We start from the raw sequence: 111,427 nt of genomic DNA on the forward strand, positions 1-111,427 counted from the left end.
ACTGCTTTGCCGGACCTCGTAGCCGCCCTTGGCGACGAAGGCGAGAAAGCGCTCCGAAAAGGCTGGATCGAGGGCTTCCACGATGAGGACGACGTCCATGTCCTTGGTGGCTCGGAAGGTCAGACCGACCTCGTCCATGATCTGTTCGCAGGCGGCGCCGCCGATGAGCACATACTGGTGCTCGTGTCCGACGAAATGATCGCGGAAACGGTCAACGCCGATCACCATGAGGGTTGCTCCAGAAGGCTTTGCGCAGCCTGTTGTATGCGCTCGTCGGAATTATCACGGACGCTCAGATAGAGCGAAAGCGGATCGACCAGGTCGCCGCGGCTCAGGATCGCCGGATCATAGGTCCAGGTTTCCACCTCGGTGCGGTTGTCGTCGAAATCATCCGCCGGTTCGAGGTTCAGGCGGCGCGCCGTGCGCTTCCACTGCGAGGCGGGCAGGGCGCGGCGCTCCACCCGGGGAGACGCAAGCATGGAGTAGCGGGCCAAGGCGCTCTCGCCCGCCGCCGGGGCCTCGTTCAATGGGAGATTCCCCCTGACGACCCGGACCTTGCGAACCGGGGACTGAAGCCGTTGCTCGACGGCGGTCCAAAGAGCCCGGCCGTCCTCGACGAACATGAGCCGGCGCTGGCGTCCGACCAAATGGGGTCGGCAAATGTTGAGCCCCTCCAGTTCGTCGAGGGCTCGGCTCATGCTCATCACGGCGGTTTCGTAGCGTTCGGCCAGGGCCGTCAGGCTTTCGTCATTGACGGGTTGATCGAGAAGACGGGCCAGGACCAGCACCTGGGCGGTCGGGGACAGGCCGTCAGCAGGCGCCCGATCTCTGGGACCGCTGGACCGCAGGTCGAAGAAGGCTTCGGGGATATAGATTTGGACGCCAGGCACGGCGAAGGCGATCCGCGCCTCGACGAGGCGGCGCCGGGTTTCGGCCGACAGGCTTGGCGCGACCAGAACGATCAGATCCGCACCGCTCTCGCGACGCACGAGACCTCGATGCTTTTCCAGCGACGCAAGATGGCCGACGGAGGCGTCGGTCAGGACCATGAACAGGGCAGGTCGGTCGAGGACTCGGCCTCGCCAGAACCGATAGCGATCGCCGATAAAGAAGGGGAGGGTTGCTGGGAGGACAGCGTCGTCCAGCGCCAGAGACGCGCCGAAGGCGTCGCTGGCGTAGGTTTCGAGGGCGCGGCCGAGCGGCCCTACGCAGGTCCAGTCTGTATCTAACATCGCAACTCTATTTCTAACATAAGTGATGTTAAGTTTCCACTTCAATGTTAAGTGGTGGTTGAACCCCCTCAGATTTGCCAGACGTCCGATTCCATGGAGACGCTGCGGAGCAGCGGGCATAGGCCAGTGCGACGTCCCGATCCCAGAACGTCGGGCCGCTCAGTCGACGGATAAGGGCATTTTGTCCGGCTCTCATCTCAAGCGGGCCGATCATTCACCGTCGGTGTGCTCCAATCGCTCTGCATGCCGGGAATATCCCGCATCTCAGATGCGCGGTAATCCTTATGGCTCTTCATTTGGTCGGTGAAACAATTGACGCCAAGCGTGCGCATCAGCGCGCGCGGGCCTGTGAGTTGATCCAGCGCGTGCGCGGGGTTTATCTCGATGACCAAGGAGACATCGAGGCGACGATCCTCGGACAGAAAAACGAGCCGGCCAGTCAGCCGAAGCCGTTGATCCAGGACTCAAGCTCGGACCAGTCGTTGCGACCGGCCAGGTCGAGGCCGACGTTCGCCAGCAGCTCCATATGGACCGGCGACATCGCGACCAGGCGGCTTGCCGCCAGGCAGATGGTCATGACCGCCTGCTGGGGCCGCCCTTCGGCGCACAGGGCGAGCGCGCGCTGTTTGGCGGCTTCCAGCGCGGCGTCACGCGCCGCGTCCGACATGGCCCCATCCGGTTCCTGGGAGGGCGCGTCCGTCGTTCCAGTGAGGTGCCCGGCCCATTTCCGAAGGGCGTCGCGCTTTTCCGCCATGTAGGTATAGCGGTCGTAAACGGCCGTGACCGCAGCGCCCTCCCTGGGCGTGTGCCCCAAAACCAGGCCGACGATGAAGCGCGTGACGCCATAGCGCCCCGTCAGAGTGGTCGCACCGGTCCGCCGCACGTCATGAGGAGACCGGAGGGGCAGATTGCGTCGCTCGAAGATGCGGGAAAAGGTTCGGGTGATCGCCTGTTCGTCGATGCATTGGTCCGCGACGCGCGGGGACGCGAACAGGAAGGGGCTGCGAGGATCGAGCGCCCAGGCCGCTTCGATCACCTCCAGAGCCTGCGAGCTCAACGGAACCACGTGCTGGTGATTGGCCTTGGCGCGTTCGGCCGGAATGACCCAGAGGCCGGCGTCGCGATCAAACTCCGCCTTTCGGGCGCCTGCGACTTCATTCCGGCGCGTGAGGGTGAGCATGAGGAGCTGGATCGCCAGCGCCATCACCGGTTCCGGTCGGGCGGCCAGTCCGACGTTGAGATAACCGGCCGGCCGCGGCTGAACGCCTTCTTTGGCGATCTCCCAAACCAACCGGAGGCCGGCGTCGTCCAGCATCCGGTCGCGGGAGACCAGGGCCAGCGGGCGAGCCAGACCGACAACGGGGTTGGCGTCGATTATCTCCTCCTGAACGCAGAAGGCCATCACGCTGTGCAGGAGGCCGCCGATGGACGCCGCGCTTGCGGCCGACAGGCGACGCTCGGTCACCAGCGTGCGCATGAAGGTCTTTACCTGCGCCCGTTTCAAATCCCGGGGCGCCGTGGCGCCGAGAGATGAGGCGATGTGGCGGTCCCATAGATGGCGCTCATTGGCGATCGTACGAGGGCGCTTGGGGCGTCGGCGTCCGCCGTGCAGTCCGAGCTCCGCCGCCGCCCAATAGGCTTCCGCCACCTCGTCCAGACGGTCTTGCGGCGGGGCGGGGCGTCGGGCGTCCGCGCGTCGGGCGACAGGATCGACGCCGCTGATGATCTCCAGTCGGAGCGCCATCGCCTTTTGCCGGGCGTCGGCGAGGGATATCTCCGGATAGTCCCCGAGGACTTCGCGACGGCGAGGGCCGCCCTTGACCGAAAAACGAACCTCGAACTGTCTCAGGCCGGACGGATAAACCCTCAGGCTCAGACCGCGGACGCCTGACACGCGACGCTCGAACCGGTCGGGGAGCGGCTTCAGGGCGGCGATCTGCCGGTCCGTGGTGATGAGTGGCGCTCGCATCGGTGCGACGTCCAAACCAAATCAAGGGACATCAACCTAGCACCAATGGGGGCAATATGGGGGCAGTTGGTGCAAGATTCGCTGCAAACGCCTGCACAGCGGTGAAACAACGAAAAGTCGTTAATTCAATCACTTGGGTGAATTTTGAAACGGGGTGAAAAGCAGTGAAACTGCTATCTGGGGCGATTTACACCGAGAGGGTCGGCGGTTCGAACCCGTCGCCGCCTACCATTCCCCTCATCGAGATCAGCCGTTCAGGCGAGCGACTATGCCGGGCTTTTCCCCATCACCGTCGACGACCAGTTGCGGACTACCGCCGAAGGGGTCTGGGCCCTCGGCGACTGCAACGGGCGCGGCGCCTTCACCCATACCGCCTACAATGACTTCGAGATCGTCGCCGCTAACCTCCTCGACGGCGAGCATCGCGTCGTCAGCCAGAGGCTGCCCGGCTACGCCCTCTTTATCGATCCGCCCCTGGGGCGGGTCGGGATGACGGACGCCGAAGCGCTTAAGAGCGGCCGCCGCCTTCTGTTTTCGAAGCGACCCATGAGCCGCGTCGGCCGCGCAGTCGAAAAGGGCGAGACCCAGGGCTTCATGAAGGTGGTGGCCGATGCCGATACGCGCCGCATCCTCGGCGCCGCTATCCTGGGCGTCGGCGGAGACGAGGCGATCCACGGTGTCCTAGATATGATGGCGGCCGATCAGACGATCGAGGCGCTACGTTGGGCGGTGCCCATCCATCCGACGGTTTCGGAGTTGATCCCGACCCTTTTGCAAGACCTGTCCGAGAGTATCGTGGACTGACCCCAGGGGCGACTGGATGTCCCTACGCGCCAAGTCGAAAAATTATCCCTTCGACTGATCCGGTTGAGTATTTGTTTGGCGATGAAGTCCTCGTCACCAAGGATCGTCGTGCCCGCTGAAGGCGTCGCGAGAGTCGGCGATTAGCCGTCTCTCCTGAGGCGTCCATGGCCGGGGAGAGTCTGCGAGAATTTTGAGATGGGCGGGGACCACCGAAAGCGGCGTGCGCCGCGACATCGTCATCGAAGAATGGTGCCGGTTGCAGGAATCGAACCCGCGACATCCAGTTTACAAAACTGGCGCTCTACCAACTGAGCTAAACCGGCCTCGCCACTCAGGACAGGCGCGCCTTATGCGGACGGATCGCCCCGTGCGCAAGACGGTTCGGCGCTTATGCGTCCAGTTCCGCCGCGATCCGTTCCGCCAGCGGCTGCAAGGCCGCGACCTCGGCCATGGGCGCATGGCCGTGCCCCTTCATCGGCCGGTCGGCCCAGCGGGGGATAATGTGGAAATGCAGGTGGAAGACGGTCTGGCCGCCGGCGTCGCCGTTGAACTGCATCACCGCGATCCCGTCGGGCTTCAGCGCCTTTTCGACCGCCAGGGCCGTGCGTTGCAGGGCGGCGGTCATCCGGGCCAGGATGTCCGGCTCGACCTCCAGCAGGTTCCGCGCCTGCGACTGTTTGGCGATGATCAGGACATGGCCTTCCGACTGGGGAAACACGTCCATGAAGGCCAGGATATGGTCGTCCTCCCACACCTTCACGCAGGGGATCTCGCTGCGCAGGATCTTGGCGAAGATATTGTCGGGGTCGTAATCGCCGTGAAGGCTCATGGCCGGTCTCCGTATCGTATCGCAGTCTGGATCAGCGCTGTGATTAGCAGCCGGGGCGGGCGAGGGGGAGCCTTTGCCGACATGTCGCGTTATGGTGACGCTTCCACCTCATCGAGGACAACATGATCCGTTTCATCATCCAGGCCGTCGTCACCATGGCCGGCCTGTGGCTGTCAGCCCAGGTCGTGCCGGGCGTCGATTTCACCAGCACCGGCTCGCTGATTGCGGCGGCCCTAATCCTGGGTCTGGTCAACGCCATCGTGCGACCGGTCATGGTGGTGCTGACCTTCCCGATCACGGTCGTCACCCTGGGCCTGTTCCTGCTCGTGGTGAACGCGGCCATGATCGGCCTGACCGCCATGTTCCTGAACGGTTTCGCCGTGGACGGCCTGTGGGCTGGAATCGGGGCGGCCATCGTCACCGGCGTGGTTAGCTGGATCGCCGGCGCCTTCATCGGCGGTGACGAAAAGCGCGGCTAAAGTCGGGAAAAGGCGCGACCTTCCGCGTCGAACAGATGGGCTTGGTCAGCAGGGACCTGCAGGGTCAGCGATTCGCCGACCCTGGCCGGAGCCCCGCCCGCCAGCTGCACCGTCAGGGTCTCTTGCGACGCCGTGTGTTTCAGATGGGCCATGGTCGTCGCCCCCAGGGGCTCGACGAACAGGACCTCGGCGGTCAGGGCGTCGCCTTCGGCCGACAGGTTCAGATGTTCGGGCCGGACGCCCAGGGTGATGCGGTCGCCGGCCTTGGCCGAGGCCGCATTCGCCGCCACGCGGATCGTCTCGCCCGCGGTGGTTCGCACGGTCGCTCCAGCGGCTGAGGCCGTGACCACCTCGCCCGCCAGCAGGTTCATGCGCGGACTGCCGATGAAGCCCGCGACGAACAGATTGGCCGGACGCTGGTACAGGTCCATCGGCGCCCCGACCTGTTCGATGCGGCCGCCGTTCAGCACCACAATCCGGTCGGCCAGGGTCATGGCCTCGACCTGATCGTGGGTCACATAGATCATGGTCGTCTTCAGCTCGGCGTGCAGGCGCGCGAACTCGTAGCGCATCCGCACCCGCAGGGCGGCGTCCAGATTGGACAGGGGCTCGTCGAACAGGAAGACGTCGGGTTCGCGCACGATGGCGCGACCGATGGCGACGCGCTGGCGCTGACCGCCGGACATGGCCTTGGGTTTGCGGTCCAGATAGTCGGTGATGCTCAGGGCCTCGGCGGCGGCGCGCACGCGGCGGTCGATCTCGCCCTTGTCCGTCTTGGCCAGTTTCAGGCCGAAGGCCATGTTTTCATAGGCCGTCATATGCGGGTACAGGGCGTAGGACTGGAACACCATGGCGATGCCCCGGTCGGACGGCGACAGGTCGTTGACCACGCGGTCGCCGATCAAGACTTCGCCCGTCGTCGCCTCTTCCAGCCCGGCGATGGTGCGCAGCAGGGTCGACTTGCCGCAGCCGGACGGGCCGACGAAGACCACGAACTCGCCGTCGGCGATCTCCAGATCGACGCCCTTCAGCACCTCAACGGCGCCGAACGCCTTCTTCACGTCGACCAGACGGACGTTCGCCATGCTTCTTCCCTGAACCGCTTCTGTTTTGGCTACCGTAACCGGTTACATCGGCGGATCAATGGCGCGAGACGTCTCAGTCGCGATCAATCCCGATCCGGCGCGCCCAGCGGAAAATAGTGGCGATACTTCCGCGCCTCGTCCACGCAGCGGGCGAAGGATGGCCGCGCAAGCAGCCGGGCCCGATAGGCCTTCAGCGCCTCGAATCGTTCGGGAATGGCGTGCGTCCAGTCGGCGTAGAATAGTGCCGGCGCCGCTGCGCAATCCGCCAGAGTGAAGCCGTGATCGGTCGCCCACTCCCTGCCTGCCAGCCTCTGGTCCAGCCAGGCATAGGTCGTGTCGAGCATCTTGCGGGCCTCCTTGACGCCATAAGGATCGCGATCGGCCTCGGGGCGCAGAATGTCGAAGATGAACTTCTGCTGCGGCGTGTTGATGTAGTTGTCGAACACCCGATCCATCATCCGAACCTCGACGGCGGCGAGGGGATCGCTGGGGATAAGTCGGCCCGCGCCGGGTCGCGCATCAATGTATTCCACGATGCTGGTCGCCTCGACGATCGTGGTCCCGCCGTCCGTCAGGATTGGAAACCGCTTCATCGGCCACAGCACCGCCAACTCGGCCATGGCGCCGGGCTCTTCCAAATGGCGGTATTCGAACGTGGCGTCTGTCTCATAGAGCGCCGTCAGCGCCTTCTGACAGTAGGAGGAGAACGGGTGGGCATAGAGCTTCATCGAACTTCATCTCCCTGGTTATTTTTTCTAACCGTCCATCCGCGATGGCGACCTGTCAATCCATCTTCAATTTTGCAAAGTTGCAAAAATTGGCTTTCGCAGAACGGCGACGCTGGATAGAAGCCCGCGATCAATGGCGGGGAGTATCGAGATGACCAGGCGTTCAATCCTGATGGCGACAACGGTCGCCTGGCTGGCGGCGGCTGCGGCGGCCCAGGCCCAGGTCGCGACCCCGGTGGACGACATCGTCGTCACCGGTTCTCGCATCGCAGGCGGCGACCGCGTCGCTCCTGTGGAGACGGTCGGCCGGGACGCCATCGCCACCGCCGGGATCGCCGATGCTTCGCAACTGGTGCGCCTGGTGACCGCCAACTCCGGTTCCGAGGCCCAGGTGGACCAGCTGAACCAGCCCCAGAGTTCCGGCACGGCCCAGTTCAACCTGCGCAATCTCGGCCTAGGCTCGACACTGGTCCTGGTCGACGGCCAGCGCTGGACCACCAGCGCCGTGGTCGCCACCGACGGCTCCGCCTTCGTCGACATCAATTCGCTGGTCCCCATGATCGCCCTTGAGCGGGTCGAGGTGGTCAAGGACGGCGCCTCGGCCGTCTATGGTTCGGATGCGGTGGCGGGCGTGGTCAACTTCATCACCCGTCATGATGTCGGCCGGCCGGAGATTCGCGCGAAATACGCCGTCGCGGACGGCTCGGAAGAGAGCGTGATCTCGGCTATCGGCGGCTTCACCCTTCTGGGCGGCGACCTGACCCTGGCGGCCTCGCATTTCCACCGTTCGGCCCTCGGGTCGGACGAGCGCGACTTCACCCAGGCCGAACGCTATGACCGCGCCGCCTGGACCGCCGTGACCAGCTACGGCCAGCCCGGATCCTATTTCCGGCCCAGCACGGGCGCCTATGCGCCCGACCCCGACTGCGACGATCCAGCCTTCGGCGCCGCCTATCGCAACGGCCCGACCGACGCCTTCTGCCGGCTCGACTATTCCGACTTCTTCGACCTGACGCCGGAAGAGACGCGGACCCAGCTCTTCGCCGACTATCGCCGCCCGGTCGGCGACATGAGCCTGTCGCTCCAGGCCGCCTATTCCTCGACCTGGACCCAGGCGCGGCTGACCCCGTCCTTGCCGATCCTGGCGCAGGCCCTGACGGTTCCCGCCTCCCACCCCGACAATCCGTTCGGTGAGGACGTCCTGTTCCGCGGCCGTCTGCTGGGCGCCGAGAGCGGCGCGCTGGAATCCCGGTTCGACTACGACACCTGGCGACTGGCGGCCGGGCTGGACGGCGCCTTCGCCAGCGGCTGGACCTGGACCCTGTCCGCGACCGCCAGCCGCCAGCACGTCGCCTATGACAAGGCCGACGTGATCGGCAGAGCGCTTCAGAACGCCCTGAACGGCCTGGGCGGCGCCGGCTGCGATGCGGAGACCGGCACGCCGGGCGTCGGCGCCTGCCAGTATTTCAACCCGTTCGGCAGCGCCTATCTGGGGACCGGAACGGCCAACAGCCCGGACCTGATCGACAGCCTGATCGGCGACGTCGGTCTGCGCGGCGCGGCGGGGCTGACGACGGTTGACGCCTCGACCAGCGGTCAGGCCTTCGCCTGGACAGGCGGCGCGATCGACGTCGCCCTCGGCGCGCAATATCGCCGCTCGACCTTCCGCCATGACTGGAGCGATCTGGTCAACGCCGGCGACCTTCTGACCGCCGGCTATTCCCCGGACTTCGAGGGCGATCAGCAGGCCCTGGCCGCCTTCGCCGAGGCGCGCCTGTATCTGGGCGACCGGATCGAGGCGCAGCTGGCCGGCCGCTACGAGACCTACGACGGCGGGGAGGGCCGTTTCAGCCCCAAGATCGCCGTCCGCTGGGACGTGACCGACGCCGTGGCCCTGCGCGGCTCCTGGGGGCAGGGCTTCCGCGCGCCTTCCGTCTACGCCCAGGCCGGCGCCCAGGCTTCGCAGCCGTCCGTCTTCGACCGGGGCGCCTTCGTCTTCGTCAACACCCTGACCTCGGGCGATGCCGATCTGAAGCCCGAACGGTCCGAAAACCTCGCTTTCGGCGCCTTGTGGCGGCCCCTGGAGGGGCTGGAGTTGGGCCTCGACGCCTGGCGCTTCGACTATACGGACCAGGTCGTCAAGGAATCGGCCCAGGCGATCATCGACCAGGCAGCGGCCGACGATGCGGCGGGCCTGACCGGGACGGAGGCGCAAGGCCGCATCACCCGGGCCTCGAACGGCGCCCTGACCTTCGTGCAACTATATTTCCTCAACGCCTCGTCCATCGAGACCCAGGGGCTGGACCTGTCGGCCCGCTACGGCCGCGACCTTTGGGGCGGCCGGGCGACGGCGTCGGCGACCTGGACCTATGTCGATCGCTACGACATCCGCCTGAACGCCTCGGCGGCCGAGGTGTCGGGGGTCGGCTCGACCAATCTGAACAATATCGGCCGGTCGCTGCCGCGCGATCGCGGCGAGTTCGCCCTGGGCTGGAGCGGCGGACCGCACGCCGTCACCGCCCTGGTCCACTACACCCGCGGCTACGCCAACGACCGCAGCGGGATCACCGACGCGACCATCGCCAGCCAGACGACGGTGGACCTGCTCTACAGTCGCGCGGTCGGCGCGGCTCTCGACCTGTCGCTGGGCGTCGTTAATCTCGCCGACAAGGCGCCGCCGCTGGCCCAGTTCGCGCTCGGCTACGACCCTGTCGTGGCCGATCCGCGCGGGCGGGTGGTCAGCGTGGGGCTGAAGAAGCGGTTCTGAGCCGGCAGTTCAGGCCGCCATGGGCCGGGCCGGGGGCAGGGCGGCGGTGATGGCCTCGATCAGGGCGTGGATTTCCAGCGGCTTGGCGACGAAACCGTCCAGCCCTGCCTCTAGACCCTGCTGCCGCACGGCTGCGGATACGTCGCCCGACAGCAGCACCAGCGGCGTGCGGCGCCCCGGCGCCTCTTCTGCGCGGATGCGCCGTGCGGCCTCGAACCCATCGCAGACCGGCATTCGCAGATCCAGCAGCACCAGGTCGTAATCGCCGTCCCGCCAGGCGGCCACCGCCTGCTCGCCGTCGGCCACCACGGTGGCGGCCATGCCCAGGTTCGGCAGGATGGCCGACAGCACCTGCCGGTTCACCGCATTGTCGTCGGCCGCCAGGATCTGCAGGTTGGCCAGGCTGGACAGGCTGTCCCCCTCGGTCGCCGCCTTCGGCTTGCCGCGCGCCAGAGGAAGCTCGACGGTGAAGCACGAGCCCTGGCCGGGCTCGCTCGCCACTGTGATGTCGCCGCCCATCATCCGCGCCAGCGAGCGCGAGATCGACAGGCCCAGGCCGGTCCCGCCATGGGTGTGCGACGTTTCCGCACTGGCCTGCACATAGGGTGAGAACAGACGGCTCAGGGTGTCGGCGTCCATGCCGACGCCGCTGTCGCGCACCGCGATCCGCAGACCGCCTGCGCTTGGTTTGCCAGGGTTCAATGCTTCGACGAACAGCAGCACCTCCCCCGTGTCGGTGAATTTCACCGCATTGGAGATCAGATTGGCCAGGATTTGACTGATACGCACCTTGTCCCCGATCCAGTCGCCCGCCGCCTCGGGCGCCACCTCGATCCGCAGCGCGACACCTTTCCTGGACGCCACCTCGCCGAACGCCGCCTTCATCCGCGCGAGCAGTCGCGTCAGGTCGAAATCGGCTTCCGAAAGCTCAAGCCGGCCCGCATCGATCTTGGAGGCGTCCAACAGATCGTTCAGCAGGGCCGTCAGCGTCTCGCCGGATTCCAGCGCCACCTCCAGCCTTTGCTTTTGCGCGGCCGGGATCGGCTCGCTGGCCATGACCTGCAACATGCCCAACATACCGTTCAGTGGCGTCCGGATCTCGTGACTGACGATGGCCAGGGTTTGGGCCTTGCTGCGGGCGTAGGCCAGGGCTTCGCGCTCGCGTCGCGCCGAGGCGCGCACAGCCCAGACCGCCAGGCCGCCGCCGAAGCCCAGCGCGGCCAGGCCGACCCCGACGATCGCCGCCCGCGCGGTGGCATAGGCGGCGTTGCGGTTGTCCTCGCGTTCAACCGTTAACAGGGCCTCTTCCTCGCGAAGATCGTCCAACAGGCGGCGCAGATCCTCCATCGCCAGCCGGCCGCGCTCGGCCAGGGCCGGATCTGCGACATGGGCCTGTGGCCGCGACAGTTGCGGTCCTGCATAGATCGATCGCCAGCGGTTCATGGCGTGGCGTAGTTCGTCCAGACGGGCGATCTGCGAGGGATTGTCGCGGGTCAGCTGCGACAGGATCAGCAATTCGTCGGCGAACTGCTGCTGGCCGGCCATATACGGCTGCAGAAAGGCGCGATCGCCGCCGCTTTCGGCATAGCCCCGGACGCCGGTCTCCTGGTCCAATGTGGCGGTCAGCAGATCAGCTGCAGCCCTCTCGACCGCCGCCGTATGCTTGAGCGAACGGTCGGCGGCTTCGATCGTGGCCAGATTGTCGTTCACCACGACGACCATGGCCGTCATCATCGCGGCCATGGTCGCCAGCATCAAGACGGCGGAGCGCGCCGCTCGGGTCTGGATGGCCCCGTGAAGACGTCTGAAAAGGGCGGAGACAGTCATGTACGGAACCGGATATTGTAGGTCTGTTGGGTCCTAGGCCTGCCCGATGAACATTGTGTTTCCAGCCTTGTCAGGATGTTTGTCTATCGGCACAGCAAGCGCTCCTCTGGAAAGGACCGCAAATGACCGCCACCCTTTACGGCATCCCCAACTGCGACACGGTCAAGAAGGCGCGGGTCTGGCTTGACCAGCACGGCGTCGCCTACGCCTTCCACGACTACAAGAAGGCCGGCGTCGACGCCGACCGCTTGGTACGATGGGTTGATGAATACGGCTGGGAGACGATCCTGAACCGCGCAGGGACCACCTTCAGGAAACTGCCTGAGCAGGACAGGTCGGACCTTGACCGCGACAGGGTGATCGGCCTGATGCTCGCTCAGCCGTCTATGATCAAGCGGCCCGTGCTGGACCTCGGCGACCGTCGCCTGGTCGGCTTCAAGCCAGATGACTACGCCGCCGCCTTCGCCTGAGACCGGCCGCCGCCGGCCGCGTCTTCAATCTTCGACGTCCGTCATCGGTCGATCGTGCCCGTCGGCGTTTTCTGTCACCCAGCGGCCGTCGGCGGTCTCGTATTCGATGGCCGCGTTTTCGTCAGGGACTTTCTGCTCGCGCGCGGCGCGGACGGCGGCCGCCTTGGCGTCGTCGTGGGTGGCGAAGGTTTCGGAATAGGTGCCCCCGGACGTGTACGCCCAGCCGCCGTCGTGTTCGACGATGCGATAGGTGACATGGGCCATGATGGGATATCCTTTCAGCTTCAGGCCGCCACCGTAGCCCGAACCGGCCGCCTCAGGAACAGCAGCTGTAGCGTCACCCCCACGATCAGGATGACGACCAGCGATAGCTGAAAGGCTACGACCAGCGGCGCCTGCGGGCTCTCGGCGATCGGACGTCCGGCAGGCAGGCGCGTCAGGGTTTCGGTCACGCTGGGCAGGAACAGGGTGAAGACGGCGGTGCTCAGCGCCGTCGTCTCGATCCACCACCGTTGCTTCGCCAGGGGTTTCACGAAACCGATGGTCGCGCCGACGATCAGCGATCCCACGCTCAGGATCGAAATGGCGACGCCGGGCGGATCCTTGATCACCATCACGCCAGACAAGGCCCCGACGAACATGAAGGCCAGAAACGCCTTGCCGAGCGCCGTTTGCGGCGGGATGCGCCCGTAACGGATCAGCAGATAGAGCGCCAGAGGCACAGCCGGCAGGCTCGCCAGCGTGTGGAACCAGCCGAGGGCGGAAAGTTGTGGAAGCAGCATCGCGACCTCGCGTGAAGGAACAGGGACACCTAAGCCAGCGAACTGGTCGCCACGGTCGCGCCTGTGCGGCCCTCTGTCGAGTCCGGATCGCACTGTTCGACAAATATTGATCGATGGCGCATCCAGCAGACGGATCGGCGACGACTATCCTCTGAAAGCACGGGGCGATGGTCGTTCCGAAGGGGAGATGAAAGATGGAAAGTCTGTTTCGTGATTTCTGGTGGCTGCTGTTTCCGCTGGCGTGGATCGTCGGCGGCGGGCTGAGCGGCTTCTTCCGATATCGGGGGCAGAAGGCGACCCTGGACCTGATCCGGACCTATGCGGAGCGCGGTCAGGAGCCGCCGCAGGCGCTGCTCGACATGGTCCAGCGTCCGTCTGAAGAGGTCGATTTCTGGGATACGCGCGGATCCAGCCGTCCCCAGGGCAGCGGCCATTACTGGTCCCTGTTCGGTCTGTTCTCCGTCCTGGCCGCCGGCTTCGCCTTCGCCGGCGTCGTGCTGAAGATGGACGGCGACAGCGGCGCTTTTCTGGTGGTGGCCTTCACCATGGCGGCCGTGGCGGTCTGGTCTCTGATCTCGGCGGTGGTGCAGCAAAGGACCCCGCGCTGAACCGCCGGGCCTGGAGGGGGGACGGTGAGCGCATCGATCGACGCGGAATTCGTGCGCCAGGCGCGCGCGGGTTCCGACGCGGCCTTCTCGCGCCTGGTCCAGCGGCATCAGGGCGCGGTGCGCGGCTTCCTGCGTCGCATGACCGGCCGGTCGGGCGGGTGGGCGGAGGCGGACGACCTGGCGCAGGAGGTCTTCCTGATCGCCTGGCGCTCGCTGGCGGGGCTCAAGTCCGAGGCCGAGTTCCGGCCCTGGTTGATGGGCGTGGCCTGGCGGAGGGCGCAGGACCGGACGCGCGGCGCCGTGCGCGGCGCCGCCCGCGACGCCGCCTGGCTGGAGACTCTGGACGGCCCCTCGGGCGTCTCGGCCGAGGATCGGATGGCCCTTGCCAATGCGATGGCCGACCTGCCGCACGACGTCCGCGCCTGCGTCGCCCTGTGTCTGGCGGACGGCTGGTCGCACGGAGAAGCCGCCTTGGCCCTGGATTTGCCTCTCGGCACCGTGAAGTCGCATGTTGCGCGGGGGCGGGCGCGCCTGCTGCACTCGCTTGGAGGCTCCGATGACGCCTGAACAGAAGCTGCACGCCCTGTTGGCCGAAGCCCGGCCGGCCTTGCGCGACCCTGTGTTCGAAGCGGCGGTGGCGCAGCGGATCGCCCGCCGGCGCGCTTTCGCCTCGGTCGCGGCCGCGGCGCCCTGGGCCATCGTGGGCGCCAGCGTCCTGTGGGGACTCCAGCCGGTGCTGACCGCCCTGCAGGCCGGCGCCGAGGCGCTGAATCCCGCAGCAATCCTGGTCGCCGCCTCGGCCGTGGCGGCGGGGACTGCGATGACGGTCGTGCGCCGTCTGACCCCGCCGGCCTGACCTTAACAAGATTTCATGTGCGTCCGCGCATCCGTGGGCGCGCGTCACGGCCTCTTGTGATCAGAAGGCCGCCGCATCAGGCTGCCGCATCAGATCAAGAAAGAGCCCTGCCATGGACCTGACACCCATCCTCGTCGTCTTCATCATCTTCTCGTCTATCGTCGCCGTCATCGTCGGTCCGTCGTTTCTCAAGAACCGTGACCGCCGCGAAATGCAACTGACGGTTCGTCACGCCGTCGACAAGGGCCAGACCCTTCCGCCCGAACTGATCGAAGCCATGACCCAGGACGTGCAGAAGAACCTGCCGTCGCGCACCAAGGACATCCGCCGGGGCGTGCTCAGCCTGGCGGCCGGCGTGGGCGTCGCTGGCCTGGCCCTGGCGGTAGAGGCGGCCAGTCCGGGCCGCGGCCTCAATGGCGAAGGCGCGCTTCTGGGCCTGGCCTGCATTCCCGCCGCCATCGGCGTCGCCTTCATCATCCTGGGCCTCTTCAACCCCAACAAGGCCTGACGTCGGCCTGAGGGGGAGACGTCATGAGCAAGTCATTACGCGACCAGCACGACGTCGAGCTTGCCGCCCAGGCGGCGGCCGGCGGGCGGCGCGAGTACGGCGAACTGGTCCGTCGGCACGGCTCGGCGGTCCGGGGCCTGCTGCGCCGGATGGGGGCCGCCCCGTCCCTGGCCGACGACGTGGCCCAGGACGCCTTCCTGCAGGGGTTCCAGCGCTGCTCGGAATTCCGGGGGCAGGGGACCTTCGCCGGCTGGATCAAGAAGATCGCCGCGCGCCTCTATCTGAAGCGCGTCGCCCACGAAGCCCGCTATGTCGCCGAGGTCGAGGCCGACGAGGCCGATGTGATCGTCGATCGAGCGGGGGTCATGGACCTCGATGAGGCCCTGAAGACGCTCGGCCAGGCCGAGCGCGTGTGTGTGTCCCTATGCCACGGCGCGGGGATGTCCCATCCGGAAATCGCTGCGGCCATGAATTTGCCGCTCGGCACGGTGAAGTCACATGTCAAACGTGGTCTGGATAAACTCCGCGCCCGGCTTCAGCCGGCGCAGGCATCAGGCGGGAGGTCGACCGATGTCGGCTGATGAATTCGATCCGATGATCGAGCGGCTGTTCGCACAGACGCCTCGACTGGCCGACGAGGCCCTGTTCCTGGCCACCGTCCAGGCCAGCATGGAGAAACGATCACGTTGGCGCACCCTGGCCCTTACGGCCGCCGGCCTGCTGGGCGGGGTCATGGCGGTACGCGAGGGGATTAATTTCAACTTTTCCTCCAGCGACGAGACCACCCTGTCCCAAGGGGTTCGCACCGCCGCCGCCGCCGCCCAGGGCGCGGCCCAATCCGGCCTGGACGGTCTGGGCGTGGGGTCGTTCGACCTGATGGACGGGTCGGGCATGATGGCGTTCTGGATCGTGGCGGGGGCGGTCGTCGCCCTTCTGGCCGCCGGCGCGGTGAAGCTGTCTCAGGACGTGTGAGGGTGACTTGCGGAATCGCGGGGCTTATCTGACCGGACTTAAGTCAGGAGGCCCCTCGATGTCCGTTCATACCCAGGAGACGATCAAACGCGTCTCCGTGCCCGATATCGCGAACCGCAAGGGCGGCGAGCCGATCGTCTGCCTGACGGCCTATGACGCTCCCATGGCGGGATTGCTGGATCCGCACTGCGACGTGCTGCTGGTCGGCGACAGCCTGGGCATGGCGGTTCATGGCCTGCCGAATACGGTCGGGGTGACGCTGGAGATGATGATCCTGCACGGCCAGGCGGTGGTGCGGGGCTCGCGTCGGGCTCTGGTGGTGGTCGACATGCCCTTCGGTTCATACGAGGGCGGCAAGGAGGCCGCCTACGACAACTGCGTGCGGGTGATGAAGGAGACCGGCGCCCAGGCGGTCAAGCTGGAGACCAGCGTCGAACTGGCCGAGATCGTCGCCTTCCTGGTCAAGCGGGGCATACCGGTCATGGGCCATGTGGGGTTGCGACCTCAGGCGATTCTGGCTGAGGGCGGGTTCAAGGCCAAGGGACGCACCGATTTTGAGCGGGACCGTGTCATGGCGGAAGCAAAGGCCACGGACGAGGCGGGCGCCTTCTGCATCGTCATCGAAGGTGTGGCCGAATCGCTGGCGCGGGAAATCACCGAGAGCATTGACGCGCCGACCATCGGCATCGGCGCCTCGGCGGCCTGTGACGGCCAGGTGCTGGTGGTCAACGACATGCTGGGGATGTTCGACTGGACCCCGAAATTTGTCCGCAAATACGCCGATCTGCGCGCCGAGATCGACCGCGCGGCCGCCGCTTTCGCCAATGATGTGAAAACCCGCCGTTTTCCTGCCGAAGTCGAGACCTACTTCTCGAAAAAGCCGGCTTCGCAGTAACGGAACGACGTTGCGGGCGGGGAGCCGACCTTCTAGGGTCCGCGCCGGTTTGCTTTTAGCGATTTTGGGGCGACGTTTCAGTGGTTGATGTCTTCGAACAGGTCGAGGAGGAGCTTCGCTCCGACCGGTACAAGCGCCTGGCCCGCACCTGGCTGCCCGTCGTGGGCGTGGTCCTGGTGGTCGCCCTGGTCGCCGCCTTGGGCTGGTGGGGCTGGGACAGCCTGAACTCGAGCAAGGCCGGCAAGGCCGCCGAGGCCTATGACCGCGGCATGGAGGCCCTGCGCGCCGACAAGCCCGCCGAGGCCCGGCTGTCGTTCGAGGAAGCGGTCAAGGAAGGCAACGCCGCCTACAAGGTCCTGGCGCTACAGCAGCAGGCCGGTCTGGCCGTAACCGCCGACAAGATTCCGGACGCCGTCCGCCTGTTCGACCAGGCCGCAAAGGCTTCCAGCGATCCGATCCTGTCGGACCCGCCCGCCCTGAAGGCCGCCTTCCTGGTCATGGACACCGCGCCCCTGGCCGACATCGAGGCCCGTCTGACGCCCCTGGCCGAGGACGACCGCCCCTTGCACGCCTTCGCCCAGGAAGCCCTGGCCCTGGCGCGTCTCCAGCATGGCAAGACCAAGGAGGCCCGTGAGGCCTTCGTCCTGCTGCAACTGGGGCAGGACGTCCCTGATGACGTGCGTCAGCGCGCCAACATCGCCGTCGCCACCATCGACGCCGGCACGGCCGGCGCGCTGAAAGACATCGTCGATGCGGCCAAGAACGCGACCCCGCCGGCCGCCGGCGCCGCCAACGCGCCCACTCCCGTCGCGCCGACCCAACAGTGACGACCCCTTACAGGACGCCCAAGATGAACCGAGTTCTGAAAGTCGCGCTGATCTGCGGCGTCGCCACGACCATGGCCTCGTGCGGCACAGTCAGCCGCATCCTGCCCTTCGGCCTGGGCAAGAAGGACGATCCCGGCGCAACCGCCTCCGCCGGCGACCGGATCTCGGTGCTGGAGTTCGAACAGCAGCTGGCCCCGTCGGCCGCCCTGTCGGGCCGCACCTTCTTCCTGCCGGGCCCCCAGGCCGCCACGGCCTGGACCCAGCCGGGGGGCACGTCTGAGAACCTGGTCGAGCATGTGATCGCCGCCCCCGATTTCCGCATCGCCTGGAAGCGCGACATCGGCGACGGCTCGGCCCGGGTCGGCAACGTCATGGCCCCGATCGTCGCCGCCGACGGCCGGATTTTCGTTCTGGACGGCGAGTCTACCGTATCGGCGGTCTCGGCCGACACGGGGGCTGTCCTGTGGAAGGCCGACGTCAAGGACGCCGACCGTGACCGCAACGGCGGCTTCGGCGGCGGCGTGGCCGTCTCGGGCGGCAAGGTCTTCGTCTCGTCCGGCTATCGTTCCATGACGGCCCTGGACGCCGCCACCGGCGCGGTGGTCTGGAGCCAGCCGGTCGATTCCCCGATCCACGGCGCCCCCACTGTCGTTGGCGCTCACGTCTTCGTCGTCGACGTCGACAGCCAGCTGTTCGCCTTCGACGTCAACACCGGCGCCCAGGACTGGACCTATCGCGGCATCGCCGAGCCGGCCCGCGTGATGCGCGCTTCAAGCCCGGCCGTGACCGGCAACACCGTCGTCGCGCCCTTCTCGTCGGGCCAGCTGGTCGCGCTCAGCGCCCTGAACGGCCAGCCGCTGTGGGAACAGACCCTGTCGCGCACCAGCCGCACCAGCGCCCTGTCGGAAGTCCGCGACGTCGCCGGACGGCCGGTCATCAGTCGCGGCATGGTCTATGGCGTCAGCCATTCGGGCGTGCTGTCGGCCCTGGATCTGCGGTCGGGGCAGCCCAAGTGGCAACTGCCGATCACCGGGGTGAACGCCCCCCTGCCAGTCGGCGACGTGGTCTTCGTCGTCTCCAAGTCCGGGGAACTGGTCACCGCCAATCGCGACACGGGCCAGATCTACTGGACCCGCGAACTGAACGAGGGCCGCGCCCGCAAGGTTGGCGGCTTCCTGCGCTTCGGCCGTCGCACCATCACGCCGCAATGGTCGGGCCCGCTGCTGGCCTCGAACCGGTTGGTGATGGTCAACTCCTACGGCGAGGCTGTGGCCTTCGATCCGAAGACCGGCGAGGCCCAGACTACGCTGAAACTCGGCGCGCCCGCCTATATCGCGCCCGCCGCCTATAACGGCGCCCTGTATGTGCTGACCGATAACGGCCAGCTGATCTGCATCCGCTGATTTTCAGCCCGAAATAAGCTAGAAAGCCGAAATGGCTCTGAAGGTCGCGATTGTCGGCCGCCCCAACGTGGGCAAATCGACACTGTTCAACCGCCTCGTCGGCAAGCGCCTCGCGCTTGTCGATGATCGCCCCGGCGTGACCCGCGACCGGCGCTACGCCGACGGCAATATCGGCGACATGGATTTGACGCTGATCGATACGGCCGGCTACGAGGATGTCACCGACGACAGCCTGGAAGCCCGGATGCGCGAGCAGACCGAGGCGGCGCTGGACGACGCCGAACTGGTCATGTTCATGATGGACGCCCGCGAAGGCGTCACCTCGCTGGACCGGATCTTCGCCGAGCGTCTGCGCAAGGTGCACAAGCCGATCATCCTGCTGGCCAACAAGTCCGAAAGCCGCGAGAGCGGCGGCGGCGTCGGCGAGGCGCACGCCCTGGGCTTCGGCGAACCGGTCGCCATCTCGGCCGAGCACGGCGAGGGCATGGCCGACCTGTACAAGGCCATCCGCGCGGCCTCCGAAGACATCTTCATCGAAGAGATCGACGAGCCGGACAAGCCGATCCGCATCGCCGTGATCGGCCGCCCTAACGCGGGCAAGTCCACCCTGATCAACCGTCTGATCGGCGACGACCGCCTGCTGACCGGGCCGGAAGCGGGCATCACCCGCGACTCCATCTCGGTCGACTGGCAGTTCGAGGGCAAGAACATCCGTCTGGTCGATACGGCCGGCATGCGGCGCAAGGCGCGGGTGCAGGAGAAGCTGGAGAAGCTGTCGGTCGCCGACACCATCCGCGCCATCACCTTTGCCGAAGTCGTCATCCTGATGATGGACAAGGACGACGCCTTCGACACCCAGGACCTGCAACTGGCCGACCTGGTCGAGCGCGAAGGCCGCGCCCTGGTCTATGTTGCGTCCAAATGGGACCTGGAAGACGAGCCCCAGGCCCGCATGGTCAAGTTGAAGGGCATGGCCGAGGACAAGCTGCCGCAGCTGAAGGGCTCGCCCTTCGTGGCCCTGTCCTCGCACTCGGGCCGGGGCGTCGAACGCCTGATGCCGGCGGTGCTTAAGGCCTATGACACCTGGTCGGTCAAGGTGAAGACCAAGGACCTGAACACCTGGCTGTCCATGGCCACCCAGCGGCATCCGCCCCCCGCCGTGGACGGCAAGCGGATCAAGCCGAAATATATCGCCCAGACCAAGGCCCGTCCGCCGACCTTCGTGCTGATGGCCAACCGCGCCGAGTCGATGCCCGAGCATTACAAGCGCTATCTGGTCAACTCGATCCGCGAGAGCTTCGACCTGCCGGGCACGCCGATCCGCCTGAACGTCAAGTCCAGCGGCGTGAACCCCTATGCCGAGGGCGGCGCCAAGTCGGGGCCGGAACGCTACAAGGGCGACGCCAAGACCGCGCCGCGCCGGATCAAGAAGGCCGAGAAGGAAGAGGCCCTGTCTAAACTGCCCGGCAAGGCGCTGGAGCAGAAGAAGACCCGCAAGGCCCAGCCCAAGGTCTTGGGCGGGCTGAAGTCCAGCGCGTCCAAGAAGGCCGGTTCGTCGGTGGCGGTCCAGAAGGGCGCTCGTGGCGGCGCCCGCCAGGTCTCGCGCTCCGGCCGTATCCGCACCGGCCAGAAGGGCGGCGCCAAGAAGTGACCTCATGAGCGAGGTCGCGCCCGTCCTTCCCGATCGGCCGACCGCGCGCTGGCTGATCCTGGACGGGCTGGGGCGGGTGCTGCTTTTTCACTTTGTCTTCTCCGACGGGCCTCTCGCCGGCACGGCCTTTTGGGCCACTCCCGGCGGCGGCTGCGATCCGGGCGAGACCTATGAGGACGCCGCCCGCCGCGAACTGTTCGAGGAGACGGGTCTGATCGTCGCCGATCCGGGCCCCCAGGTCGCCCGCGTCCGCGTTAGTTTCCGCCTGCCCGACGGCCGGATGGCCGATGTCGACCAGCGGTTCTTCCTGCTGCGCACCGAAGCCTTTGATCTGTCATCCACCGGTTGGACCGAGGAGGAGCAGCGCGTCCTGGCCGAGCACCGCTGGTGGAGTCTCGACCAGATCCGCGCCTCCACCGAGACGATCTGGCCCGAGGAACTGGCGGACATCCTGGAGCGGCTGACGCCGATGGCGCAGGGTGTCGATGAGCGCTAGGGTCCTGGTCCGCCTCGGAGATTCGCCATGCTCGCTCTGATCGCCGCAATCCTGCTGACCCAGCCTGTGGACACGTCTGTGGACTGCGCCCAAGCCGTGACGACGCCGCAGGTCAACGCCTGCGCGGCCCAGCGTCTGAAAGCGGAGACCGAAAGGATGGAAACCTATCTGTCGGCGGCGCGCCGACAGGCGGCGACGCGAGACGAGGCGTCCGCGGGAACCTGGGCTGCGTCGTCGCAACGCGCCTATCTGGACAACGCCCAGTCGGCCTGGACCGCCTATGCCGAAATCGTCTGCAACGGCGTCTACGACAACTGGAGCGGCGGGACGATCCGGACAGTCATGGCCCTGGAGTGTCGCATCCAGATGACGCGCGAGCGCACCCATGTGATCTGGCGGAACTTCCTGACCTATGTCGACTCCACCCCGCCGATCTTGCCCGAACCGGTAGATCCAGCGTCTGGTACAGGCTGAGTGCGGAGCAAGCACGGGGGTTCTGGATGTCTACAGTTCCCTCCGATGGCGTCCTTTTTCGATAAGGATATTCGTTTGCAATCATAGGACTTGCAGCAAGGCCCACTGCGGCGCTTGATCCGTCGAGGATAGGAGCGCCCCATGACAACCACCCCGATTTTCGATCTTCAAGCGGTTCAGAAGGTGCGCAAGGGCGCCGTCCTGATCGCCCTGCTGGCCCTGGTCGGCCTGACCATGGTGTCGCAGTCCGCCACTGGCCTCGACAGTCCGCTGCATGAAGGGATCGAGGCCCTGGGTCTCGCCGCCATCGTCTTCGCTATCGTCGGCCGCGCCTGGTGTTCGCTCTATATCGGCGGGCGCAAGAAGGCCGAGATCGTGTCGCGCGGCCCGTATTCGATCAGCCGCAATCCGCTCTACATCTTCAGCTTCTTTGGCGCCTTCGGCATCGGCGCCCAGAGCGGCAGCCTGACCTTGGCGGTGCTGTTCACCCTCGCGTCCCTGGCGGTCTTCTACCTGACCGTTCGCCGCGAAGAGGCCTGGCTGGGCGCGACCTTCGGCGCCGCCTACGCCGCCTACAAGGCCCGCACGCCGCGCTTCCTGCCCAATTTCGCCCTGTGGCGCGACGAGGCCGAACTGTCGATCCGTCCGTCCTTCTTCCTGACCACCATCCGCGACGGTCTGGTCTTCCTTCTGGCCATCCCCCTGTTCGAGGCCATCGACCTGGCCCAGGCCGAAGGCTGGCTGAAGGTGCTGGCGCACCTGCCCTAGGCGGCTCGGATCCCGGCCAACCCCTCGACCGCCAGGGTCTCGCGCATCCGCGCCGCGTCCCGGCCGGGCGGCAGGCCGAACAGGCGGGCGTATTCGCGGCTGAACTGGGAGGGGCTGTCGTAGCCGACCGCGAAACCGGTCTCCGCCGCCCCATCGCCGCCACTCAGCAGGCGGGCGCGGGCTTGCTGCAGGCGAACCTGTTTGTGGAACTGCAGAGGGCTCATGGTCGTCACCGTGCGGAAATGCCGGTGGAAGGTCGACAGGCTCATCCCCGCCAGGTCCGAGAGGTCCTCCAGCCGTATCGGTTCGGCGTAGTGGGCGCGAATCCAGTTGATGGCCCGGCTGACGCCCGACAGGCGGCTTTCGGCCGAGCCGATCTGGCGCACCGTAGCGGCGTGCCGGCTGTGCAGCAGTCGCCAGATCAGTTCCCGCTCGATCATCGGCGTCATCACGGCGATCTCGAGCGGCCGGTCCAGCAGGCGCAGCAGGCGCGCCATCGGCTCCAGCAGTTCGTCTTCCAGCCGGGTGACATGGATGCCCGACGGCGGCGGCTGGTCCGAGGCGGCGGGCGCGCCGACCTCCACCATCAGGCCGGCGATCGTCGCCGGGTTCAGGTCGAAGCTCAGGGCGCGATACGGCGTCTCGGTGATGCTGCCGCAGACCGGCAATTCCGCTGACACCACCAGGCAGTCGCCGGCCCGATAGGAATAGACAGTCTCGCCCAGGATCGTCTGTTTGGCGCCCGAGACAACCAGGCACAGCATGGGATCATAGCTAACCGACACCATCCGCGTCGGTGCGTCGCTGCCATACAGGCGCAGGCCCGGCACGGCCGAGCGCGACAGGTCGGGCGGCGCATGGCGCGCGACGATGTCGCTCATTTCGGGCAAGTGGCTCATCTATGTATCCAACGCGCCTCGTCGCGCCCGCGCAAGCGGTCGGGACCGGTTTGACAGGATTGTGCAAGACATCGCCCGGATCGCCCTAACGCCGCACCGGTGATCGGGCGTTTTCTCCTCGCCGTCAGACAGAGGAGACCTCCATGACAACCCCGACCCCCAAGACCTGGTTCGTCACCGGCGCGGCGCGCGGCATCGGCGCCGCCATCGCCCGCGCCGCCCTGGACGCCGGCGACCGTGTCGTCGCTACCGGCCGTCGCCGCGAAGCTCTCGTCGAAACCTTCGGCGAGGACGGCGACGCCTTGCTGTCCCTGGCGCTGGACGTCACCGACGCGGCCCAGATCGCCGCCGCCGTCGAGACCGCCGTGGCCCGATTCGGCCGCATCGACGTCCTGGTCAACAACGCCGGCTACGGCCATCTCGGCCTGTTCGAGGAGACCCGACCCCAGGACGCCCGTACCCAGTTCGACACCAATGTCTTCGGCCTGTTCGACATGACCCGCGCCGTCCTGCCGGTCATGCGGGCCCAGCGCGCGGGCCATGTGTTCAACATCTCGTCGATCGGCGGCCTGATGGGCGGCGAGAGCGGTTCGATCTATTGCGCGTCCAAGTTCGCCGTCGAAGGCTTCACCGAGTCGGTCGCCGCCGAGGTCGGGCCGTTCGGCGTCCGCATGACCATTGTCGAGCCGGGCTTCTTCCGCACCGATTTCCTCGATGCGACCTCGGTCCGCTTCACCGACAATCCCATCGCCGACTACGCCGAGGCCTCGGCCGCCCTTCGCGCCTTCTATGAGGCGCGCAACCAGAACCAGGCCGGCGATCCGGTCAGGCTGGGCCAGGGCCTGGTGACCCTGGCGAATGCGGAAAACCCGCCGCTCCGCTGGTCGGCGGGCACGGACGCTGTCGCCGTGGTCGAGGGCAAGGCCGCCGACCTTCTCAGCGAGCTGAACGCCTGGCGCGACCTGTCGGTCTCGACGGACGGAAGCTTCGACTTCCGTCAGGAACCGGCGCTGGACACCGCCTGGAGCTGATCAGACCAGCGCCTCCGCCGTCGGCGCGTCCCGCCAGTCGCGGAAACGCACCGTCAGCGGCGGCGTCAGGTCCCCGCGCGCCAGCTCGACCATCAGCGGGCCGATCTCGGACGGGTGGGGCAGGGTCTGCGGATCCTCGCCCGGATAGGCCTGGGCCCTCATGGCAGTGCGCATCCGGCCGGGGTCGACGACGCTGACGCGGATCGGGGTGCTTTCCACCTCGTCCGCCCAGGCCTTCATCAGGGCCTCGGCCCCGGCCTTGGTCGCGGCGTACATGCCCCAGAAGGCGCGGGGCGTCGTCGCCACGCTTGAGGTGAAATGGATCGCCCGCCCGGCGTCCGAGGCGCGCAGCAGCGGCTCCAGCGAGCGGATCAGCCGGTAGACGGCGGTGAAATTGACCTTTTCGACCTTGGCGAACTCGCGCGGGTCGGCATGGGCCACCGGCGTCAGGCCTGACGGCCCCATGGTCGCCGCCGCCTGGACCCAGATGTCCAGTTTTTTGAACCGTTCGAAGATCGCCCCGCCCAGCCGGTCGATCCCGCCCCCGTCCACCAGGTCGAACGGGACCAGGGTCGCGTGCTTGCCGGTTGCGGCGAAGATGGCGTCGTCCAGCTCTTCCAGCCCGCCCTGTGTTCGCGCCGTGGCGACCACATGTGAGCCGGCCCTGGCCAGCGCGAGGGCGCTCTCATAGCCAATGCCGCGCGAGGCCCCGACGACGAGGGCGATACGGTCTTTCAAGGGAAAATCTGACATACGCCCTGATTAGCGCGCGTCGGCGGCGACCGCCAAGCGGGATCAGGCGGGCGGCGACCACAGGCTGATGCTGACGCCCTGGTCGTCCTGGACCACGACGCTGCGTCCCGAAGGCATGTCCGAAGGGATCGCCGCCTGTCCGCCCAGTTCCGTCACCCGTTTCGCCGCCGCATCCACGTCCGCCACCTGAAAGAACAGGTGCGAGAAGTCCTTCTTCTCGCCCTTGACGAGGCCGAAGGCCGTTTCGCCCTCGGCGCCGGCCGCCTGGACATGGGCATAGGTCGGCCTGGACCAGTCGGCGTCGAACGTCCAGCCGAACAGGGCGGCGTAGAAGGCCTTGGCCTTCTCGACGTCAGGCGTCTCGAAGAAGAAATAGCCGAGGCGGTTTTCCATTGGCCATTAAGCGTCCGGATGGGGGTTCAGTTTCCGCCGAACGCCGCTTGAGCGAGGCTGTATGACGCCGTGGCGGCGAGCAAGATCATCACCGACCCAACGCCCAACCACACCATGGACGGCACGCGAATGCGGCGCTTGCCGAAGATTAGCTGTCCAGCGCCCAAGCCCGTCGTCAACCCAGCAAGGGTCGAAGGCGACAGAGTGGATTGGTTTGCCGCCAGGACCAGGTTGAAGACGAAGAACACCCCGACAATCGCCAGAAGGCGGCCGCCAAGCCTGATCAGGAAGAGCCTCCCCTCCTGTAACTGGCTATTTTGAACGGGGTTGTACGTCATCGACCCTCGATATCATGCGCTGACCAGCAGCGAAAGTTGCCGTGCGGAAAACTCCCGGCCGCCTTCCTCGATCTCTCGGTCCAGCAGGCGGGTCGGATAGTCGCCGGTGAAATAGTGGTCGGTGAACTGGGGCGCGGCGTTGTTGCGGCCCGTCTCGCCCATGGCGCGGTACAGGCCGTCGATCGACAGGAAGCCGAGGGAATCGACCTCGAGCAGCTCGCGCATCTCTTCCAGCGTCTTGTTCGCCGCCAGCAACTGCGCCCGTTCCGGCATGTCGATGCCGTAGAAGTCCGGGAACAGGATCTGCGGGGAAGCCGAACGCAGGTGGACCTCCTTGGCGCCCGCCGCCCGGACGGCGCGGACCAGTTTGACCGAGGTGGTGCCGCGCACGATGGAGTCGTCGATCAGCACGACCCGCTTGCCTTCCAGGGCCGACTTGTTGGGGCTGTGCTTCATGCGCACGCCCTTTTGCCGGGCGCCTTGGCTGGGCTGGATGAAGGTGCGGCCCAGATAGTGGCTGCGGATGATGCCCATCTCGTAGGGGATGCCGCTCTCCTGAGCATAGCCCAGCGCCGCCGGCACGCCCGAGTCTGGCACCGGCACGACGATGTCGGCCTCGACGCCCAGCTCGCGGGCCAGGCCCCGGCCCATTTCCTTGCGGACTTCATAGACGGAGCGGCCGTTCACGACCGAATCCGGGCGCGAGAAATAGACGTATTCGAACAGGCAGGGGCGGGCGGCGCGGGCGGGGAAGGGTTTGATCGATTCCACCCCGGTCTCGTCGATGACCACGACCTCGCCGTGCTCTACGTCGCGGACGAAGGTCGCGCCCATCATGTCCAGGGCGCAGGTCTCCGACGCCAGGACCCACCCGTCGCCGACCTGGCCCAGCACCAGCGGGCGGATGCCCAGCGGGTCACGGGCGCCGATCATCTTGTGACGGGTCTGGGCGACCAGGGCGTAGCCGCCCTCGATCCGCGCCAGGGCGTCAATGAAACGGTCGACGATCTTGGCCTTACGCGACCGGGCGATCAGGTGAAGGATGACCTCCGAGTCCGACGTCGACTGGAAGATGGCGCCTTCGCTGACCAGTTGGTTGTGCAGGAATTTGAAATTGGTCAGGTTGCCGTTGTGGGCGATGGCGATGCCGCCCTGGTCCAGGTCGGCGAACATCGGCTGGATATTGCGCAGGAACGACCCGCCCGCCGTCGAATACCGCGTGTGGCCCACGGCCGCCCGGCCGGGCATCCGCGTCATCAGGTCGGCGCCGCCGAAGGCCTCGCCCACCAGGCCCTGATGGCGTTCGGTGTGAAAACGCTCGTCCTTGACGCTGGCGATGCCACAGGCTTCCTGGCCGCGGTGCTGCAAGGCATGCAGGCCCAGGGCGACGACGGCCGAGCCTTCGTCCTCGTCGGCGCCCCAGACGCCGCAGACGCCACACTCCAGGCGGAGCTGGTCATCCTCCGGCTCGCGCCAGTGCTCGCGGTGAACGACGGGATCGGCGATATGATGGCGCATCGTGGGGCTCCGATGACCGGGGGAAACTTAAGGGGCGGCTTCGCGCGGCGAGTTAGTCTCGGATTGCGTCGAGGGCAAGGCTTCGTCGTTCGAAAACCCTTTGCGCACGGATGAATCGACGACAGGTGTGATCGCATCGACCCCCCGGCCTATGCCCGGCAGCACGAACTGGATCGCCCGTGCGCCCACGGCGCTGACCTTGTACAGGGCCGCCTCGCTCAGCCAGCGCGGCGTGCGTTCGCCCGGCATTGCGGCGACGATGACCAGATGGATCGCGCCCAGCAGCACCAGGGCCCGGCCCGCGCCGACGAAGACGCCGATGACCCGGTCGATCCCGCCCAGCTGCGGATGGGCCTGGGCCCGTTTGGACAGGAAGGATCCGGCGATACGGATGCCGAAATAGACGATGAAGAAGGCGACCATCGCCGCCAGTATGGTTCCTGCCCAGTCCGGATTGACCAGGGCGCGCCCCAGGAGCGCCGTCCACGGCAGGGTCACCAGGGCCAACAGGGCGGCTAGCAGGGCGCTGAGAAGGGTGATGATCTCGCGCACCCCGCCGCGCACCCAGCCGGCCGCGGCGGAGAACAGGATCACCACGATGGCGAAGACGTCGTAACCGGTCACTCAAAGGTCCAGCAGCTGTTGCGTCCGTCTAATAGCGGTTTTGCGAGATTCGTTCGACCACATCCGTCAATCGCGTCGCCGATGTCACCTTGACCCCCTTGGTTTTGCCCGCGCTCTGGGGCAGGGGTGGGCACAACAGATGCTCGAAACCCAGCTTCTGGGCTTCGCGCAGCCGCGCCTCGGCCCGGCCGACGCTGCGCACCTCGCCCGACAATCCGATCTCGCCGAAGACGACGCAGCCCTGGGGCAGGGGCATGTCCAGGGCCGAGCTGATCAGGGCCGCCGCCGCCGCCAGATCCGCCGCCGGCTCGTTGATCCGCAGGCCCCCCGCGACATTCAGATAGACATCCTTGTCCCCGAACCCCAGGCCGCACCGGGCCTCCAGCACCGCCAGCAACATGGCCAGGCGACCGGAATCCCAGCCGACCACCGCCCGGCGCGGCGTGCCATAGGCGGACGGGGCCACCAGGGCCTGGATCTCGACCAGCACCGGCCGCGATCCCTCGATCCCGGCGAAGACCGCCGCGCCCGGCGCCCGGTCCTTGCCTTCGCCCAGGAACAGCGCCGACGGATTGGCGACTTCACGCAGGCCGCTGTCGCCCATTTCGAACACCCCGATCTCGTCGGTGGCGCCGAACCGGTTCTTGCCGGCGCGCAGGATGCGGAATGGATAGCCGCGCTCGCCCTCGAAGGTCATGACCGCGTCGACCAGGTGTTCGACCACGCGCGGCCCGGCCACCTGGCCGTCCTTGGTGACGTGGCCGACCAGGACGACCGCCACCCCTTGTGTCTTGGCCAGCCGCACCATCTCGCCGGCGCAGGCCCGGACCTGGGTGATGGAGCCGGGTCCGCTCTCATGGACGTCGGACCACAGGGTCTGGATCGAATCGACGATGACGATGTCGAACTGCTCGCGCTTCAGCGTGCCCAGGATGTCGCGCAGGGCCGTCGCCGCCGCCAGATTGACCGGCGCCTGTTCCAGCCCCATCCGCTTGGCCCGCGCCCGGATCTGCTCGACCGCCTCCTCGCCCGAGATATAGGCGATCCGCCCGCCCCTCAGGGCCGCCTTGGCCGCCACCTCGAGCAGCAGGGTGGACTTGCCCACCCCTGGATCGCCGCTCAGCAGGATGGCCGATCCCGGCACAACGCCGCCGCCGCAGACCCGGTCGAACTCGGCCACGCCCGTCGTGATGCGGGGCGGTTCGGGCGTGTCGGACTGAAGCGTCTCGAACTGCAGGCCGCGCCCGCGCGCCGAGGCCGCCGCCGACGGCTTGATCGCGCCGGGCGGGGCCGAGCGGCTCTCTTCGGTCAGGGTGTTCCACTGTCCGCACGACGAACACTGGCCCGACCACTTGCCGTGGACCGAGCCGCAGGACTGACAGACATAGAGGACGGAATCACGGGCCATGGACTTCCTTAGCAGACAGGCGGGCTTGGCAGAGGGCGGGGCGGCGGGGGATCGCCCGCGCTTTCGCCCTCCATCGCCGCTCGCGACGTCAGCTTCGGTCGTAGCGGCCGATATAGGCGCGAGGAATCCGGTCGCTGACGGCCGTCAGCAGTTCATAGCTGATGGTCCCCGCCGCCGCCGCCGCCTCATCCAGCGACCGATTGGGGCCGAACAGTTCGACCCGGTCGCCGACCGCGACCTCCAGGCCGGTCACATCGACAGTGCAGACGTCCATCGACACCCGCCCCAGCAGCGGCCTGATGTCGCCCGCGATCCAGGCCGCGCCGTCCTGGCCGTACGCCCGCATCACCCCGTCGGCATAGCCCGCCGCTACGACAGCCGCCCGCAGGGGCCCCGCGGCGACGAAGCCTCTGGAATAGCCGATGCTTTCATCCGGCCTCACATCACGGACCTGCAGCACCTCGGCTGTCAGGGTGGCTACGGCGGCGATCCGGTCGTCCGACCGCCCCTCCGGCCCGCCGCCGTAAAGACAGACGCCAGGTCGTACGGCGTCGAAGCTGTAGTCGGGCCCCAGAAAACAGCCGCCCGAATTGGCCAGCGACCGCGTCATGCCTGGATACCGCGCCGCCGCCGCCGCAAAGGCGTCGCGCTGGCGCCGGTTCATCGGCTGGTCCGGCTCGTCGGCGCAGGCCAGGTGGCTCATGACCAGATCGAGGCCCTCGAACGGCTCCGGCGCGTCTTCGGGACGAAAGCCCAGCCGGTTTAGACCGGTGTCGATCTGTATTCCGCAGGCGCCGCCGCCGGCTTCGGCCCAGGCCTGCCTCTGTCTCGGCTGGTTCAGCACCGGACGCAGGTCGGCCGCCTTCAGCACGCCCGCCGCGCCGTCGTGGCAGCCGTCCAGCACATAGATGGTCGGCGCATCCCCCAGCGCCGCCCGAAGCGTCACGCCCTCGTCGGCCCGCGCCACGAAGAAGGTCCGCGCCCCCTCGGCCATCAGCCGGGTCGCACAGGGCTCGGCGCCCAGCCCATAGGCGTCCGCCTTGACCACCGGATGCACCGGCACGCCCGTCACGGCTTCCAGCGTGTGGAAATTGCGGGCCAGGGCGTTCAGATCGACGGACAGTAGCGCGGGGGAGGGCATGGCGGCCCTTATGGCGCAACTTCCCGACGATGGAAGAGCCCGATGGGAAAGTCTGGCCCGCTCAATCCTCGTCGCTGAACGGCGGGGGCAGGCGTCCGGACTTGAAGATGATGGTTGGTTCTTCGTCGTAGTCGCCCATCTCGGTGTCCGCAGACACAGAAAAGGCCACCACGCCCAGCCGCAGGGGCGCCATGCGCTCGGCCTTGCGCCGCGCCTCCTCGGCGTCCTTGCAGCCCACCTGCGGCTCGGCTTTCAGCCCCTTGCCGCGCCCCTGCACATAGGTCTGGAGGATGTAGACGGTTTCACTGGCCATCCGCACCCAAGGGGCCTGTTCGCGGTCGAGGTCAACCGCCGCCTGCTATTCGTAGCTGACTTCCTCGTACCCGTGCGCCAGGTTGCCGAAGCGGACCGTGTCGGCGTCGAAGGCCAGTTTGACGATGCCGATGGGGCCGTGGCGTTGCTTGCCGATCACGACCTCGGCCTGGCCTTGCAGCCGGTCCATGTCCTGCTGCCATTGCAGGTGTTCCTCGGTGCCTTCGCGCGGTTCGGCCCGGCCCAGGTAATAGCTTTCGCGATAGACGAACATCACGCAGTCGGCGTCCTGCTCGATCGAGCCGGATTCGCGCAGGTCGGACAGTTGCGGCCGCTTGTCTTCGCGCTGTTCCACCTGACGCGACAGCTGGGACAGGGCGATGATCGGCACCGACAACTCCTTGGCCAGGGCCTTCAGGCCGCCGGTGATCTCGGACACCTCCTGCACCCGGTTCTTCTGCCCGCCGCTGTCGCCGGTCGTCACCAGTTGCAGATAGTCGACGATGATCAGATCCAGCCCGTGCTCCATCCGCTTCAGCCGTCGCGCCCGCGCCGCCAGCTTGGACATGGACAGGCCGCCGGTGGCGTCGATGTAGAGGGGGCTCTCGCCGATCTCGACCGCCGCGTCGCGCAGCTTGCCGAAGTCGGTGGCGTCGATCTCGCCCTTGCGCAGCTTGTCGGAGGACACGCCCGAGGCGTCGGCCAGGATACGCATGGCCAGCTGTTCGGCGCTCATTTCCAGCGAATAGAAGGCCACCACCCCGCCGTTGACCGTCTTGCGGCCCTCCGGCGTCGGCTCCCACTGATAGGCGCGGGCCACGTTGAAGGCCATGTTGGTGGCGAGCGCGGTCTTGCCCATCGACGGACGGCCGGCGAGGATCAGAAGGTCGGAGGGGTGCAGCCCGCCCAGCTTCCGGTCCAGATCATTGAGCCCGGTCGCCAGGCCGGCCAGCTTGCCTTCGCGCTGATAGGCTTCAGCCGCCATCTGAACAGCGCCGGACAAGGCGTCGGAAAAGCTGACGAAACCGGACGACGGCTTACCGGTCTCGGCGAGCGAATACAGGGTCTGCTCGGCCTGTTCGATCTGTTCGTCGGCGGGCGTCTCCGGGTTGGGCGCCTCCTTGATGATCTCGCCGCCGATGCGGATCAGGTCGCGCCTCAGGGCCGTATCATAGACCACCCGCGCATAATCCGGCGCATTGGCCGCCGGCGGCGCCCGGTCCACCAGATCTGCGAAATAGCGCAGGCCGCCGAACTCCTGGAAGGCGGGGTCCTGCTTGAACCGTTCCATCAGGATCGTCGGCTCAGCCAGCATGCCCTGGCGGATATGATCCTCGATCGCCTCGAACAGCCGCTGGTGGAAGGGCTCGTAGAAATGCTGGCCGCGTAGCCGGTCGCTGAGCCGTTCGAACACGCCGTTGTCGAACATCAGGGCGCCCAGCAGGGCCTGTTCCGCCTCCAGATTGTGGGGCATCGAGGCGACGCCGCTGTAATCCATCGGCGAGGACGAGAAGGGCATGGGGGCAAAGGCGTTCATTGTCTTAACGCTTTATCCCTGACACGCGCCTGCGTCAGTCGGGGACGTCGCCACGACCGTGGACAGATCGTCCGGCCTGTGGGTGAACGGGAATTCCTCAACCGCAGCGATCAGGCTCCGGCGGTCAATCCCGCCATCGCGAATATCCAGAAGACCCATTTCAGCGCGATCGCCTGACAGGCCGCACGGCGCCGCGAGACCGGCCGATCCAGAAGATAGGCGCCGGTCACGATGCTCCAGACCCAGGTTGAGACCACCAGTCCCAGCCAGCCGTTGTCCCAGTGGATCGCGATGACATAGCCGGCGAAACCCCCCGCGACGCCGGGCCAGGCCCGTTTCAGGAACCGCCGCGACAGTTCGATCGGCAGGAGGGTGAACAGCGCAGCTTCGGCCGTCATGACGGCTAGGCCCAGTGCGAACAGGGCGGCGGGATGAGGTCCTTTCGAGGTGTGTGAGGTGTCGATTTCGCCCGACCCCGACAGCAAATCGAGTCCGATCAGACCGCCCACAATCAGCAGGGCGCCGGTGATGAATATAGCCGCTGACCGAAGCGCCGACGTCCGCGTCATCCCGCCTCGGGTCACGCCGGACAAGGATACTTCTGCGCCATCCACTCACGCACGGCCTGGGTCGTGCTGATGCTGCGCCGCTCGGCGGGAATGGCGTTGAACCGTGCCAGAATGTCGTCGGCCGACAGGCTGACCTTGTCCGGCATACAGGTGGCGGGGCGTCGTCCCGCAGCCGTCGCCGCAGTCTGCTCCGTGCGCACGGTCTGCACCGCGCCGCGGAACTCCCCCATCAGCCGACGGGTGTCGGACCGCAGCAGGGCGGTGGGGTTGCGCGGAATGCCGTTGGCGGTGGTCAGGAATTCCTGGACGGTCATGGCCCGGGCGGCCCCGGCGACGAGTGAAAGGGCCAGGACGCCCGCGGTTATTTTGGCCTTCATTGTCCCCTCCAAACGTGAACCGCCAGATTGAGCGGCGATATGTGGCGCAACGGGGGCGCGAAACGGGGCGGGTCCTGAAGCTTTGGTAATCTTCGCTCGCCAGGCGGACCCAGCAAAAAGGGCGCGCCCCTTGCGGAACGCGCCCCTGATGTCTCGGCGATACGTCGGATCAGGCTTCGTCGCCGAAGCCTTCTTGTTGACCGGCGCCGCCTTCGATCAGTTCCTGGGCCGATTGCTCGGCGGCCTGGCGCTCATCGTCGAACTGGCTGCGGATCACGTCCTCGCCCTTGGCTTGACGCTCGGCTTCATCCATCGAACGGGCGATGTTGATCTTGACCGATGCGCGGACCTCGGCGTGCAGGCGAACCGGCACTTCGTGGACGCCCAGGTTCTTGATCGCCGTGTTCAGGACGATTTGCGAACGCTCGACCTTGCCGCCTTCGGCCTGGATGGCCTCGGCGACGTCGCGGCCGGCGACCGAACCGTACAGGTGACCGGTTTCACCGGCCTGACGGATCATGATGTAGGTCTGGCCGTCGATCTTGTCGGCGACCTTCTGTGCATCAGCCTTGTTCTTCTCGTTGCGTTGCTCGATGGCGACGCGGTCGAGTTCGAACGCCTTCAGGTTGGCGGCGGTGGCCCGACGGGCCTTGTCGCGCGGCAGAAGGAAGTTACGGGCGAAGCCGTCCTTGACGGACACGACGTCGCCGATGGCGCCGAGGTTCTCGACGCGTTCAAGCAGAACGACCTTCATCTCACTTCACCACGTAAGGCAGGAGGGCCAGATAGCGAGCGCGCTTGATGGCCTTGGCCAGTTCGCGTTGCTTCTTCTGGGAGACGGCGGTGATGCGCGAGGGCACGATCTTGCCGCGTTCGGAGACGTAACGCTGCAGCAGCTTCACGTCCTTGTAGTCGATCTTCGGCGCATTGGCGCCCGAGAACGGGCAGACCTTGCGGCGACGATAGAAGGGGCGGCGGCCGGCGGCGCCGGAGCCCGCCGGTGCGCCCGGGGTCGGGGCAGTAGTATCGGTCATGTTCCGGGTTCCTTATTCGGCGTCGGCGGCGGCGTCGTCGCGCGGGGTGCGCTCGCGCTCACGCTCGCGCTCACGCTCGCGGCGGGCCAGCAGCGGCGACAGTTCCAGGTCGAGTTCCTCGACGCGGACGGTCAGCCAACGCAGCACGTCTTCGTTGATGCCCAGCTGGCGCTCGACTTCGGCCATGGCGGCCGGCGGGGCGTCGACGGCCAGCAGCGAATAGTGAGCCTTGCGGTTCTTCTTCACGCGGTACGTCAGGTTGCGCAGACCCCAGTACTCGATCTTGGCGACGGAACCGCCACCTTGCACGATCAGGTCCTTGATGGTGTCGTTCAGCGCTTCGGCCTGCTGCGCCGAGATATCCTGGCGCGTCATGACCGTGTGCTCGTAAAGAGCCATGCGGTAGTCTCCCTTGTGGGCGTCGGCGTGGAAACGACCGGGTTAAGTCGATCCCCACGATGGCTCCTGGCGCGGCGGCCGGACCGAACGTCCAACCCTTTGGTGTTCCACGACAGGACCGAAGCCCTGGAAAGGCGGGGCCTATAGGGGAAAAGGGGCGGGGAGGCAAGGATGGCTTCTCCCTCCCCTTCATGGGGAGGGGCGGCGAAGCGCAGCGGAGCCGGGGTGGGGAAGTCTGCAGCGTCTCCGCTGCCCTCACGGCCCCACCCGGATCGCTGCGCGATCGTCCCTCCCCATGAAGGGGAGGGAGAATTCCTTGTGACGCCCCGCGACCCCGCCTAAACCACCCCCATGCCGAAGCTGACGTCAGCGGTCGATCCGCAGAGCCCCAGATACAAGTCCCTGCACGCGCACAACAGCGCCCTGGTCGCCGAACTTCGCGACCACGTGGCCAAGGCCGCGCGCGGCGGATCCGACAAGTCGCGTGAACGCCATGTGGCCCGCGGCAAGCTGCTGCCCCGCGACCGGGTCGAACGGCTGCTGGACCCTGGTTCGCCCTTTCTTGAGATCGGCCAGCTGGCCGCCCACGGCATGTATGACGGCGAGGCCCCGGCCGCCGGCGTGATCGCGGGGATCGGCCGCGTTTCGGGTCGCGAGGTCATGATCGTCGCCAACGACCCGACAGTGAAGGGCGGGGCCTATTTCCCGATGACGGTGAAGAAACACCTTCGCGCTCAGGAGATCGCCGAGCAGAACCGCCTGCCGTGCGTCTATCTGGTCGATTCCGGCGGCGCCAACCTGCCGCACCAGGCCGAGGTCTTCCCCGACCGCGACCATTTCGGCCGCATCTTCTTCAACCAGGCCCGGATGAGCGCCAAGGGCGTCGCCCAGATCGCCTGTGTCATGGGCCTGTCCACCGCCGGCGGCGCCTATGTGCCGGCCATGTCGGACGAGACGATCATCGTGCGCAACCAGGGCGCCATCTTCCTGGCCGGCCCGCCTCTGGTGAAGGCTGCCACCGGCGAGGTCATCTCGGCCGAAGAACTGGGCGGCGCCGAGACCCACGGCCGCCGCTCGGGCGTGGTCGATCATGTGGCCGAGAACGATGAGCATGCGCTCGAGATCGTCCGCTCTATCGTCGCCAATCTGAACACGACCAAGTCCGTGGACATGGATGTGCGCGAACCCCGCGCGCCGGCCTTCGCCGCCGAAGAGCTGTACGGCCTTATCCCTGACGACGTCCGCGCCCCCTATGATGTGCGCGAGGTCATCGCCCGCCTGGTGGACGGCTCCGAATTCGACGAGTTCAAGACCCTGTACGGCTCGACCCTGGTGTGCGGCTTCGCCCGCATCTGGGGCTATCCGGTCGCCATCCTGGCCAACAACGGCGTCATCTTTTCCGAGAGCGCCCAGAAGGGCGCCCACTTCATCGAACTGGCCTGCAAGCGCAAGATTCCGCTGCTGTTCCTGCAGAACATCTCGGGCTTCATGGTCGGCGGCAAGTACGAGGCCGGCGGCATCGCCAAGGACGGCGCCAAGCTGGTCACCGCCGTCGCTTCAGCTGAGGTGCCTAAATTCACTGTCCTGATCGGCGGCAGTTTCGGGGCCGGAAACTACGGCATGTGCGGTCGCGCCTATTCGCCGCGCTTCCTCTTCACCTGGCCGAACAGCCGGATCGGCGTCATGGGCGGGGAACAGGCGGCTTCGGTCCTGGCCACCGTCCACCGCGACGCCGAGACCTGGAGCGCGGAAGACGCCGAGGCCTTCAAGGCCCCGATCCGTCAGAAGTACGAGGACGAGGGCAATCCCTATTACGCCACCGCCCGCCTGTGGGACGACGGCGTCATCGACCCGGCCCAGACCCGCGACGTCCTGGGCCTGGCCATTTCCGCCAGCCTGAACGCGCCGATCCCGGACACGACCTTCGGCCTGTTCCGGATGTAACCTATTCCTCCGCCCCTCGTTGGAAAGCGGACCCTCAGTTTGGAGACGACCATGGCCGATCAACCCACCGAAGCCGACCTCAACGCCTTGGACGTCACCGACGCCGAAGAAGCCGAGATCAACCGCATCGCCCATCCGCTGCTGGCCGACGCCGCGCCGGACGCCAATGACGACCTGGTCCAGATCCGGTCCACCACCGACGGCGTCGTCTTCGTCACCATCAATCGGCCCGAGAAGAAGAACGCCTTCGACGCCGCCACCATCGCCGCCCTGCACGAGGCTTTCGAGACCCTGCACGGCGCCGACCATGTCCGCGCGGTCTTTATCCGCGGCGCGGGCGGCACCTTCAGCGCCGGGGCCGATCTGAACTGGATGCGCGACGCCGCCGGCTGGTCCGAGGCCGACAACCGCGACGACGCCCTGGGTCTGGCGAAGATGCTGAAGGCACTGCACGACGTGCCCGCCCTGACCTGCGCCATCGTCGAGGGCGCGGCCATGGGCGGCGGGGCCGGCATAGTCGCCGCCTGCGACATGGCCGTGGCGGTCGAGGGCGCGCGTTTCGCCTTCTCCGAGGTCAAGCTGGGCCTGATCCCGGCGACCATCGCCCCCTATGTGATCGAGGCTGTCGGCGCCCGCCGCGCCCGCCAGCTGTTCCTGACCGGCAACAGTTTCGACGCCGACTACGCCGCCCACGCCGGCCTGATCGACCTGGTCCTGCCTGAAGGCTCGGTCGAGGAATTCATCGCCATGCTGACCGACAGCTTGGTCGGCAACGCTCCCGGCGCCATGGGCGAGGCCAAGCGGCTGGTCAACGACATCGCCTTGCACAAGATCGACGGCGGTCTCCTGGACGACACCGCCAAACGCATCGCCCGCGCCCGCGTCTCCTCCGAAGGCCGCGAAGGCGTCCTCGCCTTCCTCGAAAAGCGCAAGCCCGCCTGGGCAGGTTAGGGCGACGCGGCGCCCCCTCCGTCACGGCACCGGACCGGTGTGTTTCTAAGCCGAACCCCTATTGCGGGGTTGGCTTATGGGACGCGAGCGGGCAAACCGGGCGAGCGGATTTAACCATGTGAGGAGCGGCCGGTGGCGGTGATTTCGGGCTGGATGAGAGCGGTGGTGATCGCGGGGGCGTCGCTCAGCGCGGCGGCCTGTATGACCTATCCGTCCGAGCCGCGATATTCGACCCGACCGACGCCGGCCGGGCAGGGCGCCTATCCGCCGGCCCAGCAGGGGCCCTATGGCCAGCCGGTCCAGGCACCGGTCGATCAGCCGCCGCCGGTGACGGCGCCGGTCGGCTCGGTGGAGGGCGGCGCCCTGCCGCCGCCGGTTTCGGCCGCCCCGGCCCAGCCGGCTTCTCCGACCACGCCCGTCCCGTCTTCGTCGTCCGCCTTGGTCACGCCGGGCGCCGCCTACGAGATTCAGCCGGGCGACACCATCTCGGGCGTCGGCCGCCGGTTCCAGACGCCGGTCCAGACCCTGATCGACCTGAACGGCCTGGGGCCGCGGGGGGCGATCACCACGGGGCAGCGGATCATCCTGCCCGACGCCGCCGTCGATACGGGGCGCGATCCCTACGCCACCGGCCCGTCGCCGGCCGGGGTTCTGGTGCCGAACACCGGGGTCGTCCCGCCGCCGCCGCCGCCGCCCTCGGGCAATCCGGCCCTGCCGGCTCAGACCCGGCCGGTGGAGCCCGCCCCCCGTCCGCCGGTCAGCGCCGCCCCGTCGACGACGCCCCTCGCGGGCGGACCCATCGCCCTGCAATGGCCGGTGCGCGGCGATATCCTGCGCCGCTTCGGCCCCGTCGGCATGGGCGAGCGCAACAATGGAATCAACATCGGGGCTTCGGCCGGTGCGTCGGTCGTGGCGGCGGCCGGCGGCCTGGTCGCCTATGTCGGCGACGACCTGGTGGGGCAGGGGCTGACGGTGCTGATCGTCCACAACGGCGGTTGGCGCACGGTCTACGGCCATCTGGGCTCGGCGACGGTCAAGGACGGCGACAGCGTGCGGGCGGGCCAGCAGATCGGCACGGTCGGCCTGACCGCCGGCGACGGACGCCCCTCGATCCATTTCGAGACCCGCCAGATGCGGGGCGACGACCCCATCGCGGTCGATCCCCTGACCGTATTGCCGCGCTGATCGTTTTAGTCGCGTTGCAATCCGCGAAGCGCGGCCCTAGGTTCCGCGCCTCGTTTTAATGGGGCGCCGACGAGGGCCGCCCCCCTTGTGTTCGGAGAGACCCTATGGGCGCCCCAGCTGACGGCGGCATGATGGCCGTGATCATGCAGTTCCTGCCGATCGTCGCCATCTTCATCCTGTTCTACTTCCTGCTGATCCGTCCGCAGCAGAAGCGCGCCAAGGAACATGCGGCCGCCATCGCCGCCGTGAAGCGCGGCGACACGGTCGTGCTGTCCAGCGGCACCATCGGCAAGGTGACCCGCGTCGAAGAGGGCGAGGTCAATGTCGAGATCGCGCCCAGCGTGAACGTGCGCGTGGTCAAGACGATGATCGCCGAGGTGCGCAACCGCACCGCCATCGCCGCCAACGATTCCAAGGCCTGAGACCCAAGCGTATCGCTGAACCTGGACTGTCCTCATGATTCAGCTGTCGCGCTGGAAAGTCATTCTCGTCGTCGTTTCGGCGATCCTGGGCTGCCTGCTGGCCTTCCCCAATCTGCTGAGCCCGGCTCAGCGGGAGGCCATGCCCGGCTGGCTGCCGAAGAACGCCCTGAACCTGGGGCTGGACCTGCAGGGCGGGTCGTACCTGCTGCTGGAGGTCGATGTGGCGGCGATGCGCGAGAAGCGCATCACCAATCTGATCGAGGATGTGCGGGTCACGCTGAACGGCGAGGGGATCGCCACCAACGGCTTCCAGCGTGAAGCCGGCGGGGTGATCGTGACCCTGGCCAATCCGGGGCAACAGACGGCGGCCTTCGAGGCCCTGCGCCAGCTGGCCGGGGCGGCGGGACCGTCGGGCCAGGTCGAACGGACCGCGAGCCGCGTGGGCGGCGACCGCATCCGCTTCGCCTATACCGACACGGCCCTGGCCGGCATGGGATCGACGGCCGTGGACCAGTCGATCGAGGTGGTGCGCCGCCGGATAGACAGCCTGGGCACGCGCGAGCCCTCCATCACCCGCCAGGGCGCCGACCGGATCGTGGTCCAGGCGCCGGGCGAGAGCGATCCGCGCAAGCTGGAAGAAGTCATCGGCCAGACGGCCCAATTGACCTTCCAGATGGTGGACAGCGAGAATTCGGTGACCGAGGCCATGGCCGGCCGCGTGCCGCCGGACGCCGAACTGCTGATGGACGAGCAGGGCACGCCCTATCTGGTCAAGAAGCGGGTTCTGGTCTCGGGCGAGAACCTGACCCGGGCCGGCGTTGGGGCGGACCAGAGCGGCCGGCCGGCCATCGACTTCCGCTTCGATGGCGCCGGAGCCCGCCGGTTCGGTGAGGCTACGGCGTCCAATCTGGGCAAGCCCTTCGCCATCATCCTGGACGGCAAGGTGATTTCGGCCCCGACCATCCAGAGCGCGATCACGACCGGGTCGGGCCAGATCACCGGCAGCTTCTCGATCCAGGAAGCCGCCACCCTGGTCAACCTGCTGAACGGCGGCGCCCTTCCGGCGCCGCTGAACGTCGAGGAACGCCGGACGGTGACGGCCGAACTGGGCGCGGACGCCGTGGCGGCGGGCGCGCTTTCGACCGCCGTCGGATTCGCCATCATCGTGGTCTTCATGATCCTGGCCTACGGCTTCCTCTTCGGGGGCGTGTCGGTGCTGGGGCTGATCCTGAACGGGGTGCTGATCGTGGCGGCCATGTCGCTGACCCAGGCGACCCTGACCCTGCCGGGCATCGCCGGTCTGATCCTGACCTTCGCCGTGGCCGTGGATGCGAACGTGCTGATCTATGAGCGGATGCGCGACGAGGCCCGGTCGGGCCGCAGTGTGATCGCCAGCATGGACGCCGGCTTCTCCAAGGCCTGGGGCACGATCCTGGACGCAAACGTCACCACCCTGGTGGCGGCGGCGATCATGTTCGTCTTCGGCGCCGGTCCGGTGCGCGGCTTCGCCTGGACGCTGAGCATCGGCGTCTTCACCTCGGTGTTCTCGTCGGTTCTGGTGGCCCAGGTGCTGCTGGCCTACTGGCTCAAGACCGCCAAGCCCAAAAAACTGCCGATCGCGGAGTGATGGCGATGCGTGGATGGCCCTTCATCAAACTGCTGCCGCAGAAGACGAATTTCCATTTCGTCAAATACGCCCGGTTCGCCGCGGTGCTGTCGGTGGTTCTGTGCGTCGCCTCGATCGTGGCGTGCTTCGTTCCCGGCCTGAACATGGGCATCGACTTCCGGGGCGGCGCCTCGATGGAGGTGTCCAAGCCGGCCGGTCAGGCTATCGAGCTGGACCGCGTGCGTGAGGCGGTCAACAGCCTGAACCTGGGCGACGTCCAGGTGCAGGGCATCGCCCGCCGCGACAGCAATGTGGATGACGGCTCGACCGCCATCCTGCGCTTCCAGGTGCCGGAAGGCCGCGATCAGACCCAGGTGGTCAACCAGGTCGAGACCGCAATCAGCCAGACCGTGGGCGAGGTCCAGTATTCGGGCGTCAGCGTCGTCGGCTCCAAGGTCTCGGGCGAGCTGTTCACCTCGGGCCTGCTGGCCCTGGGCGTCGCCATCGGCCTGATGTTCCTCTACATCTGGTTCCGGTTCGAACCGCAGTTCGGCTTCGGCGCCGTGATCGGCCTGCTGCACGACGTGGTGCTGACGTTCGGCCTGATCGTGCTGTTCCGGCTGGAGTTCAGCCTGAACATGGTCGCCGCCATCCTGACCGTCATCGGTTATTCGATGAACGACACCGTGGTGGTGTTCGACCGTCTTCGCGAGAACCTGCGCAAGTACAAGACCATGCCGCTGGGCGAGGTGATCGACCTGTCGCTGAACGAGACCCTGTCGCGGACCATCATCACCGGCGTGACCGCCGTCATGGTGCTGGCGGCCCTGGCGATCTTCGGCGGCGAGGCCCTGTTCGGCTTCTCGATCGCCCTGATGTTCGGCATCATCATCGGCACCTATTCGTCCATCTATGTCGGCGCGCCGATCATCCTGCTGTGGGGCGTCAAGCGCGGCGCCCTGGCCGACGACGCCAAGCCGATCAAACTGGGCATGGCCAGCCGGCCCTGATCATTGCATCCTCTCCCGGAAACGGGGGAGGGCGTGATGAGGCGAAGTTTCGTGCTGGCGGCGATGCTGGTGCTTGGGCCAGGCTTGGCCGAGGCCCAGACCCATGTGGGCAAGGACGCCTATCAGGGCCTGCCGTGGTCGGTCGCGGCGCCGCAGGGGGCGTCCTGGACCCTGGTCTGCCGATTTCGGCCGGTGACGGTCTGGATCAGTCCCTATGAGCGGGACCGCTGGATGAACATCATGACGCAGGAGGGTCGAGGCGATCGCCATGGACGACTGCCCGGCGACAACGGCCGCTGCACCCTGACCAAGACCGGCGGTGAAGGATCGGTCGGCATCGCCCTGGTGAAGAATGGCGTCGCGACGGCGGCGGGCACGCGCGATCCGGCGACGCCGGCCAAGGTGACTGTGTTTTGAGCCTGATCGGGTGGCGGGCGGAGGCCGGGACCCCCGCCCGAAATCCTCAGCGCAGCGAGGCGGCGAAGCGTTGGATGCGGGTGCAGGCTTCTTCCAGCACGGCGTCAGAGGTGGCGTAGCTGATGCGGAAATAGGGCGACAGGCCGAAGGCCTCGCCCTGGACCACGGCGACGCCCTCGGCGTTCAGCAGTTCGGCTGCGAAGGTGCTGTCGCCGTCGATGACCACGCCCGATTCCGTCGTCTTGCCGATCAGGCCGGCGATGGACGGATAGACGTAGAAGGCGCCTTCGGGCGTCGCGCAGGTGATGCCGGTCGCCTGGTTCAGCATCGAGACGACCAGGTCGCGGCGCTTTTCGAAGGCGGCCTTGCGCTCGGGGATGAAGTCCTGGGTTCCGTTCAGGGCCTCGACCGCCGCCCACTGGCTTATGCTGGTGGGGTTGGAGGTGGTCTGGCTGGCCACTTTGCGCATCAGGTCAATGAGCGGCTTGGGGCCGCCCGCGTAACCAATGCGCCAGCCGGTCATGGCATAGGCCTTGGATACGCCGTTGACCGTCAGGGTGCGGTCGATCAAGTCCGGGGCGACCTGGGCGATGGTGGTGTATTCGAAGTCGCCATAGACGAGGTGCTCGTACATGTCGTCGGTCAGCACCCAGACGTGGGGATGGCGGCGAAGGACGTCGGCCAGGGCCAGCAGTTCGGCCTGGGTGTAGGCGGCGCCGGTCGGGTTGGAGGGGCTATTGAGGATCAGCCACTTGGTGCGGGGCGTGATGGCGGCCTCCAGCACCTCGGGGCGCAGTTTGAAGCCGTCCTTCTCCTCGCCGACCACGGTGACCGGCTCGCCGCCGGCCAGCAGCACCATGTCGGGGTAGGAGACCCAGTAGGGGGCGGGCACGATGACCTCGTCGCCGGGGTTCAGGGTGGCGACCAGGGCGTTGAAGATAACCGGCTTGCCGCCGGGGGCGACGTGGATCTGCGACACGTCGTAGGTCAGACCGTTCTCGCGCGCGAACTTGGCCACGATGGCCTTCTTCAGCTCGGGCATGCCGTCGGCGTCGGTGTATTTGGTTTCGCCGCGATGGATCGCGTCAATGGCGGCCTGTTTGATATTTTCGGGGGTGTCGAAGTCCGGCTCTCCGGCGCCGAGGCCGATCACGTCGCGGCCCTCCGCTTTGAGCTTCCGGGCCTGGGCGGTCACGGCGATGGTGGCCGAAGGCTTGACGCGGGCGAGGGCGGAAGATTGCAGGCTGGACATGGGTATCCCGTCGATCTTGGAAGGTTCGTGCCGGGGAAGGCGAGGTTCCTTACGCGCGGAGGCCGTTCGGGACAATCCGCCGAGGCTCGCTAATCGCCGGTCACGGTGATAAGCGGCCCGTCTGATGCGCTGGATCCTCGATTTCCTGTCCAATATGGAGGCGCGGCGCTGGCGCGCCGTGCTGGCGACCGTCGTGTTGCTTGGCGCGATGGTCGCCCTGTTCGCCGTGGGCAAGAGCCAATTGGGCCTGGACGCTGAGGCGCGGCTTGAGGCCTGGCTGGGCGGGTTCCGGCATGGGCCGTGGGGACTGCCGGCGGCGGTGATCGTGTTCACGGTCGCGGCCTTCTTCGGAGCGCCGCAGTTCATCCTGATCGCCGCCTGCGTCGTGGCCTTCGGGCCCTGGTTCGGGTTTCTGTACAGCTGGATCGCCACGGTCGGATCGGCTGCCGTCACCTACTGGATGGGGCGCGGGCCGACGGCGCGGCTGCTGGAGCGGCACGGGGGCAAGACTGTGGGACGGCTGACCCGGTTCGTAGGCAAGAACGCCTTCTACGCCAGTTTCATGATCCGCAACGTGCCCTCGGCCCCCTTTATCGTCGTCAATATGGCGTTTGGGGCGGCCCGGGCGTCCTTCCCCGGATTTCTGGCCGGGTGCGCCTTGGGCGTGCTTCCCAAAACCGCCCTGGTGGCCTTCTTCGGCGGCTCGTTCATGACGGCGGTCAGCGGGGACGGCGTCTGGACCTCGGCCATACTGGCGGGGGTGGCCCTGGTCTGGCTCGGGCTGATGCTGGGCGTTCGCGAATGGGTCAGGCGTCGCGAGGTCGCCCGCGGGGACTGATCGTGAGAAACGCGACGGCAGCATGTTTCACAGGCCGTTCGCCGCCCTCATGACGCTAACGTGAACGGCCCCAAGGGCCAAGCTTATACAGGGCTGGGGGTGAACTGGGGTCCGTCACGCGAAGGGGGTTGTATTCCCTGTTTCATACGGGCACACGAGCCAGCGGTAGGCGTGGCGAAGACGATCAGGAAGCTGTCCGGCAAGGGGATGTCGGGGCGGCGGGGCGTCGCCAGGTCAACTGCGAAACTGACGCCCTCGGTCAAAGAACAACGGTATCGATTCCCATGAGCTTTTCCCTTTTCGGCGCGATCTCCAACGACATCGCGATGGACCTGGGCACCGCCAACACCCTGATCTACATGAAGGGCAAGGGCATCGTCCTGAACGAGCCTTCGGTCGTCGCCCTGCGCAATGTCGGCGGACGCAAGATCGTCCATGCCGTGGGCATCGAGGCCAAGCAGATGCTGGGCCGCACCCCGGGCCATATGGAAGCCATCCGCCCGATGCGCGACGGCGTCATCGCCGACTTCGAAGTCGCCGAAGAGATGATCAAGCACTTCATCCGCAAGGTGCATAACCGCAAGGGCTTCGTGAACCCGAAGATCATCGTCTGCGTGCCGTCCGGCGCCACGGCGGTCGAGCGTCGCGCCATCAACGATTCCTGCCTGAACGCCTCGGCCCGCCGCGTGGGCCTGATCGACGAGCCGATGGCCGCCGCGATCGGCGCCGGCCTGCCGATCCACGAGCCGACCGGCTCGATGGTCGTCGATATCGGCGGCGGCACGACCGAGGTCGCCGTTCTGTCGCTGTCGGGCATCGTCTATTCGCGTTCGGTCCGCGTCGGCGGCGACAAGATGGACGACAGCATCATCAGCTATATGCGCCGCAACCATAATCTGCTGATCGGCGAAACGACCGCCGAACGCATCAAAAAAGACATCGGCACCGCCCGTATCCCGGCCGACGGCGAAGGCCTGTCGATCGAGGTCAAGGGTCGCGACCTGATGCAGGGCGTGCCGCGCGAGGTCCGCATCTCGGAACGCCAGGCCGCCGAAGCCCTGGCCGAGCCGGTGACCCAGATCATCGAGGCCGTGAAGGTCGCGCTGGAAGCCACCCCGCCGGAACTGGCCGCCGACATCGCCGACAAGGGCATCATGCTGACGGGCGGCGGCGCCCTGCTGCGCGGTTTGGACATCGAAATCCGCGACCACACCGGCCTGCCGGTCTCGGTCGCCGACGATCCGCTGTCCTGCGTCGCCATCGGTTGCGGCCGCGTGCTGGAGCACCCGCGCTGGATGAAGGGCGTGCTCGACTCGGCGCTGTGATTTTCCGATCCGCGGCCAGGTGAAAGCCTGGCCGCAAATCCTTTTCAGCCCTGCGTGATCGACGGTTCCATTCCGGCCCCGATTTTGCGATAGGCAGGCAGACGGCAGGGGTCTCCTGCCGATTCCAACCCCTTGTGTGGAAGGTCGCCCGTGGCGTTTCGCGACGGCCCCTTTGAGAACCTGAAGGTGCCGCTGGCCTGGACCGCCGCGGTGGTCGCCGTCGTGGGCATGATCGGGGCGGGCCTGTTGCTGGTCAGCGACCGCGCGACGCCCGAGGGGGGCTCCAGCTATGGGACGGCGCGGGGCGCGGCGGAAACGGTGACGGGCCCGGTCAGCGGGGGCCTGGCGGCGCCGGTGCGCTGGGTCGGCGCTGTGACCGACTATGTCGGCGGCTATTTCTTCGCCGTGTCCGAGAATCGCCGTCTGAAGGCCGAGCTGGCCGAACTGCAGCCGTGGCGCGACCAGGCGATCGCCCTGAAGAACGTCAATGCTCGTTACGAGGCCATGCTGGGCCTGCGAACCGAACCGGCGGTGCCGATGGCGACGGCCCGGGCTATCTCCGACGCACGCGGTCCCTTCAATCGCGCCAAGCTGATCGATATCGGGGCGTCCAAGGGCGTGCGGATCGGCAATCCCGTCATCACCGAACATGGACTGGTGGGGCGCGTCGTCGGCGTCGCCGGCGGCGTCAGCCGCGTCGTGCTGCTGACCGACGTCGCGTCACGCACGCCGGTCCTGGTCGACCGCACCGACGCCCGCGCCCTGCTGACCGGCGACGGCAGCGGCAATCCGCGACTGGAGTTCGTGCGCGGCGCCGGCTCGGTTCAGGCGGGCGACCGGATTCTGAGCTCTGGCGACAGCGGCGGCCTGCCGCGCGGCATCCCGATCGGGGTGGCGGCCAAGGGGATCGACGGCAGCTGGCGCGTCAAGCTGTTCAGCGACCGTGGGCCGGTCGACTATGTCCGGGTTCTGCTGTTCCAGGACTTTGGCCAGCTGATCGATCCGAACACCCTGAATGCACCGCCCCTGGCGGGCCTGACCACCGCTCCGCCGCCTGGCGTGGAGCAGGCGGGCGCCATCGACGACGCCAGTGCGCGCCGACAGGCGGCCGCGCAGGCCCAGGCGGAACGGGCGCGGATCGCGGCGGCGGCGCCCGCCGCGCCGTCGCCGACCCGTCCTGCTCAACCGCGACCCGCCGAGGCTCGGCCGGACACAGCTCCGCCCGCCTCCGAGAGGACGACGCCCGGGACGGAGGGCGCGACGTGAGACGGCCGGTCGCGGTCCGCGTCGTGGGCCCCCTGCAGTGGATCCTCTATCCGGCCCTGGCGGCGGTCGCAGCCACAATCGTCTTCGCTACCCCGGTCGAGCTTTTCGGCCTGACCTTGCCCGAGCCGGTGTTTCCCATGGTTCTGGCCTTCGCCTGGCCGCTGATCCGGCCGTCGATGACGGCGCCGGCGGTCCTGTTTGCTCTGGGCCTGTTTCTGGACCTGTTCTGGAATGGTCCCCTGGGTCTGTGGTCCATGTGCCTGATGGGGGTCTATGGCGTGGTCCTGCTGTCGCGAAACCTGTTGGCGGGACATGAAGGCGTGATCCGGTTCGCCTGGTACGCCGCCTGCACCCTGGGCGCCTTCCTTGTCGCCTATGTCATCGTGGCGGTCCGGGCCGCCAATCCGCCGGCGATCCTGGCCCTGGTCGCCCAGATCGCCCCGACCCTGATCCTGTTTCCGGTCGCCGACTGGATGCTGGAACGGTTCGACGACGGGGATATCCGGTTCCGATGAGCGGCGAACCCTCGATCTTCTTTTCCGACGTCAACGAGCGCCAGGGGTCGTTCCTGCGCCGGACCTTCGTGTTTGGCGGTCTGACGGCCCTGGGGATAACGGCCCTGGTGGGGCGACTGGCCCAGCTTCAGGTCGTCCAGGCCCAGGAATATGCGACCCTGTCGTCGCAGAACCAGTTCAACTTCCGCCTGGTGCCGCCGCCGCGCGGCCTGATCAAGGATCGGAACGGCGTGGTCATCGCCGGCAACCGCCCCAGTTTCCGGGTGCTTGTGATCCGCGACGAGACCAAGGATCTTGACCAGACTCTGGACCTGCTGGGCCGGTTGCTGCCCGACACCCTGGAGCGCCGTCGAGCCATCATCCGCGACGTCAACGCCTCGCCCAAGTTCAATCCGGTCCCGGTCAAGAGCGACCTGAGCTGGGAAGAGTTCGCCAAGGTCAATCTGTACGCCAATGAGCTGCCGGGCGTCATGGCCGACATGAACGACGCCCGCTACTATCCGTTCGGCGGGTCGTTCGCCCATGTCATCGGCTATGTGGCCAAGGTTTCGGATCGCGATATCAAGGCGATCCGCGACAAGGGCGAGACGCCATCGCCTCTGTTGTTTAACCCCAGTTTCCGAATCGGTCGCCAGGGTGTGGAGAAGGCGCTTGACGAGGCCCTGCGCGGCGAGCCGGGGGGCAATCGTGTCGAGGTGGACGCCCGTGGTCGGGTAGTTGCCGAAGATGTCGGTGGGTCGCGCCCCGCAGTTCCCGGACAGGAAGTGGTCCTGACTTTGGACGCCGATGTTCAGAACCGGGCCTTGGAAGTGTTCGGCGAGGAGTCCGGCGGCTGTGTGGTCATGGATGTTCGGAACGGCGACATCCTGTGCATGGTTTCGGCGCCGTCTTTCGATCCAAACCTGTTCGTCGGCGGCATTCCCTCCAACGTTTACAGCGCGCTCCGTGACTATGAGCGGAAACCCCTTCTCGACAAGGCTATCGGCGGGGTTTTCCACCCTGGTTCGACGTTCAAGCTGACGACCTCGCTCGCCCTACTGGAGGCGGGGGTCGATCCCGAGGAACGCGTGGTTTGCACAGGGGGATATCGCTTCGGGGCGAGAACCTTCCGTTGCTGGAAGCCCGGCGGCCATGGGCCGACGAATATGCACGACGCGATCAAGACGTCATGCGACGTCTATTTCTACCACATGTGCAATCGTGCCGGAGTGGACAAGATCCAGGAAGTCGCCAAGAAGATCGGCTTCATGCAGACCTATGACATCGGGGTTGGAAATCAGAAGGCCGGGTCTGTTCCGAGCAGGGCGTGGAAAGCGGACTATAACAAGAATAATCCAAACCCGGATTCTCGCACATGGTACCCGGGCGAGACCTTGTCGGTGGCGATCGGGCAGGGGGATGTGAACGTCACAGCCTTACAGCTCGCTGTGACCACGGCTCGTTTCGCCAACGCACGCAAAGCCATCATGCCACGGTTGATCAAGTCAGTAGGCGGGGTGGATCAACCCAGTGGCGCGGCAGTTCCGGACTTGCCCTTCTCTCAGGAGCACCTCGAGATCGTGCGTCAGGGCATGGTCGCGGTGGCCAATGATGTCGGCGGCGGGGCCTATCGCCAAAGTCAGTTGGGGCTGGGCGACATTACAATGGCTGGAAAGACAGGCACGGCGCAGGTGCGGAACTACGGATCCGGTTCACGCAAGAGCGCTGATGTTGGCTGGGCTCTTAAGGACCACAACCTGTTTGTCGCTTTCGCACCAGTCGATGAGCCGCGATACGCCATCGCAGTCATTATCGAACATGGTGGTCTGGCTGGATCGACCGCAGCCGCACCGCGCGCTCGCGAAATAATGCGGACGGTCTTGCTCAAGGATCCGGATATGGTGACGCGCATGACGCGTCCCCCGCCGCCGGAGCCTACGGCGTCTGAGGAAACTGCGGAGTTGGAAGGCGTGGCGCCCCCAGAACCGGACGTCGTAGCCGTCGCCCCGTCGCCTCGCACGACATCCAATCCGACGCCCTCGGCCGAAGGTCCGCGCCCCTATCTGTCTGAGCCGCGCTGATGACCGCTTCCGCCCTGTCCCGTCCCGGCGAGCGCGAGCGCGTTTCGACCAAGATCAGCCAGATCGACTGGCGCCTGCTGCTGCTCATCTGCGCCGTCGGCGGGGCAGGGGCGATGATGCTTTATTCCGTCGGCGGGGGATCCTGGTCGCCCTGGGCGGCGAAGCACCTGATCCGGTTCGGCATATGTTTGGCGCTGATGCTGGGCCTGTCTATGATCAACATCAGGTACTGGTTCGGCCTGGCCTATCCCATCTACGGCGTGGCCCTGTTTCTGCTGGCCCTGGTTGAGACTCCGCTGGGCTATACCGCCTTGGGCGCCACCCGCTGGCTGGACCTGGGCTTCACCCGCATTCAGCCGTCCGAAATCATGAAGATCGGCGTCGTTCTGGCCCTGGCGCGCTGGTATCATGGCGCTTCGGCCAAAGAGGCGAGCTTCCATTGGAAACTGATCGTCCCCATCGGCATCATCGGTCTGCCGTTCATACTGGTCGCCCACCAACCTGACCTGGGTTCGGCCATGCTGATCGGCCTGACCGGCGCAGCCATCATGTTCATGGCGGGTCTGAACTGGAAGATCATCGCGGCGGTCGCCGCCGTCGCCATAGTCGCCGTGCCGCCCTATGTCATGTTCGGCATGCACGATTATCAGCGGCACCGGGTGCTGACCTTCCTGAATCCTGAGGCCGATATGGCCAACAAGGGATATCAGATCGTGCAGTCGAAGATCGCCATGGGATCCGGCGGCCTGCTCGGCAAAGGCTTCGGCCTAGGCAGTCAGAGCCAACTGGAGTTCCTGCCCGAACGGCACACCGACTTCATCTTCGCCGCCTTTGCGGAGGAGTTCGGCTTCGTCGGCACCTTCTTCTTGCTCAGCGCCTATGCGGCGATCATATTGATTTCACTCCGAATAGCCTCGCTATCGCACAGTCATTTCGGACGATTGGCCGCTTCGGGCGTCATCGCCACCTTCGCCATGTATGTGCTGATCAATGGGGCGATGGTCATGGGGCTGGCGCCGGTCGTCGGGGTGCCGATGCCGCTGCTGTCGAATGGCGGCACGGTCATGCTGACGGTGATGATCGGTTTCGGCCTGGTGATGGCGACGCGTGTGCACCGTTACGCCGAACTGCCCAAGGGCCACGGCCTGATCTGATGTCGGGCGCGCCGTTTCCAGCGGGACAGCCGGGCGGTCGTCGCCACGGCGATGGCATTCCGCCGCCGGATCAATATTTTCAATTCGGGGCAAACCATGAATGAAGCGGAACTGGCCTCGCCGGAACTGGTCTGGGACATCCAGGCGGAATTGGGCGAGGGGCCCGTATGGGACGCTGAGCGCAAGGCGGTGTGGTTCGTCGACATCAAGGGTCGAAAGCTGCACCGCTACACCCCCGCGAGCGGCGACAAGGCCTCATGGGACACGCCAGACCAGACCGGGTTCGCCCTGCCGGCCGAGGACGGCTCGCTGGTCTGCGGCGTCCGCGGCGGCCTGCATCGGTTCGACCCGGAAACGGGCGTCTTCACCCTGATCCAGCCGGTCGAGGCGGACCGGCCGCAGAACCGGCTGAACGACGGCTTTGTCGCGCCCGACGGGTCGCTGTGGTTTGGGTCGATGGACGACAGCGAACAGGTCCAGACCGGCGCCCTCTATCGCTGGTTCCAGGGCGAATTGACCCGGCATGACGACGGATACGGCGTCACCAATGGTCCGTGCCTGAGCCCTGACGGGCGGACCCTGTATCACCACGACACCCTGGCCAAGACGGTCCTGGCCTTCGACCATGCGGACGGGGTTCTGTCGAACCGCCGGGTATTCGCCGTGACCGAGGACGGTTACGCCGACGGACCGAGCATGGACGCCGCCGGGGTCCTGCACGTCGGCCTGTTCAACGGCTGGGGCGTGGCCAAGTTTTCGCCGGATGGCCAGCGAGTCGGCAAGATCGAGGTTCCTGTCCAGACGGTGACCAAGGCGGCCTTCGGCGGCGAGGATCTACGCGACCTCTATCTGACCACGGCGTGGTTGGGGAACGCCGACAAGCGCGGCGAGCAGCCGACCCTGGGCGGGCTTTACCGCGTGCGGGTCGAGACGCCGGGGCTGGCGCAGAACAAGATCAAGCTGTGAGCCTGCTGACGCTGACAGCAGGGGACTGGCGCGCGACGATGGCGCCGGACCAAGGTGGTGCGATCCTGAGCCTGGACTGGCGGCGACAGCCCGTCTTCCGGCCCACGCCCGAAGGGGCGACCGACATGCTGCTGATGGCCTGTTTTCCCCTGGTTCCCTACGCCAATAGGATCGCCGACGCGCGGTTCGAATTCGAGGGGCGGGACGTGCGCCTGACGGCGCAGGATCGGTTCGCGCCCCATGCCCTGCACGGCGACGGCTGGCTGAACCCCTGGACGGTCGAGGCGGTCTCCGACGACAGCGTGGAGATGAGCCTTGAACGGTCCGGTGACGTCGATGCGAACGGCGGTGGCTGGCCCTGGCCGTGGCGGGCGCGGCAGACGGTTCGGCTAACCGATCAGGGGATGGAGGTCGTCCTCTTGGTGACCAATACCGGCGATGCGGTGATGCCGGCGGGGCTGGGTCTGCACCCCTATTTCCACAAGTTCGCCGACAGTCGTCTCAGCCTGTCGGCGACGGGGGTGTGGCTGACCGATGCGCGCGAAATCCCTGAGCGGCTGGCGACGCCCGATGCCGTGGTCGATTGGCGCGACGGACTGGCCCTGGCCGAGGCCCCCTTCGTCGATCACGCCTATGCCGGTTGGGACGGGAAGGCGGTCATGGAAGGCGGCGGGCGGCGCGTGACCCTGCGCGGCGGGGCCGGCGCAGGCTGGGCGCAAGTCTATGCGCCCGTCGACGCGGATTATTTCTGCGTCGAGCCGGTGACGCATCGGCCGGATGTGCTGAATGCGCCGGCAGGGGAGCAGGGCGGTCTGGCGCGACTGCTGCCGGACGAAAGCCTGAGCCTGGTCATGACCGTGACGGCCGAAAACTTCTAGCGGAGATGACGCGTCGTCTCGGCGACGACGCGCCGAACTCAGCGCGCGGGGACGGCCTTGGTCCAGGCCGCGACAAAAGCGGCGGCGTTGGCACCGACCTGGTCAGGTGATTGGCCAGGCTTGAACACCGCCGAACCAATGCCGAATCCTGAGGCTCCGGCTGCCAGCCATTCGCCCATGCTGTCGGGATCGACGCCACCGACCGGGTAGACGCGGGTGGCTGCGGGCAGGACAGCGCGAACCGCCTTTAACCCCTTGGTTCCCGCGATCTCGGCCGGGAACAGTTTCAGGGCGTCGGCGCCGGCGTCCAGGGCGGCGAAGGCCTCGGACGGGGTGAAGAAGCCGGGCAGGGACAGCAGGCCCAGCGCCTTCGTCTCGCGGATGACGTCGGTGTTGGTGTTGGGCGAGATGATCAGCTGGCCGCCGGCCTGGGCGACTTCGCTGGCGGCGGCGACGGTCAGGACCGTGCCGGCGCCGACCAGAGCGCGGCCGTCCAGGGCCGCGCGCAGACGGCGGATGCTCTCCAGCGGCTCCGGCGAGTTCAGCGGAACTTCCAGGCAGCGGAAGCCGGCAGCGACGATGGCTTCGCCGACGGCGACGGCCTCGTCGGGCTTAAGGCCACGCAGGATGGCGATCAGCGGCAGGGCGTCCAGGCTTTCGACGGTGGGGGAGATCATCGGGATACAGCCTCGTGAATACGCCACAGGCCCAGGGCCGTGGCGGCGGCGCCGTCCGCAATGCGGACGTCTTGGAAATCGGCCTGCGCCAGAGCGGAGGCGTAGCGGCGACACAGGGGATCGGCGCCGATCAGGATGATCGGACGGTTGCGTGCGTCGACCTGGGCGGCGATCTCGGCCCCGATCAGCAGACCGGACAGATAGTCGGCGGCGGCCGCGGCCGAAAGCCGCCCGGCGAGACTTTCGACCCGGACGGAGAACAGGTTGGCGGTCACGGCCGGGTCGTGCAGCGCGCGCGTCACGCCGGCGGCGAAGGCGTCATCGTCCACCCCCGGATCGCCCATGCCGCCGCCCAGGATCGTGCCCTTGCGGATCGCGGCGAACAGCTCGCCGGTCATGAAGGTGCGAAAATCGGTGATCCTCCCTTGGGCGGTGCGGATCCATTTGCTGTGGGTGCCGGGGCCCACCACCACGGCGTCGTCCTCGAGGTCGAGGCCCAGGACCTGGGTCTCCTCGCCGCGCATCACGTCCTGAAGGCGTTCGTTTTCGAAGGCCGCGACACCGGGCACGAGGCGGACCAGGGGCGCGTCATCCGGCGAGGCGACGGCGCCGGCCAGGTCCGCGACGCCGGCGGGGCAGGGCAGATAGGCCATTTCGCGCCACCGGCCGCGCGCGCCGGCCATGCCGCTGACCAGCACGGGCAGGCCTTCGCTCAACCAGTCGCCGGCCACATCCCGGAGGACGTCGTGGAACTGGTCCGGCGTCAGGCCGCCCGCGCCGCGCGGGTCCGAACGATTGTCCAGAACCCGGCCGCCTTCGGCGATCCGCATGGCGCGCAGATTGCTGGTGCCCCAGTCGATCCCGATCAGGCCTGTCGTCACGCTCACCCTACCACCAGATCGAATAGACCAGGATCAGGAAGCAGACGACGCCGACGGCGGCCAGGTTGAACCCCAGCGACGTCTTGTAGCTGATCTGGTCCAGCTTGATCTTCATGGCGTCCGGCTTGGCTGGGACCAGCAGGGAGACGATGACGGCTGCGATCAGGGAGACGACGAAGACGACGCCGACCCGGTTCATGAAGGGGAAGATGAACTGACCGGTTTCCTGCAGCCACCAGAAGATGGCCGACAGCACCACCGAGCCGATGGCGGCGGTCAGGGCGCCGGCTTCCGACGCGCGCTTCCAGAACAGGCCCAGCATGAAGATGACCACGATGCCCGGCGTGAAGAAGCCCGTGAACTCCTGGATGAACTGGAAGGCCTGATCGAAGCCGCCCAGGAGGGGGCGGGCGGTCAGGATGCCGATGACCACGGCGACCACGGCGGCGATGCGGCCGACCGTGACCAGCTGATGCTCGGGCACGTCCTTCTTGATCTTGGCGTAGAGGTCCAGGGTGAAGATCGTCGAGATCGAGTTCACCTTGGACGCCAGCGAGGCGATGATGGCGGCGATCAGGGCGGCGAAGACCAGGCCCTTCAGACCGACCGGCAGCAGGTTCATCATCGACGGATAGGCTTGGTCCGGCGCCGACAGGTTCGGCGCCAGGATCAGCGCAGCCATGCCGGGCAGGACCACGATCACCGGCATCAGCAGCTTCAGATAGGCGGCGAAGGCGATGCCCTTCTGGGCTTCCGGCAGCGACTTGGCGGCCAGGGCGCGCTGGATGATGTACTGGTTGAAGCCCCAGTAGCTGATGTTCATGACCCACAGCCCGCCCAGCAGAACGGCGATGCCCGGCAGTTCCTGATAGTGGGGGCTGTCCTTGGACAGGATCATGTCGAACTTGTCCGGGAACTCGGTCAGCAGGGTGTGGAAGCCGGCCAGGGCGCCGCCGGCGCCGCCGATGGTCGACAGGGCGATAAAGCCGATGATCAGGCCGCCGCAGACCAGCAGGGCCACCTGGACGATGTCGGTCAGGGCCACGGCCTTCAGACCGCCCCACAGCTGATAGGCCAGGGCGAAGACGCCGATGGCGACGATGGCGTAGTCCTGGTTGAAGCCGGTGACGGTGTGGACGGCGATGGCGCCCAGCCACAGGATCGAGGTCACATTCACGAAGACGTAGAGCAGCAGCCAGAAGACGGCCATGACGTTGCGGATCGTCGGTCCGTACCGTTGCTGCAGGAACTGCGGCATGGTGACGATGTCGTTGCGCAGGAAGATCGGCAGGAAGAACTTGCCGACGATCAGCAGGGTCAGGGCCGCCATCCATTCGTAGGAGGCGATGCCCAGGCCGATCACATAGCCCGAGCCGCTCATGCCGATGATCTGTTCGGCCGAGATGTTGGCCGCGATCAGCGAAGCGCCGATGGCCCACCAGGGCAGGCTCTTGGACGCCATGAAATAGTCGGTGGAGGTCTTCTGCTCGCCGGCCTTGCTGCGAGAGACCCACTGGGCCAGGCCGAAGATGAAGACGGCGTAGATCGCCAGGATGGCGAGATCGATGCCCGCGAGCGTCATGTGCATTTCCCCACTACGGCCCTTTGGTCGGGCTTCCGGCGAAGCCTAAGGGAGCCGCGGGCGAGCCGCAACGATTTTTTATATATGCGTAAACATTTTACCCGCGACAATGCCATGTCGACACCTTAAGCAGGCTTCATCCGATAGGAGCCACGGTAGCCTACATATCTCCCGACAGGATTCCCATGACCGACCAAGATCCGACCGACGATCGCAAATACCGCGCTCCGGCGCTCGAGAAGGGTCTGGACGTACTCGAACTGTTGTCGGCCCAGGGCGAACCGATGACGCCGTCGCAGATGTCGGTCACGCTGGGCCGATCCGTCAGCGAGCTGTTTCGGATGATTCAGGTGCTTGAATTTCGCGGCTATATCGAACAGTCGCCCGACGGCTATCGGCTAACCAACCGGCTGTTCACCCTGGGCATGACTCAGGCGCCCATTAAATCCCTGATCGATGTCGCCATGCCGGCCATGCGGGACTTGGCGTCTACAACGCGGCAATCCTGCCACCTCGTGGTGCCGTCTGGCGACCAGATCGTGGTTATCGCCCGCATCGAAAGTCCAGGCGACCTCGGTTATTCAGTCCGGATCGGCTATCGCCGTAGTATTCTCGACGCGACCTCCGGGCTGATGTTCTATTCCCGCGCCAACGATCGCGCGCGCCAAGATCTGCACGATCGTCTCGTCGCCCTGCACGGGGAGTCGGCGGTTGACGAGTTCGCGGAACGGGCAGCCGCGATGACACGAGGCGCGCACGTCGAGCGGGCCAGCGACTTCGTCGTCGGCGTGACCGATCTGGTCGCCCCTATCATGGGCTCGGACGGCGTCATCGCGACGCTTATCACGCCCTTTATCGAGCAGACGCCCTCGGCGCGTAGCAAGGCGGAAGCGGCGATGCTGCTGGTGCGGACGGCCGCCGCGATTTCTGACCAGATGAGCGCCGTTTCACAGGCCTGAGGTCAGAAGCAGTCCACCGTTGACATGGGCATTGGCGCTTGCCATTTTCGTAGACGGCAACGGTTTCATTTGTAAAAGATTACAAGCCGCCGATTAACGGCGGGCGTCGAGGAGGCGCGCTCAACATCATGGCCGCCATCTATTCCGATCTGAAGGACAAGACCGTCATCGTCACCGGGGGCGCCGGCGGCATAGGCGAAGCCATAGCACGCGCCTTCCACGCTCAGGGCGCCCGGGTTGGTGTTCTCGACCGCGACGCCACGCGTGGCGCCCGGCTTCAGGATGAACTGGGGCAGGGCGCGTTGTTCGTCGCGTGCGACCTGACCGACATTCCGGCGTTGAAAACCGCAGTCGCCGAGATTCGGGCGGCGTTCGGCCCGATCGACATCCTGGTCAACAACGCCGCCCATGACGAACGTCATGCGACCCTGGACGTTACCGAGGAATACTGGGACGGCCGGATGGCCGTGAACCTGAAACACCAGTTCTTCGCCGCCCAGGCGGTGCTTCCCGACATGAAGGCGAGCGGCAAGGGCGCCATCGTCAATCTGGGCTCGACGTCCTGGATCATCGGTCAGGGCGGAATGCCGGCCTATACGGCGTGCAAGTCCGCCGTCATCGGCCTGACCCGTTCGCTCGCTCGCGACTTCGGCCCCTTCGGCGTTCGGGTGAACGCCGTGGCGCCCGGCTGGATCATGACCGAACGCCAGCTGGAGCTGTGGGTCACGCCGGAGACCGAAAAGGAAATCTACGCCAACCAGTGCCTCAAGCGCCGCCTCGTGCCGGACGACATCGCCAAGGTGGTCGTCTTCATGTGTTCGGACGAGGCGGGGGCGATCACCAACCAACACTATGTCGTCGATGGCGGCTGGACCTGAAATGACTGATACCTCGAAGCCCAAGAAGACGCTCCGCAGCCGCGCCTGGTTCGACAATCCGGAAAACCCGGACATGACGGCGCTCTATCTGGAGCGCTATCTGAACTACGGCCTGACGCGCAAAGAGCTTCAGTCGGACAAGCCGATCATCGGCATCGCCCAGACCGGCTCGGACCTGTCGCCGTGCAATCGTCACCACCTGGTGCTGGCCGAGCGCGTCCGCGAGGGCATCCGCGAAGCCGGCGGCATCGCCATGGAGTTCCCGGTCCATCCGATCCAGGAAACCGGCAAGCGCCCGACCGCCGGTTTGGACCGCAACCTGGCCTATCTCGGTCTCGTCGAGAGCCTGTACGGCTATCCGCTGGACGGGGTGGTCCTGACCATCGGCTGCGACAAAACTACGCCCGCCTGCCTGATGGCGGCGGCGACGGTGGATATTCCCGCAATCGCCCTGTCGGTCGGACCGATGCTGAACGGCTGGCACAAGGGCGAGCGCACCGGGTCGGGCACGATCATCTGGAAGGCGCGTCAGATGATGGCGGCCGGCGAGATCGACTATGACGGATTCATCGAACTGGTGGCGTCGTCGGCCCCTTCGGTCGGCTACTGCAACACCATGGGCACGGCGACGACGATGAATTCGCTGGCCGAGGCCCTGGGCATGTCGCTGCCCGGCTCGGCCGCCATTCCTGCCCCCTATCGCGAGCGAGCCCAGGTCGCCTATGAGACCGGGCTGCGGATCGTCGAGATGGTGCGCGAAGACCTGAAGCCGTCCGACATCCTGACGAAGGAGGCCTTCCACAACGCCATTGTCGTCAATTCGGCCATCGGCGGTTCCACCAATGCGCCTATCCACCTGACGGCCCTGGCCCGCCACGCCCATGTCGACCTGCCGCTGCAGGACTGGCAGACCGAGGGGCTTCATGTGCCGTTGCTGGTCAATCTGCAGCCTGCCGGCGACTATCTGGGTGAGGACTATTTCCACGCGGGCGGCGTGCCGGCGGTGGTCTCGGAACTGATGAAACAGGGGCTGATCCGCGAAAGCGCCCTGACCGTCACAGGCAAGTCGATCGGCGACAACTGTCGCGCCGCCGAGATCATTCTGCCGGACGTGATCAAGACCTTCGACGCCCCGATGAAGACCGACGCCGGTTTCGTCGTCTTCACCGGCAATCTGTTCAACTCGGCCATCATGAAGCTGAGCGTGATCTCGCCCGAGTTCCGCGAACGCTATCTGTCCAACCCCGACGACCTGAACGCCTTCGAAGGCCCGGCCGTCGTGTTCGACGGGCCTGAGGACTATCACCACCGGATCGACGACGAGAGCCTGGGCATCACCGAACAGACCCTGCTGTTCATGCGCGGCGCCGGCCCCATCGGCTATCCCGGCGCGGCCGAAGTCGTGAACATGCGGCCGCCGTCCTACCTGATCAAGAAGGGCGTCAGCGCCCTGGCCTGTATCGGCGACGGACGCCAGTCGGGCACCTCGGGCTCGCCGTCGATCCTGAACGCCTCGCCCGAGGCAGCGGCGGGCGGGAACATCGCCCTGCTGAAGACCGGCGACCGAGTGCGGATCGACCTGAACACCGGGCGCGCTGACATCCTGATTTCGGACAAGGAACTGGCCGAGCGCCGCAAGGCGTTTGAGGCTGCGGGCGGTTACAAATATCCGGTCTCCCAGACCCCGTGGCAGGAGATGCAACGCGACGTGGTCGGTCAGTTGGAGACAGGGGCCGTGCTTGAGCCCGCCGTCAAATATCACCGCATTGTCGACAGGTTCGGCCTGCCGCGCGACAATCACTAAAGGTCGCCGCGAGACCTGCCGGTCTTGCGGCGATGGCTATCCAAGCAAAAAGCCCCGGTCCCGTCTGACGGCGCCGGGGCTTTTCTGATTGGATCGGGTGTCAGGTCCTGGGCGCGCGGGTCTTGTCGGAGGAGCTGCGCGCCAGTTCCCGATTGAGCCACAGGGCGACCAGGGTGCAGATCGCGCCGGACAGCAGATAGGCGCCGGCGGCGATCAGGCCGAACTGGCTGGAGATCCACAGGGCGACCAGGGGCGCGAAACCGGCGCCGAACAGCCAGGCCAGATCCGAGGTCAGGGCCGATGAGGTGTAGCGGTTTGCCAGAGAGAAGCTGGAGGCCACCGGCCCGGAAGCCTGACCAAACGACAGGCCCAGCAGGATAAAGCCCGAGATCATGAAGACCAATTCGCCGGTGGCGCCGCCGTTCAGCAATTGCGGAGCGAAGCCCGAGAAGGCGGCGATGCCGGCGGCGGTAACCGCCAGCAGAGTCCGTCGGCCATAACGGTCCGCCAGCAGGCCCGACGCCAGGATGGCCAGGAGGCCGAAGACGGCGCCGACCATTTCGATCAGCAGGAAGCGGACCGGCGTTTCCTGGGTGAACAGGAAGACCCAGGACAGGGGGAAGACCGTGACCATGTGGAACATGGCGAAGCTGGCGAGGGGCGCGAAGGCGCCGATGGCGATCCGCGGACCCTCTGCCTTGATGGCGGTCTGGACGGGAGTGGGTTGCAGTTCGCGGGTTTCGAACAGGTTCTGGAAGCTGGGCGTCACAACGATGCGGAGACGGGCGAACAGGGCCACGACGTTGATCGCAAAGGCCACGAAGAAGGGGTAGCGCCATCCCCAATCCAGGAAGTCAGCCGCCGACAGGGTGTTCAGGAAGAAGGCGAACAGGGCGGAGGCGACGATCAGACCGATAGGCGCGCCCAACTGCGGGATCATGGCGTACCAACCGCGACGGTTCTCGGGCGCGTTCAACGCCAGCAGCGAGGCCAGTCCGTCCCAGGCGCCGCCGAGGGCGACGCCCTGACCGATGCGGAAGAGCGCCAGAAGCACGGCGGCGGCGATCCCGATCGTCTCATAGCCAGGCAGGAAGGCGACTGCGACAGTCGAGGTGCCCAGCAGGAACAGGGCGATGGTCAGTTTGGCGCCGCGACCGAACCTCTGGTCGATGGCGATGAACAGAGCCGTGCCCAGCGGACGAGCCAGGAAGGCCAGGGCGAAGACGCCGAAGGAGAGCAGGGTGCCGCCGATCGGCCCGGCGAAGGGGAAGATCAATTGCGGGAAAACGACTACGGATGCGATGGCGTAGACGAAGAAGTCGAAGAACTCGGAGGTGCGGCCAATGATCACGCCGATGGCGATCTCGCCGGCGTCCACCTTGCCATGATGGGCGTGGAGGGCCGTGGCGTCGCGTTCCAGCGACTCTGACGAAGGGGTCGTCGAGGCGGACATGGGCTGGGATCGCTCCGTGATGCTGAGAGAATTTGAGGCTACGGCGGTAATGCCGCATTATGACCGCGCGCCCTTTGCGATGAAAGTCGCTGCAAGAGGATAGGACAGATTGTCCAATGTCGTTCCTAATCGAAGCTGACTATCCGGCGCAATTCGAACGCCCATCGTCGCGACTCCTCCCCCTTGTCCGACGTTTTCCGATTGGAGCTCCCTTGCGCCGTCTGCGCCTACTCCTGCTCGTGCCCATGGTGGCGCTTCTGTCGGCCTGTAATCTGGTCGTCCTGAAACCCGCAGGCGATGTCGCCCAGCAGCAGGGCGACCTGCTGATGGTCTCGACCCTGCTGATGCTGATCATCATCATTCCAGTGATGGCGCTGATCGTCTTCTTCGCCTGGAAGTACCGGGCGTCGAACACAGAGGCGGAATATCACCCGGACTGGGACCACTCGACCCATCTGGAAGTGGTGATCTGGGCCGCGCCGCTGCTGATCATCATCTGCCTGGGCGCCCTGACCTGGGCCGGGACCCACCTGTTGGACCCCTATCGTCCGATCGACCGGATCAAGCCCGGCCAGCCCGTCGCCGAGGGTGTCGAGCCGTTGCAGGTCAATGTGGTCGCGCTCGACTGGAAATGGATGTTCATCTATCCGCAGTACGGCGTCGCCACGGTGAATGAACTGGCCGCGCCCGTGGATCGCCCGATCCGCTTCCACATCACCTCGTCCTCGGTGATGAACAGCTTCTACATCCCCGCCCTGGCAGGCCAGATCTACGCCATGCCCGGCATGGAGACGAAGCTGCACGCCGTCATCAACCGTCCGGGCGAATACCAGGGCCTGTCGGCCAACTATTCCGGCGACGGCTTCTCGAACATGCGGTTCAAGTTCCACGGCCTGGACCAGGCGGGCTTCGACGGCTGGATCGCCGGCGTTCGCCAAAATGGCCAGCCGCTGGATCGCGAGCGCTACCTCGAGCTGGAAAAGCCCAGTGAGAAGGTGCCCGTCATGCGCTTCTCCACCGTCGATGGCGGTCTGTGGGACGCCATCCTCAACATGTGCGTCGAGCCGGGCAAGATGTGCATGGGCGAGATGATGGAGATCGATCGCAAGGGGGGGCTGACCATGGCCTCGATCCGCAACACCATGCCGCTGGTCTATGACAAGTACGCCGGTCGCGGGAAGAACGCCGCCATCTTCGGCTCGAACGACAGCTATGTCATGACCATCTGCACGCCGCTTCAGGCCGAGGCTGCGGCCGCCGACCGGATCCGTCGCGCGGAACTGGACATGGTCAGCGCCCCGGTCAGCCTGGCGCCGCTTACAGGGCAGGGCCTGCCAATGGCGTCGCTTTCCACCTCACAACAATCGACGGGGGCGGTTTCGACCGACGTCCGTTCCTCCCCCAACGCCTGAGCGAACACAGTCGATGAACGCTGACACTCTTATCCCCCTTATTTTCGGGCGGCTGACGCCCGAGGCCTTGCCCCTGCATGAGCCGATCCTGGTCGTGACCATGATCGTGGTCGCGATGGGCGGCCTGGCCCTGTTCGGCGCCCTGACCTATTTCAAGCTCTGGGGCTATCTCTGGAAAGAGTGGTTCACGACCGTGGACCACAAGAAGATCGGGATCATGTACATGATCCTGGGGCTGATCATGTTCTGCCGCGGCTTCGCCGACGCCATCATGATGCGTCTTCAGCAGGCCATGGCCTTCGGCGGGTCCGAGGGCTATCTGAACGCCCACCACTATGATCAGGTCTTCACCGCCCACGGCGTGATCATGATCTTCTTCGTGGCCATGCCCATGGTCACGGGCATCATGAACTATGCCGTGCCGCTGCAGATTGGCGCGCGCGACGTGTCCTTCCCGTTCCTGAACAATTTCAGCTTCTGGATGACCACGGCCGGCGCCATTATCATCATGGCCTCGCTGTTCGTGGGCGAGTTCGCGCGCACCGGCTGGCTGGCCTATCCGCCGCTGTCGGGCATCGGCTACAGCCCGGGCGTCGGGGTCGACTACTACATCTGGGGCCTGCAGATCGCGGGTGTCGGCACGACCCTGTCCGGGATCAATCTGATCGCGACCATTGTGAAGATGCGCGCGCCGGGCATGGGCATGATGAAGATGCCGATCTTCACCTGGACCTCGCTGTGCACCAACGTCCTGATCGTGGCGTCCTTCCCGGTCCTTACCGCTGTGCTGGCCCTGCTGACGCTGGACCGTTACGTCGGCACCAACTTCTTCACGAACGACTTCGGCGGCAACCCGATGATGTACGTGAACCTGATCTGGATCTGGGGTCACCCGGAGGTCTACATCCTCATCCTGCCGCTGTTCGGCGTCTTCTCCGAGATCGCCTCGACCTTCTCGGGCAAGAATCTGTTCGGCTATACCTCGATGGTCTACGCCACGGTCGTCATTACGATCCTGTCGTACCTGGTGTGGTTGCACCACTTCTTCACCATGGGCTCGGGCGCCTCGGTGAACTCCTTCTTCGGCATCACGACGATGATCATCTCGATCCCGACGGGCGCGAAGATCTTCAACTGGCTGTTCACGATGTACCGGGGCCGCATCCGGTTCGAACTGCCGATGATGTGGCTGGTCGCCTTCATGCTGACCTTCGTCATCGGCGGCATGACCGGCGTGCTTCTGGCGGTGCCGCCGGCGGACTTCGTGCTGCACAACTCGCTGTTCCTGATCGCCCACTTCCACAATGTCATCATCGGCGGCGTGCTGTTCGGCCTGTTCGCGGCCATCAACTTCTGGTGGCCCAAGGCCTTCGGCTTCAAGCTGGACAAGTTCTGGGGGCTGGTCAGCTTCTGGTGCTGGGTGCCCGGCTTCTGGCTGGCCTTCGCCCCGCTCTATGTCCTCGGCCTGATGGGCGTGACGCGTCGGATGCGCGTGTTCGACGATCCTTCGCTGCAGATCTGGTTCGTGATCGCGGCCATCGGCGCCGGCGTCATCGCGCTCGGCATCGCCGCCATGTTCATCCAGTTCGCCGTCTCGATCATCAACCGCGACAAGCTGCGCGACGTGACGGGCGACCCCTGGGGCGGCCGCACCCTGGAGTGGGCGACCTCTTCGCCCCCGCCGGCCTATAACTTCGCCTCCACGCCGGTCATCCACGACTCCGACGCCTGGTGGGATATGAAGAAGAAGGGCTATCAGCGTCCGCTGTCCGGCTACCGCGCCATCCACATGCCCTCGAACACGGGCACGGGCGTCATCCTGTCCGGTCTGTGCCTGGTGATGGGCCTGGCTCTGGTCTGGTACATCTGGTGGCTGGCGGCCCTCAGCTTCCTGGCCGTGCTGGCGGTCTCGATCGCCCATACCTTCAACTACAAGCGCGACTACTACATCCCTGAGGATGAGGTTCGCGCGACCGAAGAGGCGCGTACGCGCGCCCTGGCCGGAACGGAGGCCTGATCCATGAGCGCGACCGCGACTGCGACTGAGATCGACCCGAACGTCTTCCACCTGGAAGAGGAGCCGCATCACGAGGAAGGCTCCAGCACCATGCTGGGCTTCTGGCTCTATCTGATGAGCGACTGCCTCATCTTCGCGATGCTGTTCGCCGTGTTCGGCGTCCTGGGCGGTAACTACGCCGCCGGGCCGGGGCCAAAAGAGCTGTTCGACCTGGAGCTGGTGGCGATCAACACCGCCATGCTGCTGTTCTCGTCGATCACATATGGCTTCGCCATGCTGGCGATGGACCAGAACAAAAAGACACAGACTCTGGTCTGGCTGGCTGTCACCGGCCTATTCGGCCTAGCCTTCCTGGGGATCGAACTCTACGAGTTCGCGCACCTGATCCATGAAGGCGCGACGCCGCAACGCAGCGCCTTCCTGTCGGCCTTTTTCACCCTGGTCGGCACCCACGGCCTGCACGTGACCTTCGGCATCATCTGGCTGGTGACGCTGATGGTTCAGGTCAGCTGGAAGGGTCTGATCCCCGCCAACAAGCGCCGCCTGATGTGCCTTTCGATGTTCTGGCACTTCCTTGACGTCATCTGGATCGGCGTCTTCACCTTCGTCTATCTGCTGGGCATGGTTCGATGAGCGCCGACAAGAACGACCACTCGCCGGAGTCCCACGACACCGACCATCTGGGCCACGAGGGGCATAACCACGGCTCCTTCAAGAGCTATATGATCGGCTTCGTGCTGTCGGTGATCCTGACGGCCATCCCGTTCTGGCTGGTCATGACCGGGGTCCTGCCGACCCAGGCCACCGCCCTGATCGTCATGGGCTTCGCCGTGGTGCAGATCGTGGTCCACATGATCTACTTCCTGCACATGAACACGAAATCCGAGGGCGGCTGGACCATGCTGGCCCTGATCTTCACCATCATCGTCGTGGTCATTGCCCTGTCGGGTTCGCTGTGGGTCATGTACCACCTGAACACCAACATGATGCCGACGCATGAAATGAGCGGGATGGGCTCCTGAGGGGCAGACCAAGGAGGTCGTGATCAAAGGCGACAGCCATAACGCGCCGCGTCGAAATCTGACCCCTGTCTGGGCTGGAGTCGGCGCGGTCTTGTTGTTTCTGAGCTTCGTGGCTCTGGGCGGCTGGCAGGTCCAGCGGTTGGCCTGGAAGAACGAACTTATCGCGCAGGTCGAGGCTCGCGTTCACGCCCCACCTGTCGACGCGCCCGGACCTGAGTCTTGGGCCAGCTTGTCTCGCGAAGATGACCAGTACCGGCGCGTTACGATGCGGGGCGTCTTCCAGCACGACCACGAGGTCCTGGTTCAGGCTGTGACCGACTATGGTTCGGGTTTCTGGGTCATGACGCCTTTGGCCACTGATGAAGGCTTCACGGTTCTGGTGAACCGCGGATTTGTCACGCCTGAGCGTCGTTCGCCCGCGGAGCGCTCCTCGGGGCAGTCGGGCGGCCTACAGACGGTGACCGGTCTGTTGAGAATGACCGAACCGGGAGGCGGCTTCCTGCGCGCCAATGATCCGGCTGGGGACCGTTGGTATTCTCGTGATGTCGCGGCGATCACGGCGGCGCGGGGCTTGTCGAACGCTGCGCCTTATTTCATCGACGCCGATGCGACCCCCAATCCGGACGGCTGGCCGAAAGGCGGGCTGACGGTGGTGCGATTCCCCAACAGCCATCTGGTCTATGCCCTGACCTGGTTCGGCATGGCGCTGCTGACCTTGGTTGGGTACGGAGTCGTGGTGCGCGAATTCAAGCGTCGGCGAAGGCCCGCATGACGTCGGCCCTTCAACGCCTTCTGGGCTTCGGCGCCTGGCGGGAGACGGCGGTGTCGCAGGAGGCGGCCAATCGCCGCAATCTTCGGCTGCTGGTTCAATTGCGATGGCTGGCTGTCTTCGGCCAGGTCGCTACGATCCTGATTGTTCACTTCGTCTTGGGCATCCGCTTGCCGGTGCTGTGGCTTCTGATCGCGCCCGTCAGTCTGGCCCTGGTCAATCTGGTCAGCCTGCCGCTGACCCAACGTCGCGATTCCATTTCCGACCACGAACTGATGCTGGCGCTGCTTGCCGATGTAGCGGCCCTGACCGGACAGTTATTCTTGACGGGGGGCGCGACCAATCCGTTCGTCGGCCTATATCTGCTCCAGGTCGTTCTGGGGGCGGTGTTGCTCCGGCCGTCTTACGCCTGGTCCCTGATCGCGATCACAAGCGTCTGCTTCGTCTGCCTGGGCGTGTTCCACCTGCCGCTCGATCTGCCGCCCTATCAGGAGGGCGGCTTACTGAGTCTCTACATGGTGGGGGGGCTGATCTGTTTCCTTCTGATGGCGGTGCTGCTGGTGCTGTTCATGACTCGGATCAACAACAATCTGCGCGCGCGCGACGCCTATGTGGCGGACGTCCGCCAGCAAGCGGCTGAGCAGGACCATATCGTCCGTATGGGGCTGCTGGCGTCGGGCGCGGCCCATGAGTTAGGCACGCCGCTGGCCTCGCTTTCCGTGATCCTGAGCGACTGGCGACGGATGCCGCTCCTCAAGCAAGACGCCGACCTGAACCAGGACATGGACGTGATGCAGGCCGAGGTGGAGCGATGCAAGGCCATCGTCACCGGCATCCTGATGTCGGCCGGGGAAGCGAGGGGGCAGGCGCCGTCCCGCACCACCCTGGCCCATTTCCTCACCGAGGTGGTGGAGGGCTGGACAGCGCGCGATGATCGGGTTCGGGTCGATGTGACGCCCTGGACCGGGCCGAATCCCCGGATCATCGCCGACCCCGCCCTGCGTCAGGTGTTCGGCGTCCTGTTCGACAACGCTGTCGAGGCGGGGGCGCGTCGGATAATCGTCTCCCCGACCGTCGACGACGGCCTGCTGGTGATCGCCGTCCGGGACAATGGTCCCGGCTTTTCCGCCACGGTGCTGGAACGGTTGGGCAAACCCTATAACTCCACCAAGGACCGGCCCGGCGCGGGTCTGGGCCTCTTCCTCCTGGCCAATGTCATGCGTTCGCTGGGCGGATCGGTCGAGGCTTGCAATCCCGCCGCCGGCGGCGGCGAAGTGAGGCTGACCCTGCCGATCGACGTCCTGGCCCCCGAGGAGCCCGCAGATGACTGATGAATCCCCCGTCCTGCTGATCGTCGAGGACGACGAGTCCTTTTCCCGCACGTTACGAAAATCGTTCGAACGACGCGGCTATATGGTGGTGAGCGCCGAAGGGCCGGACCAGATGGCGGAGGTGCTGAAGGTCCACCGGCCAGGGTACGCCGTGGTGGACCTGAAACTGGGGGGCGCGTCGGGCCTCGGCTGTGTCTCGACCCTGCATGGGTTTGACCCTGACATGAACATCGTTGTCCTGACCGGCTTCGCCAGCATCGCGACGGCCGTCGAGGCCATCAAGCTGGGGGCCCGTCACTATCTCGCCAAGCCCGCCAGCACCGACGACATCGAGGCCGCTTTCGGCAAGGCGTCGGGAGACGCGGCTACGCCCCTGACCTCGCGTCCGACCTCGATCAAGACCCTAGAATGGGAACGGATCCACGAAACCCTGGTCGAGACCGAATTCAATATCTCCGAGGCGGCCCGCCGTCTGGGGATGCATCGCCGGACCCTGGCGAGGAAGCTGGAGAAGCGACGCGTCACCTGACGGCTGATCGCGTCACGAGGGCGGACGTTCCGCCCATTTCAGCAGGGGGATGAGCGGCAAGCCCCAGGCGGTGCCGCCCACGCCGAAGAACAGAAAATCGATCCAGGGCGAGGCGGGCAGCAGACCGCGAAGGGCGATCAGGCCCCAGATCCAGACCGCCAGAAAGGCCAGGACGCCGACGGCGGCGACGAATCGGCGCGCCCGGGGCGGCATCAGCGCTTGTTCCGGAACAGGAAGAAGGCCACCAGGCAGACGGCCGAGCCGACCAGGGCCCAGGGCAGCCAGACCCAACTGTCCATGGTGCTGACGGCGAAGACCCGGACCGCCAGGAACCAGCCGCAGGCCAGTCCCACGCCGGACACCAGGGCTGTTCCGCCGAGGCCGCGACGGCCGGTCAGAAGATCCGCGATCCAGGCCAGCAGAAGTCCGCCCAGAACGGCGGCGACGATGTCGGCGTATTGCAACCCAGATCTCCCTGTCGGCCCCGATGGCCGCCTCTGCGGCCCGAAGACCGCCTTTCTCTCAATCCGACTCGATCTTGCGTCCGGGGCGAGGCATACCCCCACGGTCGCGATTTGGTCACGGTCGAGAGCGACAGCATATCCGGGTCAGTGTCGGGCGTCGAATGAACCGTTTCGGAAATCCAGATCACAGCCGCAGCGTAGCCCTGTGGCTCTTCGCCACGGCGGCCGTCGTCTTCCTTATGGTGGTGGTCGGCGGCATCACCCGATTGACCGGGTCAGGCCTGTCCATCACCGAGTGGCGGCCCATCATGGGGGCTGTCCCGCCGCTGAACGACGTTCAATGGGCCGAAGCCTTCGAGAAGTATCGACAGATCCCGCAATATGCCCAGGTCAACGCCGGGATGAGCCTGGGCGAGTTCCAGGGCATCTTCTGGTGGGAATGGCTGCACCGGCTGATCGGTCGCGCGGTGGGATTGGTCTTCGCCCTGCCGCTGGCTTTTTTCCTGCTTTGCCGTCTCGCTCCGCCGCGCTCGGTCTGGCGTGAGTGGGCCATGCCGGGCCGGCTGATCTGGCGCTGCGTTCTGCTTCTGGCCTTGGGCGGGCTACAAGGCTTGATCGGCTGGTGGATGGTGTCCAGCGGTCTCTCCGAACGGGTCAGCGTCGCGCCGGAGCGTCTGGCGACCCATCTCGGCCTGGCTTTCATCTTGTTCGCCGCTCTGATCTGGACGGGGCTTGAGGCGTGGAATGGCGAAGATCACGGCCGGCCGCCGGCGGGCTGGGTCCGGGGCGCCGGTTTCCTGCTGGCGCTCGTCTTCGTGCAGTGCCTGCTGGGCGCCCTGGTCGCGGGCGGTCATGCCGGACTGGTCTATACTGACTGGCCGCTGATGAACGGCGCTATCCTGCCGCCGGCCGACTGGAGCCTGGGGGCGGGGGCCTTCCTGCACGATCAGGCCCTGACCCAGTTCAATCATCGGCTTGTCGCCTATGGGCTGCTGGTCGCCGTCAGCATCTACGCCTTCCAGGCCTGGCGTTGGCGTGTGGCCGAGGGGATGGGGCTGGCCGCCTTCGGGCTGGCCGGCCTTGTCTGGATTCAGGCCGTGCTCGGCGTCGTAACCCTGATGCACGCCGTGCCGGTGTGGCTGGGCGTGCTGCACCAGGCGGGGGCCGCCGTCGTCCTGGCCTCGGCGACGGCGAACCTGTGGCTGGTGCTGAGATCTCAGCCCCGGATCTTCATGTCCGGACCGAGGACCATGGGCCTCTGATCGCCAGGGTCATGCCCGGGTACATGATGTTGACAAACAGCACCTCGCCGTCCGGCGAGAAACAGGCGCCCGCGAACTCGGAGTTGCCGGTGAAGACGTTGCGGCCGATGGTATAGACCTTGCCGTCCGGCGTGACGCCCTTCAGGTGGTTGCGGACGTCGGTGGAATAGTTGTCTTCGCACAGGATCAGGTGGCCCCACGGCGCGACGGTGATGTTGTCGGCCATGTTCATCGTCTTGATGTCGGTGCTTTCGACGAAAAGCTGCAGCCGGTCGGCCGCGCCGTTCAGGCCGGGAACCAGTCGCATGACCTGACCGCGCCGGATCGGGCCGCCTGAGGTGGCGGTGAAGTACATTTCGTTGTCGCCCCACCAGACGCCCTCGCCGCGCGCCACCCAGGCTGCGCCGGCTGCGTGGCCGCGCTTGGCCAGGTCGCCGTTGGGGGACTCGACATCAACCATGTCGATCCACTCGATCTCGCGCCAGTCGCCGACAGCCCAGGCGCGGTCGTCCTGGTTGCGGGTGTCGGCCGAGGGTGCGCCCTTCCAGGCCATCGCCTGCAGCTTGCCGCCTTCGGCCAGCTTGCCCGGCGTCTTGGGAATGAAGCGGTAGAACAGGCCGGAATTGTCGTCTTCGGTCAGATAGACCATGCCTGTGCGGGGATCGATGCAGACCGCCTCGTGATCGAAACGCCCCATGGCCTTCAAAGGCACGGGATCAACCAGGCCGGTTGCGGCGGCCGGGACCTCGAACACCCAGCCGTGGCTCTTGGTCATGTCGGCGGTCGCGGGGGTGTCGATGGTTTCTTCGCAGCTCAACCAACTGCCCCACGGCGTCGGCCCGCCGCAGCAATTGGTGGAGGTGCCGGCCAGGGTCAGATGCTGACTGACCTTCTGGCGGGTCTGGAGATCATAGATGATAGTGGAGCAACCGCCGGGCAGGGGGCGTCCGTTCTTGTAGGTGTCATAGGCCTTTGCGGCGTCCAATAGGCCGAGCCGCTCTTCATTGAGACCGCCGGGGCCCAGATTCCGGTGTAGACCGGACGACCCTTTCAGTTCGTGATTCATCACCAGGGCCACACGCGAGCCTTCCAGAGGGAAGCAGGCCATGCCGTCGGGTTGTCCCGGAACGAACAGGCCGTCGTCCATGGTGTCGCCGCCCTGGGCCACCACCTGGTAGGAGAATCCTTCAGGCAGATCGAGCAGTCGGCTGGGATCAGGGGTCAGCGGCCCATAGCCGTGGACCTCGTTGATGTAGGTCTCTTCGCCTTCGGTCTGGGCGGCGGCGTGACGGGCCAGTCCCGAGAAGGCGAGGGCGGCGCTCGAGGCGATCAAGCCGCGACGGTGAAGGGTCATGGGAGGCTCCGAAGTTTGTCCTCCGATGACTCTGAATGGCTATGGTTTGATGACAAGCTCCGTTATTTTGTAACGACGCAGCGCCTTGATTATCGGGTATTTTAATACCGTAAACAAAAAAGCATTACAAAACAATTAGTTATTAGGATTACTGTGTCACAGGGCACGTTGACGCGCCCCATCCTCTCCTGTATCAGCGCGCCTTCATTCGGTTCCCTTGGGGGCCGGACCCGATTTCGTCTCTAGGAACCCCCTCAATGCTGAAGAGCACCACGGCTTCATTGAAGCCGGCCGAGGTCGAGAAGAAGTGGATCCATATCGACGCCGAAGGCGTCGTGGTGGGCCGTCTCGCGACCTTCATCGCCAACCGTCTGCGCGGTAAGCACCGCGGCGACTACACCCCGCACGTTGACTGCGGCGACTATGTCGTCGTCACCAACGTCGACAAGGTGGTGTTCACCGGCAAGAAGTCGACCGACAAGGTCTATTATCGCCACACCGGCCACCCGGGCGGCGTCAAGTCGACGACCCCGGAGAAGGTTCTGGGCGGTCGCTTCCCCGAGCGCGTGCTCGAGAAGGCCGTCGAGCGCATGCTGCCGAAGGAAAGCCCGCTGGCCCGCAAGCAGATGACGCACCTGCGTCTGTTCGCCGGCGGCGCGCACGAACATGAAGCCCAGCAACCGGAAACGATCGACTTCAAGTCGGCGTCGCCCAAGAACACCCGGAGCGTCTGAGCATGACCGACGTGACCAACACCGAAGCCGCCACCGGCTTTGACGCCCTGAAGGGCCTGAGCTCTTCGGTCGAGAACGACGCCCCCGTCTATGTCCAGAAGCTGGACGCCCAGGGCCGCGCCTATTCGACCGGCAAGCGCAAGAACGCCATCGCCCGCGTCTGGGTGAAGCCCGGCACCGGCAAGATCACCGTCAACGGCAAGGATCAGGAGCAATATTTCGCTCGCCCCGTGCTGCGTATGATGATCGCCCAGCCGCTGACCGTCTCGGACCGCGCCACGCAATATGACGTGGTCTGCACCGTCGAAGGTTCGGGTCTGTCCGGCCAGGCCGGCGCCATCCGCCACGGCCTGTCGCACGCCCTGACGCATTTCGAACCGGAACTGCGCAAGGTCCTGAAGCCGCACGGCTTCCTGACCCGCGACAGCCGCGTCGTCGAGCGTAAGAAGTACGGCCGCGCCAAGGCTCGCCGCAGCTTCCAGTTCTCGAAGCGCTAATCGCGTTCACGCGGTTTGGATTTGGGGCGCTTCGGGAACACCCGGAGCGCCCTTTTTCTGTGGCTGCGCGCACGAAAAGGTGAAGTTGGAGAGCGGTTCGGGCGCGTTGTTTTTTCAGTCAACCGTCTGACTCTGCAGGAAGAACGTCAGCTTTTCCATGAGTTTGGTTAGTTGACAGGAGCGCGTTGCGAAGGCCCCATACCCCTTAGGGATCACATCAGTTCGCTAATGCGGAGATGTGCCCGGTGTCCAAATGTCGCAAATCGTCTGAGAGACCGATGCATTCGGTTTCCATCAAAGTGCTTGGCCTGAGCATTGACGGCAAAGGCTGGGCAGGGGTGATTGCAGTACCCGTCGTGCTTCTGATCATATGCTTGGCAGGCATGACATTAGGAAACGGCGCGGCATGGCTTGCCCGATTGTCCACACAGTCCAACGCCATTACTGAAAACGCCCCGGCAGCGACCGGAGTGAAGGATTGAGTAGTTGACCCACACCATCTTCATCGACGGCGAAGCCGGCACCACGGGCCTCGAAATCCGCGAGCGGCTGGAGGCGCGCTCGGATCTGGAGCTGATCCTGCTGGGCGACCGTCGGCGCGACGTCGAGGCGCGGCGCGAGGCGCTGAACAGCGCCGACGCCGTGATCCTGTGCCTGCCGGACGACGCGGCGCGCGAGGCGGTGGCCATGGTGGAGAACCCGTCGGTCAAGGTGATCGACGCCTCGACCGCCTATCGGATCGCGCCGGGCTGGGCCTATGGCTTCCCCGAAATGGACGCAGGCCAGCGTGAGCTGATCGCCCGGTCACAGTTCGTGTCCAATCCCGGCTGCTATCCGACCGGCTTCATCGGCCTGATGCGGCCGCTGGTGAAGGCGGGGTTGGTTCCGGCCGGCCATCCGGTCACGGTCAATGCGGTGTCCGGCTATTCCGGCGGCGGCAAGGCGATGATCGCCGAATTTGAGGCTGAAGGCGCCACGACCGCCTATCGCGCCTATGGTCTGTCGCTGAGGCACAAGCATGTGCCGGAAATGACGAAACACACGGGCCTGAGCCGCGAGGTGCTGTTCGCTCCGGCGGTGGGGAATTACCGCCAGGGCATGCTGGTCGAGGTTCCCCTGCACCTCGCCGCCCTGCCGGAAACCCCGTCGGTCGAGCGGATCCACGGCGCCCTGGTCGAGGCCTATGACGGCCAGTATTTCGTCGAGGTGGCCGATCTGGACGAGACCGAGGCCATGACCGGTCTGGAGCCCGAGGGCCTGAACGGCACCAACCGTCTGCGTCTGCACGTGTTCGGCGACCGGTCAGGCGAACAGGCCCGGTTGGTCGCCCTGCTCGACAACTTGGGCAAGGGGGCGTCCGGCGCGGCGGTGCAGAACCTGAACATCATGCTGGGTCTTGAGGAGATGACCGGTCTGATCTGACGACGGTCGGTCGCTCCGAGAAACCTTTTCGCGTGCGCCGTCGTACTGGATTTCATGACCCAGTCCCTGATCCTGAACCGCCGGGGCCTCCTGACGGGCGCCGGCGCCCTCGCCCTGGCCGCCTGCGCGCCCGAGCCCGTCGAAGCCGGAGAGGCCCAATACGCCGACTCGCCGTATCGCCGCATGTCCGACGCCGAATGGCGCCGGCGGCTGGGCGATGCGGCCTGGCGCGTCATGCGGCGTGAAGACACCGAGCGCCCGTTCACCAGCCCGCTGAACGACCAGCATGGGCGAGGGACTTTCGTCTGCAGAGGCTGCGACCTGCCGCTGTTCCGTTCGGGCTGGAAGTACGATTCCCGAACCGGCTGGCCCAGCTTCTACGATGTCATGGGCGCCAATATCGGCCGCAAGCGCGATCTGGCCATCGGCATTCCCCGCACGGAATATCACTGCGCCCGCTGCCTCGGACACCAGGGCCATGTGTTTCCCGACGGTCCGCGGCCGACTGGCCTGCGCTATTGCAACAACGGCGTGGCGCTGAAGTTCGTCGCCGCCTAGCGGCGCTTAAGGTCGGTTGGCGCGGACAGCGGAATCGACCGTCCCGCCGAACAGGACGGAGGCCATGATCACCAGCAGCCCATAATCATGGCCGGACACGAAAACCGGCGCGACGGCGGCGGCCATCACCATCAGTGGAAACAGGCCGGCCCAGACGGCGGTGTCGGGCGAAGCGGATTTGATCATCGGCTGAGGCGCCGGACGTCTCATGAGCCGGCTCATCCATCCGTTCAGCGCGACGAACAGGGTCGAGCAGAGGACGGCGCTGATGACATATTTGAGCGTATTGCCCGGCTCGCCGAAGGCGGAGGCGGTGACGATCAGCAGAACCAGAGCCACGCCGGTGCTGACGGCCAGCAGGATATTGGGTTCGAGACGGTTCAAGACGTGACTTTCACATAACTGCCGGGCGCGGCTTCGAGCGGTTTGAGCGGGCCTGCCTCAGGATCTCGTGCGGGGAGGGTTTCGCCGGATCGCGCGCGCAGCCATTCGGCCCAGTGCTCCCACCAGCTGCCGGGATGTTCTACTGCGTCGGCCTGCCATTCGGCCAGGGTCTCCGGCAGGGCGGCGTTGGTCCAGTGCTGGTATTTTTTCGCCGCCGGGGCGTTGATGACGCCGGCGATATGGCCCGAGCCCGCCAGGGTGAAGGTGACCTCCTTTCCGCCAAACAGTCGGGCGGAACGATAGACCGAATTCATCGGGGCGATATGGTCTTCCCGGCTGGCCTGGAAGTAGAGCGGGATCTTCACCCTGGACAGATCGGCAGTCAGCCCGCCGATCTTGAAGAGCCCGCGCGCCAGGGCGTTGGCGCCGTACATCTGGCGCAGATAGGCCAGGTGCAGGGTCTTGGGCATACGGGTCTGGTCGGCGTTCCAGAACAGCAGATCGAAGGCCGGCGGATCCTTGCCCAGCAGGTAGTTGCTGATGAAGAAGGACCAGATCAGGTCGTTGGAGCGCAGGGCGTTGAAGGTGTCGGCCATGGCCGCGCCGGGCAGGACGCCGCCGGCGGCGTCCATCTGACGCTCGATCTCGGTGATCCAGTGCTCATCGGTGAACAGCAGCAGGTCGCCGGCCTCGGCGAAGTCGTGCTGGGCTGCGAAGAAGGTGGCGGCGGCGATTCGCGTGTCGCCCTTCGCCGCCATATGGGCCAAGGCCGCTCCCAGCAGGGTTCCCCCGATACAGTAGCCGACCGCGTTCAGTCGGTCGGTCCCCGCCTGCTCCAGCGTCTTTTCGACGGCGCGGTAGACGCCCTTCTCCAGATAGTCGTCGAAGCCGTAGCCGGCCTTGTCGAGGTCCGGATTGATCCAGGAGCAGACGAAGACGCTGAAGCCCTGTTCCGACAGCCAGCGGATCAGCGAATTGGCCGGCTGCAGATCCAGAATGTAGAATTTGTTGATCCAGGGCGGGAAGATCAGCAGGGGGATTGCGTGCTGGGCCTCGGTCGCCGGCGCGTACTGAATCAGTTCGAACAGGTCGTCGCGCCAGACCACCTGCCCCGGCGTGGTGGCGACGTTCTGTCCGACGACGAACTTGCCATAGTCGGCCTGGCTGATGCGCAGCGCTCCGGCGCCGCGCTCCAGGTCGGCGGCGAAATTCTGCATTCCCTTGACCAGGGATTCGCCGCTGGTCTCGGCCAGGGCCTTCAGGGCGACAGGGTTGGAAGCCAGGAAGTTGGACGGCGAGAAGGCGTCGGTCAGCAGGCGGGTGAAGAACTGGGCGCGGCGCTTCACCGCCGGATCAACGTCCTCGACCCCGGCGATCAGGCCGTTCATCCAGTCTGACGTCAGCAGATAGGAGCGGCGCATCATGTCGAACATCGGATTGTCCGACCAGGCGGGATCCTTGAACCGCTTGTCGGCGGGCGCCGGCGCCATCGGCTCTCCGGCCGCCTGCCGGGCCGTGCCGCTCCACAGATCCATATAGCGGGTGAAAAGGTCGGCCTGGGCCTGGAACAGTTTTTCCGGCCGGGAAGCCAGGCTGCTCATGACTGAGGTCATGGCGGGGCCGACGTTGAACGGATCGGACGAAAGGGCGGCGGGTCGATCGGCCTGGGAGAGGGCGGCCTCGGCGATGGCGCTCTGGGCCATCATGGCCGCCTTGGCCAGGTTCATCGACAGGGTTTCGACCAGTCGGGCCTGTTCGGCGCCAAAGAATGGGGATGCGTCGGGCTCGGTTGAACCGGGCTCTGACGGTTGGGGCGCCGGCTTGGGCGCTTCGGCTTCGATGGGTTTGGGTTTGCTGGCGCGGGGCGCCCGAGGCTTGGCGGAGGTTGGGCGCCCGGGCTTGCGCGCAGTCTTTACGGCCGAAACCGATGCGGGCGGGGTCCTGTCCTTCGGAGGTTTGGCCATGATGTCCTTCGTATTCCGCGGCGCCGACCGCCGGTTCGACGCCATCCCCTTCCGCAGCGGGGGACGATGGCATAAGACCGACTTTGACATGAACGCGCACTTTTCGAAAAAGACTAGGCTGTGGACCTCGATCGCGGGTCTCACGACCCTATCGGCCGCGTTGGGGGCGTGCGCGGGCTCATTCGCCCCCAGAACCGATCCGGCATCGCCCATAGCGCCGCGGGTCCAGGCGCTGGTCGACGCCAATCGCCATTATCCCAGCTGGGATAATTTCCCTGTCGCGCCGGTCGCGGTTCCGGGGGACGCCGAGGTCGCGGCCCAGGTGCGGAGGCTGGAGGACCGCGGCGGCGTACTGGGCGGCGAAGTGGCCAGAATCGAATGGAATCTGGCTGACGCGGAAACCCTGGCGGCCGAGACGCGCGCACAGGTCGAGGCCGTGCCGGTGTCACCGGACTCCACGCGCACCCAGGCCGAGATCGACGCTTTTGCACAGGGCCTCCGCGACCGGGCCAAGGCGCCGCCGCCGATTGATCGACGTCCGATTGAGTGAGCCTGTCGCCGGGGGGCGAGAATCCCCGGATAATGCGACGATGGCGGATGACGGCGGCTTCAAGATCAATAGTGTGTTCCTAGGGGTGGACCAGTCCCTTTCGGGACGCATCTGGCGCGAACGTCCGGCCGATTCGGGCACGATCCGGGCCCTGATGCAGAGGCTGGATCTGGAGGAACCGCTGGCCCGCGCGTTGGCGGCGCGCGGCGTGGGCGCCGATCAGGGCGCCGACTTTCTGAGCCCCACCCTGCGAGCCCTGTTTCCGGACCCTTCCACTTTCATGGACATGGACGCCGCCGCCGAGGCTGTCGTCGACGCCTTGCAGGCGCAGGCCCGCATCCACGTCTTCGCCGACTATGACGTGGACGGTGCATCCAGCGCCGCGCTTCTGGTGCGTTGGTTTCGGGCGATGGGGGCGGAACTGCCCATCTATGTTCCCGACCGCCTGACCGAAGGCTATGGCCCCAGCGTCCAGGCCTTCGACAAGCTGAAGTCTGCTGGAGCCGATCTGGTGGTGACGGTGGATTGCGGCGCGGCGGCGAACGAGGCCCTGGCCCATGCAGCCGCCATCGATCTGAAGGTCGTCGTCATCGATCACCACCTGATGCGCAGCGAGCCGCCGAAGGCCCTGGCGGTGGTCAATCCCAACCGACCGGGCTGCGCCTCGGGACAGGGCAATCTGGCGGCGGCGGGTGTGGTCTTCGTCCTGCTGGCGGCCTTGAATCGCGAAGCGCGCAGGCGCGGCCTTTTCGCCGATCGGCCCGAACCCGACATCCGGCAGTGGCTCGATCTCGCGGCCCTCGGCGCCATCTGCGACGTCACCGGCCTCACCGGCTTCAACCGCGCCCTGACCAGCCTGGGGCTGAAGGTCATGAGCGACTGGAAAAATCCGGGCCTTCGCGCCCTGCTGGCCGCCGCCGGAGCCGAGCAGGGGCCAGCCAAGACCAATCACGCAGGTTTCATCCTCGGACCGCGAATCAACGCCGGCGGGCGGATCGGGCGATCCGACCTGGGCGCGCGCCTGCTGTCGACCGACGATCCGACCGAGGCCCAGGCGCTGGCGCTCGAACTTGACGCCTTGAACGTGTCGCGTCGCGAGGTCGAGCGCGCCGTGACCGAAGCCGCAGTCCGTCGGGTCGAGGCTGCGGGCGCTCATGCGGACGATTCCGCCCTGGTGGTGGTGGCGGGGGAGGACTGGCACCCCGGCGTCGTGGGCATCGTCGCCGGACGGCTACGCGAACGCTGGCGCAAGCCGGTCGTCGTGGTCGGGATCGATCCGGTCACTGGCCTGGGCAAGGGGTCGGGCCGGTCGCAGCCTGGCATGAATCTGGGCCGCGCCGTTCAAGCGGCCTGGGAGGCCGGATTGCTTCTCGCCGGCGGCGGTCACGCCATGGCGGCGGGCCTGACCGTGGAAGGCGGGCGGTTGGCCGAGCTGACCGACTTCCTCAATGAGCGATTGGCCGACCAGCGGGGCGCGGCGGTGGCTCTCGACGCGCTGGAAATCGACGCCCTGATCGACCCCGGCGGGGCGACCCGGGCCCTGTTTGAGTCGTTCGAGCGGCTGGCCCCCTTCGGACCCGCCAATCCCGAGCCGGTCTTCGCCCTGAGCGGGGTCCAGGCCCGCGAGCCGACGCAGATGAACGGAGGACACGTCCGATGCCGACTGGTTGGGTCTGACGGTGCCTCAGTGCGGGCCGTGGCCTGGCGTTGCGCCGACTTGCCGACCGGTCGGGCGCTGCTGAGCGGGCAGGGGGGACTGAACGTCGTGGGTCGTCTGAAGGCGGACGACTGGAACGGGCGCCGGGGCGTACAGTTCGAGATCGAGGACGTCGCCGATCCGCGCAGGGTCTGACGCCGCTTGCGCCGGCGCGGGACGCCGCAAAAAACTCGAAATCCACGCTTGCACCCTTCTAAGGGCGCAGCTATATCGCCGGCTCTCCCGCGCAGCGGTCCCTTCGTCTATCGGTTAGGACGTCAGGTTTTCAACCTGAAAAGAGGGGTTCGACTCCCCTAGGGACTGCCACGCGGGACGATGACGGGCCGAGCCTCCAGGCCGCCCGACCTTTGCACGTTTGTATCGACGTCAGTTCCAATGGCGATCCAAGGTGGTGTCTTTCGAAGGACACAACTGAGACGTTTCTACTGACCGGCGCAACTTTCACGCTGCGAAAGGCATTTTTGACCTTTCCAAAGATTCACGGAACAGTGTTAAACGTAAAACATGTCCGTAAGAGGAGCGGACGGGGGTTGCGAATTTGTCTGACTACGATGGGATGGAAACGGCGGAGACCGTTCGTGTCGTCGGGCGCGTGAAGTGGTTTGATCCCGCGAAGGGCTACGGCTTCATCGTGCCGGACGATCCGACGTTGACCGAACTGCGGGATGTGCTGCTGCACATCAGCAGCCTGCGCGACACGGGTCGCGAGACGGCCGACGAGGGGGCCGCCATCGTCTGCAATTGCGTGAAGCGATCCAAGGGATGGCAAGCGGTGGAGATCCACGACTTGGGCGCGGGTTCGCCTGGCGTCGCCATTCGACGCCCGACTTCGACTGCCGAAACCTTCACCGCCGTCGCTGAAACGGGCGACGCTCTGGAGCCGGCTGTCGTGAAATGGTTCAATCGCACCAAGGGCTACGGATTCGTCGTGCGGGATCGTGCGCCCGGCGATATCTTCGTCCATATCGAGACCTTGCGTCGCTGCGGCCTTGACGATCTGGCCCCGGGCGATGTGGTGCAGGTGCGGTTCGCCAGTGGTCCCAAGGGACTGGTGGTCGCCGAAATCAGAACGGGCGACTGATCCATCGCCCTGGGATGGGCGTATGATCGATGCGATGAGACGTTTTCTCGTGATCGGGTTGGGGGCGCTCGCCCTCGCCGCTTGCGCGGCCAAGGCGCCAAATGGCCCGAACGGCGAGCCGATGCAGCGGCTCGCCATCGTCACGGCGTCCGGCGAGCACGCCTTCTGGGTGGAAATCGCCGACGAGGAGGCCGAACGCCAACGCGGCCTGATGTTCCGTCCGCCTCTGGCCGACGATCAGGGCATGCTGTTCCAGTGGCCCGGCGAGGCGCCGCGCGAGCAGAGCTTCTGGATGCGGAATACGCCCAGTTCCCTCGATATTCTTTACATTGATCCAGCGGGACGAATCGTCTCCATAGCCTCCCACGCGACGCCCTTTTCGCAGGCCCCAATTCCCTCGAACGGTCCGGCGAACGGGGTGCTGGAACTGAGGGCCGGCCGAGCGGCGGAGATCGGGGCCCAGCCCGGGGACAAGGTTTTGCATCCTTATTTCAAGCCTTGATTGCGGATCGCGTCGCGAAGTGCCAATAGAGCGCTCCGTTCGGTCCGGGGTGTAGCGCAGCCTGGTAGCGCATCTGGTTTGGGACCAGAGGGTCGGAGGTTCGAATCCTCTCGCCCCGACCAATGGAATCAATGACGCAGCCTTAGGGCCGTTCGTCTGACTTGCGGGGGATACGCCCTGGGCGCCAAATGCGGATTTGGGCTATCTGATCGCGGTGAACGGGAGGAACACCTTCGTGAGTCGGCGACCACGATGAAGGCCACTTCGGAAGTTGTGCGCCGCGCGGCATATAGCTCGAGGGCGAACTCGGGTAGAGCGCCCTGAGCGAGCCGCCACGAACAGCCAGTGCATAATCCTTCGGATAAAAGGCGAACACGCAGAGCGCCTCTTCTTCCCGCGCCTGAAAATGAGTGCTGACGCCAGCATAAGATTGCCCGAAAGCGGCCCGGGGACCGTCCGAATCAAAGTCGAAGAAGAGCGTTCAAACCGGCCTCAGCCTGAGCACAAGCGGTGTATACAACATCTTCGTCCGTGGTCTGAACAGCATTAGTGCGCCGCAGGCTGTGGAAAACCCGACCTTGTTTAGTGCCTCACCATAGTGGAAGATGACGCCTTCTGGAGGAACCATGCTGAAATCCACTGTTTGCCGACATGAGCATTTTGAGACGTCTTGGTACAGGAAATGGGCCAACGTCATCGGACTGCAATATCCTGTCAGACTCGATGTCCAGACTTCCTACAGAAAAGCCTGGGAGTACGCGGCGATTCTGGAGGTGCTGGCTTCACATGGAATGCTTCGTGAGAATCGACGCGGGATCGGATTCGCCGTTGGTCGGGAACCTCTGGCTTCAGTGATGGCGTCTCACGGCTGCGAAATCCTTGCCACGGATCTGATGGCTGATGCTGTGGGCGTGGAGTGGTCCGAGACCGCACAACATGCGTCCGAGTTGGACGCCGTCTATCATGAACGCTTCTTGTCTAAAGATCGGTTCGACAAGTTGGTTCGATTCCAGCCTGTCGACATGAACGACATCTCCGATCTCGAAGGCGGCTATGACTTCCTATGGAGTAGCTGCGCTTTCGAACATTTAGGGTCGCTCGAGCACGGCTTGGCGTTTGTAGAGAATTCTATGCGCCTGCTGAAATCGGGAGGCATTGCGGTTCACACGACAGAGTTCAACGTGACCTCCAATGATGGCACGTTCGAGACTCCCGGAAACGTTATATACCGCAAGCGGGACATGGAACTGTTGGATTATCGTCTACGGCACATTCGTTGTGGCCTTGAGCCGATCGATTTCAACGCAGGCACTCATTCGTTTGATCTGAACTACGACCCCGAGCCATATTTCGACGGCAGCGCTGCACATATTAAACTGCACGTTGGCGGCTATGTCTGCACGTCGATGTTGGTTGTTGCTCACAAAGGCTGATGTTAGCTGGCGCTGAGGTTCATGGTCCGGGGGGCTAAGTCTCGGCGTTGTTGCTTTTCTCTGCGCGTCGTAAAAAGGCCGCGAGCCGGGCTGAGTTTCAACCCTCTCGCCCCGACCAAGGAACGGCCGCTGGATTCCGTGTCCGGCGCGCGTTATGGCAGGTCCATAGGACCTGCCGATCACTAGGGATTTCGCCATGCTCGCCCGCATCTACCGCCCGGCCAAGACCGCTATGCAGTCCGGCAAGGCCAAGAGCCGCGATTGGCGCCTGGAATTCGAACCGGCGTCGGCCCGCACGATCGATCCCCTGATGGGCTGGACCAGCTCGTCGGATATGAACGGTCAGGTGCGCCTAGCCTTTGATTCGAAGGAAGAAGCCGTCGCCTATGCCGAGCGCCACGGCATTCCGTTCCGCCTGCACGAGCCGAACGAGGCCCCGACGATCCTGAAGGCCTATGCCGACAATTTCGCCCCCAATCGCAAACAGCCCTGGACGCACTGACGCCCGGCTCGCTGCCGAGCGCCCTTAGCTCAACCGGATAGAGCACCCGCCTTCTAAGCGGACGGTTGCAGGTTCGAGTCCTGCAGGGCGCGCCACCTTCGCGACGGCGCCGCTGAAAGCCACGCCATGACCGACTCAACATTCGCGAACATCGGCCAGATCCGCGTCGCGGCGCTCTATCGGTTCTCAGCCGTCGGCGACGTCGAGGCCGTGCGCGCGCAGTTGCAGGCCGTTTGTGACGCCGGCGGGGTCAAGGGGACGCTGCTGGTCGCGAATGAAGGTCTGAACGGCACGATCGCAGGGCCAGAAGTGGGGGTAGAGTCGGTGCTGACCACCATCCGCACCTTTGCCGGCTTTGCTGATCTGGACGTCAAATACGCCTGGACCGGCGAGATGCCGTTTCTGCGGATGAAGGTCCGGATCAAGCGCGAAATCGTCACCATGGGCCAGCCGGATCTGGATCCAGCGCGGCAGGCCGGGGTCTATGTCGCGCCTCAGGACTGGAACGCTCTGATCGCCGATCCGACCACCCTGGTGATCGACACCCGCAACGACTACGAGGGCGAGATCGGCGCCTTTGAAGGCGCGGTGCAGCCGAACACCCGCAGCTTCCGTGACTTCCCCGACTGGTTCCGCACCGAGGGGCGCGCCCTGTTGGACGAGAGACAGCCCAAACGCGTCGCCATGTACTGCACCGGCGGAATTCGCTGCGAGAAGTCGACGGCCTTTCTGAAGGCCGAGGGGGTGGAGAACGTCCATCACCTGGAGGGGGGGATCCTGCGGTATCTGGAAGAAGTCGAGCCGGGCGACAGCCTGTGGCATGGCGACTGTTTCGTCTTCGACGAGCGGGTTTCGGTCGGTCATGGGCTGGTTCAGGGCGATCACACCCTGTGCCGGGGATGTCGCATGCCTTTGGATGCCGAGGGGCGGGCCTCTCCTCACTTTATCGAGGGCGTCTGCTGCGACCGCTGCCGCGACGCCCGCGACGACGCCCAACGGCTCCGCTACGCCGAGCGGCAGAGGCAGATCGAACTGGCCCGCCGGCGCGGCGAGACCCACCTGGGCCGCAGCGATTCGGCCTGAAGCCTATTTGGCCGGCTGCTGATAGACGACGCGGCAGTCGCCATCGATGGTCGTGTAGCGGTTGTTGGCAGCGTCCACGAAGGAGATGCGTCCGCCGTCGTCATATTCGACCTTGCCGGTAGACCGCCCCTTGAAGTTCTCGACCCCATAGGTCCAGCAGGTGATATCCGCCGGCGTGTCGCCCCAGGTCGCCTCGTTGCGCGCGCGTTTGCTGTCAGTGCAGGCGACGGTCGTGGCGACCAGCGTAAGGGCGAGGGCGGCTGTGGCGAAGCGCTTCATCCGGGCAGCCTCGCACGATCGCGGCCGTGGCGGAAGCGGTGGGATTCGAACCCACGGACGGCTCTCACCGTCGCTGGTTTTCAAGACCAGTGCCTTAAACCACTCGGCCACACTTCCTTGCCGGTCTCGCCGGTCGGGCGGACGCCATAGCAGGGGAAAGGGGTGTTAACCAAAGCGGAAATGTCTTCGGTCATCCTGTTTTTGAACGAGTGTGGAGAGGCGTGCGGATGCGAACTGGACAATGGGTGCGGAGCGGCCTGATTTTGGGCCTGTTCTCGCTGCTGGCGGCCTGTTCGACGTTTGGCGGCGGGCGGGGCGGCGGAGCCGTGCCGGTGGTCAAGGATCCGGCGCCGATCGTCTCGGGCACGATGCGGCCCTATCAGGTGCGCGGGCGGTGGTACACGCCCAAGGAACAGACTGACTATGAGGAGGTCGGTCTGGCGTCCTGGTATGGCGACGCCTTCAACGGGCGACCGACCTCGACTGGCGAACGGTTCGACATGAGCCAGCTGACGGCGGCGCACAAGACCTTGCCGCTGCCCGGTCTGGTGGAAGTGACCAATCTGGAGAACGGGCGACGGATCGTCGTGCGGGTCAATGATCGCGGGCCGTTCGTCGATGGGCGGATCATCGATCTGTCGCGGGGGGCGGCGCAGGAGCTGGACATGCTGCGGCAGGGCGTGGGCAGGGTGCGGGTTCGCTACCTTGGACGGGCGCCGAGGTTGGGCGGAGGGACGGTGCTGCGGGCTGAAGCGCCGCCGCCGGCGCAATCCACCACGGCGAGGCCGTATCAGTCCGCGCCCCAGACCGCGCCTGTCGAAATGAGGGCGGTCGTGAGCGGAAGCGGTTCGTATTGGGTCCAGGCCGGGTCGTTTTCCGATCAGGCGGCGGCGCGGCGAATCGCCGAGCGGCTGGGCGCGCGGGCGACCGTGGACGCCAGCGGGGGCGCCTATCGCGTGATGGTCGGGCCCTGGATCGACGCGAATGCGGCCGAGACGGCCCGTCAGGCGGTCGTGGCGCGCGGATATGCGGACGCTCTGTTGATATCCGGCGGCTAAGGCTTGCCTCCCGCGCCGCGGTCGCCATTGTGCGCCCGTGACCCGTGGAAAATTCATCAGCTTCGAAGGCGGCGAGGGGGCCGGCAAGTCGACTCAGGTCGGACGGCTGGTCGAGCGGCTGCAGCCCGTCCTGGGCGATCGCACTGTGGTGCGGACGCGTGAACCGGGAGGTTCGAAAGGGGCGGAGGTGATCCGCAACCTGGTGGTGGCCACCGAGGCCGAGCCCTGGTCGGCCATGACCGAGACCCTGCTGATGTACGCCTCGCGTTCGGACCATCTGGAGCGGACCATCCGGCCGGCGCTGGAAGCCGGCGACTGGGTGGTGTGCGACCGGTTCGCCGACTCAAGCCGGGCCTATCAGGGCGCCGGCGGGGGCGTGGCCCAGAGCTTTATCGAACAGATCGATGCGGGCGTGGTCGGGGACGATCAGCCGGACCTGACCCTGGTGTTCGATCTGCCGGTCGAGGTGGGGCTGGAGCGGGCGTTCGGGCGCGGCCTGTTCGAGACGCGGTTCGAGTCCAAGGGGCTGGAGTTTCATAGGCGACTGCGCGAGGGCTTTCTGAGGATCGTCGAGGCCCATCCGGAGCGGTGCGTGCTGATCGACGCCGTGGGATCGCTGGACGAGGTCGAGGCGCGGGTTTGGCGGGCGGTTCAGGATCGGCTGCTGTGAGCGACGATCATCCCCGCGACCGGTTCGACCTGGTCCCTGATGCGGCGGCGGAAGCGGCCTTTCTGGACGCCTGGGAGCGGGGGAGGCTGCACCATGCCTGGCTGCTGTGCGGGGTCGAGGGGACGGGCAAGGCGACCTTCGCCTATCGCGCGGCGCGGCGGCTGCTGGGGGCGGCGGCGGATCCGGCGCGGGGGCCGCTGGGCGCGCGACGCGAGGATCCGGTCAGCCGGCTGATCTCGGCCCAGTCGCATCCCGACCTGCTGGTGCTGGAACGGCTGGTCGAGGGCGGCAAGACCAAGAAGTCGATCTCGGTCGACCAGTCGCGCGACCTGCCCGAGTTCTTTTCCAAGAGCCCGTCCCAGGCCCAGCACCGGGTGGCGATCATCGATGCGGCGGACGACCTGAACATCAATGCGGCCAACGCCTTGCTGAAGGTTCTGGAGGAGCCGCCCGAGCGGGGCGTGCTGTTCCTGGTGACCCACGCCCCTGGGCGGCTGCTGGCCACGATCCGTTCGCGCTGTCGGCGGCTGAGCTTCCCCATCTGGACGCCGGAGCGGTTGGAGACCCTGGTGCGGAACCGGACGGGGGCGGAGCCTGAGGAGGCCGAACATGCGGCGGCCATGGCGGGCGGATCGCCGGGCGCGGCCCTGGCCCTGGCGTCGGGAGCGACCTTCGAGATGGACCAGTTGGCGCGGCGCTGGGTCGAGGGCGATGTGGACCGGGCCGAGGCCCTGGCCATCGCCGACAAGTTCCGGGGCGCGGAAGGCCAGGAGCGGTTCGAGACCCTGATGGACCGGCTGATCGCGGCGGTGCGGATGCGGGCCTTGAGCAGTCCGGCCGGCGCAGGCAACCGCTGGGCCGAGCTGTGGGAGCGGCTGCAGCCCCTGCCGGAGCGGGCGGCGGGGCTGAACCTGGACAAGGCCGATGTGCTGGCCGGGGCGCTGGCGGACTTAAGGCGGGTCCAGGCCCAGCAGGAACGGATGGGCTGATGCTGATCGACAGCCATGTGAACCTGCACGCCCCCCAGTTCGACGAGGACCGGGACGCGGTGATCGCCCGGGCCCGCGAGGCCGGGGTCGGCCTGATGGTCGAGATCTCCGACAAGCTGACCACCTTCGAGGCGACCCATGGGATCGCCATGGCCAACGACGACATCTGGTGCACGGTCGGGGTCCATCCGCACGAGGCCAAGGATGCGGCGGATCTGACGGCGGCGACCCTGATCGATCTGGCGCAGCGGCCCAAGGTGGTGGGGATCGGCGAGTGCGGTCTGGACTTCCACTATGACTTCAGCCCGCGCGAGATCCAGGCGGCGGTGTTCCGCCAGCATGTGGCCGCGGCACGGGAGACGGGCCTGCCGCTGGTGATCCATACTCGCGAGGCGGATGAGGTCATGGGGGCGATCCTGAAGGAGGAGCACGCCGCCGGGCCGTTCAAGATGCTGATGCACTGCTACACCAGCGGGGCGGAACTGGCGGGAATCGCTGCGGAACTGGGGGCCTGGTTCTCGGTTTCAGGGATCGCCACCTTCAAGGCGGCCGAGGATGTGCGGGCGGTGATCCGGGACATGCCGGCCGACCGTATAATCGTCGAGACCGACTGCCCCTATCTGGCGCCCATCCCGCATCGGGGGCGGCGTAACGAGCCGGCCTATATCAGCCATGTGCTGGACAAGCTGGCCGAGATCCGGGGCTGGAGCGCCGAGGAGGCGGACCAGAGAACCACCGCGGCCTTCTTCGGCCTCTTTGACCGGATACCGAGATCGGCATGAGCTTCGAAGTCGTCATCCTGGGCAGCGGATCCTCGGGCGGGGTGCCGCGGGGCGACGGCGACTGGGGCGCCTGCGACCCGGCCGAGCCGAGGAACCGGCGCACGCGCTGCTCGATGCTGGCGCGGAAGACCGGGCCGGAGGGGATGACCAACATCCTGATCGACACCTCGCCGGACCTGCGCGAACAGATGCTGGCCAGCGGGACCCGGCATGTGGACGCCGTCCTCTATACCCACGACCATGCGGACCAGACCCACGGGATCGACGACCTGAGGACCTTCGCCACGCGGGCGCGCAAGCGGATCCCGGCCTGGATGGATGAGGCGACCCTGACGTCCCTGTCGCACCGGTTCGACTATATCTTCGAGAGCAAGTTCGGCTATCCGCCGCTGCTGGACGCCCAGGTCATCCCGCCGCACGGCACGGCCTGGTCGGTGGAGGGGCCGGGGGGCGCCATCCCGGTCGTGACCTTTGATCAGGAGCACGGCCCGATCCGGTCGGTCGGCTATCGGCTGGGCGACATGGCCTATTCCAGCGACGTGTCGGACCTGGACGAGGCGGCGATCCGTGCGGTGGCCGGGTGTCAGGTCTGGATCGTCGACGCCCTGCGCTACACCCCCCATCCGACCCATGCCCATCTGGACCGGACGCTGGAGTGGATTGCGGCGGCGGACGTCGAGCGGGCGGTGCTGACGAACCTGCATATCGACATGGATTACAAGGAACTGTCGGCGATTGTTCCGGCCAATGTCGAGGTCGGGTTCGACGGCTGGCGCTGCATAATCGGCTGAGTTTTGGCAGGCTTGTCGTGACAAACCGCCAAACCGCCAAATGGGCCATGGGACGACCGCTGCGGCGTTAGGATCGGCTGAGGCCGGTCGGTTTGGCGCGAAAACAGGGTGACAACCGTGCCAAAGGCGCCAAACGCGCCAGGGAGCGCCTGCTGTGGCGTTGATGGGGAGCGGACGTCGCAGGCAGACTGCGGCGCGCGCCCGATGTCAAAGACCGGACGACGAGGCTAACACAGTCTGGGGGTGTGGTTGGGTGATGGCCGTCCGGGCGAGTTAGGGTCTTGAATTGATTAGTTTCAGTTCGCCAAATTAGGAGAGATGACGTTCGTTTGCCTTCCTTGGTCCATCTATACGAACAGCTCTCCTCACATTTGCATTCAGCAGGGCCGCGCTGGAAAGCGGACGTGCCGGATATTTGTATTCGGTGGATTCTAGATGCCGACTGATAGAGATATCGAGCATTACTCAATAATGACGTGGTATCTAATTGCCGCCTGTAAGGCGTCTGGGACAACTTAACCGGAATATCATCGTAGCCGGCCTGTTGAAGTACTTGTTCGATTCCCGCTCGTATTGTGTCGGCAGCGGAGCTAGGTCCAACAAGAATTTCGGTTATGGGCATTAACTTGGTCGGGTTCTCGGCTATGTCGCGGGTGCTAAGATAAGGCACGATTAGCTCGCCAGATGCACGGAACCGCGAAAGCGGCGGCACATAGCCCAGCCGGCCAAACCGATCAGGCGGCTCAGAATGCACAAGTCTGATTTCTCGTTCGTCCTCGAACCCAGAGTTCTTGAAAAAGCCGACCACATTCAGCAGATGCCCCATTCCATCTCCGTAAAGGTCTGCTACCCGGTCGGCGTCGTACTGAAGGTCGTACTCCCAAGCTGATGCAGCTAGGTGCGCCAAAAGTTGAAGCTGACGGCGTTGTGTGGGTGTGTCGTAGATGACCTGTCCCCACCGAGCGGTCCTAAATGTCCCAAAGCCGGGATACGCCGTCGCATCGAAGCCAATCGCAATCTGCCCGTACCCTCGCCACTGACTGAGGCTATCGCCCAAGTGTGAGAATGACCCGATACAGACCCGATGTCCTTCGAGGTTATATTGCGACCATCGCTCTAACATCGATCTGGCGAGCGGTCTCTGCTCAGCCGCCTCGATGAACACGCCGCGTGCGAGTTCCAGCCCGTGACGCAATTCCGTAGCGTCATTGAGAAACGCGTAGTCCGAAAGCCAGACTTCTCCGGAGCCTATAATCCCAAGGAACCCGGCTGCCGAGGTGTAATGATAGAGCGTCTGGTTACTGGCATCCGAAACGCGAGTAATCCCCAGGCGTAGGCTTTCGCGCGATAGGAGACGGCTCAACATGAGCAACATCCCACTCTCGTCCTCGTGCCAAACGTAGGTGGACGACCCGTCCGCTAGTTTCAGTTCACACCGACGGAAGATCTCTTCGGGGACATGAGGGGCGCTGCATCTGATTTCGTCGTCAGCCACCCCATTGCGGCAACCCGGGAAGGGGCATGCCATTAAGGGGCCCCACTCGAAATGCTCGTCGCAAACCTTCGAATTTGAGAGGTCGTATCGGACTTCCGTAGCCATTAGAGCGCTCCAAGTAAGCCCAGGAAATCAATATAATCGTTTAACTTGCACGTACAACAACCGACCCGTCGCTAGTAGAGCGGAGCCGCGTGAATGACCGATTCTGGCGCATTGCGTAACTGTTGGACCAGCGAGCAGGGCAGTATGCCTTCCGCCTGATGCGGCATTCGGCGAAACCCGACTGACGGTAGACGTCTGCTCCGCTTCCTCCGACGAGGTCCGAATTGTCGCACGAACACGGCGGCAAAGCTCAGTAGCAGCCGACCGAGGGCATCCAAAAACTGACGGTGGGCGTTGTCTGGGTTCGGCTGATCTACGCCGTCCCCTCCGCCACCATCGACCGGGCGACGGCTTCGGCGACCTTGATGCCGTCGACGGCGGCCGACAGGATGCCGCCGGCATAGCCGGCGCCTTCGCCGGCAGGGAAGAGGCCGCGCACGTTCAGGCTCTGGAAGTCGGCGCCGCGGGTCATTCGGATCGGGGATGAACTCCGGGTTTCGACGCCCGTCAGAACCGCCTGGGCGTCGTCGTAGCGGGCGATCTTGCGACCGAAGACGGGCAGGGCCTCGCGCATGGCGGCGATCACATAGTCGGGCATCAGCGGCGCCAGGTCGGTCGGGCGCACACCCGGCTTATAGCTGGGAACAACCTCCCCCAGCGTGGTCGAAGGGCGGCCCGCCAGGAAGTCGCCGACCAGCTGGCCCGGCGCGAAATAGTCCCCACCGCCAGCCGCATAGGCGCGGGTCTCCAGCTCGCGTTGCAGTTCGATGCCCGCCAGCGGATGGTCGCTCCCGTAATCCTCGGGCGAGATGCCGACCACGAAGCCGGAGTTGGCGTTGCGCTCATTGCGCGAATACTGGCTCATGCCGTTGGTCACGACGCGGCCGGGCTCGCTGGTGGCCGCGACCACCGTGCCGCCCGGGCACATGCAGAAGCTGTAGACGGTCCGGCCGTTCGAGCAGTGGTGCGAAAGCGTATAGGCCGCCGCGCCCAGATCGGGGTGGCCGGCGCAGGGGCCGAACATGGCCTTGTCGATCCACGACTGCGGATGCTCGATTCGGAAGCCGATCGAGAACGGCTTGGCCTCGATATGGACGCCGCGCTCGTAGAGGGTCTGGAAGGTGTCGCGCGACGAGTGGCCGATGGCGAAGACCACGTGATCGGCCTCCAGCGTCTCGCCGGTGTGCAGGCGCACGCCCCGGAGGGCGCCCTTGTCGAGATCGATGTCCGTGACCCGGTGCTCGAAGCGGTACTCGCCGCCCAGCTGTTCGATCTTCTCGCGCATGGCCTCGACCATGGTCACCAGGCGGAAGGTGCCGATGTGCGGGTGGGCCTCGGTGAGGATTTCCTCCGGCGCCCCGGCCGCGACGAATTCGGTCAACACCTTGCGGGCCAGGAAACGCGGATCCTTGATCTGGCTGTAGAGCTTGCCGTCGGAGAAGGTGCCCGCGCCGCCCTCGCCGAACTGCACGTTGGATTCCGGGTCCAACTTGCTGCTCCGCCACAGGCCCCAGGTGTCCTTCGTCCGCTGCCGCACCACCTTTCCGCGGTCGAGGATGATCGGCTTGAACCCCATCTCGGCCAGGATCAGCCCGGCGAACAGGCCGCACGGCCCGGCCCCGATCACGACCGGGCGAAGGCGCTCGGTCCTGGGCGCGAGAGCGACCGGGCGATAGGCGACGTCTGGCGTCGGCGCCACATGCACGTCGTCCGCAAGGCGGGCCAGCACCGCCGCTTCATCCCTCACCTCTAAGTCGAGGATGTAGACTTTCAGAATCGCGGATTTCCTGCGGGCGTCGTGCGCCCGCTTCCATATCGACCAAGAGATAAGATCGTGCGGCGGCACGCCCAGGCGGGCGGCGATCGCGGCGGGCAAGGCCTCCGGCGGGTGGTCGAGGGGCAGTTTGAGTTCTGACAGGCGCAACATCCGGGGCGTTCTAGCCGGTCGCGACGCCAAAAGCATGAGGCAAGATCCAAAGGGCGGTGCTGGGAGACACGCCGCTGATGGAGGCGATCAGGGCCTGAAACGATAGGGCCCTGCGCCTCCACCCCAAGTCCGCCATGTGGAACATCAGCAGACGTGGCGGGACCCGTCTGATCACCGTCATCCTAGGCCTTGTGCCTAGGATCCATACGCTCGGTGTGTAGCGTCGGGCGCGGTCGGCGGATATGCGATCGTTCCTGGCGTCTGAGTCTATGGATCCTAGGCACAAGGCCTAGGATGACGGGTTGTTGGGTGTTGGGTGTTGGGTGTTGGGCGCGGGCGCGGCCGTCCCCTTCAATCCGCTCCCGACCTATGCCCCTTCCAGTCGAACAGCTCCTCCAGCACCTGCACGGCCTGGCCGCGCTCTGAGGTCAGGTCGGGGTCGCGGCCCAGGATCAGGCGGGCGTCGTCGGCGGCGGCGAGCATCAGGGACCGGTGGCGGATCGGGTCGGCGAAGCGGTAGGCGGGGAAGCCGCTCTGTTTCAGGCCCAGGGGGTCGCCACCGCCGCGCAGGCGGAAGTCTTCTTCGGCGATGACGAAGCCGTCCTCGGTGCGGCGCAGGGTTTCGAGCCGTTCCTTGGCCGTTTCTCCGAGGGCGCCGTCCTGGCCGCCGTACAGCAGGATGCAGGAACTGGCCTTTGAGCCCCGGCCGACGCGGCCGCGCAGTTGGTGCAGCTGGGCCAGGCCGAAGCGGTCGGCGTGTTCGATGACCATGATGGAGGCGTTGGGCACATCCACCCCGACCTCGACCACGGTGGTGGCGACCAGCAGGGGAATGCGGCCGTCGGCGAAGTCGGCCATGACGGCCTCGCGCTCGGCGCCGGGCATCTGGCCGTGGGCCAGGCCGACCTCGACCCCCAGCAGGCGGCGCAGGTCGTCGGCGCGATCGACGGCGGCGGCGAGGTCGATGGCTTCGGATTCGGATTCGGCGACCAGGGGGCAGATCCAATAGGCCTGGGCGCCGGCGTCCAGCGCCGTCTTCAGCCGGGCGGCGACCTCGCCGATGCGGGCCAGGGGGACGACGGCGGTGGTGACGGGGGTGCGGCCGGGCGGCTTTTCCATCAGGCGGCTGACTTCCAGCTCGCCGTACTGGGTCAGTTCCAGGGTGCGGGGGATGGGGGTGGCCGACATGGTCAGCAGGTGGACGGCGCCGATGCGCGGATCGCCCTTGGCCTGAAGCCTCTGGCGCTCGCTGACGCCGAACCGGTGCTGTTCGTCGATGACGGCCAGGGCCAGGCGGTCGAAGCGGACGGCGTCCTGGAACAGGGCGTGGGTGCCGATGGCGACCTGGGCGTGACCGGAGGCCAGGGCGGCCAGTTTCTCGCGCCGCTGGCCGTTGGTGTCGCGGCCGGTGAGCAGGACGGAGGCGACGCCTGCCGCCTCCAGCAGGGGGCCGAGTTTCTCGTAGTGCTGGCGGGCCAGGATCTCGGTCGGGGCCATCAGGGCGGACTGGAAGCCGCTGGAGGCCGCGTCGGCCAGGGCCAGGGCGGCGACGGCGGTCTTGCCCGAACCGACGTCGCCCTGAAGCAGCCGGCCCATCTGTTTGCCGGAGGCCAGGTCGCGGCGGATTTCGGCGACGGCCTGGGCCTGGGCGTTGGTCAGGGTGAAGGGCAGGGCCTGGAGCAGGCAGTCGGAGGCGGCGCCGGGGGCGATGACGGGCGAGGGCTTGATCTCGCGGGCGCGGCGGCGGCGGGCCAGGGCCAGCTGGTGGGCCAGGAATTCGTCATAGGCCAGGCGCTGGCGGGCGGGGGCGTCGGGCGTCAGGTCCAGCTCGCCCGCCGGGGCGTGCAGGGCGTCCAGCGCAGCGCGCCAGCCCAGCCAGTTCTGCTTCTTCAGCCAGGCGGGGTCCTGCCATTCCGGCAGGTCGGGGGCGGCGGGCAGGGCGGCCTGGACCAGTTTGCGCAGCTGGCGCGAGGTCAGGCCTTGCGTCGCCGGATAGACGGGTTCGGAGGCGGGGATGTCGGCGGCCTTGTCCAGGGTGACGATGTCCGGGTGGACGATCTGGACCTCGCCGTTGAAGCGTTCGACCTTGCCCGAGACCAGCCGGGTCTCGCCGCGCGGCAGCAGCCGGTCGATATGCTGGGGCGAGCCGCCGAACCAGACCAGGTGGACGAAGCCGGTCGGGTCGCTGGCGCGGACCTTCAGCGGGGCGCCGGGGCGGCTGGGGACGAACAGGCGGTCGATGACGATCTCGAAGATCCCGACCTCGCCGTCCACGGCGGTCGCCGCCTCCATGGGCCGTCGGACGATGACGCCGGAGGGGCTGAGGAAGGCCAGGTCGCGCACCAGCGGCCCCGCCACCTTCTGCACCAGGGGCAGGACGCGGGGGCCCACGCCCTTCAGGCTGGAGACCTCGGCGAACAGGGGAAAGAGAATCTGCGGACGCATCGCCGGGAACATAGCGTGACCATGACGGGTGGCGAAGTGGGCGAAGGAGCGCTATCTGCGCTTCTTCCATTTTAGGACGCTGAGGTTCGCCACGCGGTGGATCGCGGCTTGAACGTCCTTCAACCTTGCCGGGCCAGGATTGCTTGTGACCGAAATCCCCCAAGACGACAGTGGCGACCAGGCGGCGTTGGCCCGCAAGCAGCGGCTGGGTCGGATCCAGTTCCGGTCCTGGCGGCGCGGTTTCCGCGAGGCCGACATGGTGCTGGGCCCCTTCTCGGACCAGGTAGCGCCGACCCTGACGGACGCCGAACTGGACCAGCTCGAGCTGCTGATCGATGAGGAGGACCAGTGGCTCTACGGCTGGATCATCGAACGTGACCCGACGCCGCCCGAGTTCGAGACGCCGGTGATGGCCAAGGTGCGGGCCTTCATGCGCGAGCATGTGGCGGCCGAGGTCGGCAAGGGCATCGGCTGATGGATCAACAGGTCACTGCACCGCCCCGAACCGACGCCGATCTGGGCGGGGCGCCGGAGGGGCTGGACGCCCTGGTCGTCGCCGAGCGGATCAAGGCCAGCGGCGGGGTCGGCGTCTTCGTGGCGCGCGATTATCAGCGGTCGGGTGGGTTTGTTCAGGCGTTCCGCTTCTTCTCGCAAGATATCGAAATTCTTGAATATCCGGCCTGGGACTGCCTGCCCTATGACCGGCTGAGCCCGACGGCGGGGATCGCCGCCCAGCGGATGGCGACCCTGACGCGCCTGGCCCAGCGCAAGACGGGGGACGCGCCGGTTCTGGTGGTCACGACCGTCGGCGCGGCCATGCAGAGGACGCCGCCCAGGTCGGTGACGACCCAGGCGGGGTTCGAGACGAAGGTCGGCCGCGATCTCGATATCCAGGCGCTGGAGCGGTATTTCGCGGCCAACGGCTATGTCCGGGCCTCGACCGTGTCGGAGCGGGGCGAGTTCGCCGTGCGGGGCGGGGTCGTCGATGTGTACCCGCCGGGCTTCGAGGAACCGGTGCGGCTGGACATGTTTGGGTCCGAGCTGGAATCGATCCGCACCTTCGATCCCGAGACCCAGCGCTCGACGGGGCAGATGACGGCGGTGTCGCTGGCGCCCGTGTCGGAGGCCTTGCTGGACGCCGATGCGATTTCGCGCTTCCGTACCGGTTATCTGAAGCTGTTCGGGGCGCCGGGCGACGATCCCCTGTATGCGACCATCAGCGAGGGCGCGCGGCGTCAGGGCATGGAGCAGTGGCTGCCGCTGTTCTACGAGAGCCTGGATTCGCTGTTCGACTATCTGCCGGATCAGGCGCAGATCTTCCTCGACAATCAGGCCGAGAGCGCGCGGGCCGAGCGGTGGGATCTGATCGCGGACGCCTATGAGGGGCGGACGGAAGCGTCGAAAACCAAAGGGCACGCGGCGGCCAATCGCGCCCTGCCGCCCCGGTCGCTGTATCTGGACGCCGGCGACTGGAACCAGGCGCTGGCGGGGCGGGCCGTGCGACGGTTCACGCCTTTCTCGGGCGGCGGCGAGGACGCCGGCGGTCGGTTGGGCCGGACCTTTGCGGCCGAGCGGGCGCAGGATAGCGTGAACCTGTTCGAGGCGGTGGCGGCCCATGCCGCGGCGCTGAAGGCCGACGGCAAGCGGGTGCTGTTCGCCTCCTGGACCGAGGGCTCGTCGGAGCGTCTGGCGACCATGCTGGCGGATCACGGCCTGGATCATATCGTCGCCGTGCGCGACTGGGCCGATGTGCTGGCGGCGCCGAAGGACCTGTATCTGCGCGGCGTCCTGCCGGTCGAGCATGGGTTTGCGACGGACGATGTCGCGGTCATTTCCGAGACCGACATCCTGGGCGACCGGCTGGCGCGGCCGCGCAAGAAGCGGCGGGCGTCGAACTTCCTGGCCGAGGCCTCGGCCCTGACGACCGGGGATCTGGTGGTCCACCTGGATCACGGCATCGGGCGTTATGAGGGGTTGAAGACGCTGGAGATCCAGCAGGCGCCGCACGACTGCCTGGAGCTGTTGTACGCCGGTGAGAGCAAACTCTATCTGCCGGTTGAAAATATTGATCTTCTCACCCGGTACGGCACGGACGCCGACGGGGTGCAGCTGGACAAGCTGGGCGGGGCCGGCTGGCAGGCGCGCAAGTCCAAGGCCAAGGAACGCCTGCGCGCCATGGCCGAGGGGCTGATCGCGCTCGCCGCCAAGCGGGCGCTGCGCGGGACGGACGCGGTCGTGCCGCCGCCGGGCCTGTTCGCCGAATTCTGCGCCCGCTTCCCCTATGAGGAGACGGACGACCAACTGAACGCCATCGGCGACGTGCTGGAGGATCTGGGCAAGGGCACGCCGATGGATCGGCTGATCTGCGGCGACGTCGGCTTCGGCAAGACCGAGGTGGCGCTGCGGGCTGCCTTTGTCGTGGCCATGACGGGGCAGCAGGTGGCCATTGTGGCCCCGACCACCCTGCTGGCGCGGCAACACTACAAGACCTTCACCGAACGGTTCGCCGGCTGGCCGGTGAAGGTGCGGCAGCTGTCGCGGATGGTCGGGTCCAAGGAAGCGTCAGAGACGCGGGCGGGGCTGAAGGACGGCTCGGTCGAGATCGTGGTCGGCACCCATGCGGTGCTGTCCGAACAGGTCGGTTTCCGCGACCTGGGCCTGGTTATCGTCGACGAGGAGCAGCATTTTGGCGTCAAGCACAAGGAGAAGCTGAAGTCGCTGCGCGCCGACGTCCACCTGCTGACCCTGACCGCCACGCCGATCCCGCGGACGCTGCAGATGGCCCTGTCGGGCATTCGCGAGATGTCGATCATCGCCACCCCGCCGGTCGACCGTCTGGCGGTGCGGACCTATGTGACGCCGTGGGATCCGGTGCTGGTGCGCGAGGCCCTGCTGCGGGAGAAATATCGCGGGGGTCAGGCCTATTATGTCGCGCCGCGCCTGAAGGACCTGCCGGCCATCGAGAAATTCCTGCGCGAACAGGTGCCCGAGGTGAAGTTCGTCGTCGGTCACGGCCAGATGTCGGCGACCCAGCTGGAGGAGGTGATGAGCGCCTTCTACGAGGGGGAATACGACGTCCTGGTCTCGACCACGATCGTCGAGAGCGGGCTGGATATTCCGACGGCCAACACCCTGGTCGTGCACCGCGCCGACATGTTCGGCCTGGCGCAGCTGTACCAGATCCGGGGCCGGGTCGGGCGGTCCAAGGCGCGGGCCTTCGCCTATCTGACCACGGATGCGGTCAAGCCGATGACCCTGTCGGCCGAGCGGCGATTGCAGGTGCTGCAGTCGCTGGACAATCTGGGCGCCGGCTTCCAACTGGCCAGCCACGACCTGGACCAGCGCGGCGGCGGCAATCTGCTGGGCGACGAACAGTCGGGCCATATCCGCGAGGTGGGCGTCGAACTGTATCAGCAGATGCTGGAGGACGCGGTCGCCGAGCTGCGCGAGAAGGGCGAAGGGGCCAACGTGGATCGCGGCTGGTCGCCGTCGATCAATGTCGGGGCTTCCGTCCTGATTCCAGAGGAATATGTGCCAGACCTGAACGTCCGTCTCAGCCTGTACCGCCGCCTGTCCGACGCCGAACAGGCCGAGGATCGCGAAGCCCTGGCCGCCGAACTGATCGACCGGTTCGGGCCCTTGCCGGACGAGGCGCAGCAACTGCTGAAGATCGTCGGCATCAAGTCGAACTGTCGCCGGGCCTGTATCGAGAAGATCGACATCGGGCCGCGCGGGGCCGTGCTGACCCTGCGCGACAACAGCTTCCCCAATCCCCTTGGACTGGTCGGGCTGATCCAGAAGAACCAGGCCTTCTGGAAGATCCGGCCGGATCAGAAGATCGTGGTGACCGGCGACTGGCCGACGGCGGAGGAGCGGCTGAAGGTGGCGGAGCGGATCACGGCCGATCTGGCGCGGGTGGCGGGGGCCTAGACCCTAGCGCGTCTTCTCGAGCAAGTCGGCGGAGGCGCGTTCCAGCAGGGCGCCGGCCGATTCGTTGGGCCGCATCTCGGCGGCGCCGACGTCGAATTCGGCTACGAAGGGCGAGCGGTCGGCGCCGGCGTCAAAGGCCGTGCAGCCGATAACCGCCGCGATCCGTTCGGCCGTCAGGCGCGCGGCCTCGGCGTGGGTCGCGGGCAGGGCCAGGGCGAACACCTCCTTGGCCAGGCGAGCGGGCGTATCTTCCACCCGGACCAGGCGCGAGACCATGGCGCCGATCTGCGGCATGGCGCGATCCAGCCATCCCCCCTGGCGCGCCCAGACGACGGGCTCGCTCTCTCTGACCCGCAGCACGCAGACCGAGAGGGCGCGCCTGCGGGCGCGGGACGCCTCGGCCACGCGGCCCAGGTGGGCGGCGAACAGTTCCGGCGTGAACAGGCCGGTGGAGGAATCCATCAGCTCAAGCGTGCGCGCCGAGTCGAGCGCCTTGCGGATGACCAGATGACGGCGATGAGCGCCGGCCATGGCGAGGATTCGCTCGGCCGTCTCGTCTTCCGGCGTATCGATAGAGGCGACATCGGCGAAGCCGCGATTGAACAGTTCGTCCAGGCTGATCTCGCCCTCGCCCCGCAGATAGAGCATGAGGGGGATGTGATAGAGCCGGGTGTTTCGCTTCATGCCGGAGGCGATCGACAGGGCGGGCGCATGGTCTTCGGCCCCCCACAGGATTGCGGCGTCGAACGGGCTTTCGTGCAGATAGTCGAAGGCGGTGTAGGGCGTCGGGGCGGCGACCACCTCGGCCCCGGCGGCGACGAGGGCGTTCGACAGGGCGAGAAATCGGCGATCCGCCACACCGGCGGCCAGAACTCGCAAGGGGCTCGATCCCGCTGAGTGGAAGTCCAGCTGGACGCCGCGCGCGGCGAATGTGGCCGAACGCAGATGGAATTCCTCCTCGGCGATGGCGGCGCGAACCAGCTGTTCGAGACGAAGGGCCGCCTGGGCGGGATGCGGAGGCGCGGACATGGAAATGTCCGCGCCATCGACCGAATCGGGCCTGGCGCCGACGACCATGATCGGCAGGCGACGGGGTTCCGCAGCGGCGCGCAGGCGGAGCGGTGCGTCGGGAGTCAGCGAGTCGAAATCGACGACGGCGGCTTCCAGCGGGAAATCCTGGAGTGTCGCCTCGGCCGAGGCGATGTCTCGCGCCGTGACCGTGGTCCATCCCAGGGCGTCCAGTCCGGCCACGAGCGGGCCGAGCCTATCGTCCTGGGCCGCCAGGATCAGTACGCGCGCGTCGAAAGCCAAGTGATCGTCTCCCCGTGGCGCCGCAGCGCCAATGCCTCCCGGAGGCGGCTGGACCATAGCGAGCCGCCCCTTAACGAAGCAATGTCTCGTCGCCAAAGGCCCGTGGAAAGACCGGTTCACAGGGATAGGACTTTCCCCCGGCGCGGAATCCGCTAGGTTCCCGCGCTTGTGCAACGGTTGTGGGGACCGGCTTGAGCGACGACCTGACCCGATCAGTTCTGAGGGCGCCCGGATTCTGGGGCAGGTTGGCGGTGCGCGCCTTCGCCCGCAGCTGGGGGCGGGACGTGATGCTCTACACGGGCGGGGTGTCCTTCTTTGCGCTGTTGGCGGTGTTTCCCGCCATCGCCATCCTGATCGGCTTCTACAAGCTGGGACTTTCGATCGGGGAGGTCAGCGCCCAGGCTGCGGCTCTGTCAGACCTCCTGCCGCGGGCGGCGCAGACCATCTTTCAGGATGAGATCACCCGGTTGACCAAGGCCTCGGCGCGGACGGTATCGACCCAGAGCGCCTTTGCACTGATTGTGGGCGCCTATGCCGCCCATCGTGGATTCAAGGCCTTGTTGGCTGGTCTTAATCTCATTCATGATGAGACCGAGCCGCATGGCTTCTTCAAGTTTAATCTGCTGGCCTTCTTCGTCGCGGTGGTCGCCTTCGCCCTGTTCACTGTGGTGTCCGGCGCGGTGGTGACCGCCCGTATCCTGGCGCATACGGCGTCGTCGGCGGCGGATGCGGGGGGGAGCGGGATCATGCCGCTGGACGCCTTCCTGCCGGCGCTCGGGCTCGTGATCGGTTTGACGCTGCTGTATCGCTACGCCATGAGCCACACTTCGCCGGTCGCCTGGCTGCCGGCCGTGACCGGCGGACTGGTGGCGACGCTGATGTCGGTGGTTTCGTCCTGGCTCTGCGCCATCTATGTCGAACAGATCGCGCCGCTGGGCGCGACCTACGGGTCGGTCGGCGCGGTTGTGGTTCTGCTGATCTGGCTGTCATGGAACGTCAACGCCATCTTCTACGGCGGTGCTTTTGCGACTGAAATGGAGCTGGCGGCCGAGGTCGACGCCCGCGAAGAAGCCAGGCTGAGTACGGCTTCGGCGGACGTGGTCGATCTGTCGGCGCGCCGGGTCAGCCGCAGAACCCGATCCTAGACCAAGCCGGCTTTAGCCGGTCTCGACGGTCAGGCGGAGCAGGCCGTCGATCTCTTCCACCGCAATCATCCGGCCCTGCTTCTGGCGCATCAGAAACGGCACGTCGATCCGCGCCATCGGGTCGGTGGCCAGCAGGACGAAACGTGTTCCCGCCGCGGCGCCGTCCATGGCCTTCATCAGCTTCAGGCTGGGCGTCGGGCAGAGGTGACCCCGTGCGTCGATGATCTGCGGTCCGGTCACGTGGCCAGACGGTCCGCGAGAAGCGCCAGGGCGACACGCACGGCCGCCATCCGGATGGCGTCCCGTCCGAGATCGCCGAACGCCTCGCGACGATGGATAAGGCCGCCGGGCCCCTGGGCTGCGAAATGGACCAGGCCGACCGGTTTGTCGGCCGAACCGCCGCCCGGACCCGCTATGCCGGTGACGGCGACGCTGACGAGGGCGAGCGAATGGTCGACGGCGCCCTGGGCCATGGCGCGGGCGGTCGGTTCAGACACGGCGCCATGGGCGTTCAGCGTGGCCTCGGTCACGCCCAGCATCTGTTGCTTGGCCTGATTGCTGTAGGTGACGAAGCCCCGGTCCAGAGCGGCGGACGAACCGGGGACAGCAGTCAGGGCGGCGGCGACCAGCCCGCCGGTGCAGCTTTCGGCCGTGGCCAGCATCAGGCCGCGCGCGGCGGCGGTTGCGACGATCTGCTGCGCCAGATGCTGGATGTCTTGCGGAAACATGATCTTTCCATAGGCCGCGAGTCCCGCTCTAACCAGAGGCATGAGCGACGTCGCCGAACCCCAGATCGCCGTCGAAGCGGGACGCGGGCGCGTGGCCCCGATCCTGTTCGCCGTCGCCGTCTTCACCTCGGCCTGTCTGGTCTTCGTGGTGCAGCCGATGGCGACCAAGCTGATCCTGCCGACCCTGGGGGGATCGCCGTCGGTGTGGAACGCCGCCATGGTCTTCTTCCAGACGGCCCTGCTGGCCGGCTACGGCTACGCCCATCTCCTGCAGCGGGTCGGATCCATGCGGATCCAGGTGGCGGCGCATCTCGGCCTGTTGCTGGTCGCGGCCCTGTTCCTGCCGTTGCGGGTCAGCGGGATGTTGGGCGAACCCGACCCCGCAGCGCCGACGACGTGGCTGCTGGCCACGCTCGCCCTGTCGATCGGCGCGCCTTTCGCGGTGCTGTCGGCGACGGCGCCCCTGCTTCAGGCCTGGTACGCCCGGGTGCGCGCAGGCCATGCCGACGGGCGGAACCCCTATGTCCTCTATGCGGCGTCCAACCTGGGCAGTTTCCTGGCCCTGCTGTCCTATCCGGTCCTGATTGAACCCCTCGCCAGTCTGTCGAGCCAACGCTGGGGCTGGAGCGGCGGGTATGGCCTGTTCGTCCTGATGATCGCCGGCCTGGGCATCCTGGCCTGGCGCCGCCGTGACCGGACCGCACCGGAGCCCGCGCCCGTGGCCGTCGGGCCGCCGATCGCCTGGCGCGACAAGGGTCTGTTGATTCTGCTGGCGGCGGCGCCGTCCAGCCTGATGCTGGGGGTTACGGCGCATCTGTCGACCGACGTCGCCTCGGCGCCCTTCCTGTGGGTCGTCCCACTGGCCCTGTACCTGCTGACCTTCGTCATCGCCTTCCAGGCGCGACCCGTCATTCCGCTTTATCTGACCCTGATGATCCAGGCTGCGGTGCTGGCCGCCTGCGCCGCGCTGGCGGCCTTTCGCACGACCGAATGGCTGTTCGTCTTCGGGATCAATCTGACGGCCTTCTTCTTCACCGCCCTGATGTGCCACCAGCTTATGGCCGAGCGCCGGCCGGCGCCGGGACGGCTGACGGAATTCTATCTGCTGCTGTCGCTGGGCGGCGTGCTGGGCGGCGCGTTCAACGCCCTGGTCGCGCCGGCTGTCTTCAACATGGTGTGGGAATACCCGCTGGTCCTGGTCGCCGTGGGGCTTCTGCGGCCGTGGCGCGGCGGCGAGGTGCGGTCGTGGGAGGTCATATGCTGCGTCGTCGGCGTGCTCATCGCCCTGTCTGGTCCCTTGGGGCTGGCTCTGGTCCGCTACGCCCCCGACATCCGCGCCGCCGTGCCGGATCGCGAGTTGGTGAGGATCGCTCAGGCCGTGTTGGGCATAGCGGCGCTGTTCGCCTTCCTGCTGCGACACCGGCCGGTGATGTTCACTGTCGTCGTCGGGGCGATGGTCTGGTCGGGATACACTGTCGCGCGCGGCTATGACTGGGCCCTGACGGAGCGCAGCTTCTTCGGAGTGATGCGTGTGGCCAGCACGCCGATCGAAGGCCTGGACGGTCCTGTCCATGTCCTGATGCACGGGACGACCCTGCATGGCGCCCAGGCGCAGTCGCCGCGTTATCGGTGCCTGCCGACCCTCTATTATGCGACCACCACTCCGCTGGGCCAGGCCGCGCTCACGACCCGCGACAGCCGGCCGGGCGGGGCGCAGATCGGCGTCGTGGGGCAGGGGTCAGGGGCCATGGCCGCCTATAAGCGCGCCCAGGACCGGATGAGCTTCTTCGAGATCGATCCGATGGTGGACCGGATGTCGCGCGACCCCCGCTGGTTCAGTTTCATCAATGGTTGCGCGCAAGGTCCAGTGCGAACGGTGTTGGGCGATGCGCGGCTGACGATGGCGCGAGAGCCGGCGGGAACCTACGACCTGCTGATCATCGACGCCTTCAGTTCGGACGCCGTGCCCACCCATCTGCTGACGGTCGAGGCGATCGCCGGCTATCTGCGCCTGTTGAAGCCGGAGGGGGTGGTGGTGCTGCACCTGTCGAACCGGAACCTGGAGATCACCCTGCCGGCCCAGGCTGCGGCTGCGGCCCTGAATGCGCCGGCTCTGCACCAGGTCTATATCGAGCGCCGCGAAGCGGCGGCGATGTCGGAATCCTCGACCGAGGCGCTGATCATCGGCAAGAGCGAGGCGGCCCTGGCGCCCTATCGCGCAGATCCGCGCTGGCGGGCCCTGGCGGCGACCGAGGTGCGGCCCTGGACCGACGACTATGTCAATCTGTTCGGCGCCCTGGTCAGGCAAATGCAGCACGCCGCCCGCTAGCGCGGCCTCACGCTCGAACAGGCGTCTCCACCGTTGCGACGGCCTGGGCGGCGAGGCCTTCGCCTCGGCCGGTGAAGCCCAGCCCCTCGGTCGTGGTGGCCTTGACGCTGACGGCGTCCAGGGGCAGCGCAAGCAGGCTCGCGATCCGTTCGCGCATGGCCTGACGGTGCGGCTTCACCTTGGGACGTTCGCAGATCAGGGTGACGTCGACATTGACGATCCGCCCGCCGCGCGCGGCGACGAGGCCCGCGGCATGGAGCAGGAAGAGGTCGGACGACGCACCCTTCCATTTCGGATCGGTCGGCGGGAAATGGTCGCCGATGTCGCCCTCGGCGATGGCGCCGAGGAGGGCGTCGGTCAGGGCGTGCAGGCCCGCGTCGGCATCGGAATGACCGATCAAGGTCTGGTCGTGCGGCACCTCGATCCCGCACAGCCAGACCGAGCCGCCCGGGCCCCAGCGGTGGACGTCGTAGCCCGAGCCCACCCGGGTCTGATAGCGGGTCTGCTGCGGTAACAGGGCCTCGGCCATGGCGAAATCCTCCGGATAGGTCAGTTTCAACAGACGGGCGTCGCCCGCGACCAGGGCGACACGACCGCCGCAGCGTTCGACCACGACGGCCTCGTCCGTCGGCGGATCGGCGTCGCTCCAGGCGGCGTAGGCGGCCTCGATCACGCCTCGGCGGAAGGTCTGGGGCGTCTGGGCGCGCCACAGGCCGTCCCGTTCGACAACCCCGGCCATTACGCCGTCTTCGCCCCGTCGCAGACTGTCGGCGACCGGCAGTACCGGCAGCGCGCCCTCGGCCTCGTCAAGCGCGGCGATCAGCCGGTCGATGACGGCGCGGTCCAGCAGGGGGCGGGCGGCGTCATGGATCAGGACGGGCTGGTCGGCCGGGCAGGTCAGGGCGGCCAGGCCGGCGCGGACGGACTGGGCGCGGACCTCGCCGCCCAAGACCGTGCGCCAGCGCGTCAGTCCGGCCAGGGCCTCGGCCACGCGCGGCTCGGCGCCGGGCGCGACCACGACGACGAGTTCGTCGGCGCCGGCGTCCAGCAAGGCCTCGGTGGACCAGCGCAGGACGGGTTTGCCGCCAAGGGCCCGCCACTGCTTGTCGCCGCCGGCGCGCGTGCCCGAACCGGCCGCAACGATGATGCCCGAGAAACTCATGGCGGCCTTACTAGAATGCGCCGCGACGGGACGAAACCATCAATCCGCCGTCGTCACGCTTGACGAGGGGGGCTGCAATGCTGCGAAAGGCGCAAATGGCGAAGATCCTGAAGATCGGTGATGTGACCGTGCCCGGCCAGGTGCTGATGGCGCCGATGACCGGCGTCACCGATCTGCCGTTCCGGCTGCTCGCCTCCAAGCTGGGCGCCGCCTATGTGGCGACCGAGATGGTGGCGGCCAAGGAACTGGCGCGCGAGCGGCCGGACGTCGTCCGTCGCGCGGCTGTCGGCGCCGGCCTGCCGCTGACGGTGATCCAGCTGGTCGGGCGCGATCCCGAGCAGATGGGCGAGGGCGCGCGGATGGCTGAAAAGGCCGGCGCAGACATCGTCGATCTGAACTTCGGCTGCCCGGCCAAGGAGGTCACCGGCTCGGCCGCCGGGTCGGCCCTGATGCGGACGCCGGACCTGGCCTGCCGGATCATGGAGGCGGCGGTGAAGGCCACGTCCCGGCCGGTGACGGTCAAGATGCGTCTGGGGTGGGACGACGACAGCCGAAACGCCGCCGAACTGGCGAAGCGGGCCGAAGAGATCGGGGTCAAGGCGGTGACGGTTCACGGTCGCACCCGCAAGCAGTTCTACACAGGGCGGGCGGACTGGGACGCCGTGGCGGCGGTCAAGGCCTCGGTCGGCGTGCCGGTGATCGTCAATGGCGACATTCTGACAGCCGATGACGCCAGGGAGGCGCTGGCGCGGTCCGGGGCCGATGGTCTGATGCTGGGCCGCGGCGTCTATGGACGGCCGTGGCTGGCGGCTCACCTGGAACGGGCCCTGACCGACGGAGTGTCGCTGGACGAACCGGGCCCGGAAGCGCGTCTGGCCATTGTGATCGAGCATCTGCGGGCGTCGGTAGAATTCTATGGGCTCCCGCTCGGGCTTCGCATGTTCCGCAAACATCTGGGCTGGTATATCGAACAGGCTCCATGGCCGGCCGATCCGCAACACCGTCGCGCGGCAAAGGCAAGAATTTGCCGCCTCGATGAGCCTGCCGCCGTCGAAATGGAAATGGCGGCGCTGTGGCGGGGAAATTCGCCAAGAAATGCGAACTCAATTGTTGAAATCGAGCCACAGTTGGTCGACACTGCTGTGGCATGACGGATACGCCCTCAGCCATGGCTCCTCGCGCCGACCCACCGTCGGACGATGAGTCGTTCTGGGGGCGGTTCGATGTGGAAAGGGCGCGGGCCGGGTTCGGCATCGCCTATTTCATCGCCGTGGCGATCACGGCTGCGGCGGTCTGGCTTGTGGCGGCGGCGCCCGGCGCGAACGCCGGCGCGGCGCGAGGTTCTACCAGTCAGCTGGTGCTGGTCGTCCTTCTGGCCAATCTTGTCCTGATCGCCAGTCTGGCCTTCATTGTCGGACGCCGGGTGCTGACCCTGGCGCGCAGCACGGGCGAGGCGGGATCGCGACTGCACCTGAGGTTCGTCGCCCTCTTTTCCATGGTGGCGGTGATCCCGGCGGTGCTGATCGCCCTGGTGTTCGGCATGATGGTCACGCGCGGCGTCGATCAGTGGTTCAGCCAGAACGTTCAGGCCTCGGTGGAGAACGGCGCCACCATCGGCCGCGCCTATGTGGGTGACGTCAGCAGGACCGTGAATGCGGACCTGGATGTCATCGCCAACGAATTGAGCGCGCCCGAAATTCGCTCCAACTTCGAGCATCGCATCTGGTTTTCCGAGGCCCTGGCGCAGGTGGCCGACTTCTTCGGCTATCCGGCCCTCTATATCATCGACGGGCAGGGCAATGTCCTGGCCCAGACGGCGGCGGAAGGCGCCCCGCCTTATCTGACGCCGTCCAAGGCTGATCTGGAGATCGCCAAAGAAGGGGAGACGGCGCCGAGCGTCGTCACGGAAAATCCGGATGCCGTCCGCGTGATCTATCCCTTGCCGCGTTATGGCGATGCGTTCCTGTATGTGGTCCGGCCCTTGCAGCCGGGGCTGATTTCCACGCTGAGAAACGCCGAGGAGTCGATCGTCGCCTACCGCGAGGCTGAGGAAAGCCGGGCTCGCATTCAGTCGGCCTTCGTCCTCAGCTATCTCGAGACGGCCTTGCTGGTGCTGGTCGGCGCGGTCTGGCTGGGCATGTCTGCGGCCAGCAGCATATCGGCGCCGATCGGCCGGCTGGTGCAGGCGGCGGGCCAGGTTGCGGGCGGCGACTTCAGCGCTCGGGTCAAGAGCGACGGAGCTCCGGCCGAGATCGCCCTGTTGTCCGACGCCTTCAACCGCATGACGGGCGATCTTCAGGCGCAGCAGACGGCGTTGAAGGCCGCCAGCGACGAGGCCCAGGATCGAAGCACATTCATCGAAACCGTCTTGTCCGGGGTCAGCGCCGGCGTCATCGGCCTGGATCGGCGCGGCCGGGTTTCGGCGATCAACGACAGCGCGCTGCAGCTTCTACATATCGAAGAGGAGGCGGTGCTGGGGCACGAGCTGGCCACCCTGTCGCCGGAGCTGAGCGACCTGGTGGGCCGCGTCGAGGCCCATATCGAAGAGGATATCGACATCAGCCGAGGCGGGGAAACCTTCCGACTGCGCGTCAGGATCGAGGGTGGTCAGGGGGGTGAGATGGTGCTTACCTTCGACGACATAACCCGGCTGGTCACGGCGCAACGCAACGCGGCGTGGCGCGACGTGGCCCGCCGGATCGCGCACGAGATCAAGAACCCATTGACGCCGATCCAGCTGTCGGCCGAGCGGCTGAAGCGGAAATATCGCGACAAGGTGGACGAGGTCGAAATCTTCGACCGCTGCACGGACACCATCATCCGCCAGGTGGGCGACATCGGCCGGATGGTGGACGAATTCTCTTCCTTCGCCCGGATGCCGGCGCCGCGTTTCGGCTCGGCCAATCCCGCCGAAATGTTGCGAGAGGCCGTTTTCGCCCAGAGGGTGGCGGCCGCCGATATCGTGGTTGAGATGACCGAGCCCCTGCCCAAGGCCACGTTGCGCTGCGACGCCCGGATGGTGGGGCAGGCCCTCATCAATATTCTGAAGAACGCCGGCGAATCCGTCGCCGCGCGTCGCCTGGCGGATGGCGACGCGCCTGCGTCCGACCAGATGGGAATCATCGCCTCGCTGGTCATCGAGAACGGCATGGCGACCTTCGAAGTCGAGGACGACGGGATCGGCCTGCCGGCCAAGGATCGCGATCGTCTGACTGAACCCTATGTCACCACGCGCGAGAAGGGCACGGGCCTGGGCCTGGCCATCGTCAAACGCATCTGCGAGGACCACGGCGGCGAGCTGAAGCTGGCCGACGCAGAGACTTTGCGCGGCGCGCGCGTGTGCCTGATCTTCCCCCTGAAACCCCACGGCAAGACCGGCGACGTGACGGAGCGCAAGCTCCAGACCGTCGTCGCCGAATAAGCGAGGCAAGATGCGACCTACCGGTTCCGACATTCTGGTCGTCGACGACGAGGCGGACATCCGCGATCTGGTTTCGGGCCTGCTCGAGGACGAGGGGCACGCCGTGCGCGTGGCCGCCAACTCCGACGAGGCCCTGGCGGCGATCCGCGCGAGGAAGCCGTCGCTGGCGATCCTCGATATCTGGATGCAGGGCGGCGGCCTGGACGGGCTGGAACTGCTGGAGGTGGTCAAGGAGATCGATCCCGACCTGCCGGTGGTGATGATCTCGGGCCACGGCAATATCGAGACGGCGGTGACGGCGCTGAAGCGCGGCGCCTATGACTTCATCGAAAAGCCGTTCAAGTCCGACCGGCTGGTGGTGGTGGTCGAACGGGCGATCGAGGCGGCGACGCTGAAGCGCGAAAACCGCCGACTGCGGGCGCAGACGATGACGCCGTCCGGCCTGATCGGCCGGTCGCAGGCGGCCCAGGCTCTGCGCGGCACCATCGCCAAGGTGGCCCAGGCCAACAGCCGGGTCCTGATCGCCGGACCGGCCGGATCGGGCAAAGAGCTGGTGGCGCGCCAGATCCACGAGGCCAGTCCGCGCGCCCGGGCCGAGTTCGTGGCGATTTCGGCGGCGGGGATGACGCCGGAGCGGCTGGATGTCGAACTGTTCGGAGAAGAGGGGCAGGACGGCCGCCCGCGCAAGATCGGCGTGTTCGAGCGGGCGCATAACGGCACCCTGTATCTGGACGAGATCAGCGACATGCCGCGCGAGAGCCAGAGCCGCATCCTGCGCGTCCTGGTCGATCAGCGGTTCCGCCGTGTGGGCGGCGAGCAGGACGTGCAGGTGGATGTCCGGGTCGTCACCTCGACCTCCCGCGATCTGAAGGCCGAGATCGCCGAGGGGCGGTTCCGCGAGGATCTGTTCCACCGCCTGAATGTGGTGCCGATCCGCGTGCCGGCCCTGTCGGAACGGCGCGAGGACATCGCCGAGCTGGTCGAGTATTTCGTGGAGACCATCAGCGCCTCGCAGGGGCTGCCGCGCCGGGCCATCGGCGACGACGCCGTCGCCGTGCTGCAGGTCCATCCTTGGCCGGGCAATATCCGCCAGCTGCGCAACAACATCGAGCGGCTGCTGATCCTGGCCACCGGCGATCCCAACGAGCCGATCACCGCCGACATGCTGCCGCAGGAGGTGGCGACGTCGAACGGGGGCGCGTCCACGATGGGCGCCGAACGCACCATCGCCCTGCCGCTGCGCGAGGCGCGGGAAGTGTTCGAGCGGGACTATCTGGCGGCCCAGATCATGCGGTTCGGCGGCAATATCTCGCGCACCGCCTCCTTCATCGGCATGGAGCGGTCGGCGTTGCACCGCAAGCTGAAGTCGCTGGGGGTCTCGCCGGCTCGCGGTGGAGAAGAGGAAGAGCCGGCCTGATGTCCCGCGTCGCCTACGTCAACGGAACCTACAGCCCGCATGGCCAGGCCGTGGTTCATATCGAGGATCGCGGTTTCCAGTTCGCCGACGGCGTCTATGAGGTCTGGTCCGTGTTCGACGGCCGGCTGGCGGACTTCGACGGCCATATGACCCGCCTGCACCGTAGTCTGAACGAGCTGCGCATCGACATCCCCATGTCGGTGGCGTCCCTGACGCGGGTGCTGCGCGAGACCGTCCGGCGCAACCGGGTGAAGAACGGCATCGTCTATCTGCAGGTCACGCGCGGCACGGCGCGCCGGGATCACCCGTTCCCCACGCCGGGAACGCCTCCCAGCGTCATCGTCACCGCCAAGTCGATTTCGTCGGCGCGGGGAGAGGCGCAGGCGCAAAAGGGGGTCGCTGTCCTGACCCAGCCCGACATCCGTTGGGGACGATGCGACATCAAGACGGTTGGCCTGTTGCCAAACATTCTGGCCAAACAGGCGGCGCGCGAGGCCGGCGCCTATGAGGCCTGGTTCGTGGACGACATGGGGCTGGTGACCGAGGGCTCATCGACTAACGCCTGGATCGTCGACGAGCACGGCAAGCTGCGGACTCGCGACACCCAGGCCAACATCCTGAAGGGCTGCACCCGCACCACCCTGATGGAGTTGATCCAGGAACACGGGGTCGAACTGGACGAGCGTCCGTTCAGCGTCGAAGAGGCCAAGCGGGCGCGTGAAGCCTTCTTCACCGCCGCCGGCGCCTTCGTCACCCCGGCGATCTCGATTGACGGAACCAAGATCGCCGACGGCAAGCCCGGGCCGATCACGCTCAAGCTGCGCCAGCTCTATCTTGATAAGGCGCGCCGAGACGCCATTTAGGGCGTTGCCGGAGCATGGAGGGGGCGGTTAAGGTCGCCCCCGGTCGCTATCGACCCCGACGCCGCTCCCTCGGCGACGAACAACCAAGAACAGGAAAAACCTGCCATGTCGCAAGACAAACGTCAGAACCTTCAGGACACCTTCCTCAATTCGGTCCGCAAGACCAAGACGCCGCTGACCATCTTCCTGGTCAACGGGGTCAAGCTGCAGGGTATCGTGACCTGGTTCGACAACTTCTGTGTGCTGCTGCGCCGCGATGGCCAGTCCCAGCTGGTGTACAAGCACGCCATCTCCACCATCATGCCGTCCGCGCCCGTGCAACTGTACGAGCCCGACGCCGAAGAAGACTGATTGACCAGCAAACTGATCGACCACGCCGTCCCGCTGATCCGGGCGGTCGTCATCCATCCCGACCGACGCTCAGACAGCCCTCGGCTGGCGAGCGAGCGCCTTGAGGAAGCCGTGGGCCTTGCCCGCGCGCTGGACCTTGACGTGCGCGCTGAAGAGACCGTGCGACTGCGTGGGACCACGCCTGCCACCCTGTTCGGAAGCGGCAAGGTCGAGGAACTGGCCGCCTTGGTCCGCGCGGCCGATGCGGAGGCGGTCATCATCGACGACGCCCTGACCCCGGTGCAGCAACGCAATCTGGAGAAGGCGTGGGAGGTGAAGGTCATCGACCGCACAGGCCTGATCCTGGAGATCTTCGGACGCCGCGCGCGGACCAAGGAAGGCCGGCTTCAGGTCGAGCTGGCCCGGCTCGACTATGAGCGGTCGCGCCTGGTGCGGACCTGGACCCACCTGGAGCGCCAGCGGGGCGGCACCGGCTCGACCGGCGGCCCCGGCGAAACCCAGATTGAGCTGGACCGGCGCCTTATCGCCGACCGGATCGTGCGGCTGAAGGCCGAGCTGGAAGAGGTGCGTCGCACGCGCGGCCTGCACCGCAAGCAGCGCCAGAAGGTCCCGTTCCCGACCATCGCCCTGGTCGGCTACACCAACGCCGGCAAGTCGACCCTGTTCAACCGGCTGACGGGATCCGAGGTCTTCGCCAAAGACCTGTTGTTCGCCACCCTGGACACGACTCAGCGGACCATTCGCCTGCCGCAGGGTCGGCCGGCCATTGTCGCGGACACTGTCGGTTTCATCTCGGACCTGCCGCACGAACTGGTCGAGAGCTTCCGCGCCACCCTGGAAGAGGTCGGCGAGGCCG

At 66.4% G+C, this 111,427-nt stretch carries 113 protein-coding genes and 5 tRNA genes (2 of these 118 running past the window's edge); 74 read left to right on the forward strand and 44 right to left on the reverse strand.

The annotated features are described in order from the left end of the window. From ACVPT3_RS06555 to ACVPT3_RS06570, 4 genes are all read right to left on the reverse strand, one after another. On the reverse strand, positions 1–228 hold the start of the coding sequence (locus ACVPT3_RS06555) for a hypothetical protein (protein WP_492043353.1). 528 nt of this gene lie to the left of the window's left edge; only the first 228 of its 756 coding nucleotides appear in the window; the start codon lies at positions 226–228; its stop codon lies off the left edge, out of view. Continuing rightward, entirely contained in the window at positions 222–1,232 is a 1,011-nt protein-coding gene (locus ACVPT3_RS06560) for a hypothetical protein (RefSeq protein WP_492043354.1), read from the reverse strand. The genes ACVPT3_RS06555 and ACVPT3_RS06560 overlap by 7 nt, the downstream gene beginning before the upstream one ends. A 197-nt stretch (positions 1,233–1,429) precedes the next feature. Then, entirely contained in the window at positions 1,430–1,624 is a 195-nt protein-coding gene (locus tag ACVPT3_RS06565) for a hypothetical protein (protein ID WP_492043355.1), read from the reverse strand. A 47-nt stretch (positions 1,625–1,671) separates the two neighbouring features. Next, on the reverse strand, positions 1,672–3,201 hold the full coding sequence (locus ACVPT3_RS06570) for a tyrosine-type recombinase/integrase (RefSeq protein ID WP_492043356.1): 1,530 nt from the start codon (positions 3,199–3,201) through the stop codon (positions 1,672–1,674). A gap of 303 nt (positions 3,202–3,504) precedes the next feature. Here ACVPT3_RS06570 and ACVPT3_RS06575 point away from each other — a divergent pair, with 303 nt between their 5' ends. Beyond that, positions 3,505–4,005 (forward strand): oxidoreductase dimerization domain-containing protein, encoded by a 501-nt coding sequence (locus ACVPT3_RS06575; protein WP_492043357.1) that lies wholly within the window; start codon positions 3,505–3,507, stop codon positions 4,003–4,005. 247 nt (positions 4,006–4,252) lie between these two features. Here ACVPT3_RS06575 and ACVPT3_RS06580 read toward each other — a convergent pair. Beyond that, positions 4,253–4,328: transfer RNA gene (locus ACVPT3_RS06580), tRNA-Thr, on the reverse strand. Between the two features lie 65 nt (positions 4,329–4,393). After that, on the reverse strand, positions 4,394–4,834 hold the full coding sequence (locus ACVPT3_RS06585; protein ID WP_492043358.1) for an HIT family protein: 441 nt from the start codon (positions 4,832–4,834) through the stop codon (positions 4,394–4,396). A 122-nt stretch (positions 4,835–4,956) separates the two neighbouring features. Between ACVPT3_RS06585 and ACVPT3_RS06590 the strand changes: the two genes are divergently transcribed. After that, a complete protein-coding gene (locus ACVPT3_RS06590) occupies positions 4,957–5,313 on the forward strand; it encodes a phage holin family protein (RefSeq protein WP_492043359.1) in 357 nt (118 codons plus the stop codon). On the opposite strand, the gene ACVPT3_RS06595 is transcribed toward ACVPT3_RS06590, so the two are convergent. Beyond that, complete coding sequence (locus ACVPT3_RS06595) at positions 5,310–6,398, reverse strand: ABC transporter ATP-binding protein (RefSeq protein WP_492043360.1); 1,089 nt, start codon at positions 6,396–6,398, stop codon at positions 5,310–5,312. The two genes, ACVPT3_RS06590 and ACVPT3_RS06595, sit on opposite strands and share 4 nt — an antisense overlap. A gap of 83 nt (positions 6,399–6,481) precedes the next feature. Next, positions 6,482–7,126: a glutathione S-transferase family protein gene (locus ACVPT3_RS06600; RefSeq protein WP_492043361.1), complete on the reverse strand. Its 645-nt coding sequence runs from the start codon at positions 7,124–7,126 to the stop codon at positions 6,482–6,484. A gap of 151 nt (positions 7,127–7,277) precedes the next feature. Between ACVPT3_RS06600 and ACVPT3_RS06605 the strand changes: the two genes are divergently transcribed. Continuing rightward, on the forward strand, positions 7,278–9,893 hold the full coding sequence (locus ACVPT3_RS06605; RefSeq protein WP_492043362.1) for a TonB-dependent receptor plug domain-containing protein: 2,616 nt from the start codon (positions 7,278–7,280) through the stop codon (positions 9,891–9,893). Between the two features lie 9 nt (positions 9,894–9,902). Here ACVPT3_RS06605 and ACVPT3_RS06610 read toward each other — a convergent pair whose 3' ends face one another. Next, entirely contained in the window at positions 9,903–11,720 is a 1,818-nt protein-coding gene (locus ACVPT3_RS06610; protein ID WP_492043363.1) for an ATP-binding protein, read from the reverse strand. 122 nt (positions 11,721–11,842) lie between these two features. On the opposite strand from ACVPT3_RS06610, the gene ACVPT3_RS06615 reads away from it, so the two are divergent. Further along, positions 11,843–12,190, forward strand: a complete 348-nt coding sequence (locus ACVPT3_RS06615) for an ArsC family reductase (RefSeq protein WP_492043364.1) — start codon at positions 11,843–11,845, stop codon at positions 12,188–12,190. A gap of 24 nt (positions 12,191–12,214) precedes the next feature. Here ACVPT3_RS06615 and ACVPT3_RS06620 read toward each other — a convergent pair whose 3' ends face one another. Together ACVPT3_RS06620 and ACVPT3_RS06625 are read right to left on the reverse strand one after the other, a co-directional pair. Beyond that, on the reverse strand, positions 12,215–12,454 hold the full coding sequence (locus ACVPT3_RS06620) for a DUF2188 domain-containing protein (protein WP_492043365.1): 240 nt from the start codon (positions 12,452–12,454) through the stop codon (positions 12,215–12,217). Positions 12,455–12,474: 20 nt separating this feature from the next. Beyond that, on the reverse strand, positions 12,475–12,972 hold the full coding sequence (locus tag ACVPT3_RS06625) for a hypothetical protein (RefSeq protein ID WP_492043366.1): 498 nt from the start codon (positions 12,970–12,972) through the stop codon (positions 12,475–12,477). Between the two features lie 194 nt (positions 12,973–13,166). Here ACVPT3_RS06625 and ACVPT3_RS06630 point away from each other — a divergent pair, with 194 nt between their 5' ends. From ACVPT3_RS06630 to ACVPT3_RS06690, 13 genes are all read left to right on the forward strand, one after another. After that, on the forward strand, positions 13,167–13,580 hold the full coding sequence (locus ACVPT3_RS06630) for a hypothetical protein (protein WP_492043367.1): 414 nt from the start codon (positions 13,167–13,169) through the stop codon (positions 13,578–13,580). 24 nt (positions 13,581–13,604) lie between these two features. After that, entirely contained in the window at positions 13,605–14,147 is a 543-nt protein-coding gene (locus ACVPT3_RS06635) for an RNA polymerase sigma factor (RefSeq protein WP_492043368.1), read from the forward strand. After that, a complete protein-coding gene (locus ACVPT3_RS06640) occupies positions 14,137–14,436 on the forward strand; it encodes a hypothetical protein (protein WP_492043369.1) in 300 nt (99 codons plus the stop codon). Before ACVPT3_RS06635 ends, ACVPT3_RS06640 begins: the two co-directional genes overlap by 11 nt. Before the next feature lie 112 nt (positions 14,437–14,548). Next, positions 14,549–14,944: a DUF6249 domain-containing protein gene (locus ACVPT3_RS06645; RefSeq protein WP_492043370.1), complete on the forward strand. Its 396-nt coding sequence runs from the start codon at positions 14,549–14,551 to the stop codon at positions 14,942–14,944. Between the two features lie 23 nt (positions 14,945–14,967). After that, positions 14,968–15,525, forward strand: a complete 558-nt coding sequence (locus ACVPT3_RS06650) for an RNA polymerase sigma factor (protein WP_492043371.1) — start codon at positions 14,968–14,970, stop codon at positions 15,523–15,525. Then, positions 15,515–15,916 carry a hypothetical protein gene (locus ACVPT3_RS06655; RefSeq protein ID WP_492043372.1) on the forward strand — a complete coding sequence of 134 codons (402 nt, stop codon included), beginning with the start codon at positions 15,515–15,517 and terminating at the stop codon, positions 15,914–15,916. Before ACVPT3_RS06650 ends, ACVPT3_RS06655 begins: the two co-directional genes overlap by 11 nt. Before the next feature lie 58 nt (positions 15,917–15,974). Beyond that, positions 15,975–16,811 carry a 3-methyl-2-oxobutanoate hydroxymethyltransferase gene (gene panB / locus ACVPT3_RS06660; protein WP_492043373.1) on the forward strand — a complete coding sequence of 279 codons (837 nt, stop codon included), beginning with the start codon at positions 15,975–15,977 and terminating at the stop codon, positions 16,809–16,811. Between the two features lie 80 nt (positions 16,812–16,891). Beyond that, entirely contained in the window at positions 16,892–17,638 is a 747-nt protein-coding gene (locus tag ACVPT3_RS06665; RefSeq protein WP_492043374.1) for a tetratricopeptide repeat protein, read from the forward strand. A 23-nt stretch (positions 17,639–17,661) separates the two neighbouring features. Continuing rightward, on the forward strand, positions 17,662–19,041 hold the full coding sequence (locus ACVPT3_RS06670) for a PQQ-binding-like beta-propeller repeat protein (protein ID WP_492043375.1): 1,380 nt from the start codon (positions 17,662–17,664) through the stop codon (positions 19,039–19,041). Positions 19,042–19,072: 31 nt separating this feature from the next. Further along, entirely contained in the window at positions 19,073–20,692 is a 1,620-nt protein-coding gene (gene der, locus ACVPT3_RS06675; protein WP_492043376.1) for a ribosome biogenesis GTPase Der, read from the forward strand. A 4-nt stretch (positions 20,693–20,696) separates the two neighbouring features. Further along, the gene (locus ACVPT3_RS06680) at positions 20,697–21,188 is read left to right on the forward strand and encodes an NUDIX hydrolase (protein ID WP_492043377.1); all 492 of its coding nucleotides are present in this window, start codon (positions 20,697–20,699) and stop codon (positions 21,186–21,188) included. 27 nt (positions 21,189–21,215) lie between these two features. After that, a complete protein-coding gene (locus tag ACVPT3_RS06685; RefSeq protein WP_492043378.1) occupies positions 21,216–21,662 on the forward strand; it encodes a lysozyme inhibitor LprI family protein in 447 nt (148 codons plus the stop codon). A gap of 141 nt (positions 21,663–21,803) precedes the next feature. Continuing rightward, entirely contained in the window at positions 21,804–22,430 is a 627-nt protein-coding gene (locus tag ACVPT3_RS06690; RefSeq protein ID WP_492043379.1) for a methyltransferase family protein, read from the forward strand. On the opposite strand, the gene ACVPT3_RS06695 is transcribed toward ACVPT3_RS06690, so the two are convergent. Then, the gene (locus ACVPT3_RS06695) at positions 22,427–23,329 is read right to left on the reverse strand and encodes an AraC family transcriptional regulator (RefSeq protein WP_492043380.1); all 903 of its coding nucleotides are present in this window, start codon (positions 23,327–23,329) and stop codon (positions 22,427–22,429) included. The two genes, ACVPT3_RS06690 and ACVPT3_RS06695, sit on opposite strands and share 4 nt — an antisense overlap. Positions 23,330–23,472: 143 nt before the next feature. Between ACVPT3_RS06695 and ACVPT3_RS06700 the strand changes: the two genes are divergently transcribed. After that, positions 23,473–24,360: an oxidoreductase gene (locus ACVPT3_RS06700; protein ID WP_492043381.1), complete on the forward strand. Its 888-nt coding sequence runs from the start codon at positions 23,473–23,475 to the stop codon at positions 24,358–24,360. Here the strand turns inward: ACVPT3_RS06700 and ACVPT3_RS06705 are convergent, their stop codons facing one another. The 14 genes from ACVPT3_RS06705 to rpsF all read right to left on the reverse strand — a co-directional run bounded on the left by ACVPT3_RS06705 (position 24,361) and on the right by rpsF (position 34,763). Next, on the reverse strand, positions 24,361–25,113 hold the full coding sequence (locus ACVPT3_RS06705) for an SDR family NAD(P)-dependent oxidoreductase (protein WP_492043382.1): 753 nt from the start codon (positions 25,111–25,113) through the stop codon (positions 24,361–24,363). 42 nt (positions 25,114–25,155) lie between these two features. Further along, a complete protein-coding gene (locus tag ACVPT3_RS06710; RefSeq protein WP_492043383.1) occupies positions 25,156–25,506 on the reverse strand; it encodes a VOC family protein in 351 nt (116 codons plus the stop codon). A gap of 26 nt (positions 25,507–25,532) precedes the next feature. Continuing rightward, entirely contained in the window at positions 25,533–25,844 is a 312-nt protein-coding gene (locus ACVPT3_RS06715; protein WP_492043384.1) for a hypothetical protein, read from the reverse strand. A gap of 12 nt (positions 25,845–25,856) precedes the next feature. Then, positions 25,857–27,362, reverse strand: a complete 1,506-nt coding sequence (gene purF / locus ACVPT3_RS06720; protein WP_492043385.1) for an amidophosphoribosyltransferase — start codon at positions 27,360–27,362, stop codon at positions 25,857–25,859. Between the two features lie 27 nt (positions 27,363–27,389). Then, on the reverse strand, positions 27,390–27,986 hold the full coding sequence (locus tag ACVPT3_RS06725; RefSeq protein WP_492043386.1) for a CvpA family protein: 597 nt from the start codon (positions 27,984–27,986) through the stop codon (positions 27,390–27,392). Between the two features lie 28 nt (positions 27,987–28,014). Beyond that, positions 28,015–29,394 carry a DNA repair protein RadA gene (gene radA, locus ACVPT3_RS06730; RefSeq protein WP_492043387.1) on the reverse strand — a complete coding sequence of 460 codons (1,380 nt, stop codon included), beginning with the start codon at positions 29,392–29,394 and terminating at the stop codon, positions 28,015–28,017. 88 nt (positions 29,395–29,482) lie between these two features. Further along, positions 29,483–30,535: an alanine racemase gene (gene alr / locus ACVPT3_RS06735; protein WP_492043388.1), complete on the reverse strand. Its 1,053-nt coding sequence runs from the start codon at positions 30,533–30,535 to the stop codon at positions 29,483–29,485. A gap of 61 nt (positions 30,536–30,596) precedes the next feature. Continuing rightward, positions 30,597–30,848: a hypothetical protein gene (locus ACVPT3_RS06740; protein WP_492043389.1), complete on the reverse strand. Its 252-nt coding sequence runs from the start codon at positions 30,846–30,848 to the stop codon at positions 30,597–30,599. A gap of 45 nt (positions 30,849–30,893) precedes the next feature. After that, positions 30,894–32,384: a replicative DNA helicase gene (locus ACVPT3_RS06745; RefSeq protein ID WP_492043390.1), complete on the reverse strand. Its 1,491-nt coding sequence runs from the start codon at positions 32,382–32,384 to the stop codon at positions 30,894–30,896. Between the two features lie 110 nt (positions 32,385–32,494). Beyond that, on the reverse strand, positions 32,495–32,953 hold the full coding sequence (locus tag ACVPT3_RS06750) for a hypothetical protein (protein ID WP_492043391.1): 459 nt from the start codon (positions 32,951–32,953) through the stop codon (positions 32,495–32,497). Positions 32,954–32,964: 11 nt separating this feature from the next. Continuing rightward, a complete protein-coding gene (locus ACVPT3_RS06755) occupies positions 32,965–33,330 on the reverse strand; it encodes a hypothetical protein (protein WP_492043392.1) in 366 nt (121 codons plus the stop codon). A gap of 169 nt (positions 33,331–33,499) precedes the next feature. Further along, the gene (gene rplI / locus ACVPT3_RS06760; protein WP_008261897.1) at positions 33,500–34,084 is read right to left on the reverse strand and encodes a 50S ribosomal protein L9; all 585 of its coding nucleotides are present in this window, start codon (positions 34,082–34,084) and stop codon (positions 33,500–33,502) included. Position 34,085: 1 nt separating this feature from the next. Then, positions 34,086–34,364 carry a 30S ribosomal protein S18 gene (rpsR, locus tag ACVPT3_RS06765; RefSeq protein WP_008259463.1) on the reverse strand — a complete coding sequence of 93 codons (279 nt, stop codon included), beginning with the start codon at positions 34,362–34,364 and terminating at the stop codon, positions 34,086–34,088. A 12-nt stretch (positions 34,365–34,376) separates the two neighbouring features. Beyond that, complete coding sequence (gene rpsF / locus ACVPT3_RS06770; protein ID WP_040349448.1) at positions 34,377–34,763, reverse strand: 30S ribosomal protein S6; 387 nt, start codon at positions 34,761–34,763, stop codon at positions 34,377–34,379. 351 nt (positions 34,764–35,114) lie between these two features. Here rpsF and ACVPT3_RS06775 point away from each other — a divergent pair, with 351 nt between their 5' ends. From ACVPT3_RS06775 to ACVPT3_RS06805, 7 genes are all read left to right on the forward strand, one after another. Beyond that, positions 35,115–36,707 (forward strand): carboxyl transferase domain-containing protein, encoded by a 1,593-nt coding sequence (locus ACVPT3_RS06775; RefSeq protein WP_492043393.1) that lies wholly within the window; start codon positions 35,115–35,117, stop codon positions 36,705–36,707. A gap of 51 nt (positions 36,708–36,758) precedes the next feature. Further along, positions 36,759–37,658 (forward strand): enoyl-CoA hydratase-related protein, encoded by a 900-nt coding sequence (locus ACVPT3_RS06780; protein WP_492043394.1) that lies wholly within the window; start codon positions 36,759–36,761, stop codon positions 37,656–37,658. Between the two features lie 132 nt (positions 37,659–37,790). Next, complete coding sequence (locus tag ACVPT3_RS06785) at positions 37,791–38,843, forward strand: peptidoglycan DD-metalloendopeptidase family protein (RefSeq protein WP_492043395.1); 1,053 nt, start codon at positions 37,791–37,793, stop codon at positions 38,841–38,843. Between the two features lie 104 nt (positions 38,844–38,947). Further along, a complete protein-coding gene (gene yajC, locus ACVPT3_RS06790; RefSeq protein WP_271166406.1) occupies positions 38,948–39,265 on the forward strand; it encodes a preprotein translocase subunit YajC in 318 nt (105 codons plus the stop codon). A 34-nt stretch (positions 39,266–39,299) separates the two neighbouring features. After that, on the forward strand, positions 39,300–40,892 hold the full coding sequence (gene secD, locus ACVPT3_RS06795; RefSeq protein ID WP_492043396.1) for a protein translocase subunit SecD: 1,593 nt from the start codon (positions 39,300–39,302) through the stop codon (positions 40,890–40,892). After that, positions 40,892–41,881, forward strand: coding sequence for a protein translocase subunit SecF (secF, locus tag ACVPT3_RS06800; RefSeq protein ID WP_492043397.1), 990 nt, complete (start codon positions 40,892–40,894; stop codon positions 41,879–41,881). The genes secD and secF overlap by 1 nt, the downstream gene beginning before the upstream one ends. A 36-nt stretch (positions 41,882–41,917) precedes the next feature. Further along, on the forward strand, positions 41,918–42,298 hold the full coding sequence (locus ACVPT3_RS06805; RefSeq protein WP_492043398.1) for a hypothetical protein: 381 nt from the start codon (positions 41,918–41,920) through the stop codon (positions 42,296–42,298). Positions 42,299–42,344: 46 nt separating this feature from the next. Here the strand turns inward: ACVPT3_RS06805 and ACVPT3_RS06810 are convergent, their stop codons facing one another. Next, complete coding sequence (locus ACVPT3_RS06810; protein WP_492043399.1) at positions 42,345–43,550, reverse strand: pyridoxal phosphate-dependent aminotransferase; 1,206 nt, start codon at positions 43,548–43,550, stop codon at positions 42,345–42,347. Between the two features lie 124 nt (positions 43,551–43,674). On the opposite strand from ACVPT3_RS06810, the gene ACVPT3_RS06815 reads away from it, so the two are divergent. From ACVPT3_RS06815 to ACVPT3_RS06850, 8 genes are all read left to right on the forward strand, one after another. Further along, positions 43,675–44,388, forward strand: a complete 714-nt coding sequence (locus tag ACVPT3_RS06815) for a TVP38/TMEM64 family protein (protein ID WP_492043400.1) — start codon at positions 43,675–43,677, stop codon at positions 44,386–44,388. 284 nt (positions 44,389–44,672) lie between these two features. Then, a complete protein-coding gene (locus ACVPT3_RS06820; protein WP_008260883.1) occupies positions 44,673–45,713 on the forward strand; it encodes a rod shape-determining protein in 1,041 nt (346 codons plus the stop codon). 150 nt (positions 45,714–45,863) lie between these two features. Further along, complete coding sequence (gene mreC / locus ACVPT3_RS06825; RefSeq protein ID WP_492043401.1) at positions 45,864–46,979, forward strand: rod shape-determining protein MreC; 1,116 nt, start codon at positions 45,864–45,866, stop codon at positions 46,977–46,979. Then, positions 46,976–47,494 carry a hypothetical protein gene (locus tag ACVPT3_RS06830; protein ID WP_492043402.1) on the forward strand — a complete coding sequence of 173 codons (519 nt, stop codon included), beginning with the start codon at positions 46,976–46,978 and terminating at the stop codon, positions 47,492–47,494. The genes mreC and ACVPT3_RS06830 overlap by 4 nt, the downstream gene beginning before the upstream one ends. Next, positions 47,491–49,554 carry a penicillin-binding protein 2 gene (gene mrdA, locus ACVPT3_RS06835; RefSeq protein WP_492043403.1) on the forward strand — a complete coding sequence of 688 codons (2,064 nt, stop codon included), beginning with the start codon at positions 47,491–47,493 and terminating at the stop codon, positions 49,552–49,554. The genes ACVPT3_RS06830 and mrdA overlap by 4 nt, the downstream gene beginning before the upstream one ends. Beyond that, complete coding sequence (gene rodA / locus ACVPT3_RS06840; RefSeq protein ID WP_492043404.1) at positions 49,554–50,708, forward strand: rod shape-determining protein RodA; 1,155 nt, start codon at positions 49,554–49,556, stop codon at positions 50,706–50,708. The genes mrdA and rodA overlap by 1 nt, the downstream gene beginning before the upstream one ends. Before the next feature lie 96 nt (positions 50,709–50,804). Then, the gene (locus ACVPT3_RS06845) at positions 50,805–51,674 is read left to right on the forward strand and encodes an SMP-30/gluconolactonase/LRE family protein (RefSeq protein ID WP_492043405.1); all 870 of its coding nucleotides are present in this window, start codon (positions 50,805–50,807) and stop codon (positions 51,672–51,674) included. Beyond that, complete coding sequence (locus ACVPT3_RS06850) at positions 51,671–52,552, forward strand: aldose 1-epimerase (RefSeq protein ID WP_492043406.1); 882 nt, start codon at positions 51,671–51,673, stop codon at positions 52,550–52,552. Before ACVPT3_RS06845 ends, ACVPT3_RS06850 begins: the two co-directional genes overlap by 4 nt. Before the next feature lie 38 nt (positions 52,553–52,590). Here ACVPT3_RS06850 and ACVPT3_RS06855 read toward each other — a convergent pair whose 3' ends face one another. Genes ACVPT3_RS06855 through ACVPT3_RS06865 form a run of 3 tightly spaced genes read right to left on the reverse strand, consistent with a single transcriptional unit; the run spans position 52,591 to position 55,692 of the window. Further along, the gene (locus ACVPT3_RS06855; RefSeq protein ID WP_492043407.1) at positions 52,591–53,229 is read right to left on the reverse strand and encodes a 2-dehydro-3-deoxy-6-phosphogalactonate aldolase; all 639 of its coding nucleotides are present in this window, start codon (positions 53,227–53,229) and stop codon (positions 52,591–52,593) included. Next, on the reverse strand, positions 53,226–54,116 hold the full coding sequence (locus ACVPT3_RS06860; protein WP_492043408.1) for a 2-dehydro-3-deoxygalactonokinase: 891 nt from the start codon (positions 54,114–54,116) through the stop codon (positions 53,226–53,228). Before ACVPT3_RS06860 ends, ACVPT3_RS06855 begins: the two co-directional genes overlap by 4 nt. A 1-nt stretch (position 54,117) precedes the next feature. Then, positions 54,118–55,692: a sodium/sugar symporter gene (locus ACVPT3_RS06865; protein ID WP_492043409.1), complete on the reverse strand. Its 1,575-nt coding sequence runs from the start codon at positions 55,690–55,692 to the stop codon at positions 54,118–54,120. A gap of 185 nt (positions 55,693–55,877) precedes the next feature. On the opposite strand from ACVPT3_RS06865, the gene ACVPT3_RS06870 reads away from it, so the two are divergent. The 3 genes from ACVPT3_RS06870 (at position 55,878) to ACVPT3_RS06880 (ending at position 59,333) form a co-directional block, all read left to right on the forward strand. Further along, positions 55,878–56,651, forward strand: a complete 774-nt coding sequence (locus ACVPT3_RS06870) for an IclR family transcriptional regulator (protein ID WP_492043410.1) — start codon at positions 55,878–55,880, stop codon at positions 56,649–56,651. Between the two features lie 128 nt (positions 56,652–56,779). After that, positions 56,780–57,529 carry an SDR family NAD(P)-dependent oxidoreductase gene (locus tag ACVPT3_RS06875; protein ID WP_492043411.1) on the forward strand — a complete coding sequence of 250 codons (750 nt, stop codon included), beginning with the start codon at positions 56,780–56,782 and terminating at the stop codon, positions 57,527–57,529. Between the two features lies 1 nt (position 57,530). Next, entirely contained in the window at positions 57,531–59,333 is a 1,803-nt protein-coding gene (locus tag ACVPT3_RS06880) for an IlvD/Edd family dehydratase (RefSeq protein WP_492043412.1), read from the forward strand. A gap of 100 nt (positions 59,334–59,433) precedes the next feature. Here ACVPT3_RS06880 and ACVPT3_RS06885 read toward each other — a convergent pair whose 3' ends face one another. Continuing rightward, a complete protein-coding gene (locus tag ACVPT3_RS06885) occupies positions 59,434–60,786 on the reverse strand; it encodes an MFS transporter (RefSeq protein WP_492043413.1) in 1,353 nt (450 codons plus the stop codon). Positions 60,787–60,998: 212 nt separating this feature from the next. Between ACVPT3_RS06885 and cyoA the strand changes: the two genes are divergently transcribed. From cyoA to ACVPT3_RS06920, 7 genes are all read left to right on the forward strand, one after another. After that, entirely contained in the window at positions 60,999–62,198 is a 1,200-nt protein-coding gene (cyoA, locus tag ACVPT3_RS06890) for a ubiquinol oxidase subunit II (protein WP_492043414.1), read from the forward strand. A 13-nt stretch (positions 62,199–62,211) separates the two neighbouring features. Continuing rightward, positions 62,212–64,215 (forward strand): cytochrome o ubiquinol oxidase subunit I, encoded by a 2,004-nt coding sequence (cyoB, locus tag ACVPT3_RS06895; protein WP_492043415.1) that lies wholly within the window; start codon positions 62,212–62,214, stop codon positions 64,213–64,215. A gap of 3 nt (positions 64,216–64,218) precedes the next feature. Further along, entirely contained in the window at positions 64,219–64,848 is a 630-nt protein-coding gene (gene cyoC / locus ACVPT3_RS06900; protein ID WP_492043416.1) for a cytochrome o ubiquinol oxidase subunit III, read from the forward strand. Then, the gene (cyoD, locus tag ACVPT3_RS06905) at positions 64,845–65,237 is read left to right on the forward strand and encodes a cytochrome o ubiquinol oxidase subunit IV (protein WP_492043417.1); all 393 of its coding nucleotides are present in this window, start codon (positions 64,845–64,847) and stop codon (positions 65,235–65,237) included. Before cyoC ends, cyoD begins: the two co-directional genes overlap by 4 nt. Positions 65,238–65,328: 91 nt before the next feature. Then, complete coding sequence (locus ACVPT3_RS06910) at positions 65,329–66,009, forward strand: SURF1 family protein (RefSeq protein ID WP_492043418.1); 681 nt, start codon at positions 65,329–65,331, stop codon at positions 66,007–66,009. After that, positions 66,006–67,337 (forward strand): ATP-binding protein, encoded by a 1,332-nt coding sequence (locus ACVPT3_RS06915; RefSeq protein ID WP_492043419.1) that lies wholly within the window; start codon positions 66,006–66,008, stop codon positions 67,335–67,337. The genes ACVPT3_RS06910 and ACVPT3_RS06915 overlap by 4 nt, the downstream gene beginning before the upstream one ends. After that, positions 67,330–67,866: a response regulator transcription factor gene (locus ACVPT3_RS06920; protein ID WP_492043420.1), complete on the forward strand. Its 537-nt coding sequence runs from the start codon at positions 67,330–67,332 to the stop codon at positions 67,864–67,866. The genes ACVPT3_RS06915 and ACVPT3_RS06920 overlap by 8 nt, the downstream gene beginning before the upstream one ends. 12 nt (positions 67,867–67,878) lie before the next feature. On the opposite strand, the gene ACVPT3_RS06925 is transcribed toward ACVPT3_RS06920, so the two are convergent. Then, positions 67,879–68,079, reverse strand: a complete 201-nt coding sequence (locus tag ACVPT3_RS06925; RefSeq protein WP_492043421.1) for a DUF2842 domain-containing protein — start codon at positions 68,077–68,079, stop codon at positions 67,879–67,881. Beyond that, positions 68,079–68,330 carry a transglycosylase gene (locus ACVPT3_RS06930; protein WP_492043422.1) on the reverse strand — a complete coding sequence of 84 codons (252 nt, stop codon included), beginning with the start codon at positions 68,328–68,330 and terminating at the stop codon, positions 68,079–68,081. Before ACVPT3_RS06930 ends, ACVPT3_RS06925 begins: the two co-directional genes overlap by 1 nt. 161 nt (positions 68,331–68,491) lie before the next feature. On the opposite strand from ACVPT3_RS06930, the gene ACVPT3_RS06935 reads away from it, so the two are divergent. Next, positions 68,492–69,592: a COX15/CtaA family protein gene (locus ACVPT3_RS06935; RefSeq protein ID WP_492043423.1), complete on the forward strand. Its 1,101-nt coding sequence runs from the start codon at positions 68,492–68,494 to the stop codon at positions 69,590–69,592. Here the strand turns inward: ACVPT3_RS06935 and ACVPT3_RS06940 are convergent. Next, entirely contained in the window at positions 69,561–70,946 is a 1,386-nt protein-coding gene (locus tag ACVPT3_RS06940) for an alkaline phosphatase PhoX (RefSeq protein WP_492043424.1), read from the reverse strand. The two genes, ACVPT3_RS06935 and ACVPT3_RS06940, sit on opposite strands and share 32 nt — an antisense overlap. 260 nt (positions 70,947–71,206) lie before the next feature. On the opposite strand from ACVPT3_RS06940, the gene rplM reads away from it, so the two are divergent. The 5 genes from rplM to msrB all read left to right on the forward strand — a co-directional run bounded on the left by rplM (position 71,207) and on the right by msrB (position 74,157). Continuing rightward, entirely contained in the window at positions 71,207–71,680 is a 474-nt protein-coding gene (gene rplM / locus ACVPT3_RS06945; RefSeq protein WP_183196355.1) for a 50S ribosomal protein L13, read from the forward strand. 2 nt (positions 71,681–71,682) lie between these two features. Beyond that, on the forward strand, positions 71,683–72,177 hold the full coding sequence (gene rpsI, locus ACVPT3_RS06950; protein ID WP_492043425.1) for a 30S ribosomal protein S9: 495 nt from the start codon (positions 71,683–71,685) through the stop codon (positions 72,175–72,177). A 278-nt stretch (positions 72,178–72,455) separates the two neighbouring features. After that, the gene (locus ACVPT3_RS06955) at positions 72,456–72,659 is read left to right on the forward strand and encodes a hypothetical protein (protein WP_426025957.1); all 204 of its coding nucleotides are present in this window, start codon (positions 72,456–72,458) and stop codon (positions 72,657–72,659) included. A gap of 4 nt (positions 72,660–72,663) precedes the next feature. After that, a complete protein-coding gene (argC, locus tag ACVPT3_RS06960) occupies positions 72,664–73,599 on the forward strand; it encodes an N-acetyl-gamma-glutamyl-phosphate reductase (protein WP_492043426.1) in 936 nt (311 codons plus the stop codon). A gap of 54 nt (positions 73,600–73,653) precedes the next feature. Continuing rightward, positions 73,654–74,157 (forward strand): peptide-methionine (R)-S-oxide reductase MsrB, encoded by a 504-nt coding sequence (msrB, locus tag ACVPT3_RS06965; protein ID WP_492043427.1) that lies wholly within the window; start codon positions 73,654–73,656, stop codon positions 74,155–74,157. A gap of 6 nt (positions 74,158–74,163) precedes the next feature. On the opposite strand, the gene ACVPT3_RS06970 is transcribed toward msrB, so the two are convergent. Together ACVPT3_RS06970 and phaC are read right to left on the reverse strand one after the other, a co-directional pair. Further along, on the reverse strand, positions 74,164–74,541 hold the full coding sequence (locus tag ACVPT3_RS06970; RefSeq protein WP_492043428.1) for a hypothetical protein: 378 nt from the start codon (positions 74,539–74,541) through the stop codon (positions 74,164–74,166). Next, positions 74,538–76,505, reverse strand: coding sequence for a class I poly(R)-hydroxyalkanoic acid synthase (gene phaC / locus ACVPT3_RS06975; RefSeq protein ID WP_492043429.1), 1,968 nt, complete (start codon positions 76,503–76,505; stop codon positions 74,538–74,540). Before phaC ends, ACVPT3_RS06970 begins: the two co-directional genes overlap by 4 nt. Here phaC and ACVPT3_RS06980 point away from each other — a divergent pair. The 10 genes from ACVPT3_RS06980 (at position 76,504) to trhO (ending at position 83,373) form a co-directional block, all read left to right on the forward strand. Continuing rightward, on the forward strand, positions 76,504–77,055 hold the full coding sequence (locus ACVPT3_RS06980; RefSeq protein ID WP_492043430.1) for a hypothetical protein: 552 nt from the start codon (positions 76,504–76,506) through the stop codon (positions 77,053–77,055). The two genes, phaC and ACVPT3_RS06980, sit on opposite strands and share 2 nt — an antisense overlap. A gap of 40 nt (positions 77,056–77,095) precedes the next feature. Next, positions 77,096–78,907 carry a single-stranded-DNA-specific exonuclease RecJ gene (gene recJ / locus ACVPT3_RS06985; protein ID WP_492043431.1) on the forward strand — a complete coding sequence of 604 codons (1,812 nt, stop codon included), beginning with the start codon at positions 77,096–77,098 and terminating at the stop codon, positions 78,905–78,907. Between the two features lie 96 nt (positions 78,908–79,003). Then, positions 79,004–79,078, forward strand: a tRNA-Glu gene (locus ACVPT3_RS06990). 250 nt (positions 79,079–79,328) lie between these two features. Next, on the forward strand, positions 79,329–79,853 hold the full coding sequence (locus tag ACVPT3_RS06995; protein WP_492043794.1) for a cold-shock protein: 525 nt from the start codon (positions 79,329–79,331) through the stop codon (positions 79,851–79,853). Positions 79,854–79,875: 22 nt separating this feature from the next. Further along, positions 79,876–80,355: a DUF192 domain-containing protein gene (locus tag ACVPT3_RS07000; protein ID WP_492043432.1), complete on the forward strand. Its 480-nt coding sequence runs from the start codon at positions 79,876–79,878 to the stop codon at positions 80,353–80,355. A gap of 45 nt (positions 80,356–80,400) precedes the next feature. After that, positions 80,401–80,477 (forward strand) — tRNA-Pro (locus tag ACVPT3_RS07005). 504 nt (positions 80,478–80,981) lie between these two features. Further along, positions 80,982–81,788, forward strand: a complete 807-nt coding sequence (locus ACVPT3_RS07010) for a class I SAM-dependent methyltransferase (RefSeq protein ID WP_492043433.1) — start codon at positions 80,982–80,984, stop codon at positions 81,786–81,788. Between the two features lie 196 nt (positions 81,789–81,984). Further along, a complete protein-coding gene (locus ACVPT3_RS07015) occupies positions 81,985–82,290 on the forward strand; it encodes an ETC complex I subunit (protein WP_271166349.1) in 306 nt (101 codons plus the stop codon). 18 nt (positions 82,291–82,308) lie between these two features. Beyond that, positions 82,309–82,385: transfer RNA gene (locus ACVPT3_RS07020), tRNA-Arg, on the forward strand. A 55-nt stretch (positions 82,386–82,440) separates the two neighbouring features. Beyond that, positions 82,441–83,373, forward strand: coding sequence for an oxygen-dependent tRNA uridine(34) hydroxylase TrhO (gene trhO, locus ACVPT3_RS07025; RefSeq protein ID WP_492043795.1), 933 nt, complete (start codon positions 82,441–82,443; stop codon positions 83,371–83,373). A 3-nt stretch (positions 83,374–83,376) separates the two neighbouring features. Here trhO and ACVPT3_RS07030 read toward each other — a convergent pair whose 3' ends face one another. Beyond that, complete coding sequence (locus ACVPT3_RS07030) at positions 83,377–83,652, reverse strand: hypothetical protein (protein ID WP_492043434.1); 276 nt, start codon at positions 83,650–83,652, stop codon at positions 83,377–83,379. Positions 83,653–83,679: 27 nt separating this feature from the next. Further along, positions 83,680–83,769: transfer RNA gene (locus ACVPT3_RS07035), tRNA-Ser, on the reverse strand. Positions 83,770–83,879: 110 nt separating this feature from the next. Here ACVPT3_RS07035 and ACVPT3_RS07040 point away from each other — a divergent pair. Genes ACVPT3_RS07040 through ACVPT3_RS07060 form a run of 5 tightly spaced genes read left to right on the forward strand, consistent with a single transcriptional unit; the run spans position 83,880 to position 87,942 of the window. Further along, positions 83,880–84,710, forward strand: coding sequence for a septal ring lytic transglycosylase RlpA family protein (locus ACVPT3_RS07040; protein ID WP_492043435.1), 831 nt, complete (start codon positions 83,880–83,882; stop codon positions 84,708–84,710). A 37-nt stretch (positions 84,711–84,747) separates the two neighbouring features. Continuing rightward, positions 84,748–85,380 (forward strand): dTMP kinase, encoded by a 633-nt coding sequence (tmk, locus tag ACVPT3_RS07045; RefSeq protein ID WP_492043436.1) that lies wholly within the window; start codon positions 84,748–84,750, stop codon positions 85,378–85,380. Continuing rightward, a complete protein-coding gene (locus ACVPT3_RS07050) occupies positions 85,377–86,369 on the forward strand; it encodes a DNA polymerase III subunit delta' (RefSeq protein WP_492025715.1) in 993 nt (330 codons plus the stop codon). The genes tmk and ACVPT3_RS07050 overlap by 4 nt, the downstream gene beginning before the upstream one ends. Continuing rightward, positions 86,369–87,151, forward strand: a complete 783-nt coding sequence (locus tag ACVPT3_RS07055) for a TatD family hydrolase (RefSeq protein WP_492043437.1) — start codon at positions 86,369–86,371, stop codon at positions 87,149–87,151. Before ACVPT3_RS07050 ends, ACVPT3_RS07055 begins: the two co-directional genes overlap by 1 nt. Next, complete coding sequence (locus ACVPT3_RS07060; RefSeq protein WP_492043438.1) at positions 87,148–87,942, forward strand: MBL fold metallo-hydrolase; 795 nt, start codon at positions 87,148–87,150, stop codon at positions 87,940–87,942. Before ACVPT3_RS07055 ends, ACVPT3_RS07060 begins: the two co-directional genes overlap by 4 nt. Before the next feature lie 1,913 nt (positions 87,943–89,855). Here ACVPT3_RS07060 and ACVPT3_RS07065 read toward each other — a convergent pair. Further along, positions 89,856–91,469: an NAD(P)/FAD-dependent oxidoreductase gene (locus ACVPT3_RS07065; protein ID WP_492043439.1), complete on the reverse strand. Its 1,614-nt coding sequence runs from the start codon at positions 91,467–91,469 to the stop codon at positions 89,856–89,858. 351 nt (positions 91,470–91,820) lie between these two features. After that, positions 91,821–93,914, reverse strand: a complete 2,094-nt coding sequence (gene recG, locus ACVPT3_RS07070) for an ATP-dependent DNA helicase RecG (protein ID WP_492043440.1) — start codon at positions 93,912–93,914, stop codon at positions 91,821–91,823. Between the two features lie 145 nt (positions 93,915–94,059). Here recG and ACVPT3_RS07075 point away from each other — a divergent pair, with 145 nt between their 5' ends. Continuing rightward, entirely contained in the window at positions 94,060–94,389 is a 330-nt protein-coding gene (locus tag ACVPT3_RS07075; RefSeq protein WP_346496910.1) for an FAD assembly factor SdhE, read from the forward strand. Next, positions 94,389–97,844, forward strand: a complete 3,456-nt coding sequence (gene mfd, locus ACVPT3_RS07080; protein ID WP_492043441.1) for a transcription-repair coupling factor — start codon at positions 94,389–94,391, stop codon at positions 97,842–97,844. The genes ACVPT3_RS07075 and mfd overlap by 1 nt, the downstream gene beginning before the upstream one ends. Before the next feature lie 3 nt (positions 97,845–97,847). On the opposite strand, the gene ACVPT3_RS07085 is transcribed toward mfd, so the two are convergent. Continuing rightward, the gene (locus tag ACVPT3_RS07085) at positions 97,848–99,155 is read right to left on the reverse strand and encodes a diguanylate cyclase domain-containing protein (RefSeq protein WP_492043442.1); all 1,308 of its coding nucleotides are present in this window, start codon (positions 99,153–99,155) and stop codon (positions 97,848–97,850) included. A 191-nt stretch (positions 99,156–99,346) separates the two neighbouring features. Here ACVPT3_RS07085 and ACVPT3_RS07090 point away from each other — a divergent pair, with 191 nt between their 5' ends. Beyond that, positions 99,347–100,300 (forward strand): YihY/virulence factor BrkB family protein, encoded by a 954-nt coding sequence (locus ACVPT3_RS07090; RefSeq protein ID WP_492043443.1) that lies wholly within the window; start codon positions 99,347–99,349, stop codon positions 100,298–100,300. Positions 100,301–100,312: 12 nt separating this feature from the next. Here ACVPT3_RS07090 and ACVPT3_RS07095 read toward each other — a convergent pair whose 3' ends face one another. Beyond that, positions 100,313–100,540, reverse strand: a complete 228-nt coding sequence (locus ACVPT3_RS07095) for a sulfurtransferase TusA family protein (protein ID WP_492043444.1) — start codon at positions 100,538–100,540, stop codon at positions 100,313–100,315. Next, positions 100,537–101,028, reverse strand: a complete 492-nt coding sequence (locus ACVPT3_RS07100; RefSeq protein ID WP_492043445.1) for a CinA family protein — start codon at positions 101,026–101,028, stop codon at positions 100,537–100,539. Before ACVPT3_RS07100 ends, ACVPT3_RS07095 begins: the two co-directional genes overlap by 4 nt. Positions 101,029–101,068: 40 nt before the next feature. On the opposite strand from ACVPT3_RS07100, the gene ACVPT3_RS07105 reads away from it, so the two are divergent. Beyond that, positions 101,069–103,357 carry a spermidine synthase gene (locus ACVPT3_RS07105; protein ID WP_492043446.1) on the forward strand — a complete coding sequence of 763 codons (2,289 nt, stop codon included), beginning with the start codon at positions 101,069–101,071 and terminating at the stop codon, positions 103,355–103,357. 7 nt (positions 103,358–103,364) lie between these two features. Here ACVPT3_RS07105 and ACVPT3_RS07110 read toward each other — a convergent pair whose 3' ends face one another. Next, on the reverse strand, positions 103,365–104,519 hold the full coding sequence (locus ACVPT3_RS07110; protein ID WP_492043447.1) for a bifunctional 2-C-methyl-D-erythritol 4-phosphate cytidylyltransferase/2-C-methyl-D-erythritol 2,4-cyclodiphosphate synthase: 1,155 nt from the start codon (positions 104,517–104,519) through the stop codon (positions 103,365–103,367). 95 nt (positions 104,520–104,614) lie between these two features. Between ACVPT3_RS07110 and dusB the strand changes: the two genes are divergently transcribed. From dusB to hflX, 6 genes are all read left to right on the forward strand, one after another. Continuing rightward, the gene (dusB, locus tag ACVPT3_RS07115; protein WP_492043448.1) at positions 104,615–105,670 is read left to right on the forward strand and encodes a tRNA dihydrouridine synthase DusB; all 1,056 of its coding nucleotides are present in this window, start codon (positions 104,615–104,617) and stop codon (positions 105,668–105,670) included. Beyond that, the gene (locus tag ACVPT3_RS07120; RefSeq protein WP_492043449.1) at positions 105,667–107,940 is read left to right on the forward strand and encodes a sensor histidine kinase NtrY-like; all 2,274 of its coding nucleotides are present in this window, start codon (positions 105,667–105,669) and stop codon (positions 107,938–107,940) included. The genes dusB and ACVPT3_RS07120 overlap by 4 nt, the downstream gene beginning before the upstream one ends. A gap of 10 nt (positions 107,941–107,950) precedes the next feature. Beyond that, the gene (gene ntrX, locus ACVPT3_RS07125; protein ID WP_492043450.1) at positions 107,951–109,357 is read left to right on the forward strand and encodes a nitrogen assimilation response regulator NtrX; all 1,407 of its coding nucleotides are present in this window, start codon (positions 107,951–107,953) and stop codon (positions 109,355–109,357) included. Further along, positions 109,357–110,220 carry a D-amino-acid transaminase gene (locus tag ACVPT3_RS07130; protein ID WP_492043451.1) on the forward strand — a complete coding sequence of 288 codons (864 nt, stop codon included), beginning with the start codon at positions 109,357–109,359 and terminating at the stop codon, positions 110,218–110,220. Before ntrX ends, ACVPT3_RS07130 begins: the two co-directional genes overlap by 1 nt. Before the next feature lie 105 nt (positions 110,221–110,325). Next, positions 110,326–110,571 (forward strand): RNA chaperone Hfq, encoded by a 246-nt coding sequence (hfq, locus tag ACVPT3_RS07135; RefSeq protein WP_003164861.1) that lies wholly within the window; start codon positions 110,326–110,328, stop codon positions 110,569–110,571. Continuing rightward, positions 110,572–111,427 carry the 5' portion of a GTPase HflX gene (gene hflX / locus ACVPT3_RS07140; RefSeq protein ID WP_492043452.1) on the forward strand. 458 nt of this gene lie beyond the right edge of the window, so 856 of the gene's 1,314 nt are visible here — the first part of the coding sequence; it begins with the start codon at positions 110,572–110,574; the stop codon falls past the right edge of the window.

Source organism: Brevundimonas sp. FV1ps31S, from assembly GCF_058681265.1.

Coding starts and splice junctions, on each gene's coding strand:
- ACVPT3_RS06560 (WP_492043354.1), bottom strand. CDS start 1,232: ATGTTAGATACAGACTGGACCTGCGTAGGGCCGCTCGGCCGCGCCCTC.
- ACVPT3_RS06570 (WP_492043356.1), bottom strand. CDS start 3,201: ATGCGAGCGCCACTCATCACCACGGACCGGCAGATCGCCGCCCTGAAG.
- ACVPT3_RS06585 (WP_492043358.1), bottom strand. CDS start 4,834: ATGAGCCTTCACGGCGATTACGACCCCGACAATATCTTCGCCAAGATC.
- ACVPT3_RS06590 (WP_492043359.1), top strand. CDS start 4,957: ATGATCCGTTTCATCATCCAGGCCGTCGTCACCATGGCCGGCCTGTGG.
- ACVPT3_RS06595 (WP_492043360.1), bottom strand. CDS start 6,398: ATGGCGAACGTCCGTCTGGTCGACGTGAAGAAGGCGTTCGGCGCCGTT.
- ACVPT3_RS06600 (WP_492043361.1), bottom strand. CDS start 7,126: ATGAAGCTCTATGCCCACCCGTTCTCCTCCTACTGTCAGAAGGCGCTG.
- ACVPT3_RS06605 (WP_492043362.1), top strand. CDS start 7,278: ATGACCAGGCGTTCAATCCTGATGGCGACAACGGTCGCCTGGCTGGCG.
- ACVPT3_RS06610 (WP_492043363.1), bottom strand. CDS start 11,720: ATGACTGTCTCCGCCCTTTTCAGACGTCTTCACGGGGCCATCCAGACC.
- ACVPT3_RS06615 (WP_492043364.1), top strand. CDS start 11,843: ATGACCGCCACCCTTTACGGCATCCCCAACTGCGACACGGTCAAGAAG.
- ACVPT3_RS06620 (WP_492043365.1), bottom strand. CDS start 12,454: ATGGCCCATGTCACCTATCGCATCGTCGAACACGACGGCGGCTGGGCG.
- ACVPT3_RS06625 (WP_492043366.1), bottom strand. CDS start 12,972: ATGCTGCTTCCACAACTTTCCGCCCTCGGCTGGTTCCACACGCTGGCG.
- ACVPT3_RS06630 (WP_492043367.1), top strand. CDS start 13,167: ATGGAAAGTCTGTTTCGTGATTTCTGGTGGCTGCTGTTTCCGCTGGCG.
- ACVPT3_RS06640 (WP_492043369.1), top strand. CDS start 14,137: ATGACGCCTGAACAGAAGCTGCACGCCCTGTTGGCCGAAGCCCGGCCG.
- ACVPT3_RS06645 (WP_492043370.1), top strand. CDS start 14,549: ATGGACCTGACACCCATCCTCGTCGTCTTCATCATCTTCTCGTCTATC.
- ACVPT3_RS06650 (WP_492043371.1), top strand. CDS start 14,968: ATGAGCAAGTCATTACGCGACCAGCACGACGTCGAGCTTGCCGCCCAG.
- ACVPT3_RS06655 (WP_492043372.1), top strand. CDS start 15,515: ATGTCGGCTGATGAATTCGATCCGATGATCGAGCGGCTGTTCGCACAG.
- panB (WP_492043373.1), top strand. CDS start 15,975: ATGTCCGTTCATACCCAGGAGACGATCAAACGCGTCTCCGTGCCCGAT.
- ACVPT3_RS06670 (WP_492043375.1), top strand. CDS start 17,662: ATGAACCGAGTTCTGAAAGTCGCGCTGATCTGCGGCGTCGCCACGACC.
- der (WP_492043376.1), top strand. CDS start 19,073: ATGGCTCTGAAGGTCGCGATTGTCGGCCGCCCCAACGTGGGCAAATCG.
- ACVPT3_RS06680 (WP_492043377.1), top strand. CDS start 20,697: ATGAGCGAGGTCGCGCCCGTCCTTCCCGATCGGCCGACCGCGCGCTGG.
- ACVPT3_RS06685 (WP_492043378.1), top strand. CDS start 21,216: ATGCTCGCTCTGATCGCCGCAATCCTGCTGACCCAGCCTGTGGACACG.
- ACVPT3_RS06690 (WP_492043379.1), top strand. CDS start 21,804: ATGACAACCACCCCGATTTTCGATCTTCAAGCGGTTCAGAAGGTGCGC.
- ACVPT3_RS06695 (WP_492043380.1), bottom strand. CDS start 23,329: ATGAGCCACTTGCCCGAAATGAGCGACATCGTCGCGCGCCATGCGCCG.
- ACVPT3_RS06700 (WP_492043381.1), top strand. CDS start 23,473: ATGACAACCCCGACCCCCAAGACCTGGTTCGTCACCGGCGCGGCGCGC.
- ACVPT3_RS06705 (WP_492043382.1), bottom strand. CDS start 25,113: ATGTCAGATTTTCCCTTGAAAGACCGTATCGCCCTCGTCGTCGGGGCC.
- ACVPT3_RS06710 (WP_492043383.1), bottom strand. CDS start 25,506: ATGGAAAACCGCCTCGGCTATTTCTTCTTCGAGACGCCTGACGTCGAG.
- ACVPT3_RS06715 (WP_492043384.1), bottom strand. CDS start 25,844: ATGACGTACAACCCCGTTCAAAATAGCCAGTTACAGGAGGGGAGGCTC.
- purF (WP_492043385.1), bottom strand. CDS start 27,362: ATGCGCCATCATATCGCCGATCCCGTCGTTCACCGCGAGCACTGGCGC.
- radA (WP_492043387.1), bottom strand. CDS start 29,394: ATGGCCCGTGATTCCGTCCTCTATGTCTGTCAGTCCTGCGGCTCGGTC.
- alr (WP_492043388.1), bottom strand. CDS start 30,535: ATGCCCTCCCCCGCGCTACTGTCCGTCGATCTGAACGCCCTGGCCCGC.
- ACVPT3_RS06740 (WP_492043389.1), bottom strand. CDS start 30,848: ATGGCCAGTGAAACCGTCTACATCCTCCAGACCTATGTGCAGGGGCGC.
- ACVPT3_RS06745 (WP_492043390.1), bottom strand. CDS start 32,384: ATGAACGCCTTTGCCCCCATGCCCTTCTCGTCCTCGCCGATGGATTAC.
- ACVPT3_RS06750 (WP_492043391.1), bottom strand. CDS start 32,953: ATGACGCGGACGTCGGCGCTTCGGTCAGCGGCTATATTCATCACCGGC.
- ACVPT3_RS06755 (WP_492043392.1), bottom strand. CDS start 33,330: ATGAAGGCCAAAATAACCGCGGGCGTCCTGGCCCTTTCACTCGTCGCC.
- rplI (WP_008261897.1), bottom strand. CDS start 34,084: ATGAAGGTCGTTCTGCTTGAACGCGTCGAGAACCTCGGCGCCATCGGC.
- rpsR (WP_008259463.1), bottom strand. CDS start 34,364: ATGACCGATACTACTGCCCCGACCCCGGGCGCACCGGCGGGCTCCGGC.
- rpsF (WP_040349448.1), bottom strand. CDS start 34,763: ATGGCTCTTTACGAGCACACGGTCATGACGCGCCAGGATATCTCGGCG.
- ACVPT3_RS06775 (WP_492043393.1), top strand. CDS start 35,115: ATGCCGAAGCTGACGTCAGCGGTCGATCCGCAGAGCCCCAGATACAAG.
- ACVPT3_RS06780 (WP_492043394.1), top strand. CDS start 36,759: ATGGCCGATCAACCCACCGAAGCCGACCTCAACGCCTTGGACGTCACC.
- yajC (WP_271166406.1), top strand. CDS start 38,948: ATGGGCGCCCCAGCTGACGGCGGCATGATGGCCGTGATCATGCAGTTC.
- secD (WP_492043396.1), top strand. CDS start 39,300: ATGATTCAGCTGTCGCGCTGGAAAGTCATTCTCGTCGTCGTTTCGGCG.
- secF (WP_492043397.1), top strand. CDS start 40,892: ATGGCGATGCGTGGATGGCCCTTCATCAAACTGCTGCCGCAGAAGACG.
- ACVPT3_RS06805 (WP_492043398.1), top strand. CDS start 41,918: ATGAGGCGAAGTTTCGTGCTGGCGGCGATGCTGGTGCTTGGGCCAGGC.
- ACVPT3_RS06810 (WP_492043399.1), bottom strand. CDS start 43,550: ATGTCCAGCCTGCAATCTTCCGCCCTCGCCCGCGTCAAGCCTTCGGCC.
- ACVPT3_RS06815 (WP_492043400.1), top strand. CDS start 43,675: ATGCGCTGGATCCTCGATTTCCTGTCCAATATGGAGGCGCGGCGCTGG.
- ACVPT3_RS06820 (WP_008260883.1), top strand. CDS start 44,673: ATGAGCTTTTCCCTTTTCGGCGCGATCTCCAACGACATCGCGATGGAC.
- mrdA (WP_492043403.1), top strand. CDS start 47,491: ATGAGCGGCGAACCCTCGATCTTCTTTTCCGACGTCAACGAGCGCCAG.
- rodA (WP_492043404.1), top strand. CDS start 49,554: ATGACCGCTTCCGCCCTGTCCCGTCCCGGCGAGCGCGAGCGCGTTTCG.
- ACVPT3_RS06845 (WP_492043405.1), top strand. CDS start 50,805: ATGAATGAAGCGGAACTGGCCTCGCCGGAACTGGTCTGGGACATCCAG.
- ACVPT3_RS06855 (WP_492043407.1), bottom strand. CDS start 53,229: ATGATCTCCCCCACCGTCGAAAGCCTGGACGCCCTGCCGCTGATCGCC.
- ACVPT3_RS06865 (WP_492043409.1), bottom strand. CDS start 55,692: ATGACGCTCGCGGGCATCGATCTCGCCATCCTGGCGATCTACGCCGTC.
- ACVPT3_RS06870 (WP_492043410.1), top strand. CDS start 55,878: ATGACCGACCAAGATCCGACCGACGATCGCAAATACCGCGCTCCGGCG.
- ACVPT3_RS06875 (WP_492043411.1), top strand. CDS start 56,780: ATGGCCGCCATCTATTCCGATCTGAAGGACAAGACCGTCATCGTCACC.
- ACVPT3_RS06880 (WP_492043412.1), top strand. CDS start 57,531: ATGACTGATACCTCGAAGCCCAAGAAGACGCTCCGCAGCCGCGCCTGG.
- ACVPT3_RS06885 (WP_492043413.1), bottom strand. CDS start 60,786: ATGTCCGCCTCGACGACCCCTTCGTCAGAGTCGCTGGAACGCGACGCC.
- cyoB (WP_492043415.1), top strand. CDS start 62,212: ATGAACGCTGACACTCTTATCCCCCTTATTTTCGGGCGGCTGACGCCC.
- cyoC (WP_492043416.1), top strand. CDS start 64,219: ATGAGCGCGACCGCGACTGCGACTGAGATCGACCCGAACGTCTTCCAC.
- cyoD (WP_492043417.1), top strand. CDS start 64,845: ATGAGCGCCGACAAGAACGACCACTCGCCGGAGTCCCACGACACCGAC.
- ACVPT3_RS06915 (WP_492043419.1), top strand. CDS start 66,006: ATGACGTCGGCCCTTCAACGCCTTCTGGGCTTCGGCGCCTGGCGGGAG.
- ACVPT3_RS06920 (WP_492043420.1), top strand. CDS start 67,330: ATGACTGATGAATCCCCCGTCCTGCTGATCGTCGAGGACGACGAGTCC.
- ACVPT3_RS06925 (WP_492043421.1), bottom strand. CDS start 68,079: ATGCCGCCCCGGGCGCGCCGATTCGTCGCCGCCGTCGGCGTCCTGGCC.
- ACVPT3_RS06935 (WP_492043423.1), top strand. CDS start 68,492: ATGAACCGTTTCGGAAATCCAGATCACAGCCGCAGCGTAGCCCTGTGG.
- ACVPT3_RS06940 (WP_492043424.1), bottom strand. CDS start 70,946: ATGACCCTTCACCGTCGCGGCTTGATCGCCTCGAGCGCCGCCCTCGCC.
- rpsI (WP_492043425.1), top strand. CDS start 71,683: ATGACCGACGTGACCAACACCGAAGCCGCCACCGGCTTTGACGCCCTG.
- ACVPT3_RS06955 (WP_426025957.1), top strand. CDS start 72,456: ATGCATTCGGTTTCCATCAAAGTGCTTGGCCTGAGCATTGACGGCAAA.
- msrB (WP_492043427.1), top strand. CDS start 73,654: ATGACCCAGTCCCTGATCCTGAACCGCCGGGGCCTCCTGACGGGCGCC.
- ACVPT3_RS06980 (WP_492043430.1), top strand. CDS start 76,504: ATGATGTCCTTCGTATTCCGCGGCGCCGACCGCCGGTTCGACGCCATC.
- phaC (WP_492043429.1), bottom strand. CDS start 76,505: ATGGCCAAACCTCCGAAGGACAGGACCCCGCCCGCATCGGTTTCGGCC.
- recJ (WP_492043431.1), top strand. CDS start 77,096: ATGGCGGATGACGGCGGCTTCAAGATCAATAGTGTGTTCCTAGGGGTG.
- ACVPT3_RS06995 (WP_492043794.1), top strand. CDS start 79,329: ATGGAAACGGCGGAGACCGTTCGTGTCGTCGGGCGCGTGAAGTGGTTT.
- ACVPT3_RS07000 (WP_492043432.1), top strand. CDS start 79,876: ATGATCGATGCGATGAGACGTTTTCTCGTGATCGGGTTGGGGGCGCTC.
- ACVPT3_RS07010 (WP_492043433.1), top strand. CDS start 80,982: ATGCTGAAATCCACTGTTTGCCGACATGAGCATTTTGAGACGTCTTGG.
- ACVPT3_RS07015 (WP_271166349.1), top strand. CDS start 81,985: ATGCTCGCCCGCATCTACCGCCCGGCCAAGACCGCTATGCAGTCCGGC.
- ACVPT3_RS07030 (WP_492043434.1), bottom strand. CDS start 83,652: ATGAAGCGCTTCGCCACAGCCGCCCTCGCCCTTACGCTGGTCGCCACG.
- ACVPT3_RS07040 (WP_492043435.1), top strand. CDS start 83,880: ATGCGAACTGGACAATGGGTGCGGAGCGGCCTGATTTTGGGCCTGTTC.
- ACVPT3_RS07055 (WP_492043437.1), top strand. CDS start 86,369: ATGCTGATCGACAGCCATGTGAACCTGCACGCCCCCCAGTTCGACGAG.
- ACVPT3_RS07060 (WP_492043438.1), top strand. CDS start 87,148: ATGAGCTTCGAAGTCGTCATCCTGGGCAGCGGATCCTCGGGCGGGGTG.
- ACVPT3_RS07065 (WP_492043439.1), bottom strand. CDS start 91,469: ATGTTGCGCCTGTCAGAACTCAAACTGCCCCTCGACCACCCGCCGGAG.
- recG (WP_492043440.1), bottom strand. CDS start 93,914: ATGCGTCCGCAGATTCTCTTTCCCCTGTTCGCCGAGGTCTCCAGCCTG.
- mfd (WP_492043441.1), top strand. CDS start 94,389: ATGGATCAACAGGTCACTGCACCGCCCCGAACCGACGCCGATCTGGGC.
- ACVPT3_RS07100 (WP_492043445.1), bottom strand. CDS start 101,028: ATGTTTCCGCAAGACATCCAGCATCTGGCGCAGCAGATCGTCGCAACC.
- ACVPT3_RS07105 (WP_492043446.1), top strand. CDS start 101,069: ATGAGCGACGTCGCCGAACCCCAGATCGCCGTCGAAGCGGGACGCGGG.
- ACVPT3_RS07110 (WP_492043447.1), bottom strand. CDS start 104,519: ATGAGTTTCTCGGGCATCATCGTTGCGGCCGGTTCGGGCACGCGCGCC.
- dusB (WP_492043448.1), top strand. CDS start 104,615: ATGGCGAAGATCCTGAAGATCGGTGATGTGACCGTGCCCGGCCAGGTG.
- ACVPT3_RS07120 (WP_492043449.1), top strand. CDS start 105,667: ATGACGGATACGCCCTCAGCCATGGCTCCTCGCGCCGACCCACCGTCG.
- ntrX (WP_492043450.1), top strand. CDS start 107,951: ATGCGACCTACCGGTTCCGACATTCTGGTCGTCGACGACGAGGCGGAC.
- ACVPT3_RS07130 (WP_492043451.1), top strand. CDS start 109,357: ATGTCCCGCGTCGCCTACGTCAACGGAACCTACAGCCCGCATGGCCAG.
- hfq (WP_003164861.1), top strand. CDS start 110,326: ATGTCGCAAGACAAACGTCAGAACCTTCAGGACACCTTCCTCAATTCG.